The 115343-nt window shown below is 69.6% G+C and carries 89 protein-coding genes and 7 pseudogenes (1 of these 96 only partly in view); 56 read left to right on the top strand and 40 right to left on the bottom strand.

Features of this window, described 5'->3' with window-relative positions; all coding sequences use genetic code 11:
* A protein-coding gene (locus tag IQ210_RS34635; RefSeq protein WP_194083134.1) for a helix-turn-helix domain-containing protein crosses the window boundary here: on the top strand, positions 1-512 show its 3' portion. 361 nt of this gene lie to the left of the window's left edge; the window shows 512 of its 873 coding nt (coding positions 362-873); its start codon lies off the left edge, out of view; the stop codon is at positions 510-512.
* Positions 513-536: 24 nt separating this feature from the next.
* Here IQ210_RS34635 and IQ210_RS34630 read toward each other — a convergent pair whose 3' ends face one another.
* The gene (locus IQ210_RS34630; RefSeq protein WP_194083133.1) at positions 537-1091 is read right to left on the bottom strand and encodes a TetR/AcrR family transcriptional regulator; all 555 of its coding nucleotides are present in this window, start codon (positions 1089-1091) and stop codon (positions 537-539) included.
* Between the two features lie 102 nt (positions 1092-1193).
* Between IQ210_RS34630 and IQ210_RS34625 the strand changes: the two genes are divergently transcribed.
* A complete protein-coding gene (locus tag IQ210_RS34625) occupies positions 1194-1613 on the top strand; it encodes a nuclear transport factor 2 family protein (protein WP_194083132.1) in 420 nt (139 codons plus the stop codon).
* Between the two features lie 127 nt (positions 1614-1740).
* On the opposite strand, the gene IQ210_RS34620 is transcribed toward IQ210_RS34625, so the two are convergent.
* A complete protein-coding gene (locus IQ210_RS34620) occupies positions 1741-2535 on the bottom strand; it encodes an alpha/beta fold hydrolase (protein WP_194083131.1) in 795 nt (264 codons plus the stop codon).
* A gap of 260 nt (positions 2536-2795) precedes the next feature.
* Between IQ210_RS34620 and IQ210_RS34615 the strand changes: the two genes are divergently transcribed.
* On the top strand, positions 2796-3758 hold the full coding sequence (locus tag IQ210_RS34615) for an SDR family NAD(P)-dependent oxidoreductase (RefSeq protein WP_194083130.1): 963 nt from the start codon (positions 2796-2798) through the stop codon (positions 3756-3758).
* Positions 3759-3819: 61 nt separating this feature from the next.
* Entirely contained in the window at positions 3820-6195 is a 2376-nt protein-coding gene (locus tag IQ210_RS34610; protein ID WP_194083129.1) for an acetyl-CoA acetyltransferase, read from the top strand.
* Between the two features lie 60 nt (positions 6196-6255).
* Here the strand turns inward: IQ210_RS34610 and IQ210_RS34605 are convergent, their stop codons facing one another.
* Positions 6256-7164, bottom strand: coding sequence for a LysR family transcriptional regulator (locus IQ210_RS34605; RefSeq protein WP_194083128.1), 909 nt, complete (start codon positions 7162-7164; stop codon positions 6256-6258).
* 300 nt (positions 7165-7464) lie between these two features.
* Here IQ210_RS34605 and IQ210_RS34600 point away from each other — a divergent pair, with 300 nt between their 5' ends.
* From IQ210_RS34600 to IQ210_RS34570, 7 genes are all read left to right on the top strand, one after another.
* Entirely contained in the window at positions 7465-10677 is a 3213-nt protein-coding gene (locus IQ210_RS34600) for a crotonase/enoyl-CoA hydratase family protein (protein ID WP_194083127.1), read from the top strand.
* 33 nt (positions 10678-10710) lie between these two features.
* Positions 10711-11886, top strand: a complete 1176-nt coding sequence (locus tag IQ210_RS34595) for a thiolase family protein (protein ID WP_194083126.1) — start codon at positions 10711-10713, stop codon at positions 11884-11886.
* Between the two features lie 14 nt (positions 11887-11900).
* A complete protein-coding gene (locus IQ210_RS34590) occupies positions 11901-12302 on the top strand; it encodes a Zn-ribbon domain-containing OB-fold protein (RefSeq protein WP_194083125.1) in 402 nt (133 codons plus the stop codon).
* Between the two features lie 24 nt (positions 12303-12326).
* On the top strand, positions 12327-13844 hold the full coding sequence (locus IQ210_RS34585; protein ID WP_228048934.1) for an aldehyde dehydrogenase family protein: 1518 nt from the start codon (positions 12327-12329) through the stop codon (positions 13842-13844).
* Positions 13845-13871: 27 nt separating this feature from the next.
* On the top strand, positions 13872-14957 hold the full coding sequence (locus tag IQ210_RS34580) for an NAD(P)-dependent alcohol dehydrogenase (protein WP_194083124.1): 1086 nt from the start codon (positions 13872-13874) through the stop codon (positions 14955-14957).
* 58 nt (positions 14958-15015) lie between these two features.
* Positions 15016-15753, top strand: a complete 738-nt coding sequence (locus tag IQ210_RS34575; RefSeq protein ID WP_194083123.1) for a glucose 1-dehydrogenase — start codon at positions 15016-15018, stop codon at positions 15751-15753.
* A 148-nt stretch (positions 15754-15901) separates the two neighbouring features.
* Positions 15902-18040: an acyl-CoA dehydrogenase family protein gene (locus IQ210_RS34570; RefSeq protein WP_228048933.1), complete on the top strand. Its 2139-nt coding sequence runs from the start codon at positions 15902-15904 to the stop codon at positions 18038-18040.
* Positions 18041-18066: 26 nt separating this feature from the next.
* Here IQ210_RS34570 and IQ210_RS34565 read toward each other — a convergent pair whose 3' ends face one another.
* The 7 genes from IQ210_RS34565 to IQ210_RS34535 form a co-directional block, all read right to left on the bottom strand.
* Positions 18067-19092, bottom strand: a complete 1026-nt coding sequence (locus tag IQ210_RS34565; protein ID WP_194083122.1) for a helix-turn-helix domain-containing protein — start codon at positions 19090-19092, stop codon at positions 18067-18069.
* 57 nt (positions 19093-19149) lie between these two features.
* Positions 19150-20154, bottom strand: a complete 1005-nt coding sequence (locus tag IQ210_RS34560) for an alpha/beta hydrolase (protein ID WP_194083121.1) — start codon at positions 20152-20154, stop codon at positions 19150-19152.
* Positions 20155-20328: 174 nt separating this feature from the next.
* Entirely contained in the window at positions 20329-21762 is a 1434-nt protein-coding gene (locus tag IQ210_RS34555) for a glycoside hydrolase family 43 protein (RefSeq protein ID WP_194083120.1), read from the bottom strand.
* 220 nt (positions 21763-21982) lie between these two features.
* A complete protein-coding gene (locus IQ210_RS34550; RefSeq protein WP_194083119.1) occupies positions 21983-23995 on the bottom strand; it encodes a beta-galactosidase in 2013 nt (670 codons plus the stop codon).
* 16 nt (positions 23996-24011) lie between these two features.
* The gene (locus IQ210_RS34545) at positions 24012-24833 is read right to left on the bottom strand and encodes a carbohydrate ABC transporter permease (RefSeq protein WP_194083118.1); all 822 of its coding nucleotides are present in this window, start codon (positions 24831-24833) and stop codon (positions 24012-24014) included.
* The gene (locus IQ210_RS34540; protein ID WP_322657354.1) at positions 24833-25861 is read right to left on the bottom strand and encodes a carbohydrate ABC transporter permease; all 1029 of its coding nucleotides are present in this window, start codon (positions 25859-25861) and stop codon (positions 24833-24835) included. Before IQ210_RS34540 ends, IQ210_RS34545 begins: the two co-directional genes overlap by 1 nt.
* Positions 25858-27204, bottom strand: a complete 1347-nt coding sequence (locus tag IQ210_RS34535) for an extracellular solute-binding protein (RefSeq protein WP_194083117.1) — start codon at positions 27202-27204, stop codon at positions 25858-25860. The genes IQ210_RS34540 and IQ210_RS34535 overlap by 4 nt, the downstream gene beginning before the upstream one ends.
* Positions 27205-27759: 555 nt before the next feature.
* Here IQ210_RS34535 and IQ210_RS34530 point away from each other — a divergent pair.
* From IQ210_RS34530 to IQ210_RS34505, 6 genes are all read left to right on the top strand, one after another.
* On the top strand, positions 27760-29259 hold the full coding sequence (locus tag IQ210_RS34530) for an alpha-N-arabinofuranosidase (protein WP_194083116.1): 1500 nt from the start codon (positions 27760-27762) through the stop codon (positions 29257-29259).
* A gap of 54 nt (positions 29260-29313) precedes the next feature.
* Positions 29314-30828: a glycoside hydrolase family protein gene (locus IQ210_RS34525; RefSeq protein WP_194083115.1), complete on the top strand. Its 1515-nt coding sequence runs from the start codon at positions 29314-29316 to the stop codon at positions 30826-30828.
* Entirely contained in the window at positions 30825-33650 is a 2826-nt protein-coding gene (locus IQ210_RS34520; RefSeq protein ID WP_194083114.1) for a glycoside hydrolase family 2 TIM barrel-domain containing protein, read from the top strand. Before IQ210_RS34525 ends, IQ210_RS34520 begins: the two co-directional genes overlap by 4 nt.
* A gap of 117 nt (positions 33651-33767) precedes the next feature.
* Positions 33768-35036, top strand: a complete 1269-nt coding sequence (locus IQ210_RS34515) for an alginate lyase family protein (protein ID WP_194083113.1) — start codon at positions 33768-33770, stop codon at positions 35034-35036.
* Positions 35037-35232: 196 nt separating this feature from the next.
* Complete coding sequence (locus tag IQ210_RS34510; protein WP_194083112.1) at positions 35233-36234, top strand: LacI family DNA-binding transcriptional regulator; 1002 nt, start codon at positions 35233-35235, stop codon at positions 36232-36234.
* A gap of 171 nt (positions 36235-36405) precedes the next feature.
* Positions 36406-37377, top strand: a complete 972-nt coding sequence (locus tag IQ210_RS34505; protein ID WP_194083111.1) for a glycoside hydrolase family protein — start codon at positions 36406-36408, stop codon at positions 37375-37377.
* A gap of 357 nt (positions 37378-37734) precedes the next feature.
* Here IQ210_RS34505 and IQ210_RS34500 read toward each other — a convergent pair whose 3' ends face one another.
* Positions 37735-38814 carry a LacI family DNA-binding transcriptional regulator gene (locus tag IQ210_RS34500; protein WP_228048993.1) on the bottom strand — a complete coding sequence of 360 codons (1080 nt, stop codon included), beginning with the start codon at positions 38812-38814 and terminating at the stop codon, positions 37735-37737.
* A 175-nt stretch (positions 38815-38989) separates the two neighbouring features.
* On the opposite strand from IQ210_RS34500, the gene IQ210_RS34495 reads away from it, so the two are divergent.
* Positions 38990-41158, top strand: coding sequence for a glycoside hydrolase family 36 protein (locus IQ210_RS34495; RefSeq protein ID WP_194083109.1), 2169 nt, complete (start codon positions 38990-38992; stop codon positions 41156-41158).
* Positions 41159-41274: 116 nt separating this feature from the next.
* On the opposite strand, the gene IQ210_RS34490 is transcribed toward IQ210_RS34495, so the two are convergent.
* Positions 41275-44130: a carbohydrate binding domain-containing protein gene (locus IQ210_RS34490; protein WP_194083108.1), complete on the bottom strand. Its 2856-nt coding sequence runs from the start codon at positions 44128-44130 to the stop codon at positions 41275-41277.
* Positions 44131-44213: 83 nt separating this feature from the next.
* Complete coding sequence (locus IQ210_RS34485; protein ID WP_194083107.1) at positions 44214-44414, bottom strand: hypothetical protein; 201 nt, start codon at positions 44412-44414, stop codon at positions 44214-44216.
* A gap of 1153 nt (positions 44415-45567) precedes the next feature.
* Between IQ210_RS34485 and IQ210_RS34480 the strand changes: the two are divergent.
* Positions 45568-45993, top strand: a pseudogene (locus IQ210_RS34480) (transposase); the annotation flags it as partial.
* Between the two features lie 271 nt (positions 45994-46264).
* Here IQ210_RS34480 and IQ210_RS34475 read toward each other — a convergent pair.
* The 3 genes from IQ210_RS34475 to IQ210_RS34465 form a co-directional block, all read right to left on the bottom strand.
* Positions 46265-47575: an MFS transporter gene (locus IQ210_RS34475; protein ID WP_194083105.1), complete on the bottom strand. Its 1311-nt coding sequence runs from the start codon at positions 47573-47575 to the stop codon at positions 46265-46267.
* Positions 47576-47801: 226 nt separating this feature from the next.
* Positions 47802-48380 carry a GNAT family N-acetyltransferase gene (locus tag IQ210_RS34470; RefSeq protein ID WP_194083104.1) on the bottom strand — a complete coding sequence of 193 codons (579 nt, stop codon included), beginning with the start codon at positions 48378-48380 and terminating at the stop codon, positions 47802-47804.
* A 46-nt stretch (positions 48381-48426) separates the two neighbouring features.
* The gene (locus IQ210_RS34465; protein ID WP_194083103.1) at positions 48427-49131 is read right to left on the bottom strand and encodes a hypothetical protein; all 705 of its coding nucleotides are present in this window, start codon (positions 49129-49131) and stop codon (positions 48427-48429) included.
* 505 nt (positions 49132-49636) lie between these two features.
* Here IQ210_RS34465 and IQ210_RS34460 point away from each other — a divergent pair.
* The 3 genes and pseudogenes from IQ210_RS34460 to IQ210_RS34450 form a co-directional block, all read left to right on the top strand.
* Positions 49637-50320: a response regulator transcription factor gene (locus tag IQ210_RS34460; RefSeq protein WP_194083102.1), complete on the top strand. Its 684-nt coding sequence runs from the start codon at positions 49637-49639 to the stop codon at positions 50318-50320.
* 353 nt (positions 50321-50673) lie between these two features.
* Positions 50674-51681: a sensor histidine kinase gene (locus IQ210_RS34455; protein ID WP_228048929.1), complete on the top strand. Its 1008-nt coding sequence runs from the start codon at positions 50674-50676 to the stop codon at positions 51679-51681.
* 145 nt (positions 51682-51826) lie between these two features.
* Positions 51827-53101 (top strand): annotated as a pseudogene (locus tag IQ210_RS34450) (IS256 family transposase); the annotation flags it as partial.
* Positions 53102-53449: 348 nt separating this feature from the next.
* On the opposite strand, the gene IQ210_RS34445 reads toward IQ210_RS34450, so the two are convergent.
* The 3 genes from IQ210_RS34445 to IQ210_RS34435 all read right to left on the bottom strand — a co-directional run bounded on the left by IQ210_RS34445 (position 53450) and on the right by IQ210_RS34435 (position 56257).
* On the bottom strand, positions 53450-54130 hold the full coding sequence (locus tag IQ210_RS34445) for a class I SAM-dependent methyltransferase (protein ID WP_194083193.1): 681 nt from the start codon (positions 54128-54130) through the stop codon (positions 53450-53452).
* A gap of 317 nt (positions 54131-54447) precedes the next feature.
* Positions 54448-55110, bottom strand: a complete 663-nt coding sequence (locus IQ210_RS34440; RefSeq protein ID WP_194083100.1) for a response regulator — start codon at positions 55108-55110, stop codon at positions 54448-54450.
* Positions 55085-56257 carry a sensor histidine kinase gene (locus IQ210_RS34435; protein ID WP_194083099.1) on the bottom strand — a complete coding sequence of 391 codons (1173 nt, stop codon included), beginning with the start codon at positions 56255-56257 and terminating at the stop codon, positions 55085-55087. Before IQ210_RS34435 ends, IQ210_RS34440 begins: the two co-directional genes overlap by 26 nt.
* Before the next feature lie 175 nt (positions 56258-56432).
* Between IQ210_RS34435 and IQ210_RS34430 the strand changes: the two genes are divergently transcribed.
* Positions 56433-58694, top strand: coding sequence for an MMPL family transporter (locus IQ210_RS34430; RefSeq protein WP_194083098.1), 2262 nt, complete (start codon positions 56433-56435; stop codon positions 58692-58694).
* Positions 58695-58972: 278 nt separating this feature from the next.
* Here the strand turns inward: IQ210_RS34430 and IQ210_RS48010 are convergent.
* The 4 genes and pseudogenes from IQ210_RS48010 to IQ210_RS34410 form a co-directional block, all read right to left on the bottom strand.
* Positions 58973-59077, bottom strand: a pseudogene (locus IQ210_RS48010) (hypothetical protein); the annotation flags it as partial.
* Positions 59078-59249: 172 nt separating this feature from the next.
* Positions 59250-59882 carry a hypothetical protein gene (locus tag IQ210_RS34420; RefSeq protein ID WP_194083097.1) on the bottom strand — a complete coding sequence of 211 codons (633 nt, stop codon included), beginning with the start codon at positions 59880-59882 and terminating at the stop codon, positions 59250-59252.
* On the bottom strand, positions 59879-60334 hold the full coding sequence (locus IQ210_RS34415) for a hypothetical protein (RefSeq protein WP_194083096.1): 456 nt from the start codon (positions 60332-60334) through the stop codon (positions 59879-59881). Before IQ210_RS34415 ends, IQ210_RS34420 begins: the two co-directional genes overlap by 4 nt.
* Before the next feature lie 457 nt (positions 60335-60791).
* Entirely contained in the window at positions 60792-61421 is a 630-nt protein-coding gene (locus IQ210_RS34410; protein WP_194083095.1) for a helix-turn-helix domain-containing protein, read from the bottom strand.
* Between the two features lie 139 nt (positions 61422-61560).
* On the opposite strand from IQ210_RS34410, the gene IQ210_RS34405 reads away from it, so the two are divergent.
* Positions 61561-62550, top strand: coding sequence for an alpha/beta fold hydrolase (locus tag IQ210_RS34405; RefSeq protein WP_194083094.1), 990 nt, complete (start codon positions 61561-61563; stop codon positions 62548-62550).
* Positions 62551-62920: 370 nt separating this feature from the next.
* Complete coding sequence (locus IQ210_RS34400) at positions 62921-63742, top strand: DUF1963 domain-containing protein (RefSeq protein ID WP_194083093.1); 822 nt, start codon at positions 62921-62923, stop codon at positions 63740-63742.
* Positions 63743-63980: 238 nt separating this feature from the next.
* On the opposite strand, the gene IQ210_RS34395 is transcribed toward IQ210_RS34400, so the two are convergent.
* A complete protein-coding gene (locus tag IQ210_RS34395) occupies positions 63981-64859 on the bottom strand; it encodes an alpha/beta fold hydrolase (RefSeq protein ID WP_194083092.1) in 879 nt (292 codons plus the stop codon).
* Positions 64860-64993: 134 nt separating this feature from the next.
* Here IQ210_RS34395 and IQ210_RS34390 point away from each other — a divergent pair, with 134 nt between their 5' ends.
* Positions 64994-66931, top strand: a complete 1938-nt coding sequence (locus IQ210_RS34390) for an AfsR/SARP family transcriptional regulator (RefSeq protein ID WP_194083091.1) — start codon at positions 64994-64996, stop codon at positions 66929-66931.
* A 150-nt stretch (positions 66932-67081) separates the two neighbouring features.
* Here IQ210_RS34390 and IQ210_RS34385 read toward each other — a convergent pair whose 3' ends face one another.
* A complete protein-coding gene (locus IQ210_RS34385; RefSeq protein ID WP_194083090.1) occupies positions 67082-67660 on the bottom strand; it encodes a TetR/AcrR family transcriptional regulator in 579 nt (192 codons plus the stop codon).
* Positions 67661-67748: 88 nt separating this feature from the next.
* Between IQ210_RS34385 and IQ210_RS34380 the strand changes: the two genes are divergently transcribed.
* The 11 genes and pseudogenes from IQ210_RS34380 to IQ210_RS48005 all read left to right on the top strand — a co-directional run bounded on the left by IQ210_RS34380 (position 67749) and on the right by IQ210_RS48005 (position 76665).
* The gene (locus IQ210_RS34380) at positions 67749-68630 is read left to right on the top strand and encodes an SDR family oxidoreductase (RefSeq protein ID WP_194083089.1); all 882 of its coding nucleotides are present in this window, start codon (positions 67749-67751) and stop codon (positions 68628-68630) included.
* 70 nt (positions 68631-68700) lie between these two features.
* On the top strand, positions 68701-69081 hold the full coding sequence (locus IQ210_RS48335; RefSeq protein WP_194083088.1) for a hypothetical protein: 381 nt from the start codon (positions 68701-68703) through the stop codon (positions 69079-69081).
* Positions 69082-69317: 236 nt separating this feature from the next.
* Positions 69318-69521 carry a hypothetical protein gene (locus tag IQ210_RS48330; protein ID WP_322657342.1) on the top strand — a complete coding sequence of 68 codons (204 nt, stop codon included), beginning with the start codon at positions 69318-69320 and terminating at the stop codon, positions 69519-69521.
* Positions 69522-69593: 72 nt separating this feature from the next.
* Positions 69594-70154 carry an MBL fold metallo-hydrolase gene (locus IQ210_RS34370; RefSeq protein ID WP_322657340.1) on the top strand — a complete coding sequence of 187 codons (561 nt, stop codon included), beginning with the start codon at positions 69594-69596 and terminating at the stop codon, positions 70152-70154.
* A gap of 270 nt (positions 70155-70424) precedes the next feature.
* The gene (locus IQ210_RS34365) at positions 70425-71000 is read left to right on the top strand and encodes a PadR family transcriptional regulator (RefSeq protein WP_194083087.1); all 576 of its coding nucleotides are present in this window, start codon (positions 70425-70427) and stop codon (positions 70998-71000) included.
* A 2-nt stretch (positions 71001-71002) separates the two neighbouring features.
* Positions 71003-71925, top strand: a pseudogene (locus tag IQ210_RS34360) (NADPH:quinone reductase).
* A 1037-nt stretch (positions 71926-72962) separates the two neighbouring features.
* Entirely contained in the window at positions 72963-73436 is a 474-nt protein-coding gene (locus IQ210_RS34355; protein WP_194083086.1) for an RICIN domain-containing protein, read from the top strand.
* A gap of 287 nt (positions 73437-73723) precedes the next feature.
* Entirely contained in the window at positions 73724-75217 is a 1494-nt protein-coding gene (locus tag IQ210_RS34350; protein ID WP_322657337.1) for an FG-GAP-like repeat-containing protein, read from the top strand.
* A gap of 19 nt (positions 75218-75236) precedes the next feature.
* Positions 75237-75536 carry a transposase gene (locus IQ210_RS34345; RefSeq protein ID WP_194083085.1) on the top strand — a complete coding sequence of 100 codons (300 nt, stop codon included), beginning with the start codon at positions 75237-75239 and terminating at the stop codon, positions 75534-75536.
* Between the two features lie 185 nt (positions 75537-75721).
* Positions 75722-75844 (top strand): annotated as a pseudogene (locus IQ210_RS48545) (AraC family transcriptional regulator); the annotation flags it as partial.
* Positions 75799-76665 carry a helix-turn-helix transcriptional regulator gene (locus tag IQ210_RS48005; protein ID WP_322657335.1) on the top strand — a complete coding sequence of 289 codons (867 nt, stop codon included), beginning with the start codon at positions 75799-75801 and terminating at the stop codon, positions 76663-76665. The pseudogene IQ210_RS48545 and the gene IQ210_RS48005, both read left to right, overlap by 46 nt.
* Positions 76666-77142: 477 nt before the next feature.
* Here the strand turns inward: IQ210_RS48005 and IQ210_RS34335 are convergent, their stop codons facing one another.
* From IQ210_RS34335 to IQ210_RS34325, 4 genes are all read right to left on the bottom strand, one after another.
* Entirely contained in the window at positions 77143-78186 is a 1044-nt protein-coding gene (locus IQ210_RS34335) for an IS110 family RNA-guided transposase (protein WP_194083084.1), read from the bottom strand.
* An 86-nt stretch (positions 78187-78272) separates the two neighbouring features.
* Positions 78273-78404, bottom strand: a complete 132-nt coding sequence (locus tag IQ210_RS48000) for a hypothetical protein (protein WP_265584728.1) — start codon at positions 78402-78404, stop codon at positions 78273-78275.
* A 178-nt stretch (positions 78405-78582) separates the two neighbouring features.
* Complete coding sequence (locus IQ210_RS34330) at positions 78583-80802, bottom strand: pentapeptide repeat-containing protein (RefSeq protein ID WP_194083083.1); 2220 nt, start codon at positions 80800-80802, stop codon at positions 78583-78585.
* Positions 80803-81288: 486 nt separating this feature from the next.
* Complete coding sequence (locus IQ210_RS34325; protein ID WP_322657333.1) at positions 81289-82278, bottom strand: ArsR/SmtB family transcription factor; 990 nt, start codon at positions 82276-82278, stop codon at positions 81289-81291.
* 249 nt (positions 82279-82527) lie between these two features.
* On the opposite strand from IQ210_RS34325, the pseudogene IQ210_RS34320 reads away from it, so the two are divergent.
* From IQ210_RS34320 to IQ210_RS47510, 3 genes and pseudogenes are all read left to right on the top strand, one after another.
* A pseudogene (locus IQ210_RS34320) lies at positions 82528-83058 on the top strand (replication-relaxation family protein); the annotation flags it as partial.
* A 192-nt stretch (positions 83059-83250) separates the two neighbouring features.
* Entirely contained in the window at positions 83251-83649 is a 399-nt protein-coding gene (locus IQ210_RS34315) for a nuclear transport factor 2 family protein (RefSeq protein ID WP_194083081.1), read from the top strand.
* Between the two features lie 167 nt (positions 83650-83816).
* Positions 83817-84101 carry a hypothetical protein gene (locus tag IQ210_RS47510; RefSeq protein ID WP_228048923.1) on the top strand — a complete coding sequence of 95 codons (285 nt, stop codon included), beginning with the start codon at positions 83817-83819 and terminating at the stop codon, positions 84099-84101.
* 557 nt (positions 84102-84658) lie between these two features.
* On the opposite strand, the gene IQ210_RS34305 is transcribed toward IQ210_RS47510, so the two are convergent.
* Positions 84659-85888: an MFS transporter gene (locus IQ210_RS34305; RefSeq protein ID WP_322657392.1), complete on the bottom strand. Its 1230-nt coding sequence runs from the start codon at positions 85886-85888 to the stop codon at positions 84659-84661.
* A gap of 129 nt (positions 85889-86017) precedes the next feature.
* Here IQ210_RS34305 and IQ210_RS34300 point away from each other — a divergent pair, with 129 nt between their 5' ends.
* Positions 86018-86584: a TetR-like C-terminal domain-containing protein gene (locus IQ210_RS34300; RefSeq protein ID WP_194083079.1), complete on the top strand. Its 567-nt coding sequence runs from the start codon at positions 86018-86020 to the stop codon at positions 86582-86584.
* 834 nt (positions 86585-87418) lie between these two features.
* Here IQ210_RS34300 and IQ210_RS34295 read toward each other — a convergent pair.
* Positions 87419-87595, bottom strand: a complete 177-nt coding sequence (locus tag IQ210_RS34295; RefSeq protein WP_128111923.1) for a hypothetical protein — start codon at positions 87593-87595, stop codon at positions 87419-87421.
* Between the two features lie 620 nt (positions 87596-88215).
* On the opposite strand from IQ210_RS34295, the gene IQ210_RS34290 reads away from it, so the two are divergent.
* On the top strand, positions 88216-89205 hold the full coding sequence (locus tag IQ210_RS34290; RefSeq protein ID WP_194083078.1) for an L-threonylcarbamoyladenylate synthase: 990 nt from the start codon (positions 88216-88218) through the stop codon (positions 89203-89205).
* A gap of 542 nt (positions 89206-89747) precedes the next feature.
* On the opposite strand, the gene IQ210_RS34285 is transcribed toward IQ210_RS34290, so the two are convergent.
* Complete coding sequence (locus IQ210_RS34285) at positions 89748-91055, bottom strand: glycoside hydrolase (RefSeq protein ID WP_194083191.1); 1308 nt, start codon at positions 91053-91055, stop codon at positions 89748-89750.
* Between the two features lie 204 nt (positions 91056-91259).
* On the opposite strand from IQ210_RS34285, the gene IQ210_RS47995 reads away from it, so the two are divergent.
* A complete protein-coding gene (locus IQ210_RS47995; protein ID WP_256785403.1) occupies positions 91260-91391 on the top strand; it encodes a hypothetical protein in 132 nt (43 codons plus the stop codon).
* A gap of 411 nt (positions 91392-91802) precedes the next feature.
* Here the strand turns inward: IQ210_RS47995 and IQ210_RS34280 are convergent, their stop codons facing one another.
* Complete coding sequence (locus IQ210_RS34280) at positions 91803-92060, bottom strand: hypothetical protein (protein WP_194083077.1); 258 nt, start codon at positions 92058-92060, stop codon at positions 91803-91805.
* 304 nt (positions 92061-92364) lie between these two features.
* Here IQ210_RS34280 and IQ210_RS34275 point away from each other — a divergent pair, with 304 nt between their 5' ends.
* The gene (locus IQ210_RS34275; RefSeq protein ID WP_194083076.1) at positions 92365-93231 is read left to right on the top strand and encodes an AraC family transcriptional regulator; all 867 of its coding nucleotides are present in this window, start codon (positions 92365-92367) and stop codon (positions 93229-93231) included.
* An 870-nt stretch (positions 93232-94101) separates the two neighbouring features.
* On the opposite strand, the gene IQ210_RS34270 is transcribed toward IQ210_RS34275, so the two are convergent.
* The gene (locus tag IQ210_RS34270; RefSeq protein ID WP_194083075.1) at positions 94102-94662 is read right to left on the bottom strand and encodes a hypothetical protein; all 561 of its coding nucleotides are present in this window, start codon (positions 94660-94662) and stop codon (positions 94102-94104) included.
* Between the two features lie 117 nt (positions 94663-94779).
* On the opposite strand from IQ210_RS34270, the gene IQ210_RS34265 reads away from it, so the two are divergent.
* Positions 94780-95199 carry a PASTA domain-containing protein gene (locus IQ210_RS34265; RefSeq protein WP_228048919.1) on the top strand — a complete coding sequence of 140 codons (420 nt, stop codon included), beginning with the start codon at positions 94780-94782 and terminating at the stop codon, positions 95197-95199.
* A 651-nt stretch (positions 95200-95850) separates the two neighbouring features.
* On the opposite strand, the gene IQ210_RS34260 is transcribed toward IQ210_RS34265, so the two are convergent.
* Positions 95851-96882 carry a C40 family peptidase gene (locus tag IQ210_RS34260; protein ID WP_194083073.1) on the bottom strand — a complete coding sequence of 344 codons (1032 nt, stop codon included), beginning with the start codon at positions 96880-96882 and terminating at the stop codon, positions 95851-95853.
* Between the two features lie 340 nt (positions 96883-97222).
* A complete protein-coding gene (locus IQ210_RS34255; protein WP_194083072.1) occupies positions 97223-97903 on the bottom strand; it encodes a DUF4232 domain-containing protein in 681 nt (226 codons plus the stop codon).
* Positions 97904-98174: 271 nt separating this feature from the next.
* On the opposite strand from IQ210_RS34255, the gene IQ210_RS34250 reads away from it, so the two are divergent.
* Positions 98175-100511, top strand: coding sequence for an ATP-binding protein (locus IQ210_RS34250; protein ID WP_194083071.1), 2337 nt, complete (start codon positions 98175-98177; stop codon positions 100509-100511).
* Between the two features lie 379 nt (positions 100512-100890).
* Positions 100891-101319 carry a cupin domain-containing protein gene (locus IQ210_RS34245; RefSeq protein WP_194083070.1) on the top strand — a complete coding sequence of 143 codons (429 nt, stop codon included), beginning with the start codon at positions 100891-100893 and terminating at the stop codon, positions 101317-101319.
* A 606-nt stretch (positions 101320-101925) separates the two neighbouring features.
* Here the strand turns inward: IQ210_RS34245 and IQ210_RS34240 are convergent.
* The 3 genes and pseudogenes from IQ210_RS34240 to IQ210_RS34230 form a co-directional block, all read right to left on the bottom strand.
* The gene (locus IQ210_RS34240; protein WP_194083069.1) at positions 101926-102339 is read right to left on the bottom strand and encodes a hypothetical protein; all 414 of its coding nucleotides are present in this window, start codon (positions 102337-102339) and stop codon (positions 101926-101928) included.
* Between the two features lie 333 nt (positions 102340-102672).
* Positions 102673-103428: a class I SAM-dependent methyltransferase gene (locus IQ210_RS34235; protein WP_194083190.1), complete on the bottom strand. Its 756-nt coding sequence runs from the start codon at positions 103426-103428 to the stop codon at positions 102673-102675.
* 567 nt (positions 103429-103995) lie between these two features.
* Positions 103996-104466 (bottom strand): annotated as a pseudogene (locus IQ210_RS34230) (hypothetical protein); the annotation flags it as partial.
* A gap of 380 nt (positions 104467-104846) precedes the next feature.
* On the opposite strand from IQ210_RS34230, the gene IQ210_RS34225 reads away from it, so the two are divergent.
* From IQ210_RS34225 to IQ210_RS34200, 6 genes are all read left to right on the top strand, one after another.
* Entirely contained in the window at positions 104847-105434 is a 588-nt protein-coding gene (locus tag IQ210_RS34225; protein WP_322657326.1) for a TetR/AcrR family transcriptional regulator, read from the top strand.
* 60 nt (positions 105435-105494) lie between these two features.
* The gene (locus tag IQ210_RS34220; protein ID WP_194083068.1) at positions 105495-106166 is read left to right on the top strand and encodes an enoyl-CoA hydratase-related protein; all 672 of its coding nucleotides are present in this window, start codon (positions 105495-105497) and stop codon (positions 106164-106166) included.
* A 96-nt stretch (positions 106167-106262) separates the two neighbouring features.
* Positions 106263-108512 (top strand): molybdopterin-dependent oxidoreductase, encoded by a 2250-nt coding sequence (locus IQ210_RS34215; RefSeq protein WP_194083067.1) that lies wholly within the window; start codon positions 106263-106265, stop codon positions 108510-108512.
* Between the two features lie 649 nt (positions 108513-109161).
* Entirely contained in the window at positions 109162-109383 is a 222-nt protein-coding gene (locus IQ210_RS34210; RefSeq protein WP_194083066.1) for an MmcQ/YjbR family DNA-binding protein, read from the top strand.
* Positions 109380-109748 (top strand): MmcQ/YjbR family DNA-binding protein, encoded by a 369-nt coding sequence (locus IQ210_RS34205; protein ID WP_194083065.1) that lies wholly within the window; start codon positions 109380-109382, stop codon positions 109746-109748. The genes IQ210_RS34210 and IQ210_RS34205 overlap by 4 nt, the downstream gene beginning before the upstream one ends.
* A gap of 123 nt (positions 109749-109871) precedes the next feature.
* On the top strand, positions 109872-111185 hold the full coding sequence (locus tag IQ210_RS34200; protein WP_194083064.1) for a replication-associated recombination protein A: 1314 nt from the start codon (positions 109872-109874) through the stop codon (positions 111183-111185).
* A 426-nt stretch (positions 111186-111611) separates the two neighbouring features.
* Here IQ210_RS34200 and IQ210_RS34195 read toward each other — a convergent pair whose 3' ends face one another.
* Positions 111612-112184 (bottom strand): dihydrofolate reductase family protein, encoded by a 573-nt coding sequence (locus IQ210_RS34195; RefSeq protein ID WP_256785415.1) that lies wholly within the window; start codon positions 112182-112184, stop codon positions 111612-111614.
* A gap of 54 nt (positions 112185-112238) precedes the next feature.
* Between IQ210_RS34195 and IQ210_RS48650 the strand changes: the two genes are divergently transcribed.
* The 3 genes from IQ210_RS48650 (at position 112239) to IQ210_RS34180 (ending at position 115207) form a co-directional block, all read left to right on the top strand.
* On the top strand, positions 112239-113393 hold the full coding sequence (locus tag IQ210_RS48650) for an SCO2400 family protein (protein ID WP_456115067.1): 1155 nt from the start codon (positions 112239-112241) through the stop codon (positions 113391-113393).
* Between the two features lie 344 nt (positions 113394-113737).
* Entirely contained in the window at positions 113738-114796 is a 1059-nt protein-coding gene (locus tag IQ210_RS47495; RefSeq protein WP_228048917.1) for a zinc metalloprotease, read from the top strand.
* Positions 114797-114805: 9 nt separating this feature from the next.
* Positions 114806-115207, top strand: a complete 402-nt coding sequence (locus IQ210_RS34180; protein ID WP_194083062.1) for a DUF6281 family protein — start codon at positions 114806-114808, stop codon at positions 115205-115207.
* Positions 115208-115343 lie beyond the last annotated feature (136 nt).

Raw genomic sequence — 115343 nt, 5'->3', positions numbered from 1 at the left:
CCGCCTACGTCCTCGGCCGCATGATGGACGTGCTCGCCGCCAACCCGCTCGCCCAGGCCCTCACTCCGATCCTCACTCCCGGCACCAACTTGGTCCGCTCCACCTTTCTCGCGCCCGCCTCCGCCGCCATGTACGGGGGGTGGGACGTCAACGCAGAGGGCATGGTCGCCGCCCTGCGGGCCCTCGTCGGCCCCGACGTCGACGACCCCGCCCTCAACGAACTCGTCGGCGAGCTGTCCGTGCGCAGCGAGCACTTCCGCAAGCTGTGGTCCCGGCACGAGGTCCGGCCCAAGCGCAGCGGGATCTTCACCTTCGAACACCCGCAGGTCGGCCCTCTCGAACTGCGTCAAGAGAAACTGCTGATCACCGACACCGACCGGCAGACCCTCGTCGTCTATCACGCCGAACCCGGCACCTCCACAGCCGAGCGCCTCACCCTGCTGGCCGCCCTCGCCTCCACACCGGAGTCTGCTCCCACCGAACGCGTCGCCCCGGACGTCCGGCGTCCATGAGATGAGCCTGCGCGCCTCCTGGCGTCAGCGGGGGGTGATCCCATCGAAGGCAATGTCGAGAAGACGCTCGCCGGCACCCGGGGTGGACTCGGCGACGGCCGCGATGGTGTAGGCCATCATGAGCAGTTCCGCCGGTCTCACATCCCCATGGGCGGCGCCATGCTCGCGGGCGTCGTCGAGCAGTTCGGTGGTCGTCGCGACCAGCGGGTCGTGCCAGTGGCAGATGAGGTCCTTGCGCTCGCCGACGGTGTTGAGCGAAGCCGAGGCGAGGCCTCGGCGGGCAGTGATGTGGTCGATGAAGACGCGCAGCCATGCCTTGAGCGCCTGGCCGCTCTGCGTGGTCTCCAGCAGCTCGCGGGCGGCGTCGGTCAGTGCCTCGATCTCGGCGGTGTACACCGCGACCAGGAGGGCGTCGCGGGTGGGGAAGTGCCGGTAGAGCGTGGCGTTGCCTACGCCCGCGCGGCGTGCGATGTCGTCCAGTGGGGCATCCGGTCCGTGCTCGGAGATGGCTTCGCGGGCGGCCACCACAAGCAGTTCGTAGTTGCGGCGGGCATCGGCGCGCAGGGTCCGGGGGGGCATCACTCGTCACCTCACCCTCACTAACCGGGGAATCCTCCGATTAGGCTACCATCGAGCTAACCGGATAATTCCCCGGTTAATTGGTATCGAAGGGACCGCTTCATGACCTCCATCGAATCCGCCCTTCAGGACGTCCTCACCCGCAACGCCACCGGCACCGACCGGCTAAACCGTGAGCTGCTGCTGTCGGCGTTCCACCCCGAGGGGCGGCTGATCATCCCGTCCATGGACTTCGTGGCGGAGGGGCACGCCCAGGTGGGAGATCTCCTGGAGCTGCAGTCGCAGTTCGACAAGACGTTCCACTTCATCGGCAACACCCGCTTCGACATCGCCGACAGCGGCGACACGGCCACCGGCGAGATCTACGTCCTCGCCCACCACCTCAAAGACGGTCAGGTGCGGGTGTCCGCGATCCGCTACGAGGACAGCTACAGCCGCCAGAACGGCGAATGGCGGATCGACGAGCGCACCATCAACATCGAATGGAACCACGCCCACGACACGATCGACTCGGTCCTCTAGCACCGGCTTCGGCGTCTGCACGGCCGAGACGCCCGTCCGCCGACGGAGACCAGCGCCCCTGCCGCAGCTGGGACGGGAGCATCCGAACCCGCAGTGCACGCTGCCGGGTCCGAGTACCTCGGGCCGTTCAGGAAGGCACCCCCGGGAGTGCGTTCAGCCAGCTCCGCATGCGGGAGTTGAATCGCTCGGCGTTCTCCTGGTGGAGGAAATGCCCGTTCTCCTCCCACACCTCGACCTTGTCGTACGGCCCCAGTGGGAGGTGGCGCTCCCGGTCGGCGCCCTTGGCGTCGGCGTACACGGCCAGGCGAGGACAAGTGCGGTCCCGCAGATATCCGGCGGCGTTGCGCCACCGCCCGAGTCCCTCGCTGCCCAACAGCCCGTGGATGCAACCGCCGACGACATGGTCCGGCGTGCCCAGTACCCGGCGCCGGTGCCACGCTCTGAGGAACGGCGGTGTGCGCGGTGTGTAGAAGGCGCCGAACGCCTCCGCAGCGATCCCGGCGGCTCCCGGTCCGCTCATGGCCTCGACCACGGGATCGGTGAGGTCGTCGGCGGTGTAGACGGGGTCGACAAGAACGAGCGCCCTCACGAGGTCGGGTCGGCGCACGGCGAGCGCGGAGCCCACCACCGCACCCATGGAGTGGCCCAGCACCAGGACGGGTCCTGTGCCCAGCGCTTCGATCAGGGCGGCGGCGTCGTCGGCGAGGGTCTGCGGCAGATAGTCCCCGCGGGGCGCCGACGAACGGCCGTGACCGCGATGGTCGAGGGCGATCACCCGGTAACCCTGCGTCAGGAGGTCGGGGATCTGCCAGCTCCAGTCATGGGAGTCGCAGGCCCAACCGTGCAACAGCAGCACCGCCGGCCCCGAGCCCTCGTCGGTATGGAAGAGCCGCACGTCGTCGTCCCGGACGAAGAAGGCCATCGTGACGCTCCTTTGCGTAGGGCCGGCTCCCCGGGGAGGAGGACCCGCGAACCGATGAACAACCTGGCGAGGTGCATCCTTGCCGCGGGCCGGAGCCCACGTACAGGTCCGTTTCCCTGACGCGCACGTGTCCGCAGCGGCAACGTGAAAGGCGCGGGGCGGGGTGGATCCGCTCGCGGGCGCAGCGCAGCCTGGTCCTGTCACTCCTAGGGTCGGCAGGGCACTGGGTACGGCATGGACGGTCGCCGACCGTTGCTGGCATGACACTCATCCACACCCCGTTCGGACTCCGTTCCACCGCCGCCGAGGTCGTCGCCGGTGTCGACCTGACAGGTAGGCGGGCGGTCATCACCGGCGGCTCCTCCGGGCTCGGACTCGAGACGGCCCGGGCCCTCGCGTCCGCCGGTGCGGAGGTCACCCTCGCGGTGCGTGACACGGCGGCCGGAGAGCGGGCCGCGGCCGACATCACCGCCGACACGGGCAACAAGGACATCCACATCGCACAACTGGAGCTGGCCGACCGGGCGTCGGTCGCCGCCTTCACCGCTGCCTGGGACGGACCCCTGCACATCCTCGTCAACAACGCGGGCGTGATGGCGCTGCCGGAACGGGAACTGACACCGGAGGGCTGGGAGAAGCAGTTCGCCGTCAACCACCTGGGGCACTTCGCCCTCGCGGTGGGCCTGCACGAGGCACTCACGGCTGCCGGGGACGCCCGGGTCGTCTCGGTCAGCTCCAGCATGCACCTGTCGTCGCCGGTCGTCCTCGACGACCTCCACTTCGTCTTCCGGCCGTACGACCCGATGCTCGCCTACGGGCAGTCGAAGACCGCCAACATCCTCTTCGCCGTCGGCGCCGCCGCGCGCTGGGCCGACGACGGGATCTCCGTCAACGCCGCCTCGCCGGGCACCGCCATGACCAACCTCTTCCGTAACGTGCCGCGGTCGCAGGGCATGGGCGAGATGCTCAAGGGCGTCAAGGACCTGATCAAGACAGCGGCGCAAGGCGCGGCCACTCCGGTCCTAGCCGCCGCGTCGCCGCTGCTGGAAGGCGTCAGCGGCCGTTACTTCGCGGACTGCGCCGAGGCGGTGCCCGTCACCAGCCCGCCGTCGATGACCACGCAGGCCGCTGAGCACATGAACGCCGTCGCCCCCTACGCCCTCGATCCGGCCGGCGCCGACCGGCTGTGGGAGGAGTCCCTGCGGCTCACCGGCGCGCGGTGACCAGGGGCGCACGCCCCGGAACACCGACAGGACCCACATCCCACGGACCAGAGGAACCCAGATGCAGTACGACGAACTCGACCCCCGCACCCCCGTGCTCGTCGGCGTTGGCCAGGTGTCCGAGCGGTTGGGCGAACCCGGCTACCGCAAGCGCTCACCTGCCCAACTCGCCGCCGACGCCGCGCAGGAGGCCCTCGCCGACAGTGGCGCCGCCACAGAGGTCGCGGCTGCCGTCGACACGGTCGCCGGAGTGCGCCAGTTCGAGGTGTCGGCGCCCGGGATGCCCGCGCCGCTCGGACGCTCCGACAACTTCCCGCGCTCGGTGGCGCATCGCCTCGGGGCCGACCCGCGGCGGGCGATCCTAGAGATCACCGGCGGTCACAGCCCGCAGCACCTGGTGACCGAACTCGCCGGGGCCATCGCGGCCGGCGAGTCGGAGGTGGCGCTGGTGTTCGGCGCCGAGGCCATCTCCACCGCCCAGGCCCTGGCCGGTGCCGAGGACCGGCCCGACTGGTCCGACTGGTCCGAGCAGGTGGGCGGCCAGCTGGAGGACCGCGGCTACGGCATGCAGGGACTGGCCAGCATGCACCTGAGCGCCCACGGACTGACCGACGCCCCCTCGCAGTACGCCCTCCTGGAGAACGCCCGCCGGGCCCGCCTCAAGCAGTCCCGGCAGGAGTACGCCGCCTCCATCGGCCGGCTGTTCGCGCCGTTCACCAAGGTCGCCGCGGCCAACCCGCACGCGGCGGCGCCCGTCGAGCGCTCCGCCGAGGAGCTGGTCACACCGAGCGAGGCAAACCGTCCCCTCGCCGATCCCTACACCCGCTACGTCGTGGCCCGGGACAAGGTCAACCAAGGAGCGGCCGTCCTGCTCATGTCCGTCGGGGCGGCCAGACGGCTCGGGGTCCCCCAGGACCGGTGGGTCTTCCTGCACGGCCACGCCGACCTGCGGGAGCGCACCCTCATGGAACGCGCCGACCTCGGTTCGGCTCCCGCGCTGGTCGCCGCGGCGCACAGCGCGCTCGGCATGGCGGGCCTGGGCGTCGACGAGGTGGCCACCTTCGACCTCTACAGCTGCTTTCCGGTGGCCGTGTCCGTCGTCGCCGAGGGCCTCGGCATCGACCCCGAGAACCCGCGGGGTCTCACCCTCACCGGCGGGCTTCCCTTCTTCGGCGGTCCGGGCAACAACTACGCCATGCACGGCATCGTCGAAACGGTGCGCCGCGCCCGTAGCGCGCCCGGCTCCTTCGGCTTCGTCGGCGCCAACGGCGGCTTCCTCAGCAAGTACTCGGTCGGCGTCTACTCCACGGCGCCGGCGCGGTGGAAGCCCTCGGACGACGCCAGCCTGCAGGCCGAACTCGACGCGGTGCCCGCGCCCGTGGAGGCCAAGCACGCCGACGGCTGGGCAACGATCGAGACGTTCACGGTCAAGCACGGGCGGTCCGGGGACACGGGCATCGTCATCGGCCGGCTGGAGAAGGACGGCCGCCGCTTCGTGGCCATGACCCAGCCCGGCGACACCGAGACGCTCGACCTGCTCGCGGCTGAACACCCCATCGGCGAACGGGTCTTCACGCGCTCCTTCGGGTACGGCAACCGCGTCACCACCACGGCGGAGCGCATGGAGGCACTCATCCCCACCCCGCCGCTGGTCCTGCGCGACTCCTACGAGTACATCACCGTACGCCGCGACGGCCACCTCCTGGAAGTGACCATCAACCGGCCCGAGGTGCGCAACTGCCTGCACCCCATGGCCAACGACGAGCTGGAACACGCCTTCGACTGCTTCTTCGCCGACCCCGACCTGTGGGTCGCGATCATCACCGGCGCCGGAGAGCAGGCGTTCAGCGCCGGCAACGACCTGCGCTACTCCTCCTCGGGCAAACCCATGTGGGTGCCGAAGAACGGGTTCGGCGGTCTCACCCACCGCGAGGGCATGACCAAGCCGGTCATCGCCGCCGTGAACGGCTACACCATCGCCGGCGGCTTCGAGATCGCCCTCGCCTGCCACCTCATCGTCGCCGACGCCACCGCGCAGTTCGCCCTCACCGAGGTCCGGGTGGGGCTGGTGGCCGGCGAGGGCGGAGCGATCCGGCTGCCGAGGGCGCTGCCGCCGAAGGTCGCCACCGAGATGCTCCTCACCGGACGCAGGATGGGAGCGGAGGAGGCGCTGCGGTGGGGCCTGGTAACCGAGGTCACCGAGCCCGGCAAGGCCCTGGACGGCGCGCGGGAACTGGCCGCGCTCATCCTCGAAGGGTCCCCGGCAGCGATACAGTCCACCCTGCGGCTCATGACCGAGACCGCGGGCATCGCCGACACCGTCGCCGCTACCCGGCACCCGAGCGCCGTGCTGGACGAACTCTTCGTCAGCGAGGACGCCATTGAGGGCATGATCTCCTTCGCCCAGAAGCGCAAGCCGCGGTGGGTAGGCCGCTGACGACCCCACAGGGCAAGCCCGGTCCGGGTGCTCGAAGGTCGCGGCACTCGGTTCACCGGGTCACAGGGGGTTGTCCTCGTACCTGTCCTTCAGTACGGCGAGCACCTCCCGCAGACCCGGCACGTGTTCCTCGGCGGTCTTGCGCCAGGCGATCCCGGCCCGCAGGCCCATTCCTGGTTCGTCGAGCGGTACGACGCGAAACGCCGGGGAGTCGTAGATCCGTGTGGCCGGAAGGTCGTCGCCGAGAACGGTGATGGCCAGGGCGCCGGTGCGCAGGACGTGGGCGGAGAGCTGCACCAGGTCGTTGTGCGGGAGGTCGACGAGGCGAGTGACCCCGGCCTCCAGGAGCATCGCCCTGCTCTCGGCCACCACGGAGGGATGCACCTTGGCGGAGGTCATGAGCACCTGTCGGCGGCGCAGGTCCCGCAGGGTCAGTGAGGGGCGGTCGGCGAACTCGTCGTCGGCCGCCATCGCCACGCCGAACGAGCCCCGGGAGATCAGCAGGCTTTCCAGATCGGCCTGGCCGGCCGGGAGATGAACGACGGCCAGGTCGATGTGACCCGCGGTCAGTTCCTCAAGGAGTTCGGCTGAGGGAGCGAGAGTGAGAGGCAGTTCGACGTCGTGGGCGATCTCTCCGTAGACGGCGAGGACGGCGTCCAGGACCTTCGGCGGGGCGAGCGGAGCCGCTCCGACCCGGCAGAGCTCGGCGTCCGCGTGGTCACGGGCGAAGTCGTGCAGGCCGTCGAAGGCTCGGACCACCTCTGCCGCCCGTCCGCGGAAGGCGTCACCGAAGGATGTCAGTTCCACGTGGTGGTGCTCACGGACGAACAGCTCACGGCCGAGTTCGTGCTCGAGCTCCCGAATACGGCGGCTCAGCGGTGAGGCGGTCACGTGCAGGCGCTCCGCTGCCCTGCCGAAGTGCAACTCGTCGGCGACGGCCAGGAAGTAGCGGAGCTGCTGGATGTCCACGAGGCCAGTAGATCACCGGTCCCGCGCCCGGCTCCAGACAGCTGCGATGTTGCCGTTCCGGACACGTGCACATCAGCGAAACGGACGTGTACAGATGCCTTCGCCCCGGGCGAGGCTGGTTCAAGGAAACACGGAGTTCAAACGGCCGACACGCAGCCGTCGCAGACCTCCGACGCGCGCCGGTACGGCCGTTCGTCCCCCGTACCCCGGACGTGACCCTCCCTTCGCCTCGGCCTCGGGCAGGTCCGCCATGCCCCGCGTCGGTGTGCGGCGCGGCAGGCCCGGTTTCGGAGGCGGACGATGAGCGAAACAGTGATCGGCGTTGCCCCGCAGGCCCCTTTGCAAGGGGTGCGGGTGGTGGACACCACCGACGGGCGGGGCGAGGGAGTGGGCCGCTTCCTCGCGTCCCTGGGTGCCGACGTGATCCTGGTGGAACCACCGGGCGGCGCCCGCGCCCGACGTAGGGCGCCGCTGCACAAGGAGACCAGTCTCTACTTCGCCGTCCGCAACGCGGGCAAGCGGGGCGTCATCCTCGATCCGGAGACCGAGGAAGGCCGCCGTGCCCTGCTCGCGCTGCTGGAGACGGCGGACATCTGGGTCGAGTCCGAACGGCCGAGTACGCAGGACCTGGCATACGAGCGGGTAGCAGCCCGCAACCCGCGGCTCGTGCTGCTCACAGTGAGCGACTTCGGACTGACCGGCCCGTACGCGGGCTACGCCGCGACCGACGCTGTGCACGCCGCCCTCAGCGGCCTCCTGTCCCGCTCCGGCCTGCCGGGGCGCCCGCCGCTGCCGCCGCCCGGGTCGATCGTCACCGAGGCCGCCAACATCCAGGCCGCCCTGGTGGCGCTGCTCGCCCACTACAACAGCCTTCACACCGGGCATGGCGACCACGTCGACTTCTCCGTGCACGAGGCCACCACCCAGGTCATCGACCCGGGCTTCGGCATGGGCGGTTCCGCCACCGGCGGGCTCCGCCCCGCCGACCTGCCGCCCGGACGGCCCGCGGCCGGGCACCTGTACCCGATCTTCCCCTGCGCCGACGGCCTGGTCCGCATCGCCGTGCTCAACCCCCGGCAGTGGCACGGCATGCGAGCCTGGCTGGGGGAACCGGAGGAGTTCACCGACCCGCGCTACGACAACATCGCCCTGCGCTTCAAGAAGGCCGACCGGATCCAGGCCCTGATCGCAGCCCTGTTCGCGGACCGCACCCGCGACGACCTCGTACGCCAAGGCCAGGAGCACGGAGTCCCCATCGCGGCCGTGCTGAGCCCCGGCGAGGCTCTGCGCGCCGAGCACTACCTAGAGCGCGGCGCGCTCACGGACACCGAACTCTCCCCCGCTCTCGCGGCACGCGTGCCCACGGGCTTCCTGGAGATCGACGGCGTCCGCATGGCTGCGCACCGCCGGGCTCCGCTACCGGGAGAACACGACGAGGAGGTGTTCGCCGAGATCCGCGCCGTTGACGGGGCACGACAGCCCGAGACGCGTCCGGAGAACGCGCGGCCCGAGCGCACGCACCCCCTCGCCGGCCTGCGCGTCCTCGACCTCGGCGTGATCGTCGCCGGAGGCGAGCTCGGCCGGATGCTGGCCGACCACGGCGCCGACGTGATCAAGGTGGAGAACCGTGCCTTCCCCGACGGTGGACGGCAGTCCCTCACCGGCGAGGTGATCACCGCGTCGGCCTCCTGGGGACACCGCAACAAGCGCGGACTGGGCCTCAATCTGCGCGATCCGCAGGGCGTCGCCCTTTTCAAGCAGCTCGCCGCGGAAGCGGATGTCGTCCTGTCCAACTTCAAGCCCGGCACTCTCGAATCCCTCGGCCTCGGTCCTGACGTCCTGCTGGCCCTCAATCCGCGCCTGGTGATCGCCGACAGCAGTGCCTTCGGGGCGAGCGGACCGTGGAGCCGCCGTCTGGGGTACGGCCCGCTGGTGCGCGCCTCGACCGGCCTGAGCGACGTGTGGCGCTACCCGGGCGACGCCAATGGACACAGCGACTCGATCACGATCTATCCGGACCACGTGGTGGCGCGGGTCGGTGCGGCGGCCGTGATCGCCCTGCTGGTTCGGCTGCGCAGCGTGGGGCGGGGCGGAACGGTCGGCATCGCGCAGGCCGAGGTCATCCTGGACGCGCTGGCGGAGCAGTTGACGGGTGAGTGGCTCGTCCCGGGTTTGCCGCACGGAACTGCGGACGGGGTGTATCCCTGCGCGGGAGACGATCAGTGGTGTGTGATCGGGGTGCGCGACGAGGCCGACTGGCAGCGGCTTTCCGCCACAGTCGGACGCCACGACCTGGCCGCCGACCCGGACTTGGCCGACGCCGAGGGACGCCGCGCCCACCGAGCCCGGATCGACGAGGCCATCTCGTCCTGGACGCAGACACGCACCCCCCATGAGGTCACCGAGCTGCTCCAGGCGGCCGGCGTCCCGGCGGCGCCCATGCTGCGCGTGGGCGAGCTGCTGAGGGACCCGCAGCTGGCGGCGCGTGGCTTCTTCGCCGAGCTGCGGCAGCCGACGCTCGATGAGCCGCTGCCCACCGAGGCCCGCCTCGCCCACTCCCTCCACCTCGCCGACCCGCCGCTGCGCCCCGCTCCGCTGCCCGGCGAACACACTCGCGAGCTGAGCCGCGAACTCCTCGGTCTGTCCGACACCGAAATCGATCGGCTCATCGCCCGGGGAGTGCTCGAAACCTACGCGTCTTCCAAGGAGACACAGTCCATGAATCCCACCCCCAAGCCGGTCCTGGTGGAGCGTCACGGCCATGTCATGGTCATCACCCTCAACCGGCCCGAGGTCCGCAACGCGATCAACGCGGCGGTCACCCGAGGTGTCGGCGCGGCGCTGGAGGAGGCCGACCGTGACCCGGAGGTCCGCGCCGTCGTCATCACCGGCGCCGGCGACAAGGCGTTCAGCGCCGGCGCGGACCTGAAGGCGGTGGCCCGCGGCGAAGACATCATGCCGCCGGAGACGAAGGAATGGGGCTTCGCCGCCTACGTCAACCACCACATCGGCAAGCCGACCATCGCCGCCGTGCGGGGCTTCGCCCTCGGCGGCGGCACGGAGATCGCGCTGGCCAGTGACCTCGTCGTGGCGTCAGAGGACGCGTCCTTCGGGCTGCCGGAGGTCAAGCGGGGCCTGCTCGCCGGCGCCGGCGGTGCCTTCCGTCTCGCGGCCCAGCTTCCGACCAAGGTCGCCATGGAACTGCTGCTGACCGGCGACACGCTGGACGCCGCCACCGCCAGGTCGCTCGGCCTGGTCAACCGGGTCGTGCCCGGTGACCAGGTACTGGCCGAGGCGCTCTCCCTGGCCGAGCGCATCTCCGCCAACGCCCCGCTCTCCGTCCAGGCCAGCAAGCGCATCGCGCGCGGCATCAACGACGGGCGGATCGAGACCGAGCAGAGCGCCTGGAAGCTCTCCGACCAGGAAGCACAGGGGATCTGGGTGTCCCAGGACGCGCAGGAAGGCCCGCGGGCCTTCGCCGAGAAGCGTGCCCCCGTCTGGCAAGCCCGCTGACAACCGGTCTCCGAAGAAAGGCAGTTGACCATCGTGACCACTGACACCGCCCGAGGCCCGGTCATCGCCGGCCTCGGCATTACGGAGACGGGCAAGGTGTACGGCCGCAGCGCCGCCGATTTCGCGGCCGATGCCGTCCGCCGCGCCGCCGACGACGCGGGTCTCACCCTCTCCGACATCGACGGCCTGCTCACCAGCAGCGGCGTCATGCCGGGCGTGGGACTGAGCCTCCAGACCGAACTGGGCCTGCGCGACCTACGGCTGCTGTCCGAGATGCAGGCGTACGGCTCCACCGCCGGCGGCATGGTGCAGTACGCCGCGATGGCGGTCCGCGCGGGCATGGCCGAAGCCGTCGCCTGCGTCTTCGCCGACGCACCGCTCAAGGAGAAGACCTCGGCGGGCGCTCTCTATTCGGGTGCGGGCCTGGGCACGTCCGGCTGGATGGGACTCACCGCGGCGGCCGGGATGATCAGCGCCACCCCCCAGTACGCGGTGGCCGCCCGCCGCCACATGGACACCTACGGCACCACCAGCGAGCAGTTGGCCCACATCGCGGTGGCGCAGCGGGCCTGGGCGGGCATGAACCCACGGGCCCAATTCCACGACCCGATCACGGTCGAGGACCATCAGGCGTCGCGGCTGATCGCCGAGCCGTTGCACCTGCTCGACTGCTGTCTGGTCAGCAACGGCGGCGTCGCCGTGATCGTCACCACCGCCGAACGCGCCGCCCATCTGCGCAAGCCACCGGTCCACCTGCTGGGCTGGGCGCAGGCCCACCCCGGCTATCCGATGAACCGCGACAGCGACCTCGGCCTGGTCAGCGGCGCCGCCCAGGCGGGCCCGGCGGCCCTGAAGATGGCCGGGGTCACCATCGAGGACGTCGACGTGGCCGAGCTGTACGACTGCTACACCTTCACGGTGCTCCTCACCTTGGAGGACTACGGGTTCTGTGCCAAGGGCGAGGGCGGGGCCTTCGCGGCGAGCGGGGCGCTCGCCCCGGGCGGGTCACTGCCTGTCAACACGGGCGGCGGTCAGCTCTCCTCGTACTACCTGTGGGGCATGACCCCGCTGTCCGAGGCCGTCATCCAGGCCCGCGGCGAGGCGGGCGAACGGCAGGTGTCCCGGCACGACGTCGTCCTGGTCAGCGGCAACGGCGGCTGTTTCGCCCACCACTCGACGCTCGTCCTCAGCCCCCACGCCCGCGCCTGAGCCCTGGAGCCACCATGACCGTGCCCGTCATCCACCGCGACACCGCCACCGAAGTCTTCTTCGACTCCACCGCACGCGGCGAACTCCTGATCCGCCACTGCGCCGACTGCGGGGCGCACGCCGCTCCCCAGTCCGGCGCCTGCCCCGTCTGCCAGAACCCTGTGACGGCCTGGGCGGCAGCCGCCGGCACGGGCACCGTGGTCGCGTGGACCGCCGTCCATGGCCGCCCGGGCGACGGCGCTCCCGCCTCCGAGGCCGTGTCGGCGCTCATCGAACTCACCGAGGGGCCCTGGCTCTACGCCCCCCTGCGGAACCTGGGTCCCGGTGAGCGCCCCTGGACCGGGATGTCCGTGGTCGTCGCCTTCGAACGCCCCGAGGGCGGCGAGGCGATCCCCGTCTTCCGCCCCACCGTCTGAACGCCGTACGAAGGAAGCCCCCGCATGAGCGCTATGCCCCTGAACGCCGCAGTGCCCCTCCCGGTCAGCCCCCCGGCCGACCTCCAGCGCCGACTCCTCGACGCCCAGCGCGCCGCCTTCCTTGCAGAAGGACCTCCCTCCGTCGGCGTGCGGCTCGATCGCATCGACCGCTTCCTCGCCTGCGTCCTGGAACACGCCGAGGAACTGTCCGTCGCCCTGGACGCCGACTTCGGCTCACGCCCCCCGCTGGCGAACCTGGCAAGCGACATCGTCAGCGCCATCCCCGGCGTGGAGGTGATCCGCCGAGACCTGGCGGCGTGGATGGCGGACGAGGAGGTCCCCGGCTCGGCCGAAGCCGGGACGCCCGCCTTCGTCCAGACCCGCCCGAAGGGTGTGGTCGGGGTCGTCGGGCCCTGGAACTTCCCGGTCGCCCTCGTCGTCCAGCCCGCGATCGAGGCGCTGGCCGCCGGCAACCGCGTGATGATCAAGTTCTCGGAGGTGCCCGAGCGGACCGCCGAGGTGTTCGCCCAGGCCGTGGCCACACGCATGGCCCCCGAGGAAGTGGTCGTCATACGCGGCGATGTCACCACCGCGTCGGCGTTCTCCTCCCTCCCCTTCGACCACCTCATCTTCACCGGCTCCCCCGGGGTCGGTGCCAAGGTGGCCGCGGCCGCCGGGGCGAACCTCGTCCCGGTGACACTGGAGCTGGGCGGGAAGAACCCCGTCGTCCTCGGCTCGGACGCGGACGTCACCCAGGCCGCCGAACGCGTCTCCGGCGTACGGCTGCTGAACGGCGGTCAGATCTGCCTCTGCCCGGACTACGTCTTCGTCCCCCGAAGCCACGTGGACGCATTCGTCGGCCGGTACCAGCAGGCCGTCCTGAGACACTTCCCCACCTGGCTGGACAACCCGGACGTGGTCTCGATCGTCGACGACAAGAACTTCGACCGGGTCACGGCGCTCGTCGCTGACGCCGAGGCGAAGGGCGCCCGCGTCGTGACCATCGCCGCGCCGGAGGAGGTCGACGCCCTGCCCCGGCGCGCCGGACGTCGCATAGCACCCACTGTGCTGCTGGACGTGACCGAGCACATGACCATCGCGTCGGAGGAGGTCTTCGGACCTGTCCTCGTCGTGTACCCGTACGACGACCTCGACGAGGTCATCGCATACGTCAACGCCCGGCCCAGCCCGCTCGCCGCCTACTTCTTCGGATCCGACGGACCCGAGTTCCAGCGGTTCATCACCCACACCACCTCCGGTGGAGTATCCCGCAACGACCTCGCCGTCCACTGGGGCATCGAGGGCGCGCCGTCCGGCGGCGTCGGGCGCAGCGGCATGGGCGCGTACTCCGGGAGGACCGGCTTCCTGACGTTCAGCCACCGCCGGACCGTGGCCGCCAGCACCTCTCCGATCGGGCTCGCCCAGCAGATCCTGCCCCCGGCCGGAAAGGCCGAGACAGACGCCCTGCGCGGCTACGTGGCCCACACCCTCGACGCCATCCGGCACCGCAGCCTCGAAATCAAGCCTGCGGGCCGGCCCTGAGAAGACCGTCCGCGCCAGGAGGACGACATGCGCACCCAGGCCGCCGTTTCCCACGGACCCGACACCGGCTTCACGATGGAGGACATCGAGATATCCGACCCGCGCCCCGACGAGATCCTCGTCCGCCTCACGGCGACCGGCGTCTGCCACACCGATCTGGCCACCAAGGCCATGCTGCCCGCCGGCATCCCCGCCGTGTTCGGGCACGAGGGCGCCGGCGTGGTGGAAGCCATCGGCGCCGAGGTCACCGGCGTGCGGCCCGGCGACCACGTCGTCCTGAGTTACAGCAGCTGCGGCAGCTGTACGCGGTGCGCCACCGGACACCGGTCGTACTGCGAGCGGTTCGAAGCCCTCAACGCCGCCGGACGCCGCCCGGACGGCAGCGCGACCCTCACCGGCCGGGACGGCGACGCGTGGTCCTCCTTCTTCGGCCAGTCGAGCTTCGCCCGCCACGCGATCACCACGCGCGAGAACGTGGTCGTCGTCCCCGAGGGCACCGACCTGGTGACCGCCGCGCCCATGGGCTGTGGGTTCCAGACAGGCGCGGGATCGGTGGCGAACGTGCTGCGGCCCGGCCCGGACTCCAGCCTGGTCGTGTTCGGAACCGGCGGGGTCGGCATGGCGGCGGTCATGGCGGGGGCCGCGCTGGGCGTCGGGACCATCGTCGCCGTCGACCTCTCCGAGCAGCGGCTCGATCTGGCGGCGCAGGTGGGCGCCACCCACACACTCGACGGAGCCGGTGAGGACACCGTCGGCCGGATCAGGGACATCACCTCGGGAGGCGCCACCCACGCCTTCGACACCACCGGGGTCCCCACGGTGATCCGCGACGCCGCCCGGGCGCTCGCTCCTCTGGGTTCCCTGGCCCTCGTCGCCGTCGGCCCGACGGACGCCGGCATCGACGTCAGAGACCTCATCGGCTACGGAAAGACGGTCCGGGGCTGCATCGAGGGCGACGCGAATCCGCAGGACTTCGTCCCGCTCCTGCTCGACTGGCACGCGCAGGGCCGCTTCCCCGTCGACCGGATCGTCACCGCCTTCCCTTTCGAGGAGATCAACGAAGCGGTCGCGGCCATGAAGACAGACGTCGTCAAACCCGTCCTCACCTTCTGAGCCGGGGGCAGGCCGATGCCCCCGCACCCAAGCCTCGCAATCCCGGGAGAGATCTGGCATGGCACGACTGAACGGCAAGGTCGCCGTCATCACAGGCGCTGCACGCGGCATGGGCGCCACACACGCCCGGCGCTTCGTCGAGGAGGGCGCGTCCGTCGTGATCACGGATGTGCTGAAGGACGAGGGCGAGGCTCTCGCCGCCGAACTCGGGGCGCAGGCGTGCTTTTTCGCCCACGACGTCACCGACGCCGTCGGGTGGCACCAGGTGGTCACGCTCGCGGAGGAGACGTTCGGCCCCGTCGCCATCCTGGTCAACAACGCCGGTGTCGGCCAGGTCCGCCCGCTGCTGGACATGACCGAGGCGGAGTACCGGCGCGTCGTCGACATCAACCAGCTCGGCGTGTTCCTGGGCATGAAGGCGGTCATCCCGTCCATGAGGCGCCTCGGCGGCGGCTCCATCGTGAACGTCTCCTCGACGTCCGGCCTGGTGGGCAGCCCCGCGGGCGCCGCGTACAGCGCGTCAAAGTTCGGGGTACGTGGCCTGACCAAGTCCGTCGCGGTGGAGTTCGCCGCCGAGGGCATCCGGGTCAACTCCGTCCACCCGGGCGTCATCGTGACCCCGATGACGGACGAGTACGGCTTCACCGGCGACCACCCCGCCATCCGCGCCACCCCCATGCGACGCCCGGCCCAGCCCGAGGAAGTCACGGCCCTCGTGCTCTACCTGGCCTCGGACGAGTCCAGCTTCTCCACCGGTGCCGAGTTCGTCGTGGACGGCGGCCAAACCGCGCTGTGACCGACCGCGTCTCCTGCGCCGACCGAAGGGCGCGGGGGCGACCACGTATCAGGTGCACGGGCACACAAGCGGCCGCCAGGCCGCACGCATCGCCGACGGACTCCATTCCGTGAACGCCCTGAACCGCTCCAACCCTGTGAGGAACCGCATGCCTGCCGCCACCCCTCTGATTCCCATGACGCCCGACGAGGTGTCGAGCTTCGCCCAGAGCGTGCGAGGGACTCTCGCGCGCCACTGGGCCGGCCCCGTCGCCGCCCCCGAAGCCGATCTCCTGAAACTCTGGCAGTCCGCCGCCGAGCAGGGCTGGCTGGAGCTCGGCGCCGCGGGAGCACTCGCCGCCGCCGTCGCGGCGGTGCGTGAACTCGGCCGGGCGGCCTGCCCGTTGCCCGTGATGGACGCCTTCGTGGCCACCCGTCTCCTCGCCCATGACGAGAACCTGATCGACGGCATCGGACGCGGCGAGGTGCGCGTCGTCGCCTGCGTCGGTGACGGCAGCGAGCCGCAGGTCCGGCACCTGGACGCGGGCCGGCAGGCCACCCACCTGCTCACCTTCCCCGCGACCGGCGGCACGGCGGTGCTGCGCCCCGTGACGCGGACGGTGGAGACGGCCGGCCTTGCCGTCCCGGCCTGGTCCACGGTGACACCGGGTGAGCCGGCCCTCACCACGGAGATCGACGCGGACACGGCCGACGAGGCGGTGGTCCTGCTCCGCCTCCAGCTCGCCGTCCGTGCCCTCTCGGCAGCCGAGCACGCCCATGAGATGGCCGTCGAGCATGCCAAGCAACGACGCCAGTTCGGCAAGATCATCGGCTCGTTCGGGGCTGTCCAGCAGCGCACCGCCACCTGCCAGATCGACGTCGGCGCGGGCAACCTCCTGGTCGCCGACGCCGTACAGGCTCTGGAGCACGATCTGCCCGACCGGCTCCTCTCAGCCGAGATCGCCGTCGAACACGCCCGTACCGCCGCCCCCCGCGTCCAACTCGGAGCACACCACACTCTCGCGGCCATCGGCTACTTCGAGGAGCACGACGCCCCCTGGCTGTTCCGCCGCGTCCACGGCGACATCGCCCGTCTGCGGACCCTGCCCCGCGCCTTTGGCGACGTGGCCGACATCCTCGTCGAGGGCACCGGATCACTGCCGACGGGCGACCTGGGCGAGACGGGCGAGGCGTTCCGCACCGAGGTCCGCGCCTTCTTCGACACGTACGCCGAAAAGCTCGGCCGCATCGAGATGGGAGAGGACGCGGAACTGGTGCGAGCGGTCGCGGACCGCGGCTGGCTCGGCCTCACCTGGCCCGAGGAAGCAGGCGGGCGGAGTGCCTCGCTGAGCGAACAGGTCGTCCTCAACGAGGAGGCCGCCTACCGGCGGGCGCCCGTCATCAAGGCACTCGGCGCTGTCTCACTGCTCGGCGACTCGGTCCTCAGGCACGGCACACCGGAGCAGAAGGAACGGTTCCTGCCGCTCATCCGCAACGGACAGCTGACCTTCTGCCTCGGCTACAGCGAACCGGAGGCCGGTTCCGACCTCGCCTCGCTGCGCAGCCGCGCGGTCCGCGACGGAGAGGACTGGGTGATCAACGGGCAGAAACTGTGGACGAGCGGCGGTCACGAGGCGGACTGGGTGTGGCTGGCGGTACGGACCGACCCCGAGGCCACCCCCCGGCACGCGGGCATCACCATGTTCCTTGTCCCGATGAACACCCCCGGCATCACCGTGCAGCAGCACCGGGCACTGTCCGGCGAGATCTCCTGCACCGTCTTCTACGACGACGTTCGGGTCCCGGACGACCTGCGCGTGGGCGAGGTGAACGGCGGCTGGAAGGTCATCACCGATTCCCTCGCGAGCGAGCGCGTCGCCATGGGCAACATCGCCGCCGTCCTGCACCGCCAACTCGACGACCTGCTGGCCCTCGCCCGTCGAGACTCCGGCGCCGCAGTCGGCCCGCGCGGCTCCCACGCCCGCGCCCTGGTGACGGAACTGGCCGTCGGCGTGCAGGCCACCCGTGTCCTGGTCGCGGCAGGGCTCCGGGCCGCCGGCCATAGCAGCAGCGAGCGCCTCGCGGCCCCCATGGCCGGCGTCCTGGCAGGTGAACTCGCCGAGAGGTTCGGCGAGGTCGTCCTGGACATCCTCGGCCCTGACGCCGCGCTGTCGGCATCCGCACCCGGCGCGCTCGGCGGCGGGGCCTTCGAATACGGCCTGCGCCTGTCCATCATGTACGTCGTCGGCGGCGGAACGAACGACATCCAGCGCGGCATGATCGCCCGGGGCCTGGGCCTGCCCCGCTGATCACCTGCTCTTCTGTCGTTGTGCTGTCAGCCCTCGCTGCCGACGGGTTCATCCTCGCTGTGGGCGATCCGCCAGAGGAGGACGGCTACGGCGGCACGTTGACGTCCGCCGGGCTTCGTGACCGCGTAGCCGAGTTGGGACGACAGCCAGGACAGGCGGTCCTGGAGGGTCGAGTGGTGGATGTGCAGGCCGATCGCGGCCTGCCGCAGGCTGGCCTGGTCGAGCACGGCCTGGAGGGTGTCGATCGCCCAGGGGCGGGTGAGGAGTACCTGGTCCAAGCGGTGCACGTCGTCGGTTGCGGCCGCCTCCCGCGGTGTGATCCGTTCGGCGAGGACGGCGAGGGCTCCGAGGTCGTCGTACGCCACCAGGGACGGGCCGGGGCCGTCCACGCGGTCGGTCAGCCGCAGCGCGACCCGGGCCCGCTCCAGGGCGGCCGGGAGGTGGGCCGGCACCTGGGCGACGGCTGTCCCGGCCCGCAGGTCCCGGTGCGGATCCGGTGCTCCGGGAACCAGAGCGACGGTGTGGGCGCCGATCCGGGTGGCGCGCGGCCCGGCCAGGTCGAAGACGGTGGTGACGACAACGGTCACGGGGCCGGTGAGGTGCAGTATGCCGAGGGCTTCGACCCGGTCGGCATCGGAGACATCGGGGTCGCAGGCGATCCGCACCGCCGCGGCGGCGCTGTGATAAGCGAAGTCGCCCGTGAGCGTCCGAACGGCGCGGACCGAGCGTTCGAGAATCAGGGCGTCCAGCGGCCTCGCCTCACCGGTCCGTTCCAGCCAGACCCACGAACCGGGACTCCCCGGCACCGCGGCCCGGGCCCAGGAACGGCTCTCGGCCTCGGGCAGTGAGTGTCCCCGGGAGTCGTAGCGGCGGGTGATCCCCCGGCCGGCGTCGTGCAGGCCGGCGGGGCACCCCGCCAGCGCCGCCGTCGCCCGGACCACGGCGGCGACCGAGGCCCGTTCCTCGGTCAGGCCGTCGAAGTGGTCGATGACGCGCAGCGCGCCGGCCGCCGCGTCGTCGGTGACCTCCAGCCTGCCGATGAGTTCATGCATGCCGACCTCCCGGGCCACTATCGCCCCGTGGCATGGCTGGGAGCCAGTCCGTCCGTATCAGTCTTCGAGAGCCCGCCGGATGAACTCCTCGCGGGTGGCGGCGGAGGCCCGCGACAGCGCGGCGTGGGCCGCCATTCCGTCGAACGCGTGGAAGCCGCCGCCCCACATGTGGAGGTCGACGCTCACCCCAGCCTCGGACAGACGGCGGGCGTAGATCAGGATCTCGTCGCGAAAGACCTCGGCCGAGCCGGTGTCGAGGTAGGTGCGGGGCAGTCCGCTGAGGTCCTCGGCCCGGGCCGGAGCGGCATAGGGCGACACGTCGGGCCCGCCGCGGCGATCACCCAGCAGGGCGGTCCAGCCGTACAGGTTGCTGTTGCGGTCCCAGATGCCCTCGCCGTCCAGCATGCGGCTGCTGTGCGTCTCGAAGCGGTCGTCGAGCATGGGGCACACCAGTACCTGGTGGCTCAGCCTGGGGAAGGCCCGGTCGCGGGCGAGGAGCGCGGTGCCGGCCGCGAGACCGCCTCCGGCGCTGCCCCCGGCGATGAGGAGCCGCTCGGGGTTGATGCCCAGCTCGGCCGCGTGTTTCGCCGTCCACACGAGCCCGGCGTAGCAGTCCTCGACCGGGGCGGGGTCGGGGTGTTCGGGGGCCAGGCGGTACTCGACCGACACCACGACCGCACTGCCGTCGGCCACGAAGGGCAGGAGCGCAGCCACGCCTGTCCGGCGGTCCCCGGAGACCATCCCCCCGCCGTGGATGTGGAAGACGCCCCCCGTGGGGCCGCGGTCCTCAACCGGGCTGAGGATCAGCAGCGTGATGTCCGGTGCTCCTTCCGGTCCGGGGACCTGGCGCTCCTCCACCCTCACCCGGCCGGCCGCCGTCAGGTCCACCGGTGCCATGCCGGGTATCCCCTCGGTCGCGTACCGTCGGGTCGCGGCGAGGGTTTCGTCGGACAGGGGCTGCATGGCGGCCGTTATCGCTTCCAGGACGGGCGCGAGTTCAGGATCGAAGGGCGGCCGGGCGGTCGTGGAGCCGAGGATGTCTGCTGTCGTCCGGTCGGTCATAACGGTCCTTGCGGCATGAGTGGCCAGTGAGGTGGAGGTGCCCTCCACTCTCAACGGCGGGAGTGGACGAAGGAACCCGCAGTTGGCGGGAAGATCCCTCACTCCGCCCGCCATGTGGCGGGCGGAGTGGCGTGCGCGGCCCGCACTGGCGGGCCGGCGCTGTCCTCCTGTGGTTCAGCCGGTCACGCGGAAGGTGGCATCGGCACGTTCCGTGGCTGTGGTGACCGAGTCGAGCCTCAGCTGGTACGCGTAGTGGCGGATGTACCGGCCGGGATAGTTGTACGACTGGAACGACGACCAGGACGTGTCGGCCAGCCCCGCTACCTGGCGGAAAGTGGCGTCCGCCGCGAACTGGGCGGTGCCGTCGTTGTAGGCGAGCTGGAAGACGAATCCGGAGTGCCGCAGGAAGTACCCGGGGTAGTTCACCGACTCGAAGGAGACGGTTCCGGAGCCCACGAGGCCGGTCCTGACCCTGAACTGGGCATCCTCGGCGGGGCTGACGTTCGGGTCGATGCGCACGTCGAAGCCGGTGTGCCGGACGTAGCGGTCCTGGAAGTTGTACGACTGGAGCCGGCTGACCGCGGTGTCGGGCCAGCGCGCGAGCACGCGGCTGTCCTCGGCGGCCGTCAGGGTAAGGATCGACCCGTGCCGCTTCGTGGTCCCGCCCAGGTCGTAGCTTCCGGAGGCCGGGAGCTGGTAGGCGGCGGGGGCGGACGGGTCGGTCGTCAGGACCGGCAGGTAACCGCGGCCCGTGGAGTACTGGTCGAGGTACAGGGACCACTCGTCCCGGTCCCGGAACTTCATCCACATCGGGCCTTCGACCTGCGAGCCGGTCAGGCCGATGCCGGAGAGGTTGCCGAGACTGGTCCAGGTGCCGAGGATCGAGTTGCTGCCCTCGATCGTGATCTGGCCGTCACCGGAGGCGCGCACGTAGCGGTAGTCGCCGACACCGGACGGCACCTCGACGATCTGGGTGTCGATGATGTTCTGGGTGCCGGGGCGGTCGATGTAGAGCTGCGGGGTGGTGACGGTACGGAACTCCGAGGTGCGGGCGTAGTAGATGCGGTGCTTGAGCACGCCGTCGAGGGTCGCGTTCGTCGCCCAGTACAGGACGTAGTCGCCCGTCTCCGGGTCCCAGATCGCCTCTGGGGCCCACGCGTTGCGTCCGTCGGGGATCGCACCGGCGACGTTCAGCAGCCACGGCTGCGACCAGGTGACCAGGTCTCGCGACTCCCACACCACGAGGCTGCGGCTGCCGTTGTACACGGCGGCGTCCCACGACTGCCCGCAGCCGATGCACAGATCGGTCGCGATGATCCAGTACCGGTCACCGTCCGGAGAGCGCACCAGGGAGGGGTCGCGCACCCCGCGCGTACCCACCGTGGAACGCAGGGTCATCCCGCCCCCGTTGAGGTCCGTCCAGTTGAGGCCGTCCGTGCTGTGCGAGAAGTAGATCTGCTGGCCGGTCGCCCCCTCCCCGATGAAGTGCGTCATCAGATAGCCCGAGTCAGCCGCGGCGGCCCTCTGCGGTGCGGTCAGGACCTGGCCTGTGAAGAGGAGGCAGGCAGCGATCCATATCGCCGTCAGCCGGGAGAGAAGCGCGGGCATGTGCGTCTCCTGTCTATCTGCGGGTGCCACGAATGATTGAGGGGGGAGCTGCCGGAGGAGGGACTCTCGTGGCTCTCTCAATTCCCGCTCGACACGCACCCGTTGTTCGATTTTTCGGACAATGTCCGTAAGGTCGGACAGACGTTAAGGGTGTGGCGTTCGGTGGGTCAATACGTCCGACGGGCCAGAGAGAACCGTGTGACCGAACCGGTCCTCGCCGTCAGCCCCGGCGTGGTTCCCGCACCACCGCGATCGCCCCCGGCGCCAGCGTCACCGAACCGGGCGCGGGTTTGCCCGTCAGGAGTTCGACCGCGTCCTCAGCGACGGTCACCTCCGCGCCGTTTCCCGCGTGGTCGATCAGGAAGAGATAGTCCGCGTCCGGAGACCGGCGGAGCACCACCTCCACCCCTTCCGGTGACGTGCGCACCGCCGCCACGCCCGCCTCGGTACGCATCCTGGTCAGCAGGGACGCGAGGGTGGCCGGGTCCGGGTTCGTGGCCACGTACCAGGTCACGCCGTCGCCGTGCGTGTGCCGTGTGACGGCCGGTACACCCGTCAGTGGCCCCTCGGTGTACGAGACCACCGCCTCCGCGCCCTCCAGCCTCACCCGCTCCGACCACAGCGACCCCGTAGCGCCCCCGCTCAACGCCACCGACTCCTCGGGCTGCAACGGGAAGAGCTCGTCCGACCGGACGCCCAGCGCTTCCCGGAACGCGCCCGGGTAACCCCCCAGCCGCACATGGCAGTTCTCGTCCACGGCCCCGCTGTGGAAGCCGACCGCCAGGCTGCCGCCCCGCTCTGCGAAGCCGACGAGGTTGGCCGCTCCCTCGTCGTCGACCAGGTACAGGCTCGGCACCAGGACCAGGCGGTAGGTCGACAGGTCCGCGTCCGGGCGCACGAAGTCCACCGCCACGCCCGACCGCCACAACGGCTCGTACCAGGAACGGACTTGGTCCTCGAAGCGGAGTGCGGAGCTGGGCTGGGCAGGCTGTTCCATGGCCCAGCGGGCGTTCCAGTCCCAGACCATGGCCACCTCGGCTACTCCGGCACTCCCCCGCACTTCCGCCAGCGCCTTGAGGTCGGCTCCGAGCCGGACCACGTCGCGCCAGATCTGACTGTCGGTTCCCGCGTGCGGGAGCATCGCCGAGTGCCATTGCTCGGCTCCCGCCCTGGACTGCCGCCACTGGAAGAAGGCGATGCCGTCGGCGCCGTGGGCCACGTGGGCCAGGGCGTTGCGACGCAACTCCCCTGGCTGCTTTGCCCGGTTGACGTGCTGCCAGTTCAGCGCCCCGGTGGAGTGCTCCATCAGGAACCAGGGGCCGCCCGCCAGCGAGCGCATCAGATCGCCGCTGAGCGCGAGGTCGATCTCGGGCTCGGGATCGTCCGACATGAGGTAGTGGTCGTTGGCCACGACGTCCAGCTCCGGCGCCCAGCGCCAGTAGTCCAGCGGGTCGGCGCCCCGCATCACGATGAAGTTGGTCGTCACGGGAGTCCGCGGGGCCGACGCCCGCAGCACGTCCCGCTCCGCCTTGTACAGCGACAGCAGCTCGTCCGAGCAGAAGCGGCGCCAGTCCAGCAGTTGGGTCGGGTTGGGGCCGGCGCCGCTCGCGCGCGGTGGAAGGATCTCGTCCCAGTCGTAGTACCACTGACTCCAGAAGGTCGTGCCCCAGGCATGGTTCAGCGCACTCAGATCAGCGGCGTACCTCTCCTTGAGCCAACGGCGGAACGCCTTCGCGCTGGTGTCGCAGTAGCAGGCCCTGTTGTGGCAGCCGTACTCGTTGTGGACGTGCCACAGGGCCACCGCCGGATGATCTGCGTACCGCTCCGCCAGTCTGCCCGTGATGCGCAGGGCGGCCAGACGATACGCGGAGCTCGACGGACAGAAGGTCTGCCGGCTCCCGTACGACAGCCGACGACCGTCGGCGTCAACGGGTAGCGCCTCCGGGTGCGCGCGGTAGAACCACGCCGGCGGGGCCGCGGTCGGGGTGGCGAGGTCGGCGGCGATGCCGTTCTCGTGGAGAAGGTCCAGGATCCGGTCCATGCGCGAGAAGTCGTACACGCGGTCGGATGGTTCCAGCAGGGCCCAGGAGAAGATGCCGACGCTGACAATGTTCACGCCGGCCTCGCGCATCAGGCGCATGTCCTCGTCCCAGACCTCCTCGGGCCATTGCTCGGGGTTGTAGTCGCCGCCGTAGGCGATGCCGGGGACGGAGAGTTCGGGTTTCGCGGTCACTGAAGTCCCTTGTGTCTCACTTGAGTCCGGACGTGGCCGTGCCGGCGATGAAGCCGCGCTGGAGGATCAGAAAGAGGATCAGGACGGGCACGATGTACATAACGGCGCCCGCCGCGACGAGCGTGTAGAGCCCGGTGCCGTGTTCGTTGACATAGCCGGTGGCGATCTTGACCGCGAGGGTGGTGCGGTCGTCGTCCAGCAACAGAGCGGGCGCCACGTAGTCGCCCCAGCTCCAGCTGAAGGAGAGGATCAGGCTGGTGGCGATGACCGGCCAGGACTGCGGGAGGAAGATCCGCCAGAAGACGCGGATCTGACCGCAGCCGTCGACGATCGCCGCCTCCTCCAGTTCCTTGGGCATGTTGGTGAAGAACTGCCGGAAGAGGAAGACCAGATACGGGGCGCCGCACAGCCCCCACAGCACCCACGGGATGTAGGTGTTGACCAGGTGCGCCTTGACGAACAGCAGATAGGTCGGGATGAGGGTGATGATCGTCGGCATCATCATGGTCGACAGCAGGAGGCCGAAGACGATCCGCTTGCCGGGTGCGTCGAGACGGGCGAAGCCGTAGCCGGCCCACGCGGAGGCGAGCGTGATCAGGACCGAGTAGAGGGCGGCGATGGTCAGCGAGTTGCGGGCGTAGCCGAGGTAGTCGAAGAAGGTCAGCGCCTGGGAGAAGTTCTCCGTGGTCAGGTGGTGCGGCCACCAGTGGATGGGCACGGCGCGCAGTTCGGAGGGGGCCTTGAGCGCGGTGATGACCAGCCAGCCGAAGGGACTCAGGAACAGCACGAGGACCGCGACCAGCAACATGTAGACGACTTTGCGTCGGGCCAGGACCATCACTTGCCTCCGAGGGTGCGGGAATTGGCCTTTTTCTCTTCGGGGTCCACGGAGTAGAAGACCGCGCCCTTGCTGAGCCGGAAGACGAGGACGGTGACGGCCATGATGAAGAGGAAGAGCACCCACAGCAGGGCGGAGGCGTAGCCGTAGCGGCTGTTGGCGAAGTACTGGGTGAAGACGTTGATCATGATGAGGTTGTTGCTCTCCGGTACGGCCGACACGCCCTGGGGGGTGGGGTCGAGGGAGATGAGCAGCGGGGCGAAGGTCTGCAGCGTGGCGATGATGCCGGTGACCACCTGGAAGAACAGCACGGGGGAGAGAAGCGGCAGGGTGACCCGGGTGAAGGACTGCCACTGGCTCGCGCCGTCCACCAGCGCCGCGTCGTGCAGTTCCCTGGGAATGTCCTGGAGCCCCGCCAGCGAGATGATCATGACGTTCCCGGTGCCCCACAGCGTCAGCATGATCAGCACGTAGCGGGCGTACGGATCCGCCAGCCACGTCACCCCGTTGACGCCGAGCATGTCCAGCAGGCCGTTGGCGGAGCCGGAATCACGGTCGAAGATCAGCTTGAAGGTGAGGGCGGCACCGACCGGCGGCACCACGGCGGGCAGGTAGATCAGCGTCCTGAACACGCCGCGCGCCCGAATGGGCTGGTTGACCAGCACCGCGAGGAAGAGCCCCGCGATGATCGTCAGCGGCACGGTGACGGCGGTGAACAGGCCGGTGCGGGCCAGGGAGGCGAGGGTGTCCTGGTCGGTGAAGACCTCCCGGTAGTTGTCCAGTCCCACGAAGCGGGGGTGGGAGGTCAGGCCGTCGGAGTTGGTGAAGCTGAGCCACAGCGCGTAACCCAGGGGGTAGGCCGTCAGCGCCAGGAACCCTAGCAGCCAGGGGCCGGTGAACACGTAGAACGCCCCGGCCCGGCGCATCCGCCGCGAGCGAAGCCCGGACGCCCGGCGGGAGCCGGGCGGGACCCGTGACGGAGGTGTCACAGAAGGCGCGTTACGCCCGGTCAGCTGATCGGTGCTCACCCCACCAGCTCCTTGCCCCGGTCGAGCTGTTCGTTCATACGGGAGTTGAGCGCGTCGGCGACCTTACCGACGGCCCTGTCGGACTTGACCGCGTCCGGCAGCACTTTGCTGAGGACTCCGTTCAGGGCGTCCATCTGCGCGTACGGGCTGACGGGCAGCACCGTGAAGTACGGCAGCTCCTTCATCTGGGCCGCGTACGCCTGCTTCTGCATCGCTGTCTTCTGGGGCATCTTCGAACGCAGTGAGTTCAGCGGGGGCATGCCCCAGCCGGCCGCCGCCCGTTCCTCGGCGGGTCCGCCGCCGAAGTGGAGCTCGAAGAGCTTCCAGGCTTCTTCCTTGTTCTTGGCGTCCTTCGGGATCCAGAAGCCCGTGCCGCTGAAGATGGGGCTGACACGGTGGCTGCCCAGTTGCGGCGCGGGCGCGAACCGCGAGACCTCGGACAGTTTGCCGTCGCCGGCGATGACCGAACCGAACCAGAAGCCGCCGCAGCTCATCGCCATCCGGCCGGCCTGGTAGGTCGGCCCGTCCCAGCCGTCCGGGTTGGGGTTGACCAGGCTCGGGCCGATGTCGGCCTTCGCGTAGTCCATGTACCACTGAAGCGCCTTGCGCGCCTCCGGCGAGGAGAAGTCCACGGTGGCGGTGTCGTCGGCGAACAGGCTCCCGCCCGCCGACGCCGTCATCCACATCAGCTGGGACATGACGCCCATGCCGTTGGCGCTCAGGCCGTAGACCTTCACCTTGCCGAGTCGGCGTGCGGTCAGCCGCTTGCCGAGGTCCAGCCACTCGTCCATGGACAGGGGCTCGGTCGCGCTGGGCAGTTCCAGTCCGGCCTCCTCGAACATGTCGGCGCGGTACCAGAACATGCAGTCCTGCGAGTAGTCCCTGGCGAGGCCGTAGCGGGGGCCGGCGCCCTGCTTGTTCCCGTCGAAGCGCCACACATCGTTGGCCGGGGCGATGTCCGTGGGCCTGAGCAGTTTGCTCTTGGCGATGTACGGGTCCAGATCCGTCATCAGTCCACGCGCCGCGAAGTAGGGCGTGTCCGTCGCGCCCACGCCGCGCACCAGGTCGGGGGGCGTCTTCGCGGAGAGCAGGGCGTTGAGCTTGGTGACGTCATAGGTGATGACCCGGATGGTGATGCCCAGCGTCTTCTCAAGGCTCTTCTTGGTCTTCGCGTCCCACTCCTCGCCGACCGTCATGACGGTGATCGTCTTTCCGCCGCCTCCCGATCCGTTTCCGGAGTCGACGGAGGCGGCGCAGCCGGACAGGGTGGCGGTGGCGGCGGCGCCGGCGGAGGCCGTGAGGAAGCGGCGCCGGTCGAAGGAGCCTCTGGGTGAAACGGGCATGACTATGGACCTTTCGGGCGATGCGGGTACAGGGATGCGCACGAGATGGGCGCCGCTCACTCAGGAGGGCACGAGCAAAGGAAGAGGGAGGAGAGGAGAAGGCCAGGGGTAGCGCCGCGCGGACCGCGTCATGGCAGACGATGCGGACAACTGGACCCGCCGACAGGTATGCCTGGACGCGCACGGTCCCGTTCCTCGACCGTAGGCGTCACACCCCAGAACGCCGACCGTGGAAACCGGTTCCGGAAGACTTCGGCGAACGCTAGGACTGGCCGCCGAACGGTGTCAAGAGGGCGGAATGCCCTTATGAGGGGCGGGAGTTTCTCGCTCCGAGCCTGCCGACGGAAACCTTGACGCAACCCTCTTGACTCTTCCGGCCACCGAGTGGCAGCTTTTTTGTACCGCTACAAGAAAGCGGTTGTTAGGTCTGCGTGCCCGCCTCGAACGAGGTAGCGGTAGACGGAATCTGCCGCGCCACCCCCGCTGGCACTCCGTCGACACCCCCCCGCACCCACCTCTGCACCGCCACCACCCCAACCCCGCAGGAGTACCTCCGTGCCCAACGCCACCGCGGTCATCAACCTCGACATCGAGGGCCCGACGATCAGCCGGCATCTCTACGGCCACTTCGCCGAGCATCTCGGCCGCTGCATCTACGGCGGTTTCTGGGTCGGCGAGGACTCACCCATCCCCAACGAAGGAGGCATCCGGCTCGACGACGTCGAGGCCCTGCGCGCCCTGAACATCCCCAACCTGCGCTGGCCCGGCGGGTGTTTCGCCGACGAGTACCACTGGAAGGACGGCATCGGCCCCCGCGAACAGCGGCCGACCATGGTCAACACGCACTGGGGCGATGTCGAGGAGAACAACCACTTCGGCACACATGAGTTCATGGCCCTGTGCGAACTCCTGGGCGCCGAGCCGTACATCAGCGGCAACGTCGGTTCCGGCACCGTGCGGGAGATGAGCGAGTGGGTGGAGTACCTGACCCGCGACGGCGACAGCCCCATGGTCCGCCTCCGCAGGGCCAACGGGCGCGAGGAACCCTGGCGCGTGAAGTACTGGGGCATCGGCAACGAGACCTGGGGCTGCGGCGGCAACATGCGCGCCGAGTACTCCGCCGACCTGGTCCGGCAGTACGCCACGTACTGCCGGGACCACGGCGACAACAAGCTGTACCGAATCGCCTCGGGCGCCTCGGACGACGTCTACCAGTGGACCGAGACCCTGATGCGGCAGATCGGCTGCTTCGGCTGCGAGGCCACCCCGAAGAACTACTTCCAGGGCATCTCCGTGCACTACTACGCGATGGCCGGCCCCTGGGAGACGAAGGGCAGCGCCACCGACTTCGACACCGACGACTACTACCGCACAATGGCCGCCGCCCGGCGCATCGACCGCATCCTGACCGGCCACTCCACGGTCATGGACGTCTACGACCCCGGCCGCACGGTGGGGCTGGTGCTGGACGAGTGGGGCACGTGGTGGGACGTGGAGCCGGGCACCAACCCCGGGTTCCTGTTCCAGCAGAACACCCTGCGGGACGCGCTGGTCGCGAGCGTCCACTTCGACATCTTCCACAAGCACGCGGCGCGGCTGCACATGGCCAACATCGCGCAGACCGTCAACGTCCTCCAGGCGATGATCCTCACCGACGGCGACAGCCTGGTGCTGACCCCGACCTACCACGTCTTCGAGATGAACAAGGGCCACCAAGACGCCACTTCGCTCGCCGTACACCTGCGGGGCGAGGACGCCGAGACTGACCTGCTGTCCGCCTCTGCGAGCGTCAAGGACGGGGCGGTACTGATCTCGCTGTCCAACCTGCACGCCGAAGAGCCGGCCGAGCTGACCCTCGACCTGCGTGGCCGCGCGGTCGGCGAGCCGGTCGCCCGCATCCTCTCCGCCGACCGGATCCAGGATCACAACACCCCCGAGGCACCGCACACGGTCGGCCCCCGCCCCTTCGACGATCTCAAGACCACGGACCGGGGCCTCACGCTCACGCTGCCGCCCCATTCGTTCGTCACGGTCCGTGCACCACTCGTCACCTGACGGGCCATCAACATCCATTCAAGCAGCCGCACTTCCCCTTGACAGGAGCCGAATATGAGCGCGTCCCTGACCCGTCGCAGAGCCCTCCAGGCAGTCGGCGCAGCAAGCCTCGCCACCGGCCTGACCACCATGGCGGCGACCTCGGCCCGGGCCGACGAGGACAACCCCGCACCGAAACTGGTCACCTATCCCCGGCCCGCGGGCGTGGCGACCACCACCAGCTTCACCGTGCGGGTACGCACCGCTCCCGACGGCCAGTGGCAGAACCTCGACATCTACCAGCCACGGGCGCGGGAGATCAACGCCACCACCGGCTCGGGCAAGGTCTACAACTCCTCGATGGTGTACTTCGACTTCTGCGGCCCGGTGGAACTGGAGGTCACCTACCTCAAGGGCGGCGCCACCAAGGCACGGATCCGACCGGACTCCTACGGCATCACGCCCGAACTCCTCGGCGACACCCTGCGTTTCACCCTCGACGAACCGAAAGACGTCGTCGCCCAGATCAACGACGACGTCTTCGACTGCCTGCACGTCCTCACCAACCGCGTCGAGAAGCAGGAACCGGCCGCCGACGACCCGGATGTCCTCTACTACGGCCCCGGCCTGCACACCGTCAACCTCCTCTCCGTCCCCAGCGGCAAGACCGTCTACCTCGCGGGCGGCGCCGTCCTTCTGGGCGGGATCGACATCAAGGGTGCCGAGAAGGTGACCCTCAAGGGTCACGGCGTGCTGATACCAACGAGCGCCGTCGCTGGCGTGAACGTCGAGAGCAGCAAGAACGTCCGGGTCGAGGACGTCATCATGCTCGGAGCCGGCCTGGGCTGCCGCGAAGCGGAGAACGTCCACGTCAGGAACAGCCGCGTGTTCACGTGGGGGCAGTGGGGTGACGGCTTCCCCGTCTACTGCTCCACGGACATCACCTACGACGGATGTTTCGTGCGCAGCGCCGACGACAGCCACTCGATCTACGCCCACCGGGACACCCTCTACGGCGACACCCGCAACGTCACCATCAAGAACGCCACCCTGTGGGCGGACGTCGCCCACCCGATCAACGTGGGCACCCACGGCAACACCGACGACCCGGAGATGATCGAGAACCTGCTCATCCAGAACGTCGACATCCTCGACCACCGCGAGCCCCAGATGAACTACCAGGGCTGCATCTCCCTCAACGCCGGCGACTCCAACCTGATCAAGAACGTCCGGGTCGAGGACGTACGGGTCGAGGACTTCCGCTGGGGCCAGCTCCTCAACTTCCGCGTCATGTACAACACGAAGTACAACACCTCGGCCGGCCGCGGGATCGAGGATGTCTACATCAAGAACCTCACCTACACCGGCACCCGCGCCAACCCGTCGCTGTTCCTCGGCTACGACGCCGACCACGCCATCAAGAACGTCACCTTCGAGAACCTGGTGGTCAACGGCGTCGTCATCGCCGACACCATGCGCAAGCCAAGGTGGTACTACACCACCGACACCGTGCAGTGGTACGCCAACGAGCACGTGATCGACCTGAAGTTCCTCACCACGGCCGAGGCAGCAGCGGCCGCCGCATCATGACCGGCCCGCTGAACACCTTCGCTCCTGGTCAGGGCCGACGCCCGCCCCGGGCCGCGTTCCGCTCGGACGCTCCCCGACTGGTCCTGGACGGCGACTGGAGGTTCCGGCTGTCGGCGTCGCACGCCGAGGCACCCGCGGGCATCGAGCAGCCGGACCTCGACGACTCCGGATGGGACGAACTGCCCGTGCCCGCCCACTGGCAGCTGTACGGCCACGGCGCACCCATTTACACCAACATCGCCTACCCCTTCCCTGTCGATCCCCCGTACGTCCCGGACGACAACCCCACCGGCGACTACCGGCGCACCTTCGAGCTCCCCGAGGAGTGGATCGGCCTGGGAGCGGCACTGCGCTTCGACGGCGTGGACTCCTGCTTCACCACCTGGCTCAACGGAGAGGAACTGGGCTGGTCCACCGGCAGCCGGCTGCCCACCGAGTTCGACGTCACCGGAATCGTCAAGCCGGGTCGCAATGTCCTCGCCGTCCGCGTCCACCAGTGGTCACCCGGCAGTTATCTGGAGGGCCAGGACATGTGGTGGCTGTCCGGGATCTTCCGGTCCGTCACTCTCCTGTCCCGCCCTCCCCGCGCGCTCGACGACTTCTTCGTCCACGCCGACTTCGACCACACCTCCGGCCACGGCACCCTGCGCGTCGACACCTCCATACCCGCACTGTTGACCGTCGAGGAACTCGGGCTGCGAGACGTCTCCGCCCAAGGGCCCTACGACATCGAAGCCGTTGAACCGTGGACGGCCGAACTCCCCCGGCTCTACGCCGGTGAGCTGCGCACGGGCGGCGAGACGATCCCCCTGCGGATCGGCTTCCGCACCGTCCTCGTCGAGGACGGGGTGTTCAAGGTCAACGGGCGACCCGTCCTTCTGCGGGGCGTCAACCGGCACGAGTTCCATCCCGATCACGGACGCGTCCTCGACGAGCGGACCATGCGCGAGGACATCGTGCTGATGAAACGGCACAACATCAATGCGGTCCGCACCAGCCACTACCCTCCGGACAGCCGGTTCCTGGAGCTGTGCGACGAGTTGGGTCTGTGGGTGATGCTGGAGTGCGACCTGGAGACGCACGGCTTCTCCCTGATGGGCGACTGGCGCGGCAACCCGAGCGACGACCCACGCTGGCGTGAGGCGTACCTCGACCGCATACGGCGGACCGTCGAACGGGACAAGAACCACCCCAGCATCGTCATGTGGTCGCTGGGCAACGAGGCTGGCGATGGCCGCAACCTCCAGGCCATGGCCGAATGGGTCAAGCAGCGCGACCCGGACCGGCCGCTGCACTACGAGCAGGACTGGGGCGGCCGGTACACCGACGTCTACAGCCGGATGTACACCTCGCACGAGGAACTCGACGCCATCGGCCGCCGCGCGGAGGAGCCCCTGTCCGACCCGGTCGCCGACGCGCGGCGGCGCGGGATGCCGTCCGTGGTCGTCGAGTACGCCCACGCCATGGGCAACGGTCCCGGCGGACTCGTCGAGTACCAGGAGTTGTTCGAGAAGTACGACCGATGCATGGGCGGCTTCGTGTGGGAGTGGATCGACCACGGCCTGCGCGAAGACGGCCACTTCGCCTACGGCGGCGACTTCGGCGAGGAACTGCACGACGGCAACTTCGTCTGCGACGGGATGGTGTTCCCCGACCGCACCCCCTCGCCAAGCCTGGGCGAGTACAAGAAGGTCGTCGAGCCGGTGCGGATCACCATGGCGGCGGACGTCATGGAGATCACCAACCTGTACGACTTCCGGGACCTCTCCCATCTGACGCTGGCCTGGTCCCTGGAACAGGACGGCGAGGAGAGCGACTCGGGAACGCTCCCCCTCCCGGCCGTCCCACCGGGCGGTCCCCCGGCCCGTCTCCCCTACCCCACCGCGAACACCACCGGCGTACTCACCATCAGTGCCGTCCTCACCAAGGACGAGCCCTGGGCACCGGCCGGCCACGAGATCACCTGGGCCCAACGCGCTCCCGAGCGGGCGCCGGTGCGTCGTACTACCCGCACCTCCAGGCCGGACCCCGGGCTGTTCGATCCCCGCACCGGCCGCCTGACCCGGCTCGGGAACCTGCCGGTCACCGGCCCCCGACTCGACCTGTGGCGGGCACCGACCGACAACGACCGCCTCGGCCACGACCCGGTGGCCAACACCTGGCGGCACGTTGGCCTGGACCGCCTGCAGCACCGCCTCCTCGGCATCGACACCGAGGACGACACGGTGGTCGTACGCACCCGGGTCGCCCCCGCCGCCACCGACCTCGGCTTGTACGCCACCTACCGCTGGCAGGCCACCGACGAGGGGCTCCGCCTCACCACCGAGATCGAACCGGACGGGGACTGGCAGGACATCCCCATCCCCCGTCTCGGCCTACGGATGTCCCTGTCAGCCTGGATCAACGACGTGACCTGGTACGGGCTGGGACCTGCGGAGGCGTATCCGGACAGCCGTCTCGCCGCACGCCTCGGCCGTCACAGCAGCTCGATCGACGCCCTCCATACGCCGTACGTCTTCCCCCAGGAGAACGGCAACCGGGCCGATGTCCGGTGGGCGGAACTCACCGGCCGGTACGGCGGGCTGCGCGTCACCGGTGAGCCCACCTTCCAGCTCACCGCCCGACGCTGGACCAGCGAGGACCTGGACACCGCCCGGCACACCCACGAACTCCGGCCTGGTGGAGCCGTGCACCTCAACATCGACCTCGCACAGCACGGACTGGGGTCCGCCGCGTGCGGCCCTCGCGTCCTGCCCCAGTACCGGCTGACCGCACGGTCCGCCGTCTTCGCCGTCACCTTGTCGGAGATCCCCGGCCGGTGATCGCCGAGGGGCGACCACCCCCCACGCCAGTCACCGCCCTCGGCACGGCTGTTCAACCACGTCGCCATCACTCCCGATCAGAGCCGATCGGGCCGTTCGATTGGAGTCGTACATCCCATGAGCCGCAACCACCTCCCCCCACTCGCCCCAGGCACAGCGCAGCCCCAACGCACTGGACCGAGCCGGCGCGGCGTCCTGCGCCTCGCCGGCGGTCTCACGCTGGCCGCGGCGCTCGGCGCCGCCTCCGCACGGCCCGTCGCCGCCTCGCCGACCGTCTGGAACCACCCCGGGGGCATCCACCACCCCGGTGACATCAACCGCGCCAAGGTCAAGGTGGCCGCGTACGCCGAGCCCTGGTACTCGGGCTGGCAACTACTCACCGCCAACGCCCACTCGGCGTCGACCTGGACGGCCAACCCGCAGTCCGTCGTCTACCGCGGCACCGGGACCTCCAACAACTACACGATCCTCTACAACGACGTAGCCGCCGCGTACCAGAACACCCTGCGCTGGCTGATCACCGGCGACACCGCCCACGCCGCCTGCGCCGCCGCCATCTGCAACGCCTGGTCGAGCACCCTGACCTCGATCCAGGGCAGCACCGACGCGATCCTGGTTGCCGGACTCCAGGGCTGGCAGTTCGCCAACGTGGGTGAACTGCTGCGCGACTACAGCGGATTCGACCTCGAAGCCTTCCAGCAGATGATGCTCAACGTGTTCTACCCGATCAACCACGGCTTCTTGCGGGACCACAACTTCACCTGCATCACCCACTACTGGGCCAACTGGGACCTGTGCAACATCGCGTCGATCCTGGCCACCTCCATCCTCTGCGAGGACGGCGACAAGTTCGACGAGGCCGTCACCTACTTCCAGAGCGGCGCGGGTAACGGCGCCGTCGAGCACGCGATCCCGTACCTCTACACCGACGACGACGGCTACGCGCTCGGCCAGTGGCAGGAGTCCGGACGCGACCAGCCCCACAGCGTCATGGGCATGGGCCAGATGGGCGTGATCTGCGAGATGGCCTACAACCAGGGCGTCGACCTGTACGGCTACGACGACAACCGGTTCTTCAAGGCCGCTCAGTACGTCGCCAAGTACAACACCGGTCTCGACGTGCCCTACACCACCTACAGCTGGGGCAGCGGCACCAACTGCGCCTACAACGAGCAGACCGCGATCTCCTCCAGCGGCCGGGGCCACGTCCGCCCGGTGTGGGCGATGCTCCACTACCACTACAACCGGATCAAGCACCTGGACGACAAGTACATCTGGTCCATGTCCAACGACCTCGTCGGCATCGAAGGCGGAGGCGGCGACTACGGCTCCACCAGCGGCGGCTACGACCAGCTCGGCTTCGGCCAGCTGATGTACGCCAAGTAGGCCCGGGGGCTGCCCCCACGCTCCCCCGCGGGGGCAGCCCTCGATCAGATCCCCCACACCTCCTCAGGAGTGCATCCGTGCCCAGCGCGTCCACGATCCACCACTGTCCGCAATCTGCCGCCCCGCCTCTGGGAGAGCCGACCGGGGCGAGGCATAGCATGCGAGTGGGGTTCGAGGACGCAGACCGGGGGCGAGCGTGGTAACGATTCAGGACGTGGCCAAGGCGGCCGGAGTCTCACCGATGACCGTGTCGAATGTCATCAACGACCATCCGAATGTGCGCGAGACGACGCGGGAGAAGGTCCTCAAGGCCATGGCCCGTCTCGACTACCGCGTGAACGTCGCCGCCCGCAACCTGGCCAAGGGCCGCACCGGAACCATCGGTCTCGCGGTCCCCGAACTGAACAGCCCCTACTACAGCCTGCTGGCCGCCGCGATCATCGGCGCGACCGAGCGGCGCGGCCTCCGGGTGAGCATCGAGCAGGCGGCCTCCCGCGAGAACGAACTGGACGCCCTGTCCCTGTCGCGCAACCGGCTGTACGACGGGCTCATTCTCTGCGCCGCGGGCCTCGGCCAAGCCGACACCGAGCGGCTCAGAGTGGACCACCCGGTGGTCATCCTCGGCGACCGGATCTTCGGCGGCCCCGTGGACCATGTCGCCATGCCCAACCTCGAAGCGTCACGGGCAGCGACCCGGCACCTGATCGAGCGCGGCTGCCGGCGCATCGCGTTCCTGTGCGGGCCGGTGGAAGAGGTCGACACCTCCGGCCTCCGCCTCACCGGCTATCGGCAGGCGCTGGCGGAGGCCGGTCTGCCCTCGGACCCAGCCCTGATCCAACAGGTGGACCGGCTCGGCATGCGCGACGGCGCGTGCCGTGCCCGAGAGATGGCGGACAGCGGGCTCGACTTCGACGGGGTGTTCTGCATCACCGACTCCCTGGCCATGGGTGTGCTGCGGGGCCTGGCCGACACGGGCATCCAGGCGCCCGACCAGGTGAAGGTGATCGGCTTCGACAACGTCTCGGAGAGCGAGTTCTTCATCCCCTCTCTCTCCACCGTCGACCCGGACCACCAGGGCATGGCCGAACGAGCGGTCGACCTGCTGACCAGGCGCATCGAACAGAAGAAGCCGGCGCCCGACTACGAGGAGTTCGTCGGGGACTTCTCGCTGGTGATCCGCGAGTCGACGGGCGGTTGACCCTCCCCTGACGACCTGCCGCCCCGTGGAGGCACGCCGGCCCTGACGCACGGACAGCCAGCACACCGCTCGGCACACCCCGGGCGATCGTACGCGGCACGACCGGCTCGTCGCCTCCTGCCGGGATGCCTGAAGCCGTCCGATCTTCATCACATACGACAGGGAGACCCTGTGAACCCTGTGGCCCACGGCCCGCTCTTCCGCGACCCCGTACATGACGGAGCCGCCGACCCCGTCGCCGTCTGGAACCGCCAGGCCGGCGAATGGTGGCTCGTCTACACCAACCGCCGTACAACCGCTCCCGGCCCCGGGGTCGCCTGGGTGTACGGCACCGACCTGGGCGTGGCCGCCTCAGCGGACGGCGGCCGCACCTGGGCCTATCGAGGCATCCTTCCCGGCCTGAACACCGAGTGGGGCCACAACACCTTCTGGGCCCCGGAGATCATCTGGCACGACGGGGTCTACCACATGTACGTCAGTTACATCCGCGGCATCCGCGACGACTGGAACGGCACTGCCTCCATCCGTCATTACACCAGCCCCGACCTGCTGGACTGGACGCATCACGGCGCCCTGGACCTCGGCTCCGACCGGGTCATCGACGCGTGCGTGTTCCCGCTACCGGAGGGCGGCTGGCGCATGTGGTTCAAGGACGACTCGCGCGGCTCACTGACGTGCGCCGCCGACAGCCCCGACCTCTACCACTGGCAACCGATCGGCCTGGCGGTCGGCCACCGCCCGCACGAAGGCCCCAACGTCTTCGAACTCGGCGGCCACTACTGGATGCTCGTCGACGAATGGCGTGGTCAGGGCGTCCTGCGCTCCGACAACCTCACCACCTGGGAACACCAGGGGCTCATCCTCGACAAGCCCGGCAACCGCCCCGACGACGGCACCATCGGGCTCCATGCCGACGTGGTCGTCCAGGACGAGACCGCGTACGTCTTCTACTTCACCCACCCGGGCCGCGTCGGCGACGCAGCCGAGGACGACACCTACGCCACCCGCCGCTCCTCCCTCCAGGTCGCCGCCGCCCGAGTCGTCGACGGCAGGCTGCACTGCGACCGCGACCAACCCATGGATCTCCGTCTCGGAAGGTGCGACGGGGCGGCCGTGCTGGGCCGGCAGGGCTCGCCCGAGTAGCGCATCCGGCTTTTGCGGCCGACGAACTGTCGGATTGTCCGAATCCTGCTCCGTGATGTGAGGTAGCGCTACTGGGGGCATCTGCCCTATGTGGACGAGAAATCATGAAGCAACGCCCAGGATCGATCACGCCATGGCAGCATCACCGCGGAAGGTGCACCAGGTCCATCGCGAACACGATCCTGCCTAGCGGTGGGACGACGGGCATGGCTCTCCTGATGAGCTCCTGCGACGACATGGAGAGAGAGGGCGTCTACTCTCCCCGTAAGGACGTGCCGCGTCCCAGTCAATCGACATGCGGGGCAGGAGCGGCGAAGGAAGGGAAGCTCGGTGCCCGGCACCAGAACGTAGAGCCTGCTACCAGGTCAGCCGCCGCACCGACTGGCGGATGATGAGCTGGGTGCCGAGCACGACGTGGTCCTCGCCGGTGGGAGCCTCGCCGCTGGAAAGGGCCAGACGTACGGCGGTGCGGCCGAGTTCCGCGTAGGGCACCCGGACCGTGGTGAGTGCCGGGGTCAGGTCGGTGGCGAAAGGGACGTCGTCGAAGCCCACCACAGACACGTCGCCGGGAACGTCCCGGCCGGCCTCGCGCAGCGCGGCCAGGGCACCGAGGGCGACCATGTCGGAGGCCGCGAACACCGCCGTGAACTCTGGGCCGTCCCGCAGGGCGTCGCGGGTGCGTGCGTAGCCTGAGGTGCGGGTGTAGGTACCGATGGTGTCGAGATCCCCGTGGTGGTCGACGCCGTGCGCGCGCAGCGCGTCCCGGTATCCGGCCCGGCGTTCCTCCGCACTGCTCATGCCGGCCTCGCCGCCAAGGAAGAGCACCCGTCGGTGGCCGTGCGCGAGAAGGTGCGAGACGGCCTGGAAGGCGCCACCGCGATTGTCGTAATCCACGACCGTGAGCGGCAGGTCGGGGGCCGGCGACGGGCGGCCGACCAGCACCAGGCGCGAGCCTGCGGCGTCCAGGGCCTCGGCGTATCCGGCCATCCGGCGGTCGTACGCCTCCCCGGGCACCGCGCCGCCGACGAGGAGTACAGCGGCAGCGTGCTGTTCCCGCATCAGCTGAACCAGGTCGTCCTCGCGGGCCGGATCGTCGTGCGTGGCGCACACCAGGCTCAGCCTGCCCCGGTCGGCGGCCTCCTGCTCCACCCCGGCAGCGACATGGGCGAGCGACGGGCCGGTGATGTCCTTGATCACCAGGGCGACGGGTCCGGCCACCCGCCCGGAGAGCGCCTTGGCATGCACGTTGACCACATAGTGCAGGGAGGCGACGGCCGCCATGACCCGGGTCCGGGTCTCCTCGGAGACGGGGTAGTTCCCGGCCAGCGTACGGGAAACGGTTGCCACCGAGACGCCCGCCTTCGCGGCGACGTCACGGATCGTACTGGGCCGCTCCGCGGCGGACCCCTCAACGCCGCCCCGCTTCCGCCTGCTCAAACGGCCTGCGCGATCGCCGATCGGCCGCTCACCGCTCCCGTTCTTTGTCACGGCTTGACGTTACTGCATGTGAGGTGCCTTGCGGCAGCCGGAGGGCAGAAGTTAGCGTGATCGAACAGTAATCGTTTTCTATCCGTCCATCTTCCTCTCCTGTCACCCTGGTCGGAGCCACTCCATGACCCTCACACATTTGCGTTGGGGCAGCGACGAGTTGTCGCTGCTGATCTCGCTCGACCCGTCGGGCCCCGCACGCCTGCTGGCGGTGGGCGAGCCGACCGGACTGCCCCACGCGAACGCCGACTTGTGCGCGCGACTCGCGCGGCGGGCGTTGCCGCTGGTGGAGATCCAGGCGGCGGGCGACGGACGGCTCGGCACCTCGGGCAAACGGCACGTCGACGGCGGGCTCTCCCGCCGCCTGCGCTGCGTCAGCCACGAGGAGGGCGTGGAAGGGAAGGTGCACACACTGCGTGTGCGGATGGCGGACGAGGTGACCGGGCTGCGGGTGACCACCATGTTCCGGACACGTGCCGGAGTGCCCGTGGTGCACAGCGAGGCCCTCGTGGAGAACGCGGGCGACGCCCCGGTGACGTTGGAGTACGTCTCCTCCTTCGCCCTGTCCAACCTGGCCCGGCACCTTCCGGACGGTGAAAGCTGGGAGGACGGACTGTCCCTGTGGCTGGCGCCCAACCCCTGGAGCGGAGAGTTCCGTTGGTCGCGGGCCACCCTCGGCGAGCGGGGACTGTACGACGTCGGCATGGCCGCCTACGGCCAGACCGGGTCGAAGAACCGCGTCGCCGTGACCAACACGGGATCCTGGTCCTCCTCCGAGTACCTGCCGATGGGCTGCCTGGAGGAGATGGCGACCGGCCGCGCCCTGCTCTGGCAGATCGAGCACAACGGCTCCTGGCACGCCGAACTCGGCGACCGTTTCGACGACGTGTACCTCACCCTCTCCGGCCCCACCGACCGCGAACACCAGTGGCGCCGCCGCCTCGACCCGGGCGCGGAGTTCCGTACGGTCCCGGCGGCCCTGGCCGTCGTACCGGAAGGCGGCCTGGAAGCCGCGGTCGGCGCGCTGACCGCCCATCGGCGCGCCACCCGCCGCCCGCACCCGGACCTCGTCCAACTGCCCGTCGTCTTCAACGACTTCATGAACAGCCTGATGGGCGAACCCACCACCGGGGCGCTGCTGCCCCTGGTCGACGCGGCGGCGGACGCGGGCGCCGAGGTGTTCTGCATCGACGCCGGCTGGTACGACGCCGAACCACCTGGCACCGTCGGACCTGGCGGAGTGCCCGGCTGGTGGGACGCCGTGGGCGAATGGCGGGAATCGAAGCCGCGCTTCCCCGGCGGGCTCAGCGAGGTTATCGACCAGATCCGCGAGCGCGGGATGGTACCGGGGCTGTGGCTGGAGCCGGAGGTCGTCGGGGTGCGCAGCGAGGTCGCCGGCGCGCTGCCGGACGAGGCGTTCTTCCGACGCGACGGCGTCCGTCTCGCCGAGTGGGGCCGCCACCAGCTGGACCTGCGCCACCCGGCCGCCCGCAAGCATCTCGACGACGTCGTGGACCGGCTGGTGCACGACTACGGCGTCGGCTACCTCAAGCTCGACTACAACATCGACATCGGTCCCGGCACCGACGGCCCCACCGGCACCGACAGCCCCGGCGACGGCCTGCTCGGCCACAACCGCGCCTACCTCGACTGGCTCGATAGCGTCCAGGACCGCCATCCCGGCCTGGTCCTGGAGAGCTGCGCGGCCGGCGGCAGCCGTACCGACCACGCGATCCTCTCCCGGCTGCCGATCCACTCGATCACCGACCAGCAGGACTTCCGGCTCATCCCCGCGATCGCCGCCGCAGCGCCCACCGCCGTCACCCCGGAACAGGGGGCGATCTGGGCCTACCCGCAGCCTTGGCACACCGACGCCGAACTCGGCACTCTGCTGGTCTCGGCCCTGCTCGGCCGAGTCCACCTCAGCGGCCGGCCCGACCTGCTGAGCAACCGTCAGATGGCTCTGGTACAGGATGCCTTGACTGTCTACAAGACCTACCGCGAGTTGCTCCCCCACGCCCGCCCGCACTGGCCGCTCGGCCTGCCCTGCTGGCGCGACGGCTGGCTTGCCCTCGCCCTGGACACGCCGGACGGAACGACGTTGCTTGCGCTGTGGCGACGGGAAGGGGCGCCCGAGTCGGTGACGGTCCCGCTCTCCGCCGGCGGTCATCCGCGGGTGCTGTTCGAGGCTGGGGTGCGCACGAACCCGGAATGGGACGAGGACAGGAAGGGGTTGCAGGTGAGCCTGCCGGTCGAGGGGTCCGCGGTCCTCGTGGCGCTCGATCCGTCGTGACCGCCGTGCCGGAGCGGCCGACCCGCTGATCGCGGCGAGGTCGTTGGACGGGACGGCCCTGTCCCTCCGGGTCCCGCTCCGGAGGGACAGGGCCGTCCCCGGGCCTTCCGGTGGGATCAGCGTCTGCGCAGCACCACGGTGGTGCCGGGCTTCACGCACAGCTCGGCGTTCCCGCTTACCTTCGCCCCGGTCACGAGGTTCGTGGAGGCGCCGAAGCCCTTCGTGGTGAAGGTGTAGCTGCGGCTTTCCGTCGTGTTCATGGCGATCAGGTACGAGCCGTACTGGCATCGGTAGAAGGAGGCGCGGCCGGCGTACGGGCTCTCGACCCCCGTGTCCCGCTCCGGAGTGTCGTCCGGGGCCTTGGACAGGGGTAGCACCTGGCCCGCGAACGCCTGGTGCAGGGTATCGCCGGGCGGGGTGAAGCCGCCGTCCGGGATGGGGAGGTCGTTCACCGTGAACTCCCAGTTGACCCAGTCGGGTTCGGTGAAGGCCCTGCCGTCGGGAACGTACTTGACGTCCTGCCAGACCGTGCCCGAGCGCTCGATGCCGTCGGGAGTGATGTGGTGGACGCGGGCGAGCCGGTTGACGCCCCAACGGGCCCGCCAGTACAGGGAGGCGAAGAGGATCTCCTCGCCGTGCTTGATCGCGACGAGGCCGTTCTCCTCATCGGAGAAGACGAAGTCGGGCGCTCCCGCCGACATGGGCAGCTTCGCTCCGCTGCCGGCGGCGGTCCTGATGTACGCGTAGTCGGCGGCGGTGGACAGCAGGTTGAGGTTGGTGCGGGCGGAGACGGTCGCCTCGTAGGTGCCCTCCAGAGACAGGAACGCCTGCCCCTCGGTGAGGGACTGCTGGGCGTAGGAGGTCAGGTCCGGGTCCTTGATCTGGGCGGCCATCTTCAGCGCGTGACCGTCCCACTTGGCGTCCTGGTCGTAGGCGACCTTGCCCGGATATTCGGTGTCACGCCAGCCCACCATGGTCTCCAGGCGCATCGTCCGGTAGCCGTCGCGGTCCACGGAGGGGTAGCGGAAGACCGCCCGCGCCTTGGCCATCTTGACCAGGTGGTCGCGCAGCGTGCTGTCCTCGACGCCGCCGATGACGGTCACCGCGTCGTACACGAAGGACAGCCATTCCTGGAGTTCGCCGTAACTGCCCGCGTATCCCAGCTCCTTGGAGATGCCCTTCTTCGTGACCTGGTGGTATGACCCGCCCAGCGGCTTGGTCGGGGTGCCGTCCGCCGTCTCCGGGCCGAGCCAGGGGACAAGGCCGACGGCCTGGTAGAGGTAGTCGCGGGCTTTGGTCTCGCCCCAGGCGTCGGCGGAGCCGAGCCAGGTCAGGCCGCGGTCGGCGAGGTAGAGGCCGATGGAGCAGATGATGGCCTGGTTGGTGTACTGCGGGATGTGCCGACGCCAGTACTCGCGGCTGCCCAGCAGCATCTGCGCCCAGGCGGCCCGGCGCGTCACCGGTGTGTGGGTGGAGCCGGCCGGCTCGGTCATGGTCAGGTCGTCGAACCAGGCGGTGCCGGTGCCCGACAGCCGGACGGAGACGGCGACCTGGGTGGCGGTGCCGGGCGTGGTGACGGTGGCCGTCACGTGCTCCCAGTCGTGAGTGCCGGACGAGGCGTAGAACTTGTTGTCGGTGCCGACCATGGCGCCGTCGGCGTCGTAGAAGAGGATGTCCAGGTAGGCGCTGTTGCTCCCCACGCCGTCGGTCTTGACCCAGGCGCCGTAGGTGTAGGTGCCCTGGTCCACCGGGAGCTTCGCCGAGGTGGTGTAGCCGACCGTGCCGGCACCGGGGATGGTGATCTTCGCGGAGGCGTGGCCGGTGCGGTACTCGGTGGTGTCACGGGAAGCGGTGCCGCTGCCGGACCAGGTGGATGACTTCCAGCCGGTCGTACCGAACTCGAAACCCGGATTGCTCAGTCCGTACGGCGATCCGAGGACCGGTTCATCGAGCAGCGGCTCAAGGTCGTCGGCGAGGCACAGCATGACGAGGCCGGCCCGGCCCAGCCCCATCCACTGCTGAGTGGAACCGGTCATCACGGAGGAGTCGGCCACGTACTTCCAGTAGACGGCGTCCAGGCTGCGGGCGATCTGCGGCGGTACGGCGATGTTCTGGTACGCGTTGGTCGAGGACATGTTGTAGGCGCGGGCCAGAAAGTCCAGGTACCACAGCTCGGTCTGGGCACTGGTGCGGGCGGCCTCGGCCGCGGCCCGGGTCAGGACACGGGTATTGATCGTGTCGACGATCTCGGAGCCGGGCAATGTCCGGATCGCCGGAGCCGGCAGTGCGCCGGTCACATCATCGGCGGTAGTGTCGAAGTAGGGCTCGTCGTGGGTGTAGAGGCGGTAAATGGTGCGGCTGGGGCCTTCCATGTCCTTGTAGTAGGCGTCGGCCGTGTTCGCGTAGCCGGCGATGCTCCCCATGGCCCGGACTTCGAGGGCGATCGACGACTTGCCAGCAGTGAGGTCGCGGGGCAGCGGCAGCGTGTGGAAGAAGAAGCGTTCCAGCGACCGGGGATCGTCAGTCGCGATGTCGAGGGGGTCGACGGCCCCCAGGTGGTAGTGCCCGACCTGCTTGCCCTCGGCGAACAACTGCAGCCGACCCAGTTCGGCGCCGCGCTCCGAACCCCACAGCTTGACGGTGATGTAGGTAGCCCCCTCGGGCCTGCAGGCCATCCGCGCGGCCAGCGAGCCGCCCCAGAATCCCGCGGCTTCCGGGGCGTTGAGCACCCGGGCGGTCTGGTCCAGGCCGCCCCTGACGACGTCGGAGCGGGTCGCGGCAAGACCGTGCGCGCTCTCCGAGTCGCGGTCACCGAGGACGAGCGTGTCGAGGGGAACGGCGGCGGCTTGTCCGGCCACCGTCCTGGCTTCGGCCTCGGCGGCCCGGGCGCTGCCGCCCTGCCACAGCCAGCCCACGGCTGTGGCTCCCGCGGTCATCTTCAGAAGCGACCTGCGCTGAACAGACTCGGACATGTCTGTGTTCCCTTCGACGTTGGAGGGGGTGTACGGAGGTGAAACGTTGTGGAGAGTTACGGGATCGCGGTGTCACGCGCGGTTCAGGCTCGGATGTCGAGGTCGACCTTGGCCGCGGTGTGGGCGAGCGGCATGCCTGCGTTGAGCAGGGCCAGTTCCGTCACGACGGTGCGCCCGAGAGGTTCCGGCTTCTTGCCGAGAGCACCGGCGATTCGGGAGGCGAGGAAGACGTTCGGCAGGTCGTACACGGGCGAGCCGGAGGGGAGCGGTTCGGGATCGGTCACGTTGGGCACCAGGCTGATCCGTCCGTCTAGTTCCGCGGTCGGCGCGTCCCGATCAGTTGGCACACCGCGCCGTCGGGGATGACCGGCGGGCGCCGGCGGTCGAGTGACCGGTGGGTCTGCGCGGTCATGGGGGCACGCAGGGCCGACGATCCCGTTGGAGTGCGATAGACCGTCCAGCAGGAGCGCCCGGCCCCCTGCTCCGCGCTTCGGCGTCGTCTACGTACGAGTCGCGAAGAGCAACGGCGCCGTCGAACAGCCTCAGCGACCCCGGCACTCGGCGGCCAGCTTGGGAGGCGCCGACGCTCCCGACGCGACGCCCGAACTTGCCGCCGGGATCATGGTCACCGGGTACTGGGCAGGCCCACCCGGTTCGGGAGCGCGAGCGGAATCCGAACAACTGCCTCCCCGCCGGCGGTATCGCGTCGTCCATCCGGCCGGGTGCGCAGGCCGCGGTGTGCAGGACGGACCACGGAGCGGGAGCAGCCGTGCCCTGCGACCGCACTATGAACGGCTCGGGGAGGAACTGGGAGAGATGCGCCGGGTCTGTAGCCGACACAGCTCGGGACAGCACGGATCCGGACATAGGTCTCCTGCTTCAGGAGCATGGGGTAGGGGAAACGAGGTGGAAACCTTCAGTAAACGTATTCCACAAGCTAACCACCCATGTCCTTGCGGTCAATGGCCGGACTCCACACAGGCTCGACCTCGCCCGCCGCCTTCACCACCACGGACGCATCGCACCAGGTCAACCGCACAGTGATCCACGCTCACCATCAAGCCGTCACCGGAAAGAGCTGACGCGGTAGACGCAGTGCGGGCACAAACGTTTACTCCACCTCGCCTCCCTGCCCGCGACGAACGTTCCACAGCAAGACCGTGCGAGGTGGACAGTGGCACCGTTCACGAGGGTCATCTCCGGCTCGGCCACTCGCTCCAAGCACATCCGAGAGCCTTCGGGCCAGGAGGCCACCGCCGTGAACGCTCACCATTGATCACCTCTTGACCGCCCGCCAGTTCAGGGTCGCCTCTGATCAACGGTCGCCGCCGAGCGGTATCCCGAGAGACAGGCGAGCTGCCTGGCAGCGGACGGAATGCCTGGTCAGAGACATATCCTTGTGGCGGCGGGCTCCTTTTGGCATCGATGAGTTCACGGATGAACTCCGCAACACGCCAAGGACTTAGAGGTCCTAACAGAAGTCAGTTGATCAGGTGGCTGTCGGTGCGGTGGTTCGTTGGTTCGGTCGTGGGGAAGCACCAGCCGAGGCCGTGGATCGTCTCGGACGAACTGTGGTCGTTGATCGAGCCGTTGTTGCCCGAACCGGGTCCGAAGTGGGTGGCGGGCCGGCCTCGGGTTCCGGACCGGCAAGCGCTGTGCGGGATCCTGTTCGTGCTGCATACCGGGATCCAGTGGGAGTACCTGCCCCAGGAGCTGGGTTTCGGCTCGGGTATGACTTGTTGGCGTCGCCTGGCGGCGTGGAACGAGGCGGGCGTGTGGGATCAGCTGCACCTGATGGTGCTGCGGAAGCTGCGGTCGGCGAAGAACCTGGACTGGTCGCGGGGGAGCTCGTCGGTGATGGCATCGTGAGCGAGGGAGCGACGAAGGCCGGCGAGAAGCATCATCGCCGTCTCGTGATCGTTGGATACCCGACAGCTCAACAGCTGGCCGGCTACGTCAACCGTCACCGCGCCCATCAGGCCCCACCTTTCGGGATTCTCAGGTCGTACCAGGTCTCCGCGCCGTCGGGGCTGGTTGCCCAGGTCCCGCCGTGATCCGCCACTAGCCACCTTCAGGCACAGAGACGACGTTGATGGCGAGAGATTCTGGGGCTGGGGTCTAGCCGCACCGGCACTCAGCTGCTCGCCCTCCTGGGGGTGGCTACAGCGCTGCCGGGCGGTTTCCGGACCCGGGGCACCCCGGACGCGGTGATCCACAGCACGCTCAGCACGGCACCCACGGTGCCGATCCACAAGGTGGGCCGCAGACCGAGCACGCTGCCCAGGATGCCGGCCAGTACCGCGCCGACGGGGCGGACACCGAAGTTGGCGGTCTGCACCACGCCCATCACCCGGGAGCGGAGCGTGGGCGGGATGACGGCGATCAGGTAACTGTTGGCGGCGATGTCCAGGACGGTCACCCCACAGCCGGCGCCGAGCTGCGCGGCGGACACGGCTGCGATCACCAGTGGCATGGGGCCGTCGGCCAGCGGTACGAGGAGCAGGGGCAGGCTGAAGCCCACGAAGCCGGTCACAACGGTGGGGCCGAGGCCTATGCGTCGCACCGCGCGCGGCGCGACGTAGGCGCCGGCCAGGCCGCCGAGCCCGAACGCGGCGAACACCGCCCCCAGCACCCCGGGCCCCAGACCCAGCACGGTGGTCCCGTACAGCACGAACAAGGTCATCAGGAAGGTGTGGCACAGGCTCAGCATCGCGACCCCCGCCAGCAGCAGGGCGGGCGTGCGGTTGGCTTTCACCCATCGCAGTCCGTCCGCGAGCCCGCTCTCGCCACGGGCTGCGGGTGGCGCCTCCTGCGCCCGGATGCCTCCCAGACAGAGCGCCGACACCAGGTATGTGACGGCGTCCACCAGCAGGGCGAACGGCGCGGACAGTGCCTGGACCAGGGCCCCGCCCGTACTCGGGCCGGCGACCGCGGCCGCCGAACGGCTCCCGGAGAGCAGTGCGTTGCCGTCCACATACCGCTCCGGGGCCACGACGGAGGCGTACACGTGGTGATTGCAGACCCGGAACAAGACGGTCAGCGCCCCGACGACAAGCTCTGTCACGAACAGGTGGGCGAGCGTCAGCGTCCCCCACGCGTACGCCAGCGGCACGGAGGCCACGGCAGCGAACCGCCCCAGGTCCGCCACGATCATCGCCCGGCGCCGGCTGGTCTGCCGGTCCGCCCACGCTCCGCCGGGGATCGACAGCAGCAGCGAGGGCAGCAGCGCCAGCGCCGTGAGCCACCCCATCTCCGCCGCCCCTGCGTCCAGCAGCACCACAGCGGCCAGCGGTATCGCCAGAATATTGATCTCGTCCCCGACCAGCGAGACGCTCTGCGCACTCCAGTACAGGCGAAACCCTCGCTCCCGCAGCAGACTCACCTGCCGCGGAACTCCTACGGCACTCCCCCACCGGCGGCCCGCCTCCGCACCGGCCCTGGTCATCGCCCCGCTCCGCCGGCACGGTCCGGCGTGGCGCACGCGCCGAGGCCATCAGCTCCGGTGCCTCGCCTCGCCCTCCGCCTCTGCAGCCTGTCCCTGCCGCAGCCACGACCGGCAGGCGTCTGGTTCGCCACTCGCCGCTTCACCGTTGACCGCGTCGACGCGCTGTGCCAGCGCTCCCCCAGGGCAGCACCCCGCGGGCCGTGGGCGGCTGCCGTCGCATGCCCGGTCACCGGTTCGCCGGGGCCGCGGCCACCGGAAGGGTCAGCAGCATGATGTGCGAGACGGGCTCACCATCGGCCGGCCGCCAGCGACCGACCTGGCGATAACCCCACGCGGCGTAGGCGGCATGCGCCGGCGCCGCCTCAGGCTCGGGCCGCATCGCCAACGCCACACGCTCCACACCCAAACCGTCCAGAAGACCGGCATGCAGCCGCGCGGCCACTCCCTGTCTGCGCCATTCGGCACGCACGGCGAGTTCCACGATCGCCAGCGTGCGCTCGCCGGTCTCGGCCGCGACCTCAGCCGTCGGCTCCTCCTCCATGGCCTTCCACCAGCCGGTGTCCGGCGGCAGCGGATAGCCGAAGGCGTAGCCGACGGGCTGGGTACCGCAGCGGGCGATGACCAGCCGGGCGCGGGGGAGCCGAACTTCCTGCGCGAAGCGGTCGATGAAGTCAGCGATCCCTTTCACGCCCTCGCAGTACGGCGGCTCGACCCACACCTCCTTGTACATCGGCAGCACCACATCGAGCTGCGCGGCGCATTCCAGGCCCTCCCACCGATCCACCACCACCGGCGCACTTCCCATCCCACTCCCCTCCCTGCAGCCGCCACCAACCAGAGCCGGCCGCCCGCTACCTGCCGCTCGGGCCGACAGCGATGGACCTGCGGGAGCGCTCCGTCATACCGACGCCGCCACTCGAGGCGACTGAACAACCGGCAGAGCGGCGGGAATCGACGCCCGGAGAGCCGTTCGCGCTCTCAAGGACCCGGGTGACCATGCGGGTACCGATACCGATCCCGCCCTTCGCCGTGGTCGGGTAGCGGACAGCCCTGCGGGTCCCGACACCAATCCCGCCGGTCTTCAACGCGGCGAGGTAGCGCACCGACCGGCGGGAGCCCACACCGATCCCGCCCTTCGCGGTGGCAAGGTGGCGGACGGCCCTGCGGGTCCCGACACCAATGCCACCGCCCTTCAACGAGGCGGGACAGCGGAGGGCCCGGTGGGAACCGATGCCACCGCCGCTGCCGTTGAACGTGACGGAGCCCCGGAACGACCTGCGGGTACCCGTACTCGGACCGCCCTTCACGGTGGCAAGGTAGCGGACGGCCCTGCGGGTGCCGATGCCGATGCCGCCCTTCGCCGTGGCGGGATAGCGGACCGACCTACGCGAACCGACGCCGATCCCGCCGTTCTTCGCGGTGGCACGGTGGTGCACGGGCCTGCGGGTACCGACCCCGATGGTGCCCTTCAACGTGGCGGGGTGAAAGGCGGGTGTGCCCAGGTCGGGTGTGCGGGAGTCAATGCCCTCTGCAGACTCCATCGTCAGTGCGCTCATGTGTGAAGTCCTTTCGACGACGATGCGTGTTGTCAGAACTGATGCGAACGAAGGGCGCTGCACGTCAGCCGGGGCCCCTTCTTGCCAGTCCCGGTTTTCGGCCTTGGCTTCCTGAGCGGCACGAGAACCCGGTGTCCCACACCGAACCGCTCTCATCGCCGACCACCGCGGCCCGCCGGACACAGCGCAGTACCCGGTGGCTACTGTGCTCGACACCCAACTCGGGGTGTCCCTATAACTGTTCAGGTTGCGCAGACAACAGGAGCCAACTGACGCTCAACAGCGGACTGTTCGAGCAACGAGGGAAGACCCGAAGCATCGTCTTCCTGCACGGATGCGTAAATGACACATGCCACGGGTGCCGGAGCGGGTGGGTGGTTGGATCGCCCGGCAGTTTCCCTCGTTGCTCGGCAGCAACAGTGCCACGAGACAGCTGTGAGGACTCTGAAGGATCCTGAAGGCATCTTCAGGAAGCTGGGTGCTGTCATGGGTGATCCTGATAGGCATGCGAATACTGGTGGTGGAGGACGACCCGCGCCTGGCCGAACTGCTGCGCCGCGGACTCGTCGGTGAGGGATACGCCGTCGACCTCGCCCACGACGGGCTGCGCGGCCTGGAGCTGGCCCTCGTCAACGGCTACGACGCCATCGTCCTGGACGTGATGCTCCCCCGCCTGAACGGCTACCGGCTGTGCGCGCAGCTTCGGGAGGCCGGGGTGTGGACGCCGGTGCTGATGCTGACCGCGAAGGACGGCGAGTACGACGAGGCCGAGGGCCTGGACACCGGCGCCGACGACTACGTCACCAAGCCCTTCTCCTTCATCGCACTGACCGCCCGACTGCGGGCCCTGCTGCGCCGCGGCCAGCCGACCCGGCCCGCCGTCATCCGGATCGGGGACCTGGAGATCGACCCCGCCACCCGCAGCTGCCGGCGCGGAACCCAGGAAGTGACGCTGACCGTGCGGGAGTTCGCCGTCCTGGAATACCTCGCCCGCCGCAGAGGCGAGATCGTCGCCAAGACCGAAGTCCTCGAACACGTCTGGGACGACACCTTCGGCGGCGACATCAACGTCGTCGAGGTCTACATCAGCACCCTGCGCCGAAAAATCGACACACCCTTCCAGCGCCGCACCATCCACACCATCCGCGGCATCGGCTACCGCCTCGACGCAGAAAGCCCCCACGCATGAAGCGGCCCCGTCTCCGGGCACTATGGCGCCGACTGCGGCCCGGCACCATGCGGATGCGCCTCACCCTGCTCACCGCCGGCATCACCTTGGTCCCCCTGGCCGCAGGCGCTGTCGCGGTCGGTATGACCGTCAAGATGACGCTCTTCCAGGAGGCCCAGGAGAAGACGTCCTCTCTCAGTCCACCGGGTGGTTACACGCCGGGAGCCGCCCCTCCCTGTACCCGGCATCCGATGCTCGACATGACCGAAGGCGAACATAGATTCACGATCTGCCTCGCGGTAGGCGATTCAGACGAAGGACTCATACCTGCCCTGTCGCTCATACCGTGGACCGACCCCCAGGAATCCCCGCCCATGCGAGGCCACTTCGACGGGGACATGCAGGTGATTCACTCCCTCGATGTCTACCAGACCCGGTTGAACACCCTCATGTGGTCCCTCACCGGAGGCACCCTGGGGCTCACCCTGTTGGTCACGGGCAGCACATGGCTGGCGGTCGGCCGGGTACTGCGTCCGATCGAGGCCATCCGTTCCGAATTCGCCGACCTCAGCGCCCATCACCTCGACCGGCGCGTCCCCGTCCCCCGGGCAGGAAACGAAATCGCACGCCTCGCCAACACCATGAACGACACCCTCGACCGGCTCGAGGCCGCGGTCACCCAGCAGCGCCGGTTCGTCGCCGACGCCTCCCACGAACTGCGCACCCCCCTCGCCGCGTTGCGTGCCGAACTTGAACTTGCCCTGAACCGGCCCGAGAACGCCCACTGGCCACAAGTCGTCACCGACGCCCTCGGCGACACCCTGCGCCTTCAGCACCTCGCCACCGACCTGCTCCTGCTCGCCCGCCTCGACGCCACCACCACCGAACCGCCCAACAGCCGCCTCTTCGACCTGGACGAGCTCGTCCGCGACGAACTCGCCCGCCGCCGCCTACCGGTCCATCTCACTCTCGTCCCGCAGATCGAGCCCGGCCCCCTCACCGTGCACGGCAGCAGCAGCCTTCTCGCCCGCGTACTGGGCAACCTCCTCGACAACGCCGAACGCCACGCCAACAGCACCGTCACCGTCCGCCTGACCCACCACCTCGACGACCAGACCGTCGCCCTGGACGTCCAGGACGACGGCCCCGGCATCCCCCTCGAAGACCACCAACGCATCTTCGAGCGCTTCACCCGCCTCGACGAAGCCCGCACCCGCGACGCCGGCGGCGCAGGCCTCGGCCTCGCCATCGCCCACCGCATCACCACGCTCCACCGCGGCACCCTCACCCTCAACGCCGCCACTCCCGGTGCCCACTTCACTCTTCGCCTCCCTGCACCAGCCCCTCAAGGGGGCGGCTTCGACTCGGCCAGGGCGCGGTGATCGTGATCACGTACAAGGTGACGAAGAGGCCGTCGACGACGCGGTGCAGCACGGCAACCTCCGCGTCGACTCCGGCCAGCGCGCACCGGTCCTCTGGGGTCTGTACGGTCTTCGGTGTAACTCCCGATCATGGAAGTAGCACCTGATGAGCGACGTGACTGTCTCTGCTGAGGCGGTTGAAGAGGTCCGGCCGACCGAGTTGCTGGACGACCAGTTGATCGGGCAGCTGGTCGACCGAGCCCGCGCGAGCGGCCTGCAGTTGACTGGCGACGGCGGGCTGCAGCAGCAGCTGACCAAGCGCGTGCTGGAGTCCGCCCTGGAAGGCGCGATCACCGACCACCTCGGCTACAAGAAGCACGACCCGGCCGGTGCCGGCAGCGGCAACAGCCGTAACGGGGCCCGGTCCAAGACCGTGCTGACCGACGTCGGCCCGGTGGAGATCACGGTGCCGCGTGACCGCGACGGCAGCTTTGAGCCGCAGATCGTCAAGAAGCGGCAGCAGCGGCTGACCGGCGTCGACGCGATGGGCCTGTCGCTGTCCACGCGTGGTCTGACGCACGGTGGCATCTCCGCCCACCTGGCCGAGGTCTATGGCGCGAGCGTGTCCACGCAGACCAACTCGACCATCACCGACAAGGTCATGGACGGGATGGCCGAGTGCCAGAACCGGCCGCTGGACCCGGTCTATCCGGTGATCTTCATCGACTGCGTGCACGTCAAGGTGCGAGACGGGCAGGTGGCGTACCGGCCCGTCGACGTCGCACTCTCGGTCACGGTGGACGGCACGCGCGACATTCTCGGCCTCTGGGCCGGCGACGGCGGCGAGGGCGCCAAGTACTTGCTCCAGGTCCTGACCGAGATCAAAAACCGCGGCGCCGAGGACGTGTGCATGGTCGTCTGCGACGTGCTCAAGGGCCTGCCCGACTCGATCTCGGCGGTCTGGCCCCAGGCGGTGACCCAGACCTGTGTCGTCCACCTGATCCGGGCGTCGTTCCGCTACGCGGGCCGCCAGGACTGGGACAAGATTTCCCGCGCACTCAAGCCCATCTACACGGCTCCGACTGCGAGCGCGGCGGAAGACCGGCTCCTGGAGTCCCAGGAAGAGTCGGGCGCCAAATATCCGGCGATCGTGCGGCTTTGGGAGAACGCCTGGGCCGAGTTCGTGCCCTTCCTTCAATTCGACACCGAGATCCGCCGCGTCGTCTGCACCACCAACGCGATCGAGTCGGTCAACACGCGCATACGAAAAGCCGTCCGGGCCCGCGGGCACTTCCCGAACGAGGCCGCAGCCCTCACATGCGTCGACATGGCCGTCATGAGCCTCGACCCCACCGGCCAGGGACGCAAACGCTGGACCATGCGCTGGAAGCCTGCCCTGCAGGCCTTCGACATCGCTTCGACGGCCGACTCTCCGTGGGCCGCCGCTAACTCACACCACCCGAGTTACACCGTTGGCTGGACAGACCCGCCGGAAGCCGTGACGGCCACGGCTTCTGCGCGGTGCCCGATCACGTTCACGGTGTCGTATGACCGCTCGACGTGTCCGTCCAGGAGGACGGCGGGCGCCTCGAGCAGCGTGCGTCGGCAGCTGTCCCGGGCGGGTGGGGAGAAAACGAGGTTGACCATTCCGGTCTCGTCTTCCAGGGCGCCGAAAGCGACGCCGTTGGCGGTGGACGGGCGTTGGAGGTATTTGGCGAGTCCGCCGAGCCGGACGCGGGTCGGATCGTCCCGCCTGCCCAGATGCCGGGCTTGCCGTGAGCGGAGGGGCTCAGCTCAGCCGTCGCGCACGCAGCACCAGGTCGTCGGTGTGGTGGGCGCCGGCCCCGCCGTCGGGCGCCACGCGTGGTCGCTGCTCGTTCACCTCCACCTCCCAGTCGTCGGTGAGCAGAGCGGCGACCATCGAGGGCCAGACGTAGTCAGCCGGGTCGAAGCCGCCCTCGTGCGCCTGCTGGGTGTCCATCCCCGCGTGATGGACGAGCAGCAGCACGCCGCCGGGCGCGACGGCGGCGAGGAGCGCTCGCTCGGCTGCGGCGTCGGGGGTGCGCAGCAGGGCTGGATACTGCGCGGAGACCAGGTCGAAGGAGGCCGGCGGGAGCGCCGCTTCCGTCAGCGCGGCGTGTACCCAGCGAACAGCCACACCCGCGTCCCGCGCGTGCCCGGCCGCCCGCTCCAGCGCCACGCCCGAGACCTCGAGCGCGGTCACGTCCCAGCCGCCGCACGCAAGCCAGACGGCGTCCGCGCCCTCGCCGCAGCCGACGTCGAGAACCCGCCCAGGCGTCAGCCCGGCGACCTCGGCCACCAGCGCACCGTTGGGCCGGCCGCTCCATAGCTGTTGCCGGTCGGTGTATCGGCTGTCCCACTCCGCCCGCACCGCGGGGTCTCCGACATATCCGTCGCCGGGCAAGGAAGTGTCAGACGCGGGCGATCCCGCTGCAAGGTTCTCGGTCACCGGCCCAACGTCACCTATCCCGGCCCGCTCACGCCACTGCTGTTGCCGCTCCGGCAAAAACGGCGTCCCAGACGGCAAGCAACCGGACATCGGAGGGGTTGGTCCTGGTGAGGTCTTTGTTCCAGATCGTCGAGGCGTGCAGATGGAGGCTGGCGAGGTTGCCGTCGGGATGCTTGTCGTATCGGGTGTCTCGCCGTGCCCGTTCCGGCCTCCTCGTACGTCACGCTCGGGGCGGGTGAGGCACGTGGAGCCGGCGTGAGCCGAACCGTGCGCCGATGTCCTGGCGCGGACTCATGGGAGATGGCCCGGCACCCGGCTCAGGTTCCGGGGAGGATACGGCGCGTTTCGTAGGCCCACATCGCGATCTCAACCCGGTTGCGGGCGCCGAGTTTGGCCAACAGGCTGGCCAGATGCGTCTTCACCGTGCTGAGGCTGATGTGCAGTGCATCGGCGATCTCGGTGTTGGTCAGCCCGCGGGCGACGGCGAGGAGCACCTGCTCCTCGCGGGCGGTGACGGGTGAGACCGGCTGGGCCACGGGCCGGCCGGCGGGCAGGTCCGCGAATGCCTGGAGGAGACGGACAGTGACGCTGGGGGCGATGAGCGCCTCACCGTCGGACGCCGACCGAACGGCCTGCGCCAGGAGGTCCGGTCCCGTGTCTTTGAGGAGGAATCCGCGGGCACCCGCGCGGAGTGAGCCGTAGACGTACTCGTCGAGGTCGAACGTGGTGATGACGACCACGGCCAGCGGGTCGGCGACGCCCGGTCCGGCGAGCAGCCGGGTGGCCTCGAGCCCGTCGAGGACGGGCATGCGGATGTCGAACAGGCAGACGTCAGGGCGCAGTTCGCGGGCCAGACGTACCGCTTCCTGTCCGTCGGCCGCCTCGCCGACCACCTCGATGCCGGGCTGGGCATTCAGCATGATCCGCAGCCCGGTGCGGACGATGGTCTGGTCGTCAGCGACGAGGACGCGAATGGACACCGCTGTCGTTCCTCGCTCTCGGCAGTTCGGCTTCGACATGCCAGCCCCGGTCGGTGCCGGGGCCGGCTTGTAGTGTGCCGCCGAGCAGGGTCGCGCGCTCGCGCAGTCCGGTAAGTCCGTATCCGTCGCGACCCCGGCCGGTGCGCCGGCCGTTGTCGCGCACGCTCACCCGTACCGTGTGCCGTTCGGCGGCGACCCGGACGACGAGCTCGGTCGCGTCGACCGCATGGCGCATGGTGTTGGTGACCGACTCCTGCACGATCCGGTAGACGGCCGCGTCCACGGCCGGGGCCAGCGCGTCCAGTTCGCCGTCGAGCCCCAGGTCGACCCTGAGGCGACCACCCGGGGTGCGCACCAGGCGCTCCAGATCCGCGACACCGGCAGGGGGCGCCAGCTCGGCGCCTGCCCCGCGGTCGCGCAGCGTGGCGACCATGGCGCGCATTTCCTCCAGCGTGCGCGCCCCTTCCTCCTCGACCCCCTCCAGCGCCTCGACGGCGGCGGACGGGTCGGTGCCCGCGAGTACGCGGCCCGCCTGGGCGATGATCACCATGGCCGACACGTGGTGGGCCACCGTGTCGTGCAGTTCCCGGGCGAGCTGCTCGCGCTCGCGGGAGCGCACCTGCTCCACCTGCCGCTCGCGAGCGGTCACCCAGAACCGCACGGCAGCCCCGACCACGCCGGGCAGCAGCAGGAAGACGATGCCTACGACGTTCTCGATGACCGGGGTCTCGTCCGTGACGGAACACAGCGTGCTGGTCGCGAGGATCACCGCGCCGCCCAGCACGACCTCGCGTCCCGACCCCCACCGGGGCAGCGAGTACACCAGCACGAGCACGACCGCGCTCGTGTACAGGCCGACGGGCTCGCGCGGTGCGGCGACGAGCCAGGCCACCTGAAGCAGCATCACCGAGCCGAACGCCAGCGTGACCATCGCCAGCGGGCGGGTCCGGCGCCACAGGAGCAGCAGGCACAGCCATACGGCGAACACCACCGCCACCGGCCGCCACACGACGTTCTCGCGCAGGGTGGCCTCCAGCACCACACCGGCAAGGCCCGCGGCGAGCAGCACCCAGTCCCGCCACACCCGGGCGGGCGCGACGGGCGGACGGGGCTCGGTCCACAGGGTTCGCAGGTCGTCTCGCAGCACGGTTCTCAGCGTAGGGACCGCGCCGCGGTGCGCATCGGCCGAAAGGACGGGGGCTCACTACGACTTGGGGCCGACGGATCCGCGGCCCGGGGGCCGATGCCGCAGAGCGCCGTGGCGACGAGCCTCGGCTTCGGCGGCCGTACAAGGACGGCCGACGAGGTGGTTGGAGGACCCGATGCTCTCGAATGCCCTGTTGCGCCTGGGCGGGGGCGCCGCTCGCCATCCCTGGCGGGTGATCGCGGCATGGCTGGTCGCCGCCACGCTCGCCGTCCTCGCCGCGATCGCCTTCGGCGGGCGGACCGCGGACTCGATGACCGCACCGGGACTGGACTCCCAGCGGGCCGCCGAACTGATCGAGCGGGCCGGCACCGGCCAGGAGGGGATGACCGCCCAAGTGGTCGTCACCCCCCTCGACGGCGCTGCGACGTTCTTCGACCACGGCAGCGCGCGCACCGCTCTCACGCGGTTGCAGACCGAGGTGAAGCGGCTGCCGCACGTGCTCGGCACAACCGACCCGGTGGGGGCACTGGACGCAGGCGGGGACACCGCCGTGCGCGGCGGTCTTGTGTCGGCCGACGGGCGGATCGCAGTCGTCCGGGTGCAGTATCCCGACCAGAGCCGGCTGTCGGCCGAGGACCTCGACGCCCTCGTCGATCTCGGCGACCGGCTGCGTGCCGAGCTGCCCCTGCGCATCGAGATGGGCGGGAACCTCTTCTACGCTTTCTCCGACCCCGGCGGTGGCGCGAGCGAGTTGATCGGCCTCCTCGCCGCGGCCGCGATCCTGTTCCTGGCGTTCGGTTCGCTCGTCGCCGCCGCGCTGCCGATCGGCATGGCGGTCTTCGGGCTGACCGTCGGGGTTGCCCCGATGACGGTACTGGCGAGGGTGACGGACGTCCCGACCTTCGCCCCTGTCCTGGGCAGCATGGTCGGGCTCGGAGTGGGCATCGACTACGCGCTGTTCGTCCTCGCCAGGCACCGGGAGTACCTCGCGCACGGGCTCGATCCGCACGAGGCGGCGGGGCGAGCGGTGGCCACGGCGGGGCCGCCGGTGGTCTTCGCCGGCGGCACCGTCGTCGTGTCGATCCTCGGCCTGGCGGTCGCGAACGTACCGTTCATGACGGTCGGCGGGTTCGCCGTCTCGATCGTCGTCCTGACCATGGTGTTCGCGTCGGTGACGCTGCTGCCCGCCTTCCTCGGCGCCGCCGGCGCGCGTCTGGGGCGGGCCGGCCGCATCGGCCGGGCTCTTCGGGCCGGGCGGCTCGGCCGCCGGCGGGGCGCGGCGGCGGGCGCCGCCCCCGCCGCCGGGTGGCGACGCTGGATCGGGCACGTCAGCCGGCACCCGGTGCCGTACGCGATCGGCGCGGCAGGGCTTCTGCTGACGGCGACGCTGCCCGTGCTCGGCCTGCGCGTCGGCCTGCCCGACGACGGCTCACTGCCCCACAGCCGGACCGAGCGCCGCGCCTACGATCTCGTCGCCGAGGGATTCGGCCCGGGCACCAACGGTCCCCTCGTCATCGCCGCGGACCCCGCCGGTGATCCGGGAGTGCTGGACCGGCTCGTCGAGGCGGTCGCGGCGGATCCGGGCATCGCATCCCTCGCCCCGACGCACATCGATCGGGCCACCGGCATCGCGACCCTCCTGGTGTTCCCGACCACCAGCCCTCAGGACAAGGCCACGGCCGACACCATCGCCCGGCTGCGCACCGACGTGCTGCCCACGGCGATCGGGCACGGCCCGGCCAGGGCCCACGTCGGCGGCGCCGCCGCGAGCCTGTCCGATGTGGGCAGGCGCACCAGCCAGCGCCTGCCGGTGTTCGTCGCCGCCGTGCTGGCGATGTCGTTCCTGCTGCTGATGCTGGTCTTCCGCTCGATACTCGTACCGCTCAAGGCGGTACTGCTGAATCTGCTGAGCATCGGCGCGGCCTACGGCATCATGGTCGCGGTCTTCCAGTGGGGCTGGGCAGGCCCACTCATCGGGCTGGAGGCGACGGTTCCGATCGTGTCGTTCATCCCGATGTTCCTCTTCGCCATCCTGTTCGGCCTGTCGATGGACTACGAGGTGTTCCTCCTCTCCCGCGTCCGCGAGGAATACCTGCGCACCGGCGACAACGGCACGGCGATCGTCGAGGGCGTCTCGGGCACCGCCCGGATCATCACCTCGGCCGCCCTCATCATGGTGGCGGTCTTCCTGTCCTTCGCCGTCGCCGAGGACCCCTCCACCAAGATGTTCGGGCTCGGCCTGGCCACCGCGATCTTCATCGACGCCACGGTCGTACGCATGGTGCTGGTACCGGCGACCATGACACTCCTCGGCCGGACCAACTGGTGGCTGCCGAAATGGCTGGCCCGGACACTCCCCCGCGGCACGGCCGGCACCGACGACACCGACGCGGAATCCACCGGTGAGGCCCCGCGTTCACGGCTGGTCGACCGTTGACTCAGCTCCTGCCCGCCCATGGCGTCCGGCACCTCAGCGCGGCACCCAGTACAACGTCCGCGAACTGCACCTGCTGAAACAGGCGGCAGGGGCGGCACAGAGGACACGAACGTGACCTGCTGGCCTGCTGACGCGAAGCTCCTCACATTGAGCGGGAAGGAGGAGGCCGAGAGCAGCACTGGCGAGTGGACGGGCTCCGTCACCCGTGGCCTGCACGGCGGACAGACGAAGGGGGCAGTTTCCAGTCCCTCTCGCCCCACGGCGAAGAAGGCGGTCGCCACGAGCGCGCCGGTGCCGATGGCGAGGGCCTGGTCCAGCCTTCCCTGCGGTTCGACCTTCAGGTGTCGGCCGGAGCGGCGCTTCCAGAAGACCGTCCGGGGCATCAGGGCCACGGCGAGGGCCGACCCACGCTCAGACTCGGGGTGACCTCGCTGCCCCCGCCGAGTCAGATCAGCGGCAGCCGGCTCCGGTCGCCGGTCTTGACGAACTGGGCGCCGAGGCTGGCCTCGTCGCCCTCCCGCAGACCCATGAGGTGGTTGGCGAACGGTCTCCTTGTCAGGAGTGGCTGTTGAGGAAGCCGATGAAGCTTGCGCCCCACCAGCCGAGCTGGCTGATGGTCGCGGCGAGGCCCGACTGGATGAGAAGCCCGCGGGGCACCCGCTGGTCGCGGTAGTGGTCGAGGTGCTGGCCGAGTCGGTGGGCATACAGGCCGTTGAGGGTGATGACCAGGACGAGTCCGAGCTTGATCTGGGTCAGCCGCGAGGCCGGGTCCGGATGCAGGAAGAGGCCGGTGGCCATCAGCCCGGCAAGGCCGAGCCAGATCGGAACCTGGAGTGCGGAGGCGGTGTTGAGGACGTCGGCCAGCCGCCGTCGGCCGAGCAGCCACAGGACGGCGAACCAGTCGACGGCGAGCACCGCGCCCAGGCCGACCACCAGGGCTGCGACGTGCAGGAAGCGGGCCACGGTCCGCAGCGCCGCATCGGCGTGGACGTGGCCGGACATCCAGCACACGGCGGCCAGGGCGGCGGAGCTCAGGATGCCCACCGCGACGAGAACCCACAGCGGCGTGTGCGCATGGGCAGGCGCTTCGTGGCCGGCCGACGATGGCTGCTGCGGGCCTGCGGTGCGCCAAGGGCCTTCAGCAGCCAGGGGTCTGTCGGGTGACAGGGCCACCGGTTCAGCGCTCATTCTTCAGTTCCACGTTGGCGAGCGTGACGCTTGGCCGCCTCGCTCAGCGCGGGCTTCTCGCCACTGGCACTGCGCCGCAGGAAGGTCGGCCGCTGCGGCGTGGCGCGCAGGGTGTACGTGCCGCCAGTGGGGACGGAGAAGTTGTCGGCGTAGTGGAAGGTCTCGGCGTGACAGGAGTTCAGGTCCTGGACCTGGGCCACCTCGTCCTTGGCATCCACGACCTCCGGGCGGATCGGCACGTTCGGCACCATGGGGCCGGTCTTGGTCACCCCGCCGCGTGCCGCGAACTCCGCCTCAAGGACGGTGCGCTGATGCGCCACACCCGCAGGCGCCGTCTCCTTCGCCGACTCCCCCGCGGGAGCCTTGTCGGCGTTGCCGGTGACAGCGCTGCCACAGGCAGCCAGGGCGAGTGGAGCGGCTATCACCAGGGAGCGCGGCACGGATCGAGGCATGGCCGAAATCTTTCGGTCGGAAGTAAGGCAAGGCGAACCTAAGAGGTTGCTGTGAGCCCGTCAAGCGATCACACAATACGGTATATATACGGCATGCCGGAACATTCGGAGATGGATTCCTGTCCCACCCAAGGCAGTTGAGTACCCATCAGGTAGGTGGCCCCAGCTCACTGACCGGGTAATAACGATCAGTATCTGGACAAGTGAACCCCGCGCCTGGACCGCGCGCCGTCCACACCGCCCCGTACAGCCTCAGGAACAGGATGTGGCGCCCGGTGAGGGGCTGAGGCCGCTTCACAGACGGCGACGCCGGGGTGGTCGCAGGCGTGGCCGGGGCTTGCGCAGTCCGTTGTGTTCCGGCCCGGGATCGGCCAGCGCCACTCGGATGACGTGGCGGATGGGACCCAACGAAGCAGCATGGTTGTCACCGACAAGGCACGCCACTTGTCACGGCTGCTCACTCAGCAGCTTCGCTGTCACCCGTCCCGCGAGCAGCGGCCGGAGGGGTGCGCAGCCGTTGGCGCTCGCCCTGCGGTCCGAACATGATCAGGTACTCGACCGGGCCGCCGGGGCTGGTGTTCGCCACCCCGTGCGGGGTGCGGGTGTCGAACTCGGCGACGTCCCCGGGGGTCAGGACGAGGTCTTGGTCGCCGAGCGCGAGCCACAGTCGTCCGTACAGGACACACAGCCACTCGTAGCCGTCGTGGGAGACCTGCCGGGGCCGGACGGGCGGGTCCTGGAGGGCGGGCAGGATGTGCTTGTGGGCGTGCAGGCCGCCGACGTACCGGGTCAATGGCAGCACTGCCTTGTCGTCGCCGAAGCTCAGCGGCGCCGCAGCGCGCGGCTTGGCCGCGGGGTCGGGTGCCGTGCCGGCCAGCTCGTCCAGGGAGACGCCGTACTCCTTCGACAGCTGCAACAGCACCTCCAAGGTGGGCTTGCGCCGGCCGGTCTCCATCCGGGACAGCGTGCTGGGCGAGATGCCGGTCGCGCAGCTGACACCGGCGAGCGTCGCGCCGTGGCGCTCGCGCGCGGCCCGCAACCGGGGCCCCATCGCGGCCAGCGTGCCCTCCACGTCATCGACTGCCACCGCTGTCACCCTCTTCCTTGCATGCGCTGCACCGCTCTGTCCTGCAAGGTTGCCAGACTGGCAAGGCTTATCGCGTCCGGCGGGTGCTGCGCCGCATGATCGATGGGTAGCCGCGTCGCCGCGAACCGAGGAGAAGCCCATGCAGCCCGAGCCGACCTCCGAGCTCCGCCACCGCACCGTCGAGGCCCCGGCCGGGCGCCTGCACCTGGTCGAGCAGGGCACCGGCCCGCTGGTCCTGCTCGTGCACGGCTTCCCCGAGTCCTGGTACTCCTGGCGCCGCCAGCTCCCGGCCCTCGCCGCGGCCGGCTACCGGGCAGTGGCGATCGACGTGCGCGGTTACGGCCGCTCCTCCAAGCCGGAGGCGACCGACGCCTACCGGATGCTCGATCTGGTGGAGGACAACGTCGCCGTCGTGCGTGCCCTCGGCGCCGAAAGCGCGGTGGTCGTCGGCCACGACTGGGGCTCCAACATCGCCGCCGCCTCCGCCCTGCTCAACCCCGAGGTCTTCCGCGCCGTCGGCCTGCTGAGCGTCCCCTACGCGCCGCCCGGCGGGCCCCGCCCCAGCGACATCTTCGGTCAGATCGGCGGCCCCCAGCAGGAGTTCTACGTCTCCTACTTCCAGGAGCCCGGCCGCGCCGAGGCGGAGATCGAGCCCGACGTCCGGGGCTGGCTCGCGGGCTTCTACGCGGCCCTGTCCGCCGAGACCATGCCCGCCCAGGGCGAGCCCGACCCGCACTTCGTCGCCCGCGGCGGCGGCCGACTGCGCGACCGCTTCCCCGCCGGCCCACTCCCGGCCTGGTTGAGCGAGGAGGACCTCGACGTCTACGCCGGGGAGTTCGAACGCACTGGCCTGACCGGCGCACTCAACCGCTACCGCGCCATGGACCGAGACTGGGAAGACCTTGCCCCGCACCGCGGAGCCCCGATCAAGCAGCCGTCCCTGTTCATCGGCGGCGCCCTGGACGCCTCCACCACCTGGATGTCCGATGCCATCGACGCCTACCCCACCACCCTCCCCGGCCTGTCGGCCTCCCACCTCCTGGACGGCTGCGGCCACTGGATCCAGCAGGAGCGCCCCGAAGAGGTCAACCGCCTGCTGACCGACTGGCTCGCCACCCTCCAGGGGTGAACCGGGCAATCCAGGTGAGGCAGTCCGCGCACCGGAGCGGTGCCCGAGGCAGCAGCGGCGGCCCCGGAACTGTGACGCGCAGGGTGCGGGGCAGTTGGTCGGAGAGGGAGAACCGCATGGTCTTGTCAGACTCGTCAGAAAGCTCGGCCCGCAGCGGGACCAGGCGGGTGGTCAGCGCAGGGCTTGGCGGCACGGGCGGCGAACCGCTCGGCGGCCTCCCGCTGGATCCGCTCGCGAAGCGCCTGTCATTCAGGCGTCAGCCCGGCACCGTATGGACATCTCGCACAACGTCAGCAGTGCCGAATTGGCCTTGCATCCACGCGAGTTCGGTCCTGCCAATGCCCTCCCATGAACCCGTGAAGGTGGCCTGGTGACCGACGCGAGCCTGGACAGAATCAACCGCTTCCGGGCCGAGGCGGCATCCCGGGATCTGCCCTCGCAGGAGGCGGAGGAATGGATACGTGTCGCCCGCCCGGCGGTGTATCTGGCGGAGGGCGGTAACGGTCCCCTCGTGGCCCGGATCGGCGGCGACCCCCTGCTGCCGTACGGCGCGCCGGGCCCGTCCGATCCCTTGGTGGCCACCGTCGACCTCGCGGCTCTCCCACCCGGCGCCACCGGCCTCCCGCTCCCCGCCAACGGCCACCTGCTCCTCTTCTCCGGCACCGACGTGAGCGGCATCGGCGGACAAGTGTCCGACGCGGTGCTGTACGTCCCCGCCGGGACCCCGACAACCCGTAGCCCCCTCGCACACAGCTGGCGCGAGCCGTACCGGCCGCGGGAGCTCCGCACGGTCTGGCACCAGCCGAGCGCGCAGATGCCGGAGAGCTTCGCCCTCGGCAGATGGGGGGAATTCCCCGAGGACGAGCAGTTCGAGCTCGCCGACGAACTCGGCGACGCCTGGGCACACGTGGGCGGCTACCGCCCTTCCTGGGCCTTGCAGATCGGGGGCCACGCGGTCTCGCCCCAGAACGACCGTGTCCACCACGCTCGTGGTCCCGAAGGGGCCGACCATTGCGAGCAGGGCGGTACGGCCCACGGAGAGGGCGCCGACGACTGGGTTCTCCTGGCCACCTGGAGGTGCGGCGACGACGTCACAGAACTGGACTCGGGTGTGGCCCACTGGGTGATCCGCCGCCGGGACGTGGCAGGCCGGCGTTTCGACCGGGCCCACCGCTACGTCGAAATGGCCTGACCACGCGGGGCGGGGACGGCCGTCTCCCGGGCGCTCATCGGCCGCCCTTTCTGCCCGCGTTCACCCGGCCGTGCTGTCACCGTGCCAACGGGTCTGCCCGCAACGGGTGCCGCCGCCTCGCTGCCCGGCCTGCCCCTCCCGCGAAGCGGAGGGGCTACGGTCCTACACCCGGCAGCACCCCGCGGAGTCGCAAGGTCGCGGGGCGCGCCCGCCGCCTCCCGTGGCCCGGGCGGAGGATTCAGCGGAGCAGCAGGTCGCGGATCGTCTCCGTGATCTCGTCGGGCGCCTCCTCGGCCATGAAGTGCCCCGCGCGGGTCAGCCGGTGGTCCAGGTCCGGCGCCCACGCATGCCAGACGGCGGCAGCGTCGTAGCCCAGTCGCGCGCCCCAGTCCTGCTGGACGACCGTCACGGGCATGGCCAGCTGGGAACCGGCGTCCAGGTCCGCCTGGTCGTGGGTGACGTCGATGCCCGCCGAGGCCCGGTAGTCCGCGACGATCGACGGCACGGCCGCGGCGCTCGCCCGCAAGTACGCGGCCCGGACCGGGTCCGGCAGGGCAGCCGGGTCCCTGGCCCAAGCGTCGAGGAAGGAGCCGAAGTAGACGTCGGCACTGTTGGCGATCATCGTCTCCGGCAGCCCCGGCGGCTGCGCCATGAGGAACAGGTGGTAGCCGACCGCCGCGGGGACCCCGTGCAGGACGTTCCACATGTCCAGGGTCGGCACGACGTCGAGGATGCCCAGGTGTGTGAGGGTCTCGGGATGGTCCAGTCCCGCCCGGAAGGCGACCAGGGCGCCCCGGTCGTGGCCGGCCAGGGCGAAGCGATCGTGGCCGAGCGCGGCGGCCAGGGCGACGACATCGGCGGCCATGGTGCGCTTGGAGTACACCTCAGGGCCGGTGGCCGCCGGCTTGTCGCTGGCGCCGTAGCCGCGCAGGTCGGGACAGATCACCGTGTGCTCGCCGGCGAGCCGTTCGGCGACGTGCCGCCACATCAGGTGGGTCTGCGGAAAGCCGTGCAGCAAGACGACGGGGCTGCCGCTGCCGCCGACGGCGGCGGCCAGCTCCACTCCGTCAGCGCCGGGCAGACGGACGTAATCGAAACCGGGAATGACGAGCGTCATGAAAGGCCCCTCCCTGGGGTCGGTGGACCAAAACCCGTTGGTCCGAGGACTGACGGGATCAGCGTGAGCGACAGCGATCAGCAGCCGATCAGTACGCTTCGACGCCGCGAACCCGGGGCACGGAAGATGGAGGCATGCGAATCGACGTACTCGGTGCCGTGCGGGCCCTCCGTGACGACGGCACCCCGGTCGACCTGGGCGGACCCCGCCACCGCGAGGTGCTCGCCCGGCTCGTCGCCGCCGGGGCACGGATGGTTCCCACCGACACCCTCGTGGACGACCTGTGGGCCGAGCCGCCGGTGCGCGCCGTGGGTGCGCTGCGTACGTTCGTCGCCGCGCTGCGCCGCGCCCTCGAACCCGACCGGCCGCCCCGCACCCCGCCGCGCGTCCTGGTCACCGAAGGCCCCGGCTACGCGCTGCACCTGCCGCGCAAGACCGTTGACGTCCACCGGTTCGAGGACGCTCTGGCCCGCGCCCGGCGCACGCCCGACGCGCTGACCGACCTTGACGCGGCCCTCGCTGACTGGCGCGGCCCCGCCTACGCCGACGTGACCGGTTCCGCGTGGGCCCAGGGCGAACGGACCCGGCTGGAGGAGCTGAGGCTGGAGGGGACGGAACTGCGCGCCCGTCTCCTCCTCGACTCCGGTGCAGGAGCGGAGCTCGTCGCCGAACTGGGCGCCCACGTCACCGAACACCCCTGGCGTGAGCCGGCCTGGGGGCTGCTGGCCCGCGCACTGCACCAGGCAGGCCGTCAGGCAGACGCGCTGGCCACCCTCCGCCGCGCCCGCACGATGCTCGCGGACCAGCTCGGGCTCGACCCCGGTGCCGACCTCCGGCGCCTGGAGGCGGACATTCTCAGCGGTGCTACGACGCTCCAGCCCCCACGCCCCGTGTGGACCGAAGGTGTACGACTCGGCCCGCGCACCACCGTGGAACTGGCACGCACCCTGGCCCTGGCGGGGGGTGACGCCCTGGTCCACTCGCGGCGCGACCGCCTCGCCGCGGTCCGGGCGGCAGAGCGCACCGGAGACATGGCCCTGACCGCCCGCGTCATCGGCGCCTACGACGTGCCCGCCCTGTGGAGCCGGGCCGACGACCCCGAGCAGTGCCGCGCCGTCGTCGCGGCAGCCGAACGTACGCTCACCGCACTCGGCACCGACGGCCCCGCCGAACTACGCGCCCGCCTGCTGGCCACCGTCGCGGTCGAGAGCCGCAGCGCCGACCTGTCCGCAGTCGAGCAAAAGCGCGCCGGGCAGGCGGCGCGCGAGGCCGAGGCGCTGGCCCGGGAGCTGGGCGATCCCGCCCTGCTGGTGCTCGCCCTCAACGGCGTGTTCCTCCAGTCCTTCACCCGGCCCGGACTGGCGGCGGCACGGGACGTGATCGGCGCCGAGATCCTCGACCTGACCACCCGGCATGAGCTGCCGAGCTTCGCCGTGCTCGGCCGGCTCATCCGCCTGCAATCCGCCTCCGCCCTCGGCGACCTCGACGCCGCAGCCGCACATGCCGAGGCCGCCGAGCAGGTCGCCGTCAGCACCGAGGCCTCTCTCGTCCCCGTCCTCACCGGCTGGTACCGGGCCCGGGTGACGGCCGCCCGCAGCGCCGAGCCGGGCGGACCGACCGCCGCCACGGCCGCGGCGCACTACCGAGCCGCCGAAAGCGCCCTCGCCGAAACAGCGGCCATGCCGGGGCTGCACCGGGGCCTGTTCGCCCTCGCCCTGCTGGGCCTGCGTCTCCTGCACGACCGTCCCGCGCCCACCGATCCCGCCCTCGACTGGGGCCCGTACCGCCGCTGGGCGCATCCGTTGGTGCTGCTCGCCCAAAACCGGGTGGAGGAGGCCCGTGCCGCCCTGGCCATGACGCCCGAACCACCCCTTGATCACATGCAGGAAGCACTGTGGTGCCTGACCGCCCACGCCGCCGCCCGCCTCGGCGAGCGCCAGATCGCCGCCCGCGCGGCAACGGCCCTGCGTCCCGCCCGCGCCGAACACGCGGGCGGGACGAGCGGGATGCTGACGCTCGGGCCGGTGGCGCGGTACCTGGCGGAAGCGGAGGCGTGCGCCGGCGAAAGATGAGTACGGCGAGTGCTGGGGTGTGCCCGTAGGCGGCCATCACCGCGCTCCAGACCCCGTGTTCCTGTCCGGAACGGCTCCCCGGCACGGCGACAGGGATCTTTGAATCCGGCTCTGTCGGCAGTGCCGTAAAGGGCAGGGGGAGGTAGCCGGTCAGCCCAGCGAGGCGCTCGCTGCGCGCAGTTCGTCCAGGGCCGCCAGGGTGTACCTGGCGAGCTCGCCGTTGCCGTCATGATCGCCCTCGGACCATTGGGCGTACCCCCGTTTGAAGGCGAGGACGCCCAGCTCGCCCGCCAGAGCCGCGGTCGGATCGGATATGCCGCGGGCGACCAGAGCGGCCGTCATCGCGGCCGCGAGGCTGACGCTCTTGAGGGCGTCACGTTCTTGGAGTTCTGCGCTGGCGGCCACAGCCGCCTTGAGGCGGGGCGCCAGCTCGCGGCTCATCGGGCCCATCGCGCTGCACGCGCGCTCCAGGCCGGCGGCCACCGCCTCGAGCGGGCTGGCATCGGCGGGCGCGTCGGCGATCCCCTCGCTCAGCAGGCGGCTCAACGTCTCCTGTCCGGCCACCAGCAGCTCGCGCTTGTCGGGGAAGTGCCGGAAGAAGGTGCTTTTGGTGACTCCTGCGCGCTCGGCGATCTGCGCGACCGTCGTGGCGTCGTAGCCCTGCTCGGTGAACAGGTCGACGGCGGCCACGACGAGGCGTTCACGTGCGCCTGGTTCCCATCTGCCCATGGCCACCATCCTAAGTGATGGGACTCTTGTCCCGTCACTGGAGTAGAGTGACGGGACAAGAGTCCCATCACTTCTGGGGAGTTTTCCCATGCGCGTTTTCGTCACCGGCGGCACCGGCCTGATCGGTTCCGCCGTCGTCGCCGAACTGCTCGGCAACGGCCACACCGTCCTCGCACTCGCCCGCTCCGACACATCGGCGCAGGCCGTGGAGGCGGCCGGTGCCGAGCCCCTGCGGGGAGCCCTCGCCGACCTGGACACCCTTCGCGCCGGCGCCGCCCGCGCCGAAGGGGTGATCCATCTGGCGTTCCACCACGACTTCAGCAGCCCCGACACCCTCGCGAAGTCGGTCGGGGAGGAAGGTGCCGCCCTCGCGGCCCTCGGCGAGGAACTCGTCGGCAGCGACCGCCCCTTCGTCACTGTCGCGGGTACGCCCGCCGCGCCGGGCCGCGCATCCGTCGAAAGCGACCCCGTTCCCACCCAGGGGCCGGTCGGCGGTCGCGGTCGTGCGGTCGCGTCGGTCCTGGGGCTGTCCTCGCGCGGGGTCCGCAGCACCGCCGTACGACTGCCGCGCACGGTGCACAACCAGGGCTCCGGCGGATTCGCCGGTCTGCTGACCGACATCGCGCGCCGGACCGGAGTGTCCGGTTACCCGGGTGACGGCGCACAGCGCTGGCCGGCCGTGCACGCGCTCGACGCAGCCGTCCTCTTCCGGCTCGCTCTGGAACAGGCCGAAGCGGGTACCTCCTGGCACGCCGTGGCCGACGAGGGGGACAGCGTTCGCGACATTGCCACAGTCATCGGCCGGCGGCTGGACCTGCCGGTCGAGTCGGTACCGGCGGAGACCTTCGGCCCCCTCGGCCAGATCTTCGCCAGCGACCAACCCTCGTCCAGCCACTACACCCGACAGACGCTCGGCTGGGAGCCCAAGCACCCCAGCCTCCTGGAGGACCTGGAGAACATCCAGCCCTGACCGGCGACCGGGACAGGTGAGGATGCCGGTCCGGAGGAGTCCGAACCAAGCCCGGCCGCACATCGCCGCCTTGAACGTTTTTCACCCCGTCCACCTGACCTATGGCGACGCCAGAACTCCACGCGAAGGTGAGACCGGCGGTGACAGCGACGAGGTCTCCGCGGAAGAAGCCGGCGAAGCCCTTCATGGGCTTCGGCGCATACTCCTCGGCCTGGAGGTCCCAGGACCGGTTGACGTCCGGGCAGGCGAGCCGGACTTGAAGGGGCCGCTCGTCCAGGCTTTCGCAGACGCCGCGGTGCGCAGCGCCCACACCGGCATCGGCACCGCCGGGTGGTCGGTGACAGTCGCTGCAAAGTACGCGGACGGCACCGTGCGCTACTTCACCGTGCCCGTGACCACCGACACGGCCGGTTCCTCGTTCATGGTGACCGCCTCAACTGGGCTGGTTTGAACTGGCGTTGACGTGTGTGGCGCAGCCTCCGCGGCGGATTGTCGAGATGAAGGCCAGACGCATGGCCACGACGCAGGGCAGGTCCTCGCAGAAGGCGGTGCAGGCAGGCCTGCACCGCCCTGTGGCCCACTCGCGCCTGCCCAACGCGTGGCCGGGATGCGAGGCCTGGGAGCGCGGCAGATGATGGTCCCGTAGGCCGCGGCGCGATCACCATCCTGGGGGCATGGAGATGCGGCATGCCGGTTCACAAGGTCCACCCGGACATCAGCGTTCTCAATGACAGCCTCGAGGCGCCGGGGATCGGGCATCTCCCGGTGAACGCCTTCGTCCTGCACGCCTCGCAGCCCGTTGTCATCGACACCGGGCTGGGGCTCCCCGACAGGAACTTCCTCGAGGTACTGGGTTCCGTGCTGGATCCCGCCGATGTGCGATGGATCTGACTCACGCACCCGGATCGTGATCACACGGGCGGCCTATTCGATCTGCTGGCCACGGCGCCCCAGGCGCGCGTCGTGACCACGTTCCTGTCCGCCGGGATCATGTCCTGTGAAAGGCCACTGCCGCTCGATCGCCTGTATCTGCTCAACCCGGGGCAGAGCCTGGACATCGGCGACCGCACCCTGACGGCGTTCAGACCGCCACTGTTCGACACCCCGGCCACGATCGCCCTCTTCGACGACCGGTCGGGGATCTGCTTCAGCTCCGACTGCTTCGGCGGGCCGATGCCCAGCGCCGAACTGGCACACGCCGATGACGTCCGGGCCGTCGACACGCAGGAGTTGAGGGCCGCACAGCTGCTGTGGGCCACGGTCGACAGCCCCTGGGTGCACAACGTGGACGTCCACAAGTTCCTCAGCACGTTCCAGATACTGCGGGACAGGCAGCCCGAGCTCATCCTGTCCACGCATCTGCCGCCGGCGCGAGGACTCACCGCATCGATGATCGACACGCTCGGCTCGGCAGCCGGGGCATCCGCGTTCGTAGGGCCGGACCAGGCGGCATTGGAACAGATCCTCGCAGGGTTCGAGCCTGCCGGTGGCGCACACCAGCCTGCACCCGGTAGCCCGACATGACGTCCACGGCGCCCGAATCTGCACGGCTGCTCCACCGTCGGACGGCCGCTGGACATCAACCGCACCACCGGCTCGATCGGGATGATGACCACCGAAGTCGGCGTCATCACTGCCCGTACGTCCCCTTCAGGTCGCGTGAGCCCTCGGCGCGGTCATCGCCGAGGCGGTGACGGCGCGGGGGGTGCGGGCCGACCTTGCAGGCGGTGCGGGGCAATCCCAACGTCACATCGAAACGATGTGTACATCGTTTCGATGTGAGATCCTGGGGTCATGCTTGAACTCGCAATCCTCGGCTTCCTCGCCGCAGGCCCCCTCCCCGGGCACGAGCTGCGCCGCCGCATCACGCACCTGACCGGCTACAGCCGTCCGGTCAGCGACGGCACCCTCTACCCGGCGATCAACCGGCTGACGAAGGCCGGGCTGATCGAACGGCGCCCCGCACCCGAGGCGGGCGGCGGCCGGTACGTGCTGAAGCTGACCGCGGCAGGACGCGAGGACATGCTGCGGCGGCTACGGGACCCGGCCGAACACGAGATCACCGACTTCTCCCGCTGGTTCACGATCCTGGCGTTCCTCTCCCTGCTGCCCGACACCGCCGAGCAGCACGCCGTACTGCGACGCCGCCTGGACTTCCTGGAGGCCCCCGCCAGCTTCTTCTACGACGGTGACACCCCGCTGCGCGCCGAGCAGGTCACCGACCCCTACCGGCGCGGCATGCTGCTCACCGCCCGCGCCATCAGCCGCGCCGAGCGCACCTGGCTCCACGAGACCCTGGACGGCGACGCCAGCCGAGCAGCGGACGAACAGCCCCACCCTCAGGCCCACACCCGTGACCGGAAGGACTGAACATGCTCGCGTCCTGGTACGACCAGCAGGGCCCGGCCGCCGAAGTGCTCCAGCTCGGTGAGCTGCCCGACCCCACCCCCGGTCCCGGTGAGGTCCGGGTCCGCATCACCGTCTCCGGCGCCAACCCCGGCGACACCAAGAAGCGTCGCGGCTGGACCGGCTCGGCCATGCCCTATCCTATCCGCGGGTCATCCCGCACAGCGACGCCGCCGGCATCGTCGACTCCGTCGGCGACGGCGTCGACGCGCTCCGTGTCGGGCAGCGCGTGTGGGTGTACGGCGCCCAGTCCTACCGCCCCCTCGGTACTGCCGCCCAGTACACCGTCGTCCCCGGTGACCTCGCCGTCCCGCTGCCCGACCACCTGCCCGACGACCTCGGCGCGAGCCTGGGCATCCCCGGCATCACCGCGCACCGCACCGTCTTCGCCGACGGCCCCGTCGACGGCAAACTGGTGCTGGTCAACGGCGTCCTCGGTGGGGTCGGCACGCTGGCCGCCCAGCTCGCCCGCTGGGGCGGGGCCACGGTCATCGGCACCGTCCGACGCGGCACCGAACTGGACCGGATCGATCCCGCAGTGGTCTCCCACGCCGTCGCCCTCGACTCGGGCGACCCGGCCGCCGCGATCCGCTCCCACGCACCCGACGGCGTGGACCGGATCATCGAGGTCGCCCTGTCCGACAACGCCGAACTGGACGACACCGTCGCCGCGAACGGCGCGGTCATCGCCGCCTACGCCACCCGCAACGACCGCACTGAGATCCCGTTCTGGACCCTGCTGTTCAACAACGTCACCCTGCGCCTGCTCGGCAGCGACGACTTCCCCGCCGAGGCCAAACGCCAGGCCGCCCGCGAACTCACCGCCCAGGCTCACGACCGCATCGACGCCGGCGGCCGCGGCCGCATCCTGATCGACATCCCACAGTAGAGAAACTCTGGCGGGAGTTTCGTTCAGCCCGGCCGAATCCGGCGCACGCGGTGGGTGCAGGGTGCGGGCGGCTGCCAGGGGGGCATTCACTGTTCCGCCGCACCGCCTCGCGCTTGACTCGATGCTGACACGCTGCTTCTGCTCCGGACTCAAGTTCGCCGTTGCTCCAACGGGGTCGGAGCCTGCCAGCGCACCTGGCGCTGTCGCACCGTACGCAGCCGGTGCAGTGTCCTCATATCCCCGTACCCGCCTGGAGGGTGGAGTTCCGTTCCAGAGCGGCGCATCCCCGTGCGGGACACTTCGACGGCTGGACACGAGCATGCGAGACCAACCACGCGACAGGGGGCTCCCCATAATGATGTTTCAGGAGACGGGGCCGAGAGCGACGTCCGCGACGCACTCGAAGCACGCCACCGCGCCGGACTGACTCTGGGACGTCGGATGGAATCCAGAGCCTGACACCCCTGTTCAGCCACCAGGCTGGCGAACGGGTCCCGGACTGCGCGCAGGCACAACCCGGGCCCCATGACACGTCTTGGGATGCGTCACATCGAGCTGACGGCGCGTTCCCCATTACGGGGCGCCCGGCCCGCCGCCGCAGCAAGCGACGGTCTGGGTCCGGCCGGCGCCGGCGAACGGCGCCACCGCGAGCACCGCCGTCAAGGCCACGAACACACCGAGTACAGCTTGCGCATCACCACTCCTTGTACCCCAGCACCCCAGCACCCCAGCACCCCAGACGTGATCAAACCTGTCGTCGTCACCGCCCGATCCTGCGAGTTGGTGGTGCGGGGCGAAGACCTGGCCGCGTGGTGAGGTCGGTCCGGCGGTCCGAGGACGAACGGTGGGAGCGGAACATGACCGCCACCACCCACTGTTTCCACGCCCATGAGCGACACCGCCGCGTACAGCGTCAGCAACGCGAAACGGAAACCGGCGCGGCTCGTCCGCGTGTTTGCCCCCTGTTCCAGGCTTAGGCGGTGATGTTCGGAGATCCTGTTGAGGCACCTGTGAAAACCACTGCAAGGAGACCCCCAGTGCGCCGCCCGACCGGGAAAGCCTTCGCCGCCCTCATCGCCGCAGCCGGCCTCGCCCTCCCCCTCCTCACCCCCACACCCGCCTCGGCTGCCACCGCCACCAGCCGCTTCGCGAACTACCGCTACGGTGACTGCCTGCGCGAGATGGACGAAACCGAGCTCAAGGGCGACCGCTGCAACAGCGGACGCGGCAGCATCCTGTGGCATTGGAACGGCCGCCTCAACACCAACACCACTCTTAAGAACTACACGTGGGGCCGCTGCCTCGACAGCAATGACCGCGGCGACGTCTACCCCCTGCGCTGCAACGGCGGCTCCTACCAGAAGTGGCGCACCGTCCAGCCCGCCTCCCGAAGCGCCATCATGCTCCAAAGCGTCGGCACCGGCCGCTGCCTCTACCAGCAGGACAACGGCTACTACCGCACTGCCGACTGCGACCGAAACGCCCAGAGCCAGCGCTTCACCATCGGCTGAACGGATACCCCGACCGCATCCAGATCCGGCCTGGCAAGCAACTCTCCTTTTGCGCGAGGCCGGAAGTCGGACCCAACCACGGTGGACAAGCTGGCCGTGGCGATGGAGAAGGCGGTCGGGAAGGGCAGCGCGCACAGGTGAGGGGGAGGTGCACATCGCCCTGTGCCCGCCCGAGTGAACTGCCGGTGGATCTTGTACAACCATCCGGTGATCTGCGGGGTCTTGAGCTGGTGCGCGGACCGATACAGGGGTCCGTCGCGTCACTGCATTTGTGAGCAGGAGGTTCTGTGCGCACCCGCACCCTTCGTTCTTCGACGGCCGCCTGGGTGGTCCTGGCCGCGGCCGCTGCCCTCTCCCCCACGGCGCTGGCTGGATCGGCCGCCGCTGTGCAGGCCTCCGGTACAGCCGGGGCCGACTTCAATGGCGATGGCGTGGCCGACACCGCCGCAGCCGCGTCCCTGGCCACGGTGGGCGGCCGGGAGCGCGCCGGGTACGTCGCGGTGACGTACGGCAGCCGCACGAAGGCCCTCAAGGACCAGACCCGCCGCGTCTACAGCCAGAACACTCCCGGGGTGCCGGGTTCCGCGGAGAGCGACGATGTCTTCGGCTCCACCCTGGCCGCCGCTGATCTCGACGGCGACGGCTTCACCGACCTCGTCGTCGGCAGCCCTGGCGAGAAAGTCGGCGACACCTCCGACCAGGCGGGCACGCTGACCGTGCTATGGGGCGCAAAAGGCGGTCTGACCGGTGGCACTGTCATCAAGGGCACCGGATTCGAGCGCCTGGGAGTCGCTCTGGCCTCGGGGGACTTCGACGGCGACGGCCACCGTGACCTCGCCACCGGCACGACTGTCGCGTACGGCCCCTTCGGCCGCACCACTGGCCCGGCGCGCACGGCTGCGATGGACGCCCGCGTGGGCGGCGACCCGGAGGAGTTGTGGAACCCGCCCGTCCTGGCCGCGGGGGACGTCAATGGCGACGGTCTCGATGATGTCGTCGCCGTCATCTCCCATGGCGAGGGCGAACTGCCCTACCACGGCCCCCGCCTGGTCAACTGGTTCGCCGGCTCCGCGCAGGGCCTCACAACCGGGCGGACGCTGCGCGATGCGGCCACCGGTCAGACCATCGACGGCGGGCGGGACCTCGCGGTCGGCGATCTCGACCGCGACGGGCACGCCGACATCGTGCTGGGGCGCCCCGGCGACGAGGACATGCAGGGCACGGAGGATGTCAACGCCGTGGGTGGCGCCGTCGAGATCGTGCGCGGCGGCCCCTCGGGCCCCGACACCACTGTTCCGCGCATCCGTTTCGACCAGGACACCGTCGGCGTCCCGGGGACGGGCGAGTACGGCGACGACTTCGGCGGTGCCGTCAGTGTCGGCGATGTCGACGGCGACGGCCGCCTCGACCTCGCCGTCGGCGCGCGGGGCGAGGACGTCGGCACCGCGGCCAACGCCGGCTCGGTGACCCTGCTGCACGGCGGCCCATCCGGGATCACCGCCTCCGGTGCGAGGGCGTTCACGCAGAACAGCACATCGGTGCCCGGTACCGCGGAGCGGTCCGACGCGTTCGGAACCGCGGTGCATCTGGCGGACACGACCGGTGACGGCCGCGCCGAGGTTTGGATCGGGGCCCCGGGTGAGAACAGCCCGGCGGGCGGGGTCTGGGTCCTCAAGGGCGCCTCGCCCCTGCCGGCCGGCACTGGTTCAGCCGCCTTCGGCCCGTCGGCACTGGGCCTGGGCACCACGGCCAGCCACCTCGGCAACGGCTTCAACCGCTAGGCCGCCATTTCGGCGGATCATGCGACTGTCGGGTTGTCGGCTCGTCGGCCTTGGTGCCGAGCCGGGCGCTCTGGCGAACGCGGAGGGGGTGCGGCTGGAGCCGCATCTGCCTCCGCTCGGGCAGCGCGGCGGCCGGTGGAACGACCATCGGTCGGTGATCAACGGGATCGTGTTCCGGGTCCGGACCGGCATACCGCGGCGGACCTGCTCGCATGTTTCGGCCGCTGGAAGACCGTCTACGAACGCCCACCGGCACTGGTCGCCGGACGGCACATGGGAGTCGATGCACCCGGACCTGATGGTTGACCAGCCCCATTGAGCGCCTGGGTGAGGAAGCCGGATCGCCTGGTTGATGGCGGCCTCGGCGCCGGTGCGCTGACTGGTTACGACCGGGGGGTCTGGCGGCCACCCCTGTGCGTCGAAATCCATGCGTGATTCGCTCGCTCTTTTATGTAAAGCTCTCACGCCTCGACCCTGGATGTTCGTGCTGGTCAAGCTGATCTCATGGACCTGCTGACTGACCACCTGGTACGGGCACGCGCCACCGGCGCGGTGTTCGCGCGGACGGTCGCCGAACCACCGTGGGGAGTGCGGTTGGGCGGTTCGATACAGCTGTCGGTGCACACGGTGGTCCGCGGCCGCGGCTACCTGTGGTTGAACACCCCCGACAGCACCGTGGAGCTCAGCTCATCCCGGGAAGCGTCACCCTGGTACGCGGTGGACCGGACCACTACATCGGACATGAACCGGGCGCCGCCTGCCTGTTGCCGGAGGAATTCCGCGCACGCCACGCCCAGACGCGCCCCGGAGACAACCCACAGGCCACCGTGTTCCTGTGCGGCGCCTACCAGTTCTCCGGCGACGTCGGCAGCGGGCTCCTGGACGCACTGCCCCGGGTCATGACCCTCTCAGCGGCAGACGACGACCCCCTGCGGGACGTGATCACCTTGCTGTCCCGCGAACTGATCCGCAACGAACTCGCCCAGCAGATCGTCCTGGACCGCCTTCTGGACCTGCTCCTAGTCCTGGCCATCCGCAGCGACTTCCGCCGCAGTACGACCGCACCGCGCTGGTGCCGGGCCGCCGCGGCCCCACAGCTTGGCCCCACGCTGCAAGCCATGCACGACAACGCGGCCGACCCGTGGACGGTCCCCGAACTCGCAGAGATCAGCGGCCTGTCCCGGGCCGCCTTCGCCCGGGTGTTCCGGGAGGCACTCGGTCAGGCCCCCATGCAGCACCTGACCGAATGGCGCATGACCATCGTCCGCGACCACCTCCGCGCCGACGACCTCACCCTGCCCCAGATCGCCGACGCCGTCGGCTACGGCTCGCCCTTCGCCTTCGCCGCAGCCTTCCGCCGCCACCACGGAGAACCACCCGGAACCTGGCGGCAGAGAGAACGCACCGCGGCCCAGGCGCGACTGCTCACCACGCACCACGGCTCGTGAGCAACGCCATCCCCTGATCCAAACCTCCCGATCAGGACGCCACTTGCACTCCGTACCGCCTGTGCGGTGCGGCACCTGGGTCCACTACTGGCATCTACGTGACCCAGCAGGGCCCGACACGCTGGTTCATCCCTGAAAGGGCGGGGCCGGTCCAGTGCCGTGCGTATCCGGGTTTTCTCGGATGGATCTGGCGCGAGGCCGTGCTGAATCGTGGAGCGGGGGTGTCCCCGGTCCTGGGTGGTGTGCTGTGGCCCCGCCAGGCGGGTGTTGTGGGGTGTGCTCTTCACCAGGTGTGATGCTGAATTGGCGGCGCTCCGGCTGCCGTTCATCCCTTCGCCACGCCCGTGTTGGTGATGCTCGGTGCGGCATGGTGTCGTTCGGCACACGACCGACGGGATCAATCAGAGAAACGGCCTTGCCGCAGTGCGGAGGCCAGAACTAGCGGCGATCTCGCGTCGGTCGCGGTCCGGACGCTGTTCACGCCTCGTCCGCGCGGGCCAGGCAGCGGACTTCGCCGTCACGCAGGCCGTAGTAGACCAGGGTGAGCAGCTTGCGGGCCGCGGCGGCCTTGGCGAGGTTGCGTGCCTGACTGCCGCGGCGCGCCTCGATGCGGTCCCTGTGGGCGCGCATCGGGGTGTTCTCGGGGGCGTGTTGGATGGCTTCGACGGCCGCCCAGCGCACCAGTTTGGAGCCCTGCTTGGTCAGCCGGCCGCGGGTGACCTTCAGGTCGGACTCGCGGTGGCGCGGAGTGAGCCCGGCCCATGAACACAGGTACTTCGGGGCGGGGAAGCGGGTCACGTCGCCGATCTCGGTGACGAACACCGCGGCCAGCACCGGCCCGATTCCGCCGATCTTCTGGATCGCGCGGTAGCCCACGTCGTCAGCGAGGCGGGTCGATATTTCCTGGTCGAGCAGCGCCAGTTGTCGGTCGAGAGCGCCCATCACCTCCCGCAATGCCCGCAGCCGGGCTGCGTAGCCAGCGGGCAGCGGCAGCTCGTCGAGGAACACGTTGCCCCTGGCGCCGAACAGGTCACTCATCGGCACGGTGACTCCCAGCTTGGCTACCACGCCGTGAGCCTGGTTGCGGCAGTTGGTGCGCAGATTCACCAGCTTGTGCCGACCGCGCACCAGCTCCCGCAGCTCACGAGTTTCGCGCGGTGCCAGCCAGGACTCCGGCAGCCGCCCCAACCGGAGCAGGTCAGCGAGATCAGCCGCGTCCCGCTCATCGTTCTTGACCCGGCGGTACGCGAACGCCTTCACTCCCAGCGGATGGGCCAGGTGCACCTCCGCCCCGGCCTCGCTGAGCGCATCAGCGGCCCAGTACCAGCCCAGAGTTGCCTCCAGCACCACCTTCGGTGCCGGACCGGCCTTGGCGATTTCCCGCTTGAGCCGGGCCGGGTCGTTGTTGAAGCGGACCATCTTGCCGAGCCGCTGTCCGTCCGATGCCAGACGCACCAGCACCGAGCGGCGCCGGTGCAGGTCCATTCCCACCCACTGCACACCGCCGTACGGTGAATTCATCGAGGGCCTCCCCGAGTTTGGTCTTCTGCTGAACCGAGCGTCCTGCGCACCCGGCAGGAGCGGGAGGCCCCGCCCCTTTCATCGCATCAGAGAAGGGCGGTGCACAGCTTGCTGGTCAGCTGAAGACCACAGCCTCCGAGCGGCAGCCCGCACCAGAACGTGTCCTGTTCGCGCCGCCGCCGAAATGGGTCCAGCTCGATCGCCTCGAGCGGGAGCATCAGCGGCTCCTCCGAGTCCGCCCTGCCCAGCACCGCCGTCTGGATCTGGCCCGAAGGATTGCCGGGGCCACGAGCGGCTGCCGCAGGTCGGTGATTCCTAATGCGGTCTGTCAAGCCGCGGCGGGGCCTGGTGTGCATCGACCCGTCGGCCACCAACCTCATCCCCCCATCACGTACCTCAGCGTTTGATGCGTCCGCGGACGGCCAGGGCGCCGAGGGCGAGGAGGGTTGGTTCGAACAGGCGGGAAGCCATCTCGATATAGGTGCCAACGGGAGTGAGGTTCTGTCCGGAGGACCGGAACACGACCGAGTTGATGGCGACGCGCGTGGCCTTCTCGGCGCGGGCCCAGGTCATGCGTTGACGCCATCCGCCGTGCAGGGCGGGGTCGGGGCTGCTGGTGTGGAGGCTGATCCGGTTGCCGTGAAGGGTGCCGGTGGTGGCCGGGTCGGGGTCGTGGGTGGGCAGGCCGACTCCCATGAGAAGAAGCACCGTCAGCGACATGGCTGCGAGCAGCCAGCCGAAGGCGCGGGAGGCGCGCAGGCCGTAGCCGGAGAGGAGCCAGTAGGCCCACAGCAGACGCCGTTCGCCCTTCGGCGTGCCGGTTATGTCGTGGCGGCGCATCTCGCATTCGCCGTAGTAGAAGTCGGCGGCGCCGGGTTCGTTCTTGGCGTCCTCGAAGGCTTTCCTGAGCTGGCGGTAGAGGGCGGCGACGCCCTCGGGACCGGGGGTGCGGGCGGGGTCGAGGTGGTGTGGTCCCGCCCGCCACTGCCCTGGCGATCCTGCCGCGCCTGAGGAAGGGGCGGCCTGGCCGGCGTACTGTGCGCGCCAGTGGTGTTCCTCGGCGAGGGTGCGCCGGCGGGTCCACCGCACAGGCCAGGGTCCGCGGCGGTGCAGGCCGGCGGGGGTGGACGCGAAGGTGGTGCGTCCTTCCAGGCGGAGCTGGTCGAGGTGGAAGGCTCCGGAGAACAGGCAGTCGGTCAGGTCGGTGTCGGTGAGGACCAGGTACGCGGCGTCTGCTCCCTGCACCGAGGTGATCCGTACGTGAGTGGGGTCTGCGTCGGATGGGCTGGACAGCAGGGTCTCGGGGAGGGGTCCTCTGGCTGTGGTGAACTCAGCGGCATGGACGGTGATCGCCACGGGGGCCGCGAGGACCGAGTGGCTGAGGTCCACGGCCGCGTACCGCAGGCGTACGGTCGCCGTCGACTCCCAGCTGGTTCGCCCGCACGACACGTTCCGCGCCGCCATCTCCAGCGTCACGGGCAGCGTGAACACCGCCGCGTCCAGACTCACTCGGCCCGCGCACACCAGCGGTCCCATCACCGGCACGCCCTCGAACCTTGCCCGGTAGAACAAGGCATCGCCGGAGAACTGCGCGCCGCTGAATCCGGCGGGGCCGGAGAACTGCGCCTCAGTGAACTGGGCAAGGCTGGAGAACCGCGTCTGGCCGAATGCCGCGTCGCCGGAGAACCGCGCCCGGTCGAATGAGGTACGGCCAACGAACTGCCCCTCACTGAACCAGGCGTTACCGGCGAACCGTGCCCCGTCGAACCAGGCGGTACCGGAGAACTGCGCCCGGTCGAACCCCGTATCGCCGGAGAACTGCACCTCTCCGAAGCCTGCGTCGCCGCAGAACTGCGCCTCGTCGAACCTGGCGTGGTCGGAGAACTGCGCCCGGTCGAACCTGGCATCGTCGGAGAACCGCACCCGGCCGAACGAGGTGGTGCGAGAGAACTGTGCCCTGCCGAACCAGGTGGCACCGGAGAACTGCGCCCCGGTGAAGCCGGCGCGGTCGGCGAACCGCACCTGGTCGAACCTCGTACGGCCCGAGAACTGGGCGCGGTTGAACCAGGCGTCGCCCAAGAACTGTGCCTCCTCGAACCCCACATCGCCGGAGAACTCCGCATGCTCGAACGCGGCGCTGCTGGAGAACTCGACTCGGCTGAACCTCGCCTCGCTGATGAACCGCACCGCGTCGAACGTTGCGTCATTGGAGAACTGCGCTTCCCTGAACGAGGTGCGGCCGGAGAACTGCGCTCCGTTGAACGAGGTGCGGCCGGAGAACTGGACCCCGTCGAATGCGGCGCCGCCGGAGAACTCAGCTCCGTCGAACCTGGCGCGGCCGAAATGATCGTTTCCTGTGGCGGCGTCGTGGAGCGCGCTTCGGAGGGCGTTGAGCAGGGGTGTGGTGAAGGGTGTGCCGCGGCAGTCGATCTCGGCGCCGGGAGTCAGGCCGGCCAGGTAGGTCGTGCGGTCGGCGTCGGGCAGATGGGCCAGGCAGAAAGTGTGGCCGGGGACGTGGATGCCGCGGCATCCGACCGGATCGCCGGCTGGGTCCGCTTCGTGTCCGCAGTGTGGCCAGGAAGGCGCAGGAGGTACGGAGGAAAGTGGCGTAGTCATCGCGTGGCGGCTCCACAGGGTCCTTGCTCATCCGGGCTCATCGGCGAAACCACGTGGGGTGTGTCCAGCCGATCATGTGGCCAACTATCCCTGCGCGAGGCCAACTATCGCTATCGATCCCGTGGTTACCTCTTGGGATGCCCGCTGTCTTCCCTCCGGGCAACTCCGATCTGCGGGACAAAGTCAGCGTCGTGCTCTGCCGGTCCGGGATGCCGCCCAACGTCCATGCGCAGCCGGAATCAATGAGTCACTTCAGTCGGCGACCGCAAACGCGCCCAGGGCAAGCGCCATACCCAAGCCGTGATCGCTCTGGCCCGCCGCCGCGTGACGTCCTCCGGGCGCTCCTCCCCGACGGGTGACGCTACGAGCTGACCCCACCCGGTGCTCTCGCGGCTTGACGGACCACATCAGGAATCACTGCAGCATGGTCCGCGACTACCGGTTCCGCCCGATGTCGCGCATACGCCGACTTCCAGTCCTCTCTTGTCACCGAGTGGCTTGGTCCAGGACTGACAGGCGCCTGGCAAAGGGGTAGCTCTGCTCCAGCAGGGCGATACCCAGTGACGTGAGGGTGTGGAGGACTGCTTTGCCTTCCCGCCGGGTGGTGATCAGGTGGGCGTTGCGCAGCACCGTCGTATGGTGGCTTGCGGTCGCCGGCGAGATGTTCAGACGTCGGGCCAGTTCCGTGGTGCTGCATCCGCCGACGGCCGTCCGCAGCACCGCAGCCCTGGTGCGTCCCAGCAAGTCGTCAAGTGACTGGGCGGTGGACTGGCCGGCGCCCTCCCACAGCTCGGTGTCGAGCGAGGTCCCACTGAGGGTAGGAACGGCCAGAGTAGGTGCCCGGGCCGGGTCCAGTGGCGGAGACAGAAGTTCAATCTGAGGTGCGGAGAACAACGTCGGCGCGATAACGAGACCTCGCCCGTTCAAGTGGATGTCCGCATCGTGCCGGTGGGCCACTTCGAGCACAGGCGGGCGCCAGCGAACCAACGGGCCGCAGAGTGTGGTGAAGAGCTGCTCGACCCCGCCGTCGGCCATCGTGCTCACGAACGCGTCACGGACCTCGCTCAGATGGGAGCGCACCCTGCTCCAGTAAGGAGCGACGGTGACGCTGTGGCAGGCTCGGAGTGCCGCGGCCACCTGGAAGCGAGCTTCCCGGTCGCCGTCCATCAGGTTGCGGGCCCAGGAACGGTGGGTGGGGTGGAAGGCGAGGTTCTCCAGCTCGAGACGCATCAGGGCGCGAGGAGCCGCCATCAAGTTGTCCACCGCCTCGTCGACGGATGCCGTGTCGCCCATCAGGCTCATCGCGTCGATCAGCGGACCGCGCGTGGGCATCAACGCGGCCAGCGGGCCAGCCTGTTCACCGAGCCGGCCATGCACGGCCACCCGCCAGCGACGGAATGCGAGACTGGCGTCGCGGTCCTTCAACAGCCTCACACTGTCAAACGTCTCCGCCGCCACGCCGATTGTCGTGGCCACGCGAGTCCGCGCCAAGTCCTCCGCCGTGAAGTGAATGCGTTTCACCAAGCGCCCCGTCGTCGCGTCGCTGTCTGGCCACAGCAGTCTCAGCCCGACGCGGCCATCACACAACGATCGATCAAGCCACAGCCGGTCGACCCTGGATCGGGGCAGACCGCGAGTGTCCACCAGGCCCGGAGCGCTTCATCAGGATTGACGGTCAGTTGCCATCGATGAACAGGTCCTTCAGATCGGCGCACTTCTCCCAAAACCACTTGCCCTTTGGTCGATCCGCACACGCTGTGCGTCACACGCACCCGCCTGCCCTTCGCCACAGACGCTCGCCGGCTCGGACACGAACACGGACCATGGGACTGGACTCCCGAGGTCGCCCACTCCATTGGCGAAGGCGAACGCCTCGTCGCCGACGCCGTCCCGCACTACACCGCCACCGACGGCGAACACCGGCGCAGGCTGCGTGCGTTCGCGGAGGTTGGCCGGACCACACTCATCGAGTACGCCAGGCTGTTCCAGTACGAAGCGCAACCGGTCGGCCGTCGCCGAACCGCCTCCACCGGCCCGGCATGGTTGCGCTGGTACCCCGTCGTCCCCCGCGTCCTATTCATCGTCACCGGCGCCCACTGAATACGACTGACCGCCCAACACCCCCTCGTCGCCACCCTCGCCCGGCAAGCACCACTCGGTGCCAGCATCCTGTAAGACATCGAAAAGCACGGTCCGTCCGCGCCGGTATGGGCACCACTGACGGGCGGCGAACCGCACCCCTGGACCAACCTGTGACCAGAACCACCGCACCTGCATACCGAGGCATGCCTGAACGGATCAGCTGGTAGGCCTGCTGCTGTCACAACGGAAACCGCCAAGCTGCCGACCACGCAGGGCTGTTGCAAAGTCGCATGATCTCGTGGGCGCCCTGGGTCGAAGTCGCCTCGACGCCATGTCCGTTGCCCGAAGCGGTGTTACCGTCGCGCCATGTCCAAGATCGAGATTGACGCGGTAACCGCCGAGTTCTTCGGAGCCTTCGACAACCGCGGTGGCAAGGCCGCGGACGTGGCCCGGATCCGGCGGCTGGTCGTTCCGGGTGGTGTGATCGTGCTGACCGGACCGAAGTACACGGTCTACAGCGTGGACGAGTTCATCGAGCCACGCGAACGCCTGCTCGCCGACGGCCGGTTGGTCGAGTTCTCGGAGTGGGAGACCTCCGAGCGAACCGAGATCGCGGGCGACATCGCGTCGCGCTTCGGCGAGTACCGGAAGGCCGGAATCCTGGACGGCGAGCCGTTCGAGGGCGGCGGGACCAAGACCATCCAGTTCGTCCGCACCCCGGCGGGCTGGCGGATAGCGGCGTTCTCCTGGTACGACCAGCCCTGAAGGCCCTCAGGACACGACGGTCCAACGAGCGCGGGCTGGGCCGTCACGCACGCAGCGAAGCTCCGGTTGACCAGGTGACCGGGTGACCTTCCCAAGTCGCCTCGCACGATCGGAGCTGGTTGCGGCTGTTGCCGGATCCGCGTCAACGCTGAGGGCGCGTCACGTCCGTGGCGGTGCTGCTGGTTGTCGCCGGCACACGCTCGTACACGGCTATCGGCCAGTGGTTCGCCAACGCGCCGCAGCACTCCTTGGCCCGCCTGGGTGCCCGTGTCGTAGCGTCATTGGGCGTGCGCGTCGCGCCGAGTACCGCCACGATTCGGCGGATTGTCGGCCTGGTCTTCCCCGGCGGACTGGGAATCGCTCTCGGCGTGCACTGGTGCAGCGACGTTCTGGGCGGCTGGCTCCTAGGGCTCACCGTCGTCGTCGCCACGGCTGCCAGCGCGGGAACCTGAATGACAGACGCGTCCGCCCGGTTACTCGCCGACGCACCCCGCTGTCGTCCGCCCTCGATCAGCTGAACTGTGGTGCAGCGAGACGGCGTGATCGGGTCTGCGCCGGGACGGTTACACCTTCGCCCACGCCCATCGTGTTCCCTCTTGATCGTGCCTCTCGGCGTCGGCCGCCGATCTCCACTGCCGCAGCGGACCTGACCATCGCTGCCGCAGAATGCCAGGAACAGCACGGAGTTTTGAGGCGACGATGGGGTGCTGTGTCTGCCTCTTGTCGTACGAGCTGGGGCGGGAGACTTCGGGTGGGAAGCCGCCGTCGCCCGGAATGATCCAAGGCGCTGACTCCACCGGGTTCTTGTACGTTCTTCGCCATGCAAGCGCGTGGTTCGGCCTTCTGATGTCGAACCCCCGACGACTACGCATGCGGCCCTCGGACGCGGAGCCCGCCCGAGCGCCGTATGACACCGGCGCGCTCACGGACAGCAGTCAACCGGCCATCCGACACATCGAGGTCGCCGCGGCATCGGGCCAGCCGCGGCGACCCGTACTCGGGTGGCTCCTCAGGCCTGGGGAACGCCTGGGGTGACAGGGGCCCGGCCCATGCGCAGGCGTTGCGCGAGCAGGGCCAGGGCGCACAGTGCGGCGACCGTGGCCGCGTAGGTGACGAAGGTGTCCTTCAGGCCGGCGTGCGTGGCGGCGATGCCTGCGATCACGGCGGGGATGCTGAAGGCCAGGTAGGAGATGACGAAGGCGACGGAGAACAGTTCGCTGCGTTCGGCGGGGCGGGCTATCCGGGCCAGGGTGCCGAAGCTGGCCAGGGCGGAGCCGCCGAATCCGACGCCCGCGATCGCGGTGCCGAGCGCGGCCGCGGTCAGGGAGTGCGCTTCCACACCGGTCAGGGCGACTGCCGTGCCGGCCAGGAGGAGCATCGCGCTGACGGCGAGGGTTCGTCCGACGGGCCAGCCGCGCAGGGCGAGGGCGGTGAGGAAGGCCGGGCCGGTGAGCAGGGTGACCACGAGTCCGCCGACGACGTGGTTGGAGAGGCCGAACAGGCCGGCGGCGACGGACGGGCCGAGGGAAAGGTAGAGGCCGCCGAGCGCCCAGCTCGCGATGAGGATCGGGACCAGGCTCAGCAGGTCGGCCCGCAGGTGGGGGGCGATGCGCAGGCGGGGCTGGAGGGAACGGGCGGCACCGGGGCGCCGCAGCGAGGTCTCGGGCAGGGCCGACAGCAGGGCACCGGCCACGACCAGAGCAAGGAGCAGCAGCACGTAGACGAGGCGGGTGGGGTGCGGACCGTATTCGACGAGGAGCCCGCATCCCAGCGCGCCCAGTCCGAGTCCGAAGGTCGGCGCGGTGCCCGTGACGAGGCCTGCCCGGTGCGGGGCGTGCGCGGGGTTGAGGTCGGACAGGGCGGCGCCGAGTGTGGTCATCGCCGCCCCGGTGGCGATGCCCTGGACGAGGCGGGCGGTCAGCAGCAGGCCGACGCTTCCCGCTGTGAGGAACAGAACCATGGAGACGGCTTCGAGTGCGATCGCGGAGAGCAGGACCGGACGGCGGCCGAGGTGGTCGGAGAGGGCGCCGAGGACGAGGAGCGCCCCGATCATGCCGAGCACGTAGACGGCGAAGACCGTGGTGAGGGTGGTGGCGGTGAAGTGCCACTGCTGCTGGTAGACGACGTAGAGCGGGGAGGGCGCGCTGGAGGCAGCCATGAAGAGCACGAAAACGACCGCGAGAGAGGCGAAGGCCACGGGGCGGCTCAGTCGTCGTCGCCTTTCCTCCGGTGGCGCCACTTGGTCGGCGGACGGTGCGGAGGGCTGGAGCTGAGAGGGGGCGGGACCGGACACGGCGAACTCCAAAAGCAGTGATCGATGCGTTTAGGACGCTACCACTAACGCAGCGATCAGTGCGATAATTTCCTCATGGCTGACTCGTCGACCCAGGTACGTCCCGGCGGCCGCTCCGCGAAGGTGCGGGCGGCCGTCCATCGCGCTGTCGCGGAACTCCTCGCCGAGGAGGAGGCGGAGACTTTGACCCTGCCCGCGGTGGCCGCACGCGCCGGTGTGCACCCCACCACCCTGTACCGGCGCTGGGGATCCATCGCCCAGCTGCTCACCGACGTCGCCGGCAGCCGCTTCACCGACGACCTGGTCGTCCCCGACTCCGGCTCCCTGGCCGACGACCTGCGACGCTGGCTCGCCGACGTGGCCACCGATGTCGCCGACCCCGACACCCTCGCCCTCATGCGCGCGACCATCGGCTCCGGTCCGGCAGGCGGCTGCGCCTGCGTCGAGGACCGCCACCGCCAGCTCGCCGCCATCATCCAGCGCGAACAGGACCGCGGGGGAACGGCAATCGACGTGGAGAGCGCGGCGGACTTCCTCCTCGGCCCGGTCTACTACCGCGCCGTCTTCACCCCCGAACCCGCCACCGCAGACTGGGCCCGCACCCTGGTGACCACCTACCTGGCCACGCTCAGTACGCCCTGAAGCGCACCCTGACCGCAGGGGTGTGAGACGGCTCAGGCACACATGCCCCTGCGCCGAGCAGCCGAGCACGACGGCCTCTGATCAGCAGCATGCACTCGACCGCATCCAGACCCCCTGGTGCTTACCCGCTGCCCCGCAGACCAAAGAGGTCCCACAAGCAACCACGTGGTCGGGCACCTCGTCCTTCATCCCCCGGCGGCAGAACGCCTGGCCCGCACCAGTGCCCGCCGGGACGGCAAACCGAACCGGGAATGCTGGGTGACCCGTGCGAGGCGGTCGACACTGCCCCGTGCGCCGCCTGTCGCCCTCGGGGCGTACGGGCGCCACCGATCAGCACCAGCGTGAGGAGCGACCGGTGTCGTCCTTGAGGGCGACGACGGTGGCGGCGGAGGCGATGACATACAGAATTCGCACCTCAGTGTTAGGCGCTGGCGAGAAGGGCGTCCTGGCGTCCGCCAGCCCCACCCGGGGCCTGACCACTGAGGTGGCCGAGTCGATCACCGAGACCGCCGAGACGTTCGGCGCTGATCTGATCGTATTCACCCCGCATAACCAGGGTCCGTCGAGGCGTTGTTCCGTCCCCGCGTGAGTGACGCGCAGGGGCTGTGGACAGTGCAGGAAGATCTCGTCCGTCTTCCGCAGCTTCGTGCAGGCTGCCGCGTGCCGCGACCGGCGGCGCCATGTCCACCTCGGCAACACGGCAGCCGCCGCCCTCAGCCTGGGGCTTCGTCCCTGGTCGACCCGACAGGTCCCGCCTGTGAACGGTGCGGACCGGGCACCACGCGGACCCATGACTGAGCACGGTCGGCATCAGCGCGCGTGACGGCGCCGGTGTCAGCGTCTGCGGCCGCCACGCGACCAGCCGCTGCCGATACCCGCGAGATGCAAAGCGAGCACGGCCAGCCCGAGGAGCATCACATTGGTCGAGCTGAAGGTGTCATTGGTCGAGATGTCAGCCGCGTTGATCAGGAACGCGATGAAGAACAGGACTGCGGAAACGATGGCCAACATGGTGATGCCTCCTTCGGGTTGGGGTTCGTCGCTCGTGTGCCGTGCGAATGCCCCTCAGGAGCCGAAACACACAGCTGGGAACCCACCGGCCTTCTTCGCCATGCGCGGCCGATGCCCCTGCCACTGAACTGCACGGCTTCATCCGTCAGACGGAAGTACGGGGTGCTCTCACCATCAGTGTCGGCGCCGGGAATGCAGATCTGGCCCTGCTGATCACCATGGCGCCGCCTGGGGCGCCCAACTCCCGCCGAGCACCGCGCCGTCCCCGGGCACGCCAAACAGCTCCATATCAACTGCCGCTATTCAGAGGAGAACTGGAGCGAAGCAGTGCAGACGCAGGTGCGTCCGCACGTGGACTATCTTTTGGCCGAGATCGACCGGCTGCACACCGGGCCCCCGCGGATGCGAGGACCACTTCGGCTGTCTCGTATCACGCACGACAACATCGTGGATGATGCACGGGAGATGAGGCACGTGCCTTCCCGGCGATCATCCCCGGCCCTGCCGTGACGGCCCTCGTGCCTCCGGGCTCCTGTCGGCCACGGTTCGGTGGCATGCGCCAATGGGGCCCGGGAGCACGGAAAACGCAGAGCGGGATCAGTGAGAGGATTGCGCGGGTGATGGCAAGAACCAGTGACATCGAAACTGCGGCCAGCGTGTTGCGCGACGGAGGCCTTGTGGCCATCCCGACCGAGACCGTCTACGGCTTGGGCGCCAACGCCGAGGATCCCTCCGCCGTCGCGCGTATCTTCCACGTCAAGGGGCGGCCGCCCTCCCACCCGCTCATCGTCCACATCGGCGGTGCGGAGCAGCTGGCCGAATGGGTCGAGGAAGTACCGGCGACCGCACGCCTGCTGGCCGAACACTTCTGGCCCGGGCCCCTGACCCTGGTCCTGCGGCGCGGCCGCCGAGTCCCTCTCGAAGCCACCGGTGGCCTGGAGACGGTGGCCGTGCGCGTGCCCGACCACCCCCTCACACTCGCGTTGCTGTCGGCCTTCGGCGGCGGTGTCACGGCCCCCTCCGCCAACCGCTTCGGATCTGTCAGCCCCACCACGTCGGACCATGTCCGTGCCGAGCTCGGGGATGCCGTCGACTTCGTGCTGGACGGCGGCCCCTGCGAGGTCGGTGTCGAATCGACCATCGTCGATGTCACGGGCGAGATCCCAAGCATCCTTCGGCCCGGCGGGGCGTCACGTGAGGACCTCGAAGCGGTGCTGGGCCACCCGCTGGCGGTCCCCACGACGAGCAGCGTCCGGGTGCCGGGCCAGCATCCGTCACACTACGCCCCACAGGCGCGGGTCATCCTCGTCGAGCCCGAGGAGGTCATCGCCGAAGCGCAGAGCGCGCAGGAGCACGGACACCAGGTCGGCGTCTTGCTCCCTGCCCCCTTCGCCGACGCTCCGGTGAAGGCGCACTTCGTTGTGGCCCTCCCTGATTCGATGGCCGCCTACGCGCGCGGGCTGTACGGGTTCCTGCGCGAACTCGATGAGCAAGGGTGCGATGTGATCATCGCGTCCTTGCCGCCGGAGGACGGGCTGGGTCTGGCGATCGCCAACCGACTCCGCCGCGCCGCCGGTCCCCGGCCCTCCCCCAGCAACGCCCGGCAGTGACGGGCGGATCTACAGTCCCGACAGGGCATCGGCAGTGACGTCTGGAACGCGGTCATCCCGTTGCCCCGTTGGGCTGTCCCGGAGATCCCGGCTGTTGACGCCGCCCCGGCTCGGCAGAACGAGTAGCGGGCGGCGCGCCTCCCAGTCGATGCCTTGCATCCACTGCAAGGGGGGCGGTTGAGGGCGGCCACCTGCTGGATCACCGAGCACCGCCCCGCCCCTCGCCGAAGGACCGGCCCGCTCCGCCGGCTCCGAGATCTCCGCACCGCCGGCCTCACCCTGCAGTGCAGACCGGTGGCTCGGAGGGCACGGTGAACGGCATCAGGACAACCAAGAGGCGGTTCGACGGCCGTGCCGCATTCGAACGGCGACGCGTGATGCTCCCGCTCCCGCGCAACGCACCACACCGCCTCGCAAGGGCACCACAGGCACCGTGACGGGGTCGCGGACGTGGTCCTACGAGGGCAGGCTGCTCGCTCGGACGCATATGGCGCCGACGTCCTGTCAGCACCGGATTCGGAGTTACGCGGGGGGTGCCAGGTTCAGCGGATCACAAAGGTCATCACGCTCCGAGCGGGCAGTGCACGGGTGAAGGAGCCGTTCGACATGCCGGCCGTGCCCTGGGACGCGACATTCCTGCTCGCGTCGGTCAGCCAGGAAGCGACACTGGAACCGGCGCCGTTCACCATGGTGAACTGCTGGCTGACCGCGGCCGTCCCCTTGTTCACCGCGACGACGACCGCGGAGCCACCGCCCCGATACGCGGAGACGTAGACGTTCGCCGCGGGATTCGCCGTCGCGCCGATCCGCACGTACCCAGGCCGCACGAACCGGGCGAAGTGCGCCATGGCGGCGCCACGCTTGCTCATCGTGCCGTCCTCGCGCATGGGGCCGTAGCTGCGCCGGATGTACCACCAGATGTAGGCCTGGAACTCGGCGTCCACCATGGCTCGGTGGATGTGCTCCCCCACATCGAGAGCCTGCGGCCAAAGGTCCGCGGAATCCGAGCTGTTGGGGTAGTAGACCTCCGTCATCCAGAGCTCTTTGCCCGCGCCCTTCTGCTTGAAGAGGGGGTAGGGGAAGTTGCCGAACGGCGTGCCGTACAGGTGGGCTCCGATGACGTCCACGTTGGCGAGCGCCACCGGGTCGTTGAGGATGGGATCCGACATGTTCTTCAGGTACTGGAAGGACTCCGGCGCGATAACCCTGGTGCCGATCGAGCCGGCGTTCTCCCTCAGGAACCGGACCATTTCGGCCGGGGTCCACCACGTCCAGTCATGGGCGTAATCCGGCTCGTTCTGCACCGAAATACCGTACAGATTTACTCCGTTGTTGCGGAGGTAGGTGTTGAAGTCGTTCAGGTGCTGGGCGTAGGCGCCGTACATGCTGTACCTGAGACGACGTGCGTCGGTCTGGGTGCCGCGGACGAAGGTCTCCACCATGGAGGCTGGCGGGTTCCAAGGTGACGCGATGACGGCGGCCCCGAGTTGCGCCGCGCGCTTCGCCGTCGCCAGATCAGGGCTCCAGGCCGCCCGGTCCTCGGGCACCGGGATCCGTAACAGGGTGAATCCCAACTGCCCGTCACCGGTCCCGAATGCCATGTCCCGCTGAGCCGTAGTGAGGTCGCCGATCCACGCGGCATGAGCCATACCGCCGAAGCCCCGGATCGTCTGCCGCGTCGCCGACGGGTCGATGACCGCTGCGGCGGCGGCCGTCGCGGACCCGGCGTCAGAGGCCCTCGCGAACGATGCCGTGGCGGCGAGGAGGGGCAGGGCGCCCATCGACGCCACGATGGCCCTCCGGCTCGCTGACCTTCGCCCTTCGACGGGCTCATTCCGACTCTGCGCCATGTCTCCTCCTCGTGACTGCAGCACGCGCTCCGGCACCTTCTCGGCTGCGCCCGCCCGAACAGGCCGCACATCATGGGAGCGCTCCCACACTTATGGATGTGCACACTCGGGCTGTTTCAGTGGTACGTGGTGTCGATCATCACGCAGGACCGTGCAGCGACCGACCGGGCGCCAACGCCGTTCGACATCATGAACGTTGTCCAAGTGGCAGATCCCACGAAGTTAGCGACGCCGGTCACCACGGTCAACCCACGCGGCGCAGTCGCCCCACTGAGGCTTCCCTCCACCCACGGCGGCGCTCCGCAGAAGATCGCCTGCCTCGCCGTCGTCCAGTGACGCAGAGAAAGGGTCCTTGACGGCATCCGTGTCGCAGGCCCTGGAAAAGGTCACCGCCCGCTAGGGCATCAAGGTCCGGCTGCGGTCCGAAACGACCACCGTCGACGGCGCCGCACACGAACTCACCGCCACCGACCACACGAACGGCACCAAGGAGACGAACCTGCACGCCGTCCCGCCGCACAGCGCCCCGACTGGGTCAAGGCGAGCCCGCTCGTCGACCCCACCGGCCCGCAGGGCTTCGGCGCCGCCGACCGGCACCGCCTCCAACACCGTTCCTGCGAGAACACCTTCGCCCTCGGTGACATGGTGAGCCTGCCCACCTCGAAGACCGGCGCGGCCGTGCGCAAGCAGGCTCCGGTGGTCGTGGCGAACCTGCTGGAGGTGTTGATCGGTCGACGGTTCCGCCGCTCAGTCCTCTTCGTCGTCCTCGAAAACGAAGTACACGCTCAGCACACAGGAGAACTCCTCCCCGGCGGGGGCGTTCTCCCAAGCCGTGTCGAGGACGCGGACGTCGTGCGCCGTGATCCACTCGGCGGCTTCGGCGAAGGGATCGGCCATCCGCGAGCCGAAGAACATCTTCCGTGCCACGGGGTGCACTTGCGAATCGGCGTCGGAATCGTCGAAGCGGTCGGGAACCATCAGATAGAGATCGGGTTCACTTCTCACACGGGCACCTTCCGACAGTCAGCCGCCTGTTCACGGCTCTCACGGAGGGAGACCCTCAGGGTGGTCCGCCAGGTTGCTCGTCGCGTCCTGGCCTTCCGTTCGCGCATCGGTGCACAGCAGCCCCCAGCAGTGAGAGGACGGCTGGCTGTCCGTCGCCGCCGGATGTGGCCCAGCGGCCACGGGCGCGCCCACCCGGCGCCGTCCTGGCGTTCGTGCGCACCCGACTTGATCGGGCACAGGATGTCGGGTCGGGCATGGTGAGCCCTGCCTAGCGTGGTGGTCGTCAAGAGGAAGGAAGACGGGCGTGCTGGAGCGACTCAATCAGGCGATGGAGCACATCGAATGCTGTCTCGACCAGGACATCGAGGTGGCCGAACTCGCCCGCGTCGCGGCCACTTCGGAGTACCACCTGCGTCGGATGTTCTCGGCGCTCGCGGGCATGCCGCTGTCGGAGTACATCCGGCGCCGTCGGCTGACCCTCGCGGGAGCCGATGTGCTCGCGAGTCGGACAACGCTGCTGGAGATCGCGGTGCGTTACGGCTACGGCTCCGGCGAAGCGTTCGCCCGGGCGTTCCGGGCCATGCACGGCGTCGGCCCGAACGAGGCCCGACGTACGGGCGCGCCGCTCAGCTCTCAGCCCCGGATGGCCTTCCGTCTCATCGTCGAAGGGAGCAGCAGCATGCGATACCGCGTTGTGGACAAGGCGGAGTTCAGCGTCGTGGGGCTCAAGAAGCGTGTACCGCTGGTCCATGCGGGGCCGAACCAGGCGATCATCGACTTCGTACGCGGCATCGACCCGCAGATTGTGGAGCGTCTGAAGCAGTTGTCGGACCAGGAGCCGGAAGGGATCGTCGCGGTCTGCGACGATCTTGACCCCAGTCGCGCCGAGGGCACCGAGCTCGACTACTACCACGCCGTGATCACCTCCGCGACTGCCCCTGAGGGCACCACCGCCTTGACGGTGCCGGCCGGGACCTGGGCGGTCTTCAGCACCTCGGGGCCGGCGCCGCAGGCCATTCAGGAGCTGTGGCGGGACGTCTTCACCGAGTGGTTCCCGTCGAACCCGTACCGCAGTCGCACCGGACCCGAGATCCTACGCACCCGCCTCCGGCCCCGGACAAGCGAGGCCGACGCCGAACTGTGGCTTCCGGTGGAACCGGAACTCGGCTGACGGGGGTCCGGCCGGGGGCGGGCGAGAGCCGGCCCCCGGCCGGCCCTGCGGGCTCTCCGACAGGAACGGATCGCTGTTGCAGGCGTAGGAACGAAAGCTGCTCGATATTGCACTTGTTGAGCTCCGCGTAGCTGAGGTGGACCGGCGTGCAGTCCGCGCCCTGGAGGGAGTAGATCTCGGCGTAGGTCGCGGGGGCCTGCCACGCTGTCGACCGTCAGCCCGTACGCCGAGTGGAACTTGGCGACCGCCGCCACCGTACGCGCCCCGTACTGGCCGTCGTAGGACAGCCGCTCACCGGAGGCGACTCATCCGGCGACACGAATCTCCAGCTGTGTCACATCACTGAGGGACGTCCCCTGGGACAGGGTGCAGCCTACAGCCCAACAGACGGATCGACCGTCACTGCGTAACCGGCCACCGCTGAGGGTGAGGCCGGTCGGCTACGCGCTTCAACCGCCCGTGCTCCCCTGAGCACCTCGAAGTGGTCGAGGCGCGGCGGAACTTACTGTTTGCGACTGACCCGGAGCGCAAAGCGCGTGCGGCCTGGGGAAGGGCCAGGTGCGGGCGTGCCCAGCTGAGCCCCTCGAAGTCGCAGAACACCACATCGAAGGTCGGCGGCGAAAAGGGAGATGTTCGGCGGCGCCTTGCACCAGTGGGTAGCCGGCCGCTCTCATCGCGCTTGCCTCCGCGGCCAGTTGGGCTTCGGACGCTCCGGTTCCAGAGTCGCCGGTTCGCGGGGATGCTGTCCACCTGCCGACTCCAGCACTTCCTCCTACGAAGGTCAACATGATCAGGGCACTGGCCAGCCTCACCCTGGTCCGGCTCGAACGCGCCCGCGGTCCGCCGGACGGCTCCTGCCCACGTTCCGTGTCACGCGTCCGCAGCGTCGGAGGCCGCCTGGGTACTGGCAGCGCCCTGAGCACGGTAGTGCCGCAGAAGGCGCACAAAGCGCCGATAGTCCGCAACTCCGCCCAGGACATACAAGAGGTTGCGCGATATCGGGAGAAGGAGCGCGAGCATCGGAGCGTACGCGACCCACGCGAACCCGGCCCCCAATGCCACTGCGCAGAACAGGGCCACGCCCGAAGCCGTTTCCGTCGGGGACGCGGTCAACCACAGCAGGGACGCGAGCTCGGCGAGGAACAACAGCGTGATGATCGCGACGGCGGACAGGACGTACAACACCATGCTCAGACCGGCCCGTGCCCCCACATTCGTCGCCCGCATCTGCCGTGCAACGTCTTCCACCTGCTGAGCAGAAGGATCACCGCCTTCGCGGAACATCGCACGGATCAGGGTGATGGGGCCCGTGAGGGACTCGTACAACTCACGCACCCGTTGCCGGCGGTTGTTGATCTCGACCACTGCCACCAGCAGGATCACCGGTGCCACTGCGGCGACGGTGGCGGCGTAGGTTTCTGTCATCTTCACCGCGACAGTTTGCCCTCACCTCACCCATTCGTGTCACAGGAACATCGCCGTGCCCCCCTGCCGGCTCCACGCACCGCATGATGCTCTCTCAGATCACGCACCATGGTGGGGGACCACATGCGCACACGTACTGTTGCGGCCGCGCTCGCTGCCGCAGCGCTGTTCACACTCGCGGCCTGCGAGGGCAGCGACGGCACCGGCTCCAACTCGTCGCACAGCAGCGTCCAGGGCACCGACGGCTCGGCGGAGGACCGCGCCGCCCAAGACGCAGCTCCGTCCGCGCCCGCCGTCGAGGACGAGGCCGACGCGGAGACCGCGACGCTGCCCGATCTGGTGGGCCAGGACCTGCAAGCCGCGCAGGACGAGGCGCAGGCCGCGGGGTTCTATGTACTCGACGATCAGGACGCCAGCGGACAGGGCCGCCTGCAGATCTATGACCGCAACTGGACGGTGTGCAGCCAGGAGCCGCAGGCCGGCACACATCCCACGGACACGCCGGTGACCTTGTACGCGGTCAAGGACGACGAGAGCTGCTGACACTCCCCCACCGCCCGGCCGCCCCCGAGACCCGGGCCCTCGCCGGCCGGGCACCCTGGAGGCTCCGCGGCGCCGCGCGCACGCCTGCTGCCCTGCACCGCGGTCGAGTTCCCGGTACCGGCCAAGGGCGCAGCTCCCTCGCCGCGGGGCTTCGGGGATCCCCCGGCTCACGCGCTCATGCGCCAAGTGGCCAGGGGCATTCGGCTGTGCCGAAACGACTGACCGGCTCCCACGGACGGTAGCGTTCGGGCAGCTCACGCCACGAGATCTCCCCGGACCGCACTGTCGCCGTGGTCTCCCCGGGCGCCGCGGCGATCTGCTCATGAGTCAGCTGCCACGCTCGACGCGGCCGTACGCGCTCGGCAGGGGCGGGCAGGGGTGCTTTCCGTCGCCGCGACGATGGTGCGAGGGCAGGGGGCGCTGGGACACGGTTTCGATCGTCATGCACGTATGACAACCAGTCAGAAAATGTTTGCCCCTACGGTCGGCGAAGACACGCGTATGCCGCACACTGTGCGGTGATCGAACGCACCGGCACAGCGCGTCGCTTCGTCTGACCGTCCGACCACCTGACGCCCAATCGCCTATGTCCCCTGCTCGGCCGGCTCGGTCGTGAGAACGTCCGGGAACCGACCGAAGCTGGGGCCGACGTCAGCCCGTCACGCGTACGCCGAACTGGAACGATCCGATCGTGCTCATCGACTCGTAGCGCACGTAGGCACCCGGGTACGGGGCGTGCAGCACCTGGTTGTTGCCCGCATAGAGGCCCACGTGCTCGGTGTTGTTGAAGAAGACCAGGTCACCGGGCTTGAGCGCACTCATCCCGATCCGGGTTCCGTCGTTGACCTGCGTGTAGGTGACGCGGGATATGTGCACCCCGGCCTCCGCGTACGCCCACTGCGTCAGACCGGAGCAGTCGTACGAGTTGGGGCCGGTGCCGCCCCGCGCGTACGGCTTGCCGATCTGGGAAGCGGCAGCGTTCAGGGCTGCCGCGCCGAAGGGGGAGGCGGCCGCCTCGTTGCCGAGGTCGACGCGCTCCGCCGCCGTGCGGCTGGCACGGGCCTCGGTATCGGCGATCTCCTGACGCTCGGCGGCGGTCAGGGAGTTCAGCAGCTTCTGTGCCTTGCTGAGCTTGCCCTGGATCTCCTTCTTCTTCTCGCCGAGCTCGGTGCGCGTGGTGGCGAGGTCCTTCAGCTTCTCCGTCGCCTCAGCACGCTGCTGGGCCAGCTCACGCTGTTTCGTCTGCACCTTCTTCAGCGACTCCAGTTGCTGCGCGGAGAGCGACTCGAGCGTGGACGCCTTGTCGAGGTAGTCGTCCGGGTCGGCGGAGAGCAGCAGCTGGACCGAGGGGTCGATGCCACCGGAACGGTACTGGGCGCTCGCCATCGTTCCCAGCCCCGTGCGCAGTTCATTGAGCTCGTCCTGCTCGCGGGCGACCTTGTCCTGGATCAGGCCGATCTCCTTCTGCAGTTTCTCCTGCTTCTCCTTGGCGCCGTCGTACTGGTTGGTGGCTCGCTCCGCCTCCTCGTAGAGCTTGTCGACCTGTGACTTCACCTCGCTCTTGGTCGGCTTCGGGGCCGCGTTGGCGGCCTGCGAGGTGAGTGCCACGGCAGCGGCCGCGGTCGCGGTGAGCACACTCACGCGGGTGCGGCTCTGCGGCTTGGGTCGGCGGTGAAGCGCCACGAAGACGAACTCCTTCTTTCTTCACCGCCCACAGGACAGCCACGTGGACGGCTCCCTCCGCGGCCGCTCACGTCGTGCGAGCGATCATCCGTGCGAGGGGTTCGAGATCTCACTTTAGTGATCTTCTTGTAATCATTTCAAAGTTTGAAGCGGACAACTTCGGCCACATTCTTCACACTTGGCGTACGCATCGTTCACACCCGTGCGGCGCGGCAGCAGCGGGCTGTGGCGTCGGCGCGCCGTTCAGTCGCCGCCGGTGTCGTGGACTGCGACTGCCGGATCCGCTTCGAAGATGGGCGCCCCGTTCCCGACGGGCTGCCGCCGGGAACGGGTGTGACGGTCAGAAGTCGTCGGCGCCGTTGCGGAGCTCGGGGGTCCAGTAGCCGACCAGGGCCTGGGCAGGATCAGCCGCGATGCCGTCCGATCTGGGCACGGTAACGGCGATGACCGTCGAGTCCCCCTCCAGCATCAACGAGAACGCCGACACGGGTTCGTTGTCCTCGTCGGTTCCGCCGTCCGAGACCTTGAGCAGGGCGTAGGCCGGGGCTCCCGCGGACAGCACGACCGGGGCAGCGGGCTTGCTCTTGGCCACGGCCGGGACGTCCTGCTTGTGACTCTCCAGGAGCTGGACGTGCGGGAAGCCCGCCAGGCGGCAGGAGTGCCCCGAGGTGTTCTTCGCGGTGAGGACGAGATGGGTGTAGGGCGGGCCGTCCTGCTTGGCCGCGGTGACGGTGACGTCGGCGGCGGCGCACGCCGGCGTGGAGGTGCTCGCCTGCCGGCCGGCCGAACCGTCGGAGGTGCCGGGGTCGGCCGATCCCGAGGGCTTGCCCGACCCCGTCGAACCGGCCAAGTCCGCGCTCGCGGCCGGTGCGGACGCGCCTGCCGTCGCCGTCGCGGTGGCCGAAGTGGGCGGCGTGGTCGCCGCGTTGTCGTCCTCGCCGCCCTGGCAGGCGGTGAGCGAAAGGGCCAGTGCCGTACCGGCGACGGCCAGCATCGTGGAGCGGGCAGAGACAGCGGTCATGGTGGGTTCCCCCGGTGAACTGGTGCAGAACCACCGGCCTGTTGCCGGTGGCCGGAACGATCGGTCGGCTATGACGTGTGCGGCAGTCCGCCCGAGCCCCTTACACGAGCCCGGGCGGACTGCGACGCCGTTCGCGTCGGGCCTCAGTCGATCACCGTGAAACCCTTGCCACCAGGCGGTTCTCCCGGCAGAAGTACCGGCCGTCATACTTCTGCCGGGGGCTCGCACAGAGAGAGCCGGACGATCGGGGATCTCAACGGTGCGCGGTGCCATGCCGGCCGGCGACGAATTCAGGCAGCAACTGCGGCGCTTCCGGAACCGTGCCGGGCTCAGCCAGGAGGCGCTCTGCGAGGCGGCCGGGGTCAGCGTCAGGGCCCTGGCCGACATGGAACGCGGGCGCACGCTCGGGCCGCAGCGCCGCACGGTCCAGGCACTCGCCGAGGCTTTGAAGCTGGACGACGACGAGGCGGCGGATCTGGAGAAGTCCGCCGCACTGGGGCGGCCACGTCTTCGCGTCACCGCTCCCGCCGGGCCGAACACACTGGCGCTGCCGCGCGACATCCGGGACTTCACGGCACGGGGCCCGGCGCTCGCGCGGCTGCTGGAACTGGCAGCAACCCTCGACGACGGGAAACCGGGCGTCGACGAGCCCGCACAACCGACGGCGGTCTCCCCGGTTTCCGTGATCACCGGTCAACCCGGTCTGGGCAAGACGGCCTTCGCCGTCCACGCCGCGCATCGCCTCGCCCCCCGCTTCCCCGACGGACAGTTCGCCCTGGACCTGCGCGGCATGGACGCAGAGCCGACACAGCCCAGGGACGCGCTGGCCCGGCTCCTCGCCGCGTCGGGCATCACCGACGCCGCGATACCCCACGGCATCGACGAGCGCGCCGCCCTGTGGCGGTCACTGCTGGGTGAGCGCCGGGTGCTCCTGCTGCTCGACAACGCCGTCGACGAGGACCAGGTCCTCCCCCTGCTGCCCGGTTCCGGGCCGTCACTGACCCTGGTCACCAGCCGCAACTCCCTGGCGGGCCTGGACTCCGTCCACCGCACCGATCTGGCACTGCTGCGTCGCGAGGAGGCCGTGGAACTCCTGACCCGTATCCTCGGCCCGGAACGCGTTCTGGCCGAGGCCCAGGCGGCCCGTGACCTCGCCGACCTGTGCGGGCACCTGCCGCTGGCGGTCCGCATCGCTGGACAGCGCCTCCTCAGCCGGCCGCACGAACGTCTCACCAAACTCGTCACCCGCCTGGCCGCCGAAGGACGCCGCCTCGACGGGCTCCAGGCCGGCAGCCTCCAGGTGCGTGCCGCGTTCGCCCTCTCCTACCGTCAACTCCCGCCCGTCACACGGACGTTCCTGCGCCGGGCCGCACTGGCCGCAGGCCCTGACTTCAGCCCTGAGGCGGGTGCCCTGCTGGCCGGCCTCTCCTTCGACGCGGCCGTCGACTGCGCCGAGGAGCTCACCGACGCCGGGCTGCTCCAGAGCGACGCCGTCGCCGAGCGGTACCGCTTTCACGATCTGCTCAGGCTCTACGCCCTCGAACAGGCCGAGTCGGAGGACGGTCCCGACATCCGCGACGCCGCCCTGGACCGTACGGCGCGCTGGATGCTCGAACGGGCCACCGCTGCCGCGCTCCACTACGAGGTCCACCAGGAGCGGACCACGCCCGCCCAAGACCCCGATCCCGACACGGCACCGGTCGGCAAGAGCGAGGCACGGGGGTGGCTGGAGGCCGAGCGGGCGCAGTGGCTGGCCGCGCTGCACCGGGCGCACCGGTCCGGCTGGCACCAGGAGGTCCTCGACACCGCGCAGGCCATGCACTGGTTCTCCGACATGACTCAGCACTGGGAGCAGTGGGTGGAGGTGTTCACCTGCGCCGCCGACTCAGCACGCGCCCTGGGTGACCGTCGGCACGAAGCGGTTCACCTCAACTATCTCGCCTGGGCCCACAACCTCTGCGCGCACAACCCGGAGGCCGCCCTGACCGCGGCCGACGCCGCGCTGAAGGCCGCCCGTGAGTGCGGGGACGGGCTTCAGGAGGGCTGGGCGCTCGGCTACGGCGCAGGCGCACTCCACCGGCAGGGCAGGGCCGACGACGCGCACGACCGGCTGCGGGAGTCGGCCCGCTGCCTCGCGGCGCTGAACGCCCCCGAGGCCCGGCCGGCCGAGCTGACCATCCTCAACCCCCTGGGGAACCTGCTGCGGCACACCGGCCGGGCGGCCGAGGCGCTGGAGATCCACCGCCGCAGCGAGCGGATCTGCCGCACGGGGTTTCCCGGCCGCACGGACGAGTTGGTGAGTCTGTATCACGCGGTCGCCCGGCAGCAGATCGGCAACGACCTGGTGGCCCTGGAGCGCTGGCACCAGGCCGAAGAGCCACTGCGCCACGCACTCGCCGACTTCGAAGCGGCACACATGCCCATCTGGGCCGAGCAGGCCCGCCTGGACCTGGGCCGTGCGCTCAGTGGCCTCAGACACCCCGAGGCCCGCCAGACACTGCTCACCGCCCGGGACGCTCTCGCGGCGCTGAACAGTCCACTCCACGTCGACGCCACGGCTGCACTTGCAGCCCTCGACACCCCCGACGGGGCCTCCGCCGCCGACTGAGCCCGAACAGGCACGAGCCGAGGCCGCAGGTGTCATCTCGGGCCGCGCCGTGGACTCATCGCCCCTCAGGTGGACCAGGTCACGTTGGTGCCGTCCATGAAAACCACGTTGCCGTCCGCCGGGAGAATCAGCCTCGCGCCCGGGTGGCCCCGCGTCGGGGCCCTGGCCTGATCTTCCCGGGCGGTATGGACCGTGCAGACCGTGTATGAGCGGCATCGTCGTTGGTCGACAGCTCAAGCTGGCCGTAACCGATGAGGAGACGACGTTGCTCGCCGACGGCACACGCTTCGGTCTGGGACACCACACCAGGGCCTGTTGTGGACGTGGCGGCGGCTGCTTGTGTGAGTGCTGATGCGGCCGACTGCTACGTTCCGGAGCCATGACCGATGGCGTGTACGTGGGCAATGCGGGCAGCGATGCGGCTTTGGACCGGGGATGGCTGCTGGGGCACTTCAAGGACGCCTCCGATCCTCGGCACAGCGAGGACGTGGAGATCAAATGGGGGGTCCATCCGCAGGGCGATGAGCGGGCTCAGTGGGTGACTGGCGAAGAGCGCACCGCCCTGCTGGTCCTGATCAGCGGGCGCTTCCGGGTGGAACTGCCCGGAAGCAGCGTTCTCCTGGCCCGGCAAGGGGACTACGTCGTGTGGGGCCAGGGCGTCGATCACTCCTGGTTCGCGGAGGAGGAGTCCGTGGTGCTGACGGTTCGCTGGCCCTCCGTCCCTGGCTACAAGGTGACCGATGAGGATGACTCCGCTGCTGGTCACAGTCGTGCATTCAGGACCGCGACCGACACCGTGACCTCGTAGCGGACGCCCAACCTGTCCTCGGGTGCCATCGCACGGTGGCGCTTGAGGTTGAAGCCACGAGCGAGCTCACACCGATGGAGCGATTGACGGAAGCCCGGCTGTACGGCACGACCAGAACGAGCAGGTCGTTCGGAACTGAAGGACTCGGTACGGGCCCGCGGTTCCTTGGGCCGGCACGTGGGCAGCGGAGCAGGGCTTGACCCCCGCGAGCACCGGCGATCATGTCTCGCAAGAAGTCACAGTCGTGCGCTGATGGCCCATGCCGGCGCATACAGCGTGACGCCAGCAGCCGATCACTCGTTGACCGGGCTGGTCAACGACGGGGAGCCTGGCGGGCACACAACCAGTCCGGCACCAGAGCCTTGGCTGCGCGCAGCGATGCAACGTCGTCGCTGGCTTTTGCCGTCTCCGGCGTCGGGCCGGGGAACGGGCGGGGGTGGGAAGGAGTTGGGTTGCAGCGCGCACCGTGGCCTTCCGCTCGACCGCATGACGCTCGCGGTAGTCGACGGGGGCGACGTGCGGCGGTCGGCCGCCACGGCAGCGCAGCTTCCGGCGTCACCTCCAGATGGCCGAGGAAACGGCGACTCTGGATGACTGACTGCCTTCTCAGTCGACAGGCACGTCCAGACCGAGGAAGACCGCATAGGCGGTGAGGCTGTCCTCAGGGCCATTCTGGAACCGCTTGACCACACGCTGGACCGGCCAGATCACTGCTCCACTGGCGAACCGGAGTCTGACATTCAGCTCGCCTGCCGGGTCCGCGTCGTCCGCCTCCCAGACACCGCCGAGACTGAGCCGGATCGTTTCGCCGACATAGCAGCCCACGCCGAACAGACGGGCCCCGAGACCAGCGGCCAAGAGGCCGCCCTTCACTGCCGCGCCCGAGTTGCTGTGCTCTGTCATGAATCGTTCGACATCGCGCAGGCTGCCCGGGGAGAAATCCGCCTGGTAGCCCGAAGAGTCGAGAGCGGAAGCGATCCAATCCGCACTCGTGCGCACGTCATCCAGCAGTGAAGTCACCAACAGATCATCCCTCCTGCCACTGACAACACGCTCGATCGTCCACTCACGCCAGACCTCAAGCCTTCGGGCATGCACAGTCGTAAGCACGGCAAGGGGACGATTGTCTGTCACCCCCAAACCTTCGCAATCAGACGAGCAAGGGGAAGCTGACAGCGAGGTGCAGTGCGGTTTCGGGGAGGCGGGCGGGGACAACTCGCACGTCTGGTTCTGAGGGCCCCTCCCTGCGAAGGGGCGGGGCCACCCGACACGACCTCTACGTCGAGGGTCCGCGCGGCCTCGACATCAACCACATGGAATCTGTAACTAACACAGGGACTGCGAGCCCGTCGTCTATACCTTGCTCGCCACCACCATGTAGTTCTCGGCCTCAGGGTTGAACGTGCTCATTTCCGTCCGGAGTCCGACCCGCTTCAACTCGGCTTCGAGTTCGTTGTATCGGTACGGCCAGCACGACAGCAGTTCCGAGCGGACAAGAACCGGCCCAACCGCATCCACTTGCGCGATCGCAATCTCGATGTGGTGCTCGTCCTCCCAATGCGGCGCAATCTCCCAGCGGTAGACCACGACGGCATCACGACCGTTCCGACGGACCAGTCGGTCACTGATGTCCAGCCGGGAACCTCTGGCCCTCACGAGTTCCCAAGTACGGGAGGTGAGTACCAAGCGCCCGCCAGGGCGCAGAAGCCGTGACATCGACTCCAGAGCAGCAACCCTGCCTCTCGCACCCACGGCATGGTGCAGCGAGTTCCCGACGCAGAACACCATGTCGAAGGTGGCGTCATCGAAGTGGCCGGGCAACTCCTGCCAGTCCGCCCGCACTGTCCGGACAGATGCCTTGAACTCCTCAGCCAATTCCGCAGTCCGGCGAACCATCGCCTCGCTGGCGTCAGTTGCGACAACCTGCATGCCACGACCCGCGAGGCCGACCGCCAACTGTCCCGTTCCGCACGAACAATCGAGGACGTGAGCGTTCGACGGCAGGAGACTGAGGACGTCATCGAACGACGCAGCGAAGTCGGCCGGAGCCAGCTTTGCATCCGAGATGAGCCATTCGTACACCTCGGCAAGCGCGTTATAACCCGTCACAACTCCTACCTCCGTCACGCGGCAGACTCACGGTGGGACGCCAGTACATCGGCGGAGCAAGTCGGTTCACAAATGGTTTCGCAAGAGCAGCCCGTCCGCTCATAGCCGCATTCCGCGCGCTTCATGTCACCTCTCCTACGCCTGAAGTCGCCGTCGCAGGCTGAGATTCTCGCCGTGCGCAGCGGCCAGTGCCTTCTGCAACTCCGCGGCCTCGGTGCAATGGCTGGCCTTCGCCTCACGCAGTTGGCTGGCCAGCGCTCGGACTGCGCGCTGCTAGTCATGCCCTGAGCCACATCGTCCGTGGCGGTTGGCGGTTTCGGGCGACCCCGAGCCTTCTGTAGTGCCGTGATCTGGTCGCGGAACTGCGGCTGCCGGTAGGGGAAGTCGGTCGATACCTGCGCCTGATTGACGACTGCGACGAAGTTGACCTGGGCATCCTGACGCGTCATCTCGGTGAGCGCTTGGCAGCACGCGGGACTGTTCCTTCTGCCACCGCCGCGGATCACCGACGAAGGGGCGCAGGGGCTGCCCCGGGTGCAGTTGGCGGTGGCGTACGCGGCGCGTCGGTCATGACGAAGTCGCTTTCAGGTGGTCGGTCGCGGTCAGGCCGGGGGTGCGGGTCGAGCAGCAGCCGTCACCGTCGGGGTGGGCTCGGCGGGGTGTGGGGCCGGGGCAGGTTTGGCATGGCGGCCAGTTCAGGCAGGCCAGGCAGAGGTCCTCGCCGGGTGCGGTGCCGGGCCTGCCGCAGCCCGAGCACTCCACCAGCGCCCGGTAGGTGATCGCTTCTTCGACCGTGCGGTCAGCGGCGGATGGCGTTGAGCACTGCCCGGTCCACGCGATCGCCTCCTGTCGGCCGGTGCTGTCGGTGGCGGTGGCTGGGGGCGGGTAGAGCTGGGCGGAGCGCAGGCGGGCGGCGACGATCGCGCCGACGGAGGTACGGATCCGCTCCGGCAGCGGGCGGCCGGTGATCACATGGCGCAGCTGCTCGGCGCTCCAGCCGGCCTGCAGCATCGCGGTGACCACCCGGCCCTGGTCGTAGGGCGGACGGCTGCTGACTCGTGGCGAGCGCCGGCCCGGGCCCGCGCTGCCCGATCCTCCACGGGCGGTCCTCGGCAGGCGGCTCCTGGCGGGCCGGCGATGGGGCCGGCGTCGGGGGTGCAACGACTCCGCCTGCATCCCGGCCCGACGGCCCCGACCCCCTCGGGCAGGCCGAGGACAGGGTGCAGGGCACCTACGTGCCCGCCGCGGTCCGCGACGAACAACCCCTTGCATGCTCTATGCCATCTACCTTAAGTTACTGACTAGTAGACACGTCGCTTGATGCTTCGCCGCAGGCACGAAAGGACACAGGGCATGTTCGAACGGGCACGCGCCACGGGTGCGCGCACACAGCTCGCCATCCGCGAGGTGATGGCGGCGTGACCCCACGCAAGGGCGGCAGCCGGGACCGCATGGTGCTCAGTGCCGCCGCGCTGCTGAGCGAGTACGGGGCCAGCGCCACGAGCATCGACCGGGTACTCGCTCACAGCGACGCCCCGCGCGGCTCGGTCTACTACCACTTCCCAGACGGGCGAGCGCAGCTCATCAACGAGGCGGTCGCGCTCGCGGGTGACTTCATCGCGGGACTGATCGACGCCGCCATGCAGGCCGATGACGCGCTGGCGGCGATCGACGCGTTCTTCGGGCTCTGGCGTCAACGGCTCGTCGACAGCGACTTCCGCAGCGGCTGTCCGATCGTGGCGGTGGCCGTGGAGACCAACGACGACGCGCCGCAGCTGGCCCGCTCAGCGGCGGCCGTGTTCGCCCGTTGGCAGTACGCCCTCGCCGGCCTGTTCCTGAAAAACGGTCTGCCGGAGGAGCGCAGCAGACGACTGGCCGCGTTCATCATCGCCGCGGTCGAAGGCGCGGTGATCATGTGCCGGGCCGAAGAGAGCACCGCCCCACTCGAGGCAGCCGCAGCCGAGATCCACGAACTGCTGGCCCTCACCCTGCCTCGCCGTCCCTGAGCCGCGCCACTTGCCACAGGCGTGGCGCGCATTCCATCCCACCGCACCCAGGAGAACCCCATGCCCACTCTCGACCGCCAGGAAAGTGTCTTCGTACTCGACCTCGGGGACGACGAGAACCGCTTCCACCCTGACTGGATCACTGCCGTCGGTGCCGCGCTCGACGAGGTCGAGAAGGCGGAGGGCCCTCGCGCCCTGGTCACCGCGGCCACCGGCAAGTTCTACTCCAACGGCCTCGACCTGGAGTGGCTGTTCGCCCACGCCGACCAGCACCAGGACTACGTCGTCTCGGTCCACGAACTGTTCGCGCGGATGCTGTCGCTGCCGGTCATCACGGTGGCCGCGCTGCAGGGGCACACCTTCGCCGCCGGCGCGATGTTCTCCCTCGCCCACGACTTCCGCGTGATGCGCGCCGACCGCGGTTACTGGTGCCTGCCCGAAGCGGACATCAACATCCCCTTCACCCCCGGCATGGCCGCGCTCATCCAGTCCCGACTGTCGCCGCAGACCGCCCACGCGGCCATGCTCACCGCCCGCCGCTACGGCGGCGCCGACGCCGCGGCCGCCGGCATCGTCGACCAGGCGGTCAGCGAGGACGCCGTACGCTCCACCGCGATCGAGATCGCCCAGGCGCAGGTGAACAAGGCCTGCGACACCCTCGGCACCATCAAGGCCCGCATGTACGCCCCTGCCCTGGCCACGCTGCGCGACACCACCAATCCCATGGGCTGACCTCACGGTCCGTACCTCCCCACCCGCCGCCGCCCTACCCCCGGGCTGCGGGCTCTCACGCCACAACGGTTGGCGGTGTTGACGAGGAGAAATCACATGACCGACCAGGCCGACACTGCCAGTTGGCACAAGACCGCGTGCATTCTGTGCGAGAACAACTGCGGCATCCAGATCCAGACCGACGGCCGGCGCTTCGCAAAGATCCGTGGCGACAAGGAACATGTCGCCACCAGCGGCTACACCTGTAACAAGGCCCTGCGTCTTGACCACTACCAGAACGGTGTGGACCGCCTGACCACGCCTCTGCGCCGAGAGGCAGACGGCAGCTTCACCCCCATCGACTGGGACACCGCCGTGCGGGAGATGTCCGCCCGCCTCAAGTCGGTGCGCGACACCCACGGCGGCAAGTCGATCTTTTTCTACGGCGGCGGAGGCCAGGGCAATCACCTCGGCGGCGCCTACAGCGGCGCCCTGATGGGCGCACTGGGCGCCCGCTACCGCTCCAACCCCCTGGCCCAGGAGAAGACCGGCGAAGGCTTCGTCGACGCCCACCTGACCGGCGGTCACACCGTGGGGGACTTCGAGAACGCCGAGGTCTCGGTCTTCATCGGCAAGAACCCCTGGCAGACCCACGGGGTTTCCCGCGCCCGCACCGTGCTCAAGGACATCGCCAAGGACCCCGCCCGCACCATGATCGTCATTGATCCGGTGCGGACCGAGACCGCCGACCTCGCCGACATCCACCTGCAGCTCAGGCCCGGAACCGACGCCTGGTGCCTGTCGGGCATCCTCGGCGTCCTGGTCCAGGAGGATCTTGTCGACCACGCCTTCCTCGACACCCACACGACCGGGGCGGCAACCGTACTCGAGCGGCTGAAGGCTGTGGACGTCGCTCACTGTGCCGCCACGTGCGGACTGGACGAGGAACTCCTGCGCACGACGGCCCGCCGGATCGCAACCGCCTCCAGCGTCTCCACGTACGAGGACCTGGGCGTTCAGCAGGGCCCCAACAGCACCCTCGTCTCCTACCTCAACAAGCTCATCTGGCTGCTGACCGGCAACTTCGGCAAGCAGGGCGCGATGCAGCCGCACTCGTGGGTCGTACCGCTCGCCCGCTACAGCACCCGCCCGCGCCGCACCCCCGTCATCGGCGCGCGGATGCCCGGCGGCCTGGTGCCCTGCAACGTCATCGCCGAGGAGATCCTCAACGACCATCCCGACCGGTTCCGGGCGATGGTCATCGAGTCATCCAACCCGGCGCACTCCCTTGCCGACTCCGCCGCCTTCGCCAAGGCCCTCGACAAGCTCGACCTGGTCGTCGTCATCGACATCGCGCTGACCGCGACCGGGCGCCAGGCCGACTACGTGCTGCCGGCCGCGTCCCAGTACGAGAAGTGGGAAGCGACCTTCTTCACCTTCGAGTTCCCGCACAACACCTTCCACCTGCGTGCCCCCGTTCTCGACCCACTGCCCGGCACGCTGACCGAACCCGAGATCTACGCCCGCCTGGTCCGGGAACTCGGCGCCGTCCCCCGTAGCCACCTCTCCCTGCTTCGCACCGCGGCCCGCCTCGGCCGCACTCCGTACAAACTCGCTTTCGCCGCCCTGGCTGTCCTCGACAAGAGCACCATCAAACTGGCCCCGTATCTGCTGTACGAAACCCTCGGCCCCACCCTGCCCGACGGTGCCCGCTCCGCCGCTGTGCTGTGGGCGCTGTGCCAGCGCATCGCCAAGGAGTACCCCAAGGCCATGCGCCGCGCCGGGCACGGCGACGCAGAAGCCCTGTTCGAAGCGATCCTCAAGGGCCGTTCCGGAGTCGTCTTCACAGAGGACGAGTACGACGACGCCTGGGGCTACGTGCCTCATCCCGGCCAGCGCATTCCGCTGCCCATCCCCGAACTGCTCGACCTGCACGCCGAACTGGACACCACTCCGGCCGTCCACACCACCGAGGAGTTCCCGATCGTCCTGGCCGCCGGCCAGCGGCGTGCGTTCACCGCGAACACCATCATTCGCGACACCACCTGGCGCCTGCGCGACAAGGGCGGCACCCTGCGCATCAGCCCGCACGACGCTGAGCAGCTCGGACTCGACAACGGGGCGCCCGCCCGGATCACCACCGAGCGCGGCACCGCAAACGCCACCGTCGAGATCGACGACCGCATGCAGGCTGGACACGCCGCCCTGCCCAACGGTTTCGGTCTCGATCTGCCCACCGGCAACGGCGAAACCGAACGCACCGGCGTCGCCCTCAACACCCTCACCGACCTGCGCAGGCGCGACCCCATCGCCGGCGTCCCCTGGCACAAACACGTGCCCGCCCGCATCGAGGCTCTCCCCGCCTGACCCTCCAACCACGACAGGCCAACACGTCCGCGGCCCCCGCGGCACGATTCGCGGACCCGCGGCACACCCGAGGAGAACGACCGTCCACTTGAGCACCCCGACTCACGCGCGGCCGTGTCAGCTGCCGACGGGGCGAGCAGCAGCGGTGCGGCAAACGACTGACGGGCCGGACTCGGTGGCCGGACTGAAAGCCGGAGCACAGCGCGCGGCCCGGTGTTCGCCACCCACCGCAAGCCGCCGCGTGCGCGGGACCCACCACAGCCACTGGCCGGGGCGACGGCCCGCGTGACACGGTCGACGTCGTGCCGCAGTTCGCCCTCGGTGACCGCGATGAGGTAGGGGACGGTGGCATGGCCCGGACGGGGCGGGTTCCACGGCCAGTCGCAGTGCTGGACGGAGAAGTCCTCGACGGTCTTCACCTCCAGGCCGTACGGTTGCCGACCGGGGGCTGGAAACGTACAGCGCAACCGCAGCGGGTCCAGCCTGGCCACTCGGCTCGGAGTGTCGCCCGTCGACCATCATGTGTCCGCGGTCTACCGCCATTCCCGTCGGCTTCGACGCAAGGATGGGACGTGCCGCCGCGCTCGCGCGGCGCGCCCTGCGCCCCCTTCGATGCCACAGTCCGTCACCACCCGACAAGGCTCGCCCCATGAACGGCCCGACCCCGCACAAGACCGCCGCCGACTGCGCGGAGCAACTACCCGGACCCCACAGGCACTGGATCACTCTGGAGGGCCGGGAAGACGTCGACAAGAAGCTGGTCGACGAACTCGTCACCGACTCCTACCGGCTCGTCGTCGCCCACCTGCCCACGGCGGAGCGGCCCGTGGACCCGCACACCCACGGCACCGGCACGCGGGCGGCACGGTGAGCGCGGCCGGCGACCGGCTCCAGGACACCGCCCGCCGGGCCGCCCTGGCCCTCCCCGGCGTCAGCCACGGTTACCCCTTCACCCCAGGACTCGATGTGTACAAAGTCGCGGGCAAGGTGTTCCTGATCGTCACCGACGCCCCGGACGAGCAGATCATCACGGTCAAGTGCGAACCCGAACACGCCCGCACGTACGTGCACGACCACGCCTCGATCACACCGGGCCGCTACCTCGACAAACGGCACTGGATCTCGCTCGGGGCAGGTCCCGGCATCACCGAGCGGCTGGTCACCGACGTGGTCGAGGACTCCTACGACCTGGCCGTCGAGCGACTGCCACGACGCGACCGCCCCGGGGCTCGATGACCGCCACGAACCTCTCCACGAGCGGCTGAGTCGACGCCTGAACCTGAGGTAGCGGCATCAATGTCAGTGCCCCGTGCGAGGCTCGTCATGTCCGCACCCGTACGCCAGCGACCCGAAAGACCGATGGAACCGACCGAAGCGACCCTGCCGCTCTTCGGCGAGGAGCCCGCCCGGCCCCTCGCCGACCGCCTGCGTCCCACCCGGCTGGACGAAGTCGTCGGGCAGGACCACCTGCTGGCCCCGGACGCCCCGCTGGGCCGCATGGTCGCCCGGCAGCGCCTCAGCTCCGCAGTCCTGTGGGGCCCGCCCGGCGTCGGGAAGACGACCATCGCCCGGCTCCTCGCGGACGTCGGCAACCTGGCCTTCGAACCGGTGTCGGCCACCTTCTCCGGCGTGGCCGACCTGCGCAAGGTCTTCGCCGCCGCACGAAGCCGACGCGGCATCGGCCAGGGCACCCTGCTGTTCGTCGACGAGATCCACCGGTTCAACCGTGCCCAGCAGGACAGCTTCCTGCCCTACGTTGAGGACGGCACCGTCATCCTGATCGGCGCCACCACGGAGAACCCGAGCTTCGAACTCAACGGCGCCCTCCTCTCCCGCACCCAGGTCCTCGTCCTCAAACGCCTCGACGAAGACGCCCTGTCCACCCTCCTCGACCGCGCCGAGCAGCTCACCGGCAACCGTCTGCCCCTGGACGACGACGCCCGCCGCGCCCTGATCGCCATGGCCGACGGCGACGGCCGCTACCTCCTCAACATGGCCGAACAGCTCCAGGTCCTCCCCGACACCGGGACCGCCCTGGACACCGCCGGGCTCGCCCAGCACATCCAGCAGCGCGCGCCGCTGTACGACAAGGCGCAGGAGGGCCACTACAACCTCATCTCCGCGCTGCACAAGTCGATGCGCGGCTCCGACCCGGACGCGGCCCTGTACTGGTTCGCCCGCATGCTCGACGGTGGCGAGGACCCGCTGTTCGTGGCCCGCCGACTGGTCCGCTTCGCGAACGAGGACATCGGCATGGCCGACCCGCACGCCGTCCAGCAGGCACTCGCCGCCTGGGATGTGTACGAGCGACTCGGCTCCCCCGAGGGCGAGCTGGCGATCGCCCAAGCCGTCGTCTACCTCGCCACCGCCCCCAAATCCATCGCCGTCTACCGCGGCTTCAACGCCGCACACCGATCCGCCCGGCACACCGGCTCGCTCATGCCGCCCGCCCACATCCTCAACGCCCCGACCCGGCTGATGAAGAACCTCGGCTACGGCAAGGACTACCAGTACGACCCCGACAGCGCCGACGGCTTCTCCGGCGCCGATTACTTCCCCGACGGCATGGACCGCGAGACGTACTACCAGCCCACGCACAACGGCTACGAAGCCCAGATCAGCGAACGCCTGCACCACTGGGCCGATCTGCGTGCCCGCCGGCAAAGCGGCTGAAGTCGAGCACCACACGTATCAGCCGCCCCGCAGGCGAGGCGAACACTGCAACCCCCGAAAACCAACACCCCACCAATACGCGCGGCACGCCAGAGGCGATCGCCGGCACGGCCACCGGCAGCCCACACGCACCCACGACCGCGTTGTTGTGCCGCTACGGCGACGAGGGCACTTCCGGTACACCGGCCGCGTCACCACGCTGAACACGGCTGTACGGCATGGCCTCGCCGACCGGCTCCACGCCCAAGACGCCGGCCACCCGTGGAGGGCACACCTTCAGCGTGGGATGAGGATCGCGGGAATGCCTATCGGTGCGCTGGCCTGCATCCGCACCGAGATGGGGCCGGGCGAGGTGCCGCGTACGCATGATCCGATGCGACAACGCACCTCGACCCACCACAACCAAGAACGTGCTGGTCGACTGGCTCAGCGACGGACGCGGTAGCGGATGTGAGTGGCCTCCGGCGTGTCGATCACCCGGATGATCTCCAACTCGATCTGCGACGACAAGACGTCGAACAGGCGACGGCCCTCGCCGAGCAGCACCGGGACCTGATGGATCTGCACCTCATCCAGCACCCCGGCCTCAAGCGCCCGTTGCGCCGTGTAGGCGCCACGCACCTGCACGTCCTTGTCCCCGGCGGCGGCCTTGGCCTGTGCCATCGCGCTTTCGATCCCATCGGTCACGTAGGTCACCAGCGGATAGCCCCAACGGGCGGCGGGGCCGGGCGGCCGGTGGCTGGGCACGAAGATCGGGAGACCACCGTGATCACCGCCCCAGTGGTCCATGAGCTCGGCAGTGCGTCGTCCCGCGAGCACCGCACCGGCTGAGTTCCATTCGTCCTCGAATTGCGCGGCCGCCCCGGACAGCAGGCCGGACTCGTCCTGAGGGCCGGCCCACTTGTGCAGTCGTTCGCCATCGTCGCCGCCCAGAAAATCGTTGGGATCGGCGATATATCCGTCGAGTGACATCGACATGTCGAGCACGGATGCGGCCACTTCGACCTCCTGTGGTTTCGATCCAGACTTGTTCAACTGTGCTGTAGACCCGGCATGACGGCATTACTCATCGGGCATCGCAGCAGCCGCACGCCTCAGCCGCGACTGACCGCGAACCGACCTGTGCAATTCCCGCCGTTCGGCCGCGTCCGGCGCCGGTCGAGGGCTTGTGGGCGATGCTCGGAGAATCCGCGCAGGAGCATCACACAGGCAGCACACAGGTGCTCAAGAGGCTGGTTACCGTTGCTGGCCGACCTCCCGTGCGAACGCGCACAGGCCGTGGCCTGGCGGGCCGACGGCACAGCCGACCGACCCAGGAAGACCGGAACACCACAGATGGACTACTGCTCCACGTGTCGTCGCCATCTCAACGGCGCCCTGGTGTGTCCCGGGTGCGGCGCGTACGCCCCGGACATCGCTCCGCCCGCAGCAGGCCGTGTCACTGTGTGGCCCGCGACAATCCAGGCGCCAACTGACAGCGCACCGGCCGCACATGCGATCCGTGATCCCTCGGTCGCCGACACATGGCACGACGGTCCCCCGCGGGGCCAGGAGGAACACCATCCCGACTGGGACGTAGCCCCGTACACCGCCCCCTCTGCTGACGGCGGGGACGTGCCCGTAGTGCGCGAAGGGCGAGCCGCCCGGCGTCGCCAACTGGCCCGCTGGAAGAAGAACAAACGGCGGGCAGCGGTCGCTACCGCCGTCGCACTCGTCGGAGGCGGCCTGACCATCGCCGCGATGGACGGGCACTCCCCCGATCGGGCAAGGGCGGCCACAGCACCGGACCAGGAGCACATGGGCGCCCTGGAGGAGCAGACGCCCACACACGCCCGCCCGGCATCCACGCCGCCCACTCCGCACCCGTCGTTGGACACCTCCGAGGCGGGGTCTCCGGCCTCCGGCACCCCCAGGCGGCAGCCTCCCGCTACCCCGCCCAGCACCACACCCCCGATCGCCCGGCCGCACGCCACCGCGTCCCCCGCCCCGACTACTGCCTCGACTCCGCAGCCGCAGAACACCGCCTCCTCTTCCGACGACAGTGATCACGACCCCGTCGGCTCCGCGGCGGGGCAGCCCACGGCGCCCGCCACCGCCGAGAGCACAGACTCGGGCACCTCCCAGACCGGTTCCAGCGACGGCTCCGGTTCCGCACCGGCATCGACGTCGCCGACGCAGGTGTGTCTGCTGGTGCTGTGTCTGGGGTGACCGCACGGCAGCAGCTCTTGGGGTCGCAGGAGTACCGGCGTACCCACAGCCGGACGAACGGCTGGCGCTTTCCCGGTCACCGAGATCCGAGCCCCGATGCGGACTGCCCACATGGAGCCAGCCGTCGGGAAGCCAACTCTGGTGCCAGCCACAGTCGTTGACGAGTCGTCACGTGAGGCCGCCCGCCTGCGCCAATCCGGACCTGTGGCTGAGAATCGCCCTTTCCGGCCGCGATCAAGTGGCGCCAGAATGCCAGTTCGATAAAGGTCCCGTGCCAAGGGACCGGATCACTGGGGGGTGGGAGAGTGGCTGGACGTCGTCCAGGGCTCGTAGGCAGAACCGTCTTGGCGTTCGCGTTGGCCGCGTCGCTCGCTGCCGTCGGCGGCAGCGCACAGGCCGGCACGAGCGCGATACCGATATGTCCGACCGCGGACGAGCTGTCGGTCTACGAATTGCCGTCAGGCTTGAACGTACACATCTGCGACGTGGAAGGCCTTGTCGTCACCTATGACGGCACCGGGATCGAGATGCCGGAGGCCGACACCGCCGTGAGCATCGACGCCCTGTCCGAAGACGGTACAGAGCACGGATTCACGCTGATCGTCGCCGCGGACGGCAAGGTCTCCTACGACTTGTCCACGGCCAACACGGAGTCGTCCACCGCAGGCGAAGACCGTGCCGATGTCGTGAGCCCGCGGCTGACGTCGGGAGATCTGACACAGGAATCGGACGCACCGGTGTCCGAACCATCCACACCCGACGGTCTCGAGGTGGGCGAGGTGGACGCCGCGAGCTCCCCCGGCGAGTGCCAGGACGGCGCCTACTCGACGCTGGACCGCAAGGAGTACGGCATCTACAACTGGTACCTCGGGGACGGGGCCTATCCCGCGGGCATGACGCGCCTTCAAGCACTGGAGTACTTCGAAGGCTCCATCGGCCGGATCACGGCCAGCACCAACAACTGTGGTCTCGCCGACGAAGTACCCGCCAAGAGTCACTATGCGGGCACGACCACGTACGAGGCGGACATAAGCAACCACGGGACGTGCACCTCCTGGGACGGCAAGAGCACGTGGGACGCCGGTGACCTGGCTGCCGGGACAGTCGCCGCGACCTGTGCGCGCACATGGCCGAACCCGCTCGGCAAGAACGACCTCCGGGAAGCGGACGTGCGGTTCAACATCGCGGACTACGACTTCACGAGGAACCCGACGAGCACCTGCTACGGCCTGTACCACGATGTTCTCAACACGGGCACGCACGAGGCCGGCCATGTCTTCGGTCTGGGCCACGTGGGCTCCGGGCATTCAAATCTCACCATGTACACCAAGGCGGACCGCTGCGAAGTAAAGAAGCGGACACTGGGTAAGGGCGACGTCATGGGGCTTCGCAGCATCTACTAGGGAGACTCCATGAGCTGGGTCGGACGACATGCGATCGCGGCAGGACTGGCAGCCGTCGCGTTCACCGCGGTCGGGTGCGGATCAGATGGTTCGGAAGGCACTGAGTCCAGCGGCGAGAGTGTGTGTGCGAGCGACTTCTCCTATGAAGGCCGCACGTACATCAAGCTCACGGACGTCGAGTTCAAGGTCGGACAGAAGGTCGGCACCGCCACGAGTCCGGCATGCCGTGACACCAACGACCGAGCCGCCGAAGTGCCGGAGTCCTCGGAGAACGCCTATGCGGTGAGCGGCATTTCTCCAGACGTGGTCATTGCGATCGGGTCATCTCCCGAAGAGGCGGAGGCCTTCAGGGTCCTCCGCTCCGACAAGAAGATTCCGCCCGAGGTACAGGAATTGTTCAACGGATCGTGAGCCGCGGCGCAGCCGAGCCGAACCCTGTCCCGGCACACTGACCGATGAGTTGACGCCAAACCCCGGGGTAAGTGCCCCGGGGTTTGCGGTTTTTGAGGGTGGCCCCTGGACGAGTGACAGCGCGGCCGCCTGATCG

The sequence above is a fragment of the Streptomyces justiciae genome, from assembly GCF_015163075.1.
Lineage (GTDB): Bacteria > Actinomycetota > Actinomycetes > Streptomycetales > Streptomycetaceae > Streptomyces > Streptomyces justiciae.
Note: the sequence above shows the minus strand (reverse complement) of the source record. Positions and strands in the feature narration are given on the sequence as shown.

Excerpts from the sequence above, each read along its gene's own strand:
- IQ210_RS34630 (WP_194083133.1), bottom strand. The coding sequence starts at position 1,091 with ATGCCCCCCCGGACCCTGCGCGCCGATGCCCGCCGCAACTACGAACTG.
- IQ210_RS34625 (WP_194083132.1), top strand. The coding sequence starts at position 1,194 with ATGACCTCCATCGAATCCGCCCTTCAGGACGTCCTCACCCGCAACGCC.
- IQ210_RS34620 (WP_194083131.1), bottom strand. The coding sequence starts at position 2,535 with ATGGCCTTCTTCGTCCGGGACGACGACGTGCGGCTCTTCCATACCGAC.
- IQ210_RS34615 (WP_194083130.1), top strand. The coding sequence starts at position 2,796 with ATGACACTCATCCACACCCCGTTCGGACTCCGTTCCACCGCCGCCGAG.
- IQ210_RS34610 (WP_194083129.1), top strand. The coding sequence starts at position 3,820 with ATGCAGTACGACGAACTCGACCCCCGCACCCCCGTGCTCGTCGGCGTT.
- IQ210_RS34600 (WP_194083127.1), top strand. The coding sequence starts at position 7,465 with ATGAGCGAAACAGTGATCGGCGTTGCCCCGCAGGCCCCTTTGCAAGGG.
- IQ210_RS34590 (WP_194083125.1), top strand. The coding sequence starts at position 11,901 with ATGACCGTGCCCGTCATCCACCGCGACACCGCCACCGAAGTCTTCTTC.
- IQ210_RS34585 (WP_228048934.1), top strand. The coding sequence starts at position 12,327 with ATGAGCGCTATGCCCCTGAACGCCGCAGTGCCCCTCCCGGTCAGCCCC.
- IQ210_RS34580 (WP_194083124.1), top strand. The coding sequence starts at position 13,872 with ATGCGCACCCAGGCCGCCGTTTCCCACGGACCCGACACCGGCTTCACG.
- IQ210_RS34575 (WP_194083123.1), top strand. The coding sequence starts at position 15,016 with ATGGCACGACTGAACGGCAAGGTCGCCGTCATCACAGGCGCTGCACGC.
- IQ210_RS34570 (WP_228048933.1), top strand. The coding sequence starts at position 15,902 with ATGCCTGCCGCCACCCCTCTGATTCCCATGACGCCCGACGAGGTGTCG.
- IQ210_RS34565 (WP_194083122.1), bottom strand. The coding sequence starts at position 19,092 with ATGCATGAACTCATCGGCAGGCTGGAGGTCACCGACGACGCGGCGGCC.
- IQ210_RS34560 (WP_194083121.1), bottom strand. The coding sequence starts at position 20,154 with ATGACCGACCGGACGACAGCAGACATCCTCGGCTCCACGACCGCCCGG.
- IQ210_RS34555 (WP_194083120.1), bottom strand. The coding sequence starts at position 21,762 with ATGCCCGCGCTTCTCTCCCGGCTGACGGCGATATGGATCGCTGCCTGC.
- IQ210_RS34545 (WP_194083118.1), bottom strand. The coding sequence starts at position 24,833 with ATGGTCCTGGCCCGACGCAAAGTCGTCTACATGTTGCTGGTCGCGGTC.
- IQ210_RS34535 (WP_194083117.1), bottom strand. The coding sequence starts at position 27,204 with ATGCCCGTTTCACCCAGAGGCTCCTTCGACCGGCGCCGCTTCCTCACG.
- IQ210_RS34525 (WP_194083115.1), top strand. The coding sequence starts at position 29,314 with ATGAGCGCGTCCCTGACCCGTCGCAGAGCCCTCCAGGCAGTCGGCGCA.
- IQ210_RS34520 (WP_194083114.1), top strand. The coding sequence starts at position 30,825 with ATGACCGGCCCGCTGAACACCTTCGCTCCTGGTCAGGGCCGACGCCCG.
- IQ210_RS34515 (WP_194083113.1), top strand. The coding sequence starts at position 33,768 with ATGAGCCGCAACCACCTCCCCCCACTCGCCCCAGGCACAGCGCAGCCC.
- IQ210_RS34495 (WP_194083109.1), top strand. The coding sequence starts at position 38,990 with ATGACCCTCACACATTTGCGTTGGGGCAGCGACGAGTTGTCGCTGCTG.
- IQ210_RS34490 (WP_194083108.1), bottom strand. The coding sequence starts at position 44,130 with ATGTCCGAGTCTGTTCAGCGCAGGTCGCTTCTGAAGATGACCGCGGGA.
- IQ210_RS34475 (WP_194083105.1), bottom strand. The coding sequence starts at position 47,575 with ATGACCAGGGCCGGTGCGGAGGCGGGCCGCCGGTGGGGGAGTGCCGTA.
- IQ210_RS34470 (WP_194083104.1), bottom strand. The coding sequence starts at position 48,380 with ATGGGAAGTGCGCCGGTGGTGGTGGATCGGTGGGAGGGCCTGGAATGC.
- IQ210_RS34465 (WP_194083103.1), bottom strand. The coding sequence starts at position 49,131 with ATGAGCGCACTGACGATGGAGTCTGCAGAGGGCATTGACTCCCGCACA.
- IQ210_RS34460 (WP_194083102.1), top strand. The coding sequence starts at position 49,637 with ATGCGAATACTGGTGGTGGAGGACGACCCGCGCCTGGCCGAACTGCTG.
- IQ210_RS34455 (WP_228048929.1), top strand. The coding sequence starts at position 50,674 with ATGCGAGGCCACTTCGACGGGGACATGCAGGTGATTCACTCCCTCGAT.
- IQ210_RS34430 (WP_194083098.1), top strand. The coding sequence starts at position 56,433 with ATGCTCTCGAATGCCCTGTTGCGCCTGGGCGGGGGCGCCGCTCGCCAT.
- IQ210_RS34420 (WP_194083097.1), bottom strand. The coding sequence starts at position 59,882 with ATGAGCGCTGAACCGGTGGCCCTGTCACCCGACAGACCCCTGGCTGCT.
- IQ210_RS34415 (WP_194083096.1), bottom strand. The coding sequence starts at position 60,334 with ATGCCTCGATCCGTGCCGCGCTCCCTGGTGATAGCCGCTCCACTCGCC.
- IQ210_RS34405 (WP_194083094.1), top strand. The coding sequence starts at position 61,561 with ATGCAGCCCGAGCCGACCTCCGAGCTCCGCCACCGCACCGTCGAGGCC.
- IQ210_RS34395 (WP_194083092.1), bottom strand. The coding sequence starts at position 64,859 with ATGACGCTCGTCATTCCCGGTTTCGATTACGTCCGTCTGCCCGGCGCT.
- IQ210_RS34390 (WP_194083091.1), top strand. The coding sequence starts at position 64,994 with ATGCGAATCGACGTACTCGGTGCCGTGCGGGCCCTCCGTGACGACGGC.
- IQ210_RS34385 (WP_194083090.1), bottom strand. The coding sequence starts at position 67,660 with ATGGGCAGATGGGAACCAGGCGCACGTGAACGCCTCGTCGTGGCCGCC.
- IQ210_RS34380 (WP_194083089.1), top strand. The coding sequence starts at position 67,749 with ATGCGCGTTTTCGTCACCGGCGGCACCGGCCTGATCGGTTCCGCCGTC.
- IQ210_RS48330 (WP_322657342.1), top strand. The coding sequence starts at position 69,318 with ATGCCGGTTCACAAGGTCCACCCGGACATCAGCGTTCTCAATGACAGC.
- IQ210_RS34365 (WP_194083087.1), top strand. The coding sequence starts at position 70,425 with ATGCTTGAACTCGCAATCCTCGGCTTCCTCGCCGCAGGCCCCCTCCCC.
- IQ210_RS34345 (WP_194083085.1), top strand. The coding sequence starts at position 75,237 with ATGCGACTGTCGGGTTGTCGGCTCGTCGGCCTTGGTGCCGAGCCGGGC.
- IQ210_RS34335 (WP_194083084.1), bottom strand. The coding sequence starts at position 78,186 with ATGAATTCACCGTACGGCGGTGTGCAGTGGGTGGGAATGGACCTGCAC.
- IQ210_RS48000 (WP_265584728.1), bottom strand. The coding sequence starts at position 78,404 with ATGCTCCCGCTCGAGGCGATCGAGCTGGACCCATTTCGGCGGCGGCGC.
- IQ210_RS34330 (WP_194083083.1), bottom strand. The coding sequence starts at position 80,802 with ATGACTACGCCACTTTCCTCCGTACCTCCTGCGCCTTCCTGGCCACAC.
- IQ210_RS34315 (WP_194083081.1), top strand. The coding sequence starts at position 83,251 with ATGTCCAAGATCGAGATTGACGCGGTAACCGCCGAGTTCTTCGGAGCC.
- IQ210_RS34300 (WP_194083079.1), top strand. The coding sequence starts at position 86,018 with ATGGCTGACTCGTCGACCCAGGTACGTCCCGGCGGCCGCTCCGCGAAG.
- IQ210_RS34295 (WP_128111923.1), bottom strand. The coding sequence starts at position 87,595 with ATGTTGGCCATCGTTTCCGCAGTCCTGTTCTTCATCGCGTTCCTGATC.
- IQ210_RS34290 (WP_194083078.1), top strand. The coding sequence starts at position 88,216 with ATGGCAAGAACCAGTGACATCGAAACTGCGGCCAGCGTGTTGCGCGAC.
- IQ210_RS34285 (WP_194083191.1), bottom strand. The coding sequence starts at position 91,055 with ATGGCGCAGAGTCGGAATGAGCCCGTCGAAGGGCGAAGGTCAGCGAGC.
- IQ210_RS34265 (WP_228048919.1), top strand. The coding sequence starts at position 94,780 with ATGCGCACACGTACTGTTGCGGCCGCGCTCGCTGCCGCAGCGCTGTTC.
- IQ210_RS34255 (WP_194083072.1), bottom strand. The coding sequence starts at position 97,903 with ATGACCGCTGTCTCTGCCCGCTCCACGATGCTGGCCGTCGCCGGTACG.
- IQ210_RS34250 (WP_194083071.1), top strand. The coding sequence starts at position 98,175 with ATGCCGGCCGGCGACGAATTCAGGCAGCAACTGCGGCGCTTCCGGAAC.
- IQ210_RS34245 (WP_194083070.1), top strand. The coding sequence starts at position 100,891 with ATGACCGATGGCGTGTACGTGGGCAATGCGGGCAGCGATGCGGCTTTG.
- IQ210_RS34220 (WP_194083068.1), top strand. The coding sequence starts at position 105,495 with ATGCCCACTCTCGACCGCCAGGAAAGTGTCTTCGTACTCGACCTCGGG.
- IQ210_RS34215 (WP_194083067.1), top strand. The coding sequence starts at position 106,263 with ATGACCGACCAGGCCGACACTGCCAGTTGGCACAAGACCGCGTGCATT.
- IQ210_RS34210 (WP_194083066.1), top strand. The coding sequence starts at position 109,162 with ATGAACGGCCCGACCCCGCACAAGACCGCCGCCGACTGCGCGGAGCAA.
- IQ210_RS34200 (WP_194083064.1), top strand. The coding sequence starts at position 109,872 with ATGGAACCGACCGAAGCGACCCTGCCGCTCTTCGGCGAGGAGCCCGCC.
- IQ210_RS48650 (WP_456115067.1), top strand. The coding sequence starts at position 112,239 with ATGACGGCATTACTCATCGGGCATCGCAGCAGCCGCACGCCTCAGCCG.
- IQ210_RS34180 (WP_194083062.1), top strand. The coding sequence starts at position 114,806 with ATGAGCTGGGTCGGACGACATGCGATCGCGGCAGGACTGGCAGCCGTC.